Annotated in this window: 74 protein-coding genes and 1 pseudogene; 38 read left to right on the top strand and 37 right to left on the bottom strand. The window is 72.7% G+C overall.

Annotated features, from left to right (window positions below):
- Positions 1-48 precede the first annotated feature (48 nt).
- On the bottom strand, positions 49-630 hold the full coding sequence (locus IEJ02_RS26035; RefSeq protein ID WP_223864416.1) for an Rv1733c family protein: 582 nt from the start codon (positions 628-630) through the stop codon (positions 49-51).
- 147 nt (positions 631-777) lie between these two features.
- On the opposite strand from IEJ02_RS26035, the gene IEJ02_RS26030 reads away from it, so the two are divergent.
- Positions 778-1,482 (top strand): response regulator, encoded by a 705-nt coding sequence (locus IEJ02_RS26030; protein ID WP_191067084.1) that lies wholly within the window; start codon positions 778-780, stop codon positions 1,480-1,482.
- A 144-nt stretch (positions 1,483-1,626) separates the two neighbouring features.
- A complete protein-coding gene (locus IEJ02_RS26025; protein WP_191067083.1) occupies positions 1,627-2,640 on the top strand; it encodes an Acg family FMN-binding oxidoreductase in 1,014 nt (337 codons plus the stop codon).
- A 206-nt stretch (positions 2,641-2,846) separates the two neighbouring features.
- Here the strand turns inward: IEJ02_RS26025 and IEJ02_RS26020 are convergent, their stop codons facing one another.
- Entirely contained in the window at positions 2,847-4,559 is a 1,713-nt protein-coding gene (locus tag IEJ02_RS26020; RefSeq protein WP_191067096.1) for a sensor histidine kinase, read from the bottom strand.
- 190 nt (positions 4,560-4,749) lie between these two features.
- Here IEJ02_RS26020 and IEJ02_RS26015 point away from each other — a divergent pair, with 190 nt between their 5' ends.
- A complete protein-coding gene (locus IEJ02_RS26015; RefSeq protein ID WP_191067082.1) occupies positions 4,750-9,375 on the top strand; it encodes a glycoside hydrolase family 2 TIM barrel-domain containing protein in 4,626 nt (1,541 codons plus the stop codon).
- A gap of 72 nt (positions 9,376-9,447) precedes the next feature.
- Here the strand turns inward: IEJ02_RS26015 and IEJ02_RS26010 are convergent, their stop codons facing one another.
- Both IEJ02_RS26010 and IEJ02_RS26005 read right to left on the bottom strand, forming a co-directional pair.
- A complete protein-coding gene (locus IEJ02_RS26010) occupies positions 9,448-9,969 on the bottom strand; it encodes an NUDIX hydrolase (protein ID WP_191067081.1) in 522 nt (173 codons plus the stop codon).
- Between the two features lie 104 nt (positions 9,970-10,073).
- Positions 10,074-10,844 (bottom strand): class I SAM-dependent methyltransferase, encoded by a 771-nt coding sequence (locus IEJ02_RS26005; RefSeq protein ID WP_191067080.1) that lies wholly within the window; start codon positions 10,842-10,844, stop codon positions 10,074-10,076.
- Positions 10,845-10,976: 132 nt separating this feature from the next.
- On the opposite strand from IEJ02_RS26005, the gene IEJ02_RS26000 reads away from it, so the two are divergent.
- The 5 genes from IEJ02_RS26000 to IEJ02_RS25980 all read left to right on the top strand — a co-directional run bounded on the left by IEJ02_RS26000 (position 10,977) and on the right by IEJ02_RS25980 (position 15,180).
- Complete coding sequence (locus IEJ02_RS26000) at positions 10,977-11,546, top strand: winged helix-turn-helix transcriptional regulator (protein ID WP_223864415.1); 570 nt, start codon at positions 10,977-10,979, stop codon at positions 11,544-11,546.
- Positions 11,547-11,620: 74 nt separating this feature from the next.
- Positions 11,621-12,094, top strand: coding sequence for a DUF2267 domain-containing protein (locus IEJ02_RS25995; protein ID WP_191067079.1), 474 nt, complete (start codon positions 11,621-11,623; stop codon positions 12,092-12,094).
- 568 nt (positions 12,095-12,662) lie between these two features.
- Positions 12,663-13,355 carry a peptide deformylase gene (locus tag IEJ02_RS25990; RefSeq protein WP_191067078.1) on the top strand — a complete coding sequence of 231 codons (693 nt, stop codon included), beginning with the start codon at positions 12,663-12,665 and terminating at the stop codon, positions 13,353-13,355.
- 203 nt (positions 13,356-13,558) lie between these two features.
- A complete protein-coding gene (locus IEJ02_RS25985) occupies positions 13,559-14,314 on the top strand; it encodes a GNAT family N-acetyltransferase (RefSeq protein WP_191067077.1) in 756 nt (251 codons plus the stop codon).
- Between the two features lie 14 nt (positions 14,315-14,328).
- Positions 14,329-15,180 (top strand): lysophospholipid acyltransferase family protein, encoded by an 852-nt coding sequence (locus tag IEJ02_RS25980; RefSeq protein WP_191067076.1) that lies wholly within the window; start codon positions 14,329-14,331, stop codon positions 15,178-15,180.
- 222 nt (positions 15,181-15,402) lie between these two features.
- Here the strand turns inward: IEJ02_RS25980 and paaK are convergent, their stop codons facing one another.
- Positions 15,403-16,710: a phenylacetate--CoA ligase PaaK gene (gene paaK / locus IEJ02_RS25975; RefSeq protein ID WP_191067075.1), complete on the bottom strand. Its 1,308-nt coding sequence runs from the start codon at positions 16,708-16,710 to the stop codon at positions 15,403-15,405.
- A gap of 248 nt (positions 16,711-16,958) precedes the next feature.
- On the opposite strand from paaK, the gene IEJ02_RS25970 reads away from it, so the two are divergent.
- Entirely contained in the window at positions 16,959-17,495 is a 537-nt protein-coding gene (locus tag IEJ02_RS25970) for a hypothetical protein (RefSeq protein WP_191067074.1), read from the top strand.
- Positions 17,496-18,726: 1,231 nt separating this feature from the next.
- On the opposite strand, the gene IEJ02_RS25965 is transcribed toward IEJ02_RS25970, so the two are convergent.
- The 8 genes from IEJ02_RS25965 to IEJ02_RS25930 form a co-directional block, all read right to left on the bottom strand.
- Complete coding sequence (locus tag IEJ02_RS25965) at positions 18,727-19,503, bottom strand: sugar phosphate isomerase/epimerase family protein (protein WP_191067073.1); 777 nt, start codon at positions 19,501-19,503, stop codon at positions 18,727-18,729.
- Entirely contained in the window at positions 19,500-21,443 is a 1,944-nt protein-coding gene (locus IEJ02_RS25960; protein WP_191067072.1) for a DUF2264 domain-containing protein, read from the bottom strand. Before IEJ02_RS25960 ends, IEJ02_RS25965 begins: the two co-directional genes overlap by 4 nt.
- 42 nt (positions 21,444-21,485) lie before the next feature.
- Complete coding sequence (locus IEJ02_RS25955) at positions 21,486-22,466, bottom strand: hydroxyacid dehydrogenase (RefSeq protein WP_191067095.1); 981 nt, start codon at positions 22,464-22,466, stop codon at positions 21,486-21,488.
- A 47-nt stretch (positions 22,467-22,513) separates the two neighbouring features.
- Positions 22,514-23,425 (bottom strand): carbohydrate ABC transporter permease, encoded by a 912-nt coding sequence (locus tag IEJ02_RS25950; protein ID WP_162002019.1) that lies wholly within the window; start codon positions 23,423-23,425, stop codon positions 22,514-22,516.
- A complete protein-coding gene (locus IEJ02_RS25945; RefSeq protein WP_191067071.1) occupies positions 23,425-24,384 on the bottom strand; it encodes a carbohydrate ABC transporter permease in 960 nt (319 codons plus the stop codon). Before IEJ02_RS25945 ends, IEJ02_RS25950 begins: the two co-directional genes overlap by 1 nt.
- Positions 24,385-24,451: 67 nt before the next feature.
- The gene (locus tag IEJ02_RS25940; protein ID WP_223864414.1) at positions 24,452-25,771 is read right to left on the bottom strand and encodes an ABC transporter substrate-binding protein; all 1,320 of its coding nucleotides are present in this window, start codon (positions 25,769-25,771) and stop codon (positions 24,452-24,454) included.
- 131 nt (positions 25,772-25,902) lie between these two features.
- Positions 25,903-26,985, bottom strand: a complete 1,083-nt coding sequence (locus IEJ02_RS25935) for a LacI family DNA-binding transcriptional regulator (RefSeq protein WP_191067069.1) — start codon at positions 26,983-26,985, stop codon at positions 25,903-25,905.
- A gap of 101 nt (positions 26,986-27,086) precedes the next feature.
- The gene (locus tag IEJ02_RS25930; RefSeq protein ID WP_191067068.1) at positions 27,087-27,638 is read right to left on the bottom strand and encodes a sigma-70 family RNA polymerase sigma factor; all 552 of its coding nucleotides are present in this window, start codon (positions 27,636-27,638) and stop codon (positions 27,087-27,089) included.
- Positions 27,639-27,778: 140 nt separating this feature from the next.
- On the opposite strand from IEJ02_RS25930, the gene IEJ02_RS25925 reads away from it, so the two are divergent.
- From IEJ02_RS25925 to IEJ02_RS25910, 4 genes are all read left to right on the top strand, one after another.
- Positions 27,779-30,643 carry an AfsR/SARP family transcriptional regulator gene (locus IEJ02_RS25925; protein ID WP_317985925.1) on the top strand — a complete coding sequence of 955 codons (2,865 nt, stop codon included), beginning with the start codon at positions 27,779-27,781 and terminating at the stop codon, positions 30,641-30,643.
- 311 nt (positions 30,644-30,954) lie between these two features.
- The gene (locus tag IEJ02_RS25920; RefSeq protein ID WP_137981283.1) at positions 30,955-31,596 is read left to right on the top strand and encodes a DUF4142 domain-containing protein; all 642 of its coding nucleotides are present in this window, start codon (positions 30,955-30,957) and stop codon (positions 31,594-31,596) included.
- Between the two features lie 20 nt (positions 31,597-31,616).
- Positions 31,617-33,134: a DUF1996 domain-containing protein gene (locus tag IEJ02_RS25915; protein WP_191067067.1), complete on the top strand. Its 1,518-nt coding sequence runs from the start codon at positions 31,617-31,619 to the stop codon at positions 33,132-33,134.
- The gene (locus IEJ02_RS25910; protein WP_191067066.1) at positions 33,134-34,069 is read left to right on the top strand and encodes an RNA polymerase sigma factor; all 936 of its coding nucleotides are present in this window, start codon (positions 33,134-33,136) and stop codon (positions 34,067-34,069) included. The genes IEJ02_RS25915 and IEJ02_RS25910 overlap by 1 nt, the downstream gene beginning before the upstream one ends.
- Positions 34,070-34,177: 108 nt before the next feature.
- Here the strand turns inward: IEJ02_RS25910 and IEJ02_RS25905 are convergent, their stop codons facing one another.
- Complete coding sequence (locus IEJ02_RS25905) at positions 34,178-35,347, bottom strand: PucR family transcriptional regulator (protein ID WP_191067065.1); 1,170 nt, start codon at positions 35,345-35,347, stop codon at positions 34,178-34,180.
- Positions 35,348-35,864: 517 nt separating this feature from the next.
- Here IEJ02_RS25905 and IEJ02_RS25900 point away from each other — a divergent pair.
- The 4 genes from IEJ02_RS25900 (at position 35,865) to IEJ02_RS25885 (ending at position 39,914) form a co-directional block, all read left to right on the top strand.
- Positions 35,865-36,590 (top strand): ferric reductase-like transmembrane domain-containing protein, encoded by a 726-nt coding sequence (locus IEJ02_RS25900; RefSeq protein WP_275558655.1) that lies wholly within the window; start codon positions 35,865-35,867, stop codon positions 36,588-36,590.
- Positions 36,587-38,101, top strand: a complete 1,515-nt coding sequence (locus IEJ02_RS25895) for an NADH-quinone oxidoreductase subunit NuoF family protein (protein ID WP_191067063.1) — start codon at positions 36,587-36,589, stop codon at positions 38,099-38,101. Before IEJ02_RS25900 ends, IEJ02_RS25895 begins: the two co-directional genes overlap by 4 nt.
- A 200-nt stretch (positions 38,102-38,301) precedes the next feature.
- Complete coding sequence (locus IEJ02_RS25890) at positions 38,302-39,282, top strand: SCO0930 family lipoprotein (protein ID WP_191067062.1); 981 nt, start codon at positions 38,302-38,304, stop codon at positions 39,280-39,282.
- A gap of 92 nt (positions 39,283-39,374) precedes the next feature.
- A complete protein-coding gene (locus tag IEJ02_RS25885) occupies positions 39,375-39,914 on the top strand; it encodes a hypothetical protein (protein WP_191067061.1) in 540 nt (179 codons plus the stop codon).
- 70 nt (positions 39,915-39,984) lie between these two features.
- On the opposite strand, the gene IEJ02_RS25880 is transcribed toward IEJ02_RS25885, so the two are convergent.
- Positions 39,985-40,662 carry an HAD family hydrolase gene (locus IEJ02_RS25880; protein WP_191067060.1) on the bottom strand — a complete coding sequence of 226 codons (678 nt, stop codon included), beginning with the start codon at positions 40,660-40,662 and terminating at the stop codon, positions 39,985-39,987.
- Between the two features lie 258 nt (positions 40,663-40,920).
- Positions 40,921-41,856 carry a ScbA/BarX family gamma-butyrolactone biosynthesis protein gene (locus IEJ02_RS25875; protein WP_223864412.1) on the bottom strand — a complete coding sequence of 312 codons (936 nt, stop codon included), beginning with the start codon at positions 41,854-41,856 and terminating at the stop codon, positions 40,921-40,923.
- Between the two features lie 108 nt (positions 41,857-41,964).
- Here IEJ02_RS25875 and IEJ02_RS25870 point away from each other — a divergent pair, with 108 nt between their 5' ends.
- On the top strand, positions 41,965-42,606 hold the full coding sequence (locus tag IEJ02_RS25870; protein ID WP_191067059.1) for a ScbR family autoregulator-binding transcription factor: 642 nt from the start codon (positions 41,965-41,967) through the stop codon (positions 42,604-42,606).
- Here the strand turns inward: IEJ02_RS25870 and IEJ02_RS25865 are convergent.
- The 8 genes from IEJ02_RS25865 to IEJ02_RS25830 all read right to left on the bottom strand — a co-directional run bounded on the left by IEJ02_RS25865 (position 42,598) and on the right by IEJ02_RS25830 (position 50,838).
- Positions 42,598-43,281: an SDR family NAD(P)-dependent oxidoreductase gene (locus tag IEJ02_RS25865; protein WP_191067058.1), complete on the bottom strand. Its 684-nt coding sequence runs from the start codon at positions 43,279-43,281 to the stop codon at positions 42,598-42,600. The genes IEJ02_RS25870 and IEJ02_RS25865 overlap by 9 nt on opposite strands.
- On the bottom strand, positions 43,274-44,485 hold the full coding sequence (locus tag IEJ02_RS25860; RefSeq protein ID WP_191067057.1) for a sialidase family protein: 1,212 nt from the start codon (positions 44,483-44,485) through the stop codon (positions 43,274-43,276). The genes IEJ02_RS25865 and IEJ02_RS25860 overlap by 8 nt, the downstream gene beginning before the upstream one ends.
- 124 nt (positions 44,486-44,609) lie before the next feature.
- Positions 44,610-45,629: an aldo/keto reductase gene (locus tag IEJ02_RS25855; protein WP_137981277.1), complete on the bottom strand. Its 1,020-nt coding sequence runs from the start codon at positions 45,627-45,629 to the stop codon at positions 44,610-44,612.
- A complete protein-coding gene (locus IEJ02_RS25850) occupies positions 45,626-46,534 on the bottom strand; it encodes an ATP-binding cassette domain-containing protein (protein WP_317985924.1) in 909 nt (302 codons plus the stop codon). The genes IEJ02_RS25855 and IEJ02_RS25850 overlap by 4 nt, the downstream gene beginning before the upstream one ends.
- Complete coding sequence (locus IEJ02_RS25845; protein WP_223864410.1) at positions 46,531-47,403, bottom strand: ABC transporter ATP-binding protein; 873 nt, start codon at positions 47,401-47,403, stop codon at positions 46,531-46,533. Before IEJ02_RS25845 ends, IEJ02_RS25850 begins: the two co-directional genes overlap by 4 nt.
- Positions 47,400-48,329 (bottom strand): ABC transporter permease, encoded by a 930-nt coding sequence (locus tag IEJ02_RS25840; RefSeq protein WP_191067056.1) that lies wholly within the window; start codon positions 48,327-48,329, stop codon positions 47,400-47,402. The genes IEJ02_RS25845 and IEJ02_RS25840 overlap by 4 nt, the downstream gene beginning before the upstream one ends.
- A 1-nt stretch (position 48,330) precedes the next feature.
- Positions 48,331-49,260, bottom strand: coding sequence for an ABC transporter permease (locus IEJ02_RS25835; RefSeq protein ID WP_137981275.1), 930 nt, complete (start codon positions 49,258-49,260; stop codon positions 48,331-48,333).
- 3 nt (positions 49,261-49,263) lie between these two features.
- The gene (locus IEJ02_RS25830; RefSeq protein ID WP_191067055.1) at positions 49,264-50,838 is read right to left on the bottom strand and encodes an ABC transporter substrate-binding protein; all 1,575 of its coding nucleotides are present in this window, start codon (positions 50,836-50,838) and stop codon (positions 49,264-49,266) included.
- A 252-nt stretch (positions 50,839-51,090) separates the two neighbouring features.
- Here IEJ02_RS25830 and IEJ02_RS48845 point away from each other — a divergent pair, with 252 nt between their 5' ends.
- From IEJ02_RS48845 to IEJ02_RS25800, 4 genes are all read left to right on the top strand, one after another.
- Positions 51,091-53,085 (top strand): four-carbon acid sugar kinase family protein, encoded by a 1,995-nt coding sequence (locus IEJ02_RS48845; protein ID WP_223864427.1) that lies wholly within the window; start codon positions 51,091-51,093, stop codon positions 53,083-53,085.
- Positions 53,082-54,137 (top strand): 4-hydroxythreonine-4-phosphate dehydrogenase PdxA, encoded by a 1,056-nt coding sequence (gene pdxA, locus IEJ02_RS25810; protein WP_191067054.1) that lies wholly within the window; start codon positions 53,082-53,084, stop codon positions 54,135-54,137. The genes IEJ02_RS48845 and pdxA overlap by 4 nt, the downstream gene beginning before the upstream one ends.
- Before the next feature lie 58 nt (positions 54,138-54,195).
- Complete coding sequence (locus IEJ02_RS25805; protein WP_191067053.1) at positions 54,196-54,972, top strand: DeoR/GlpR family DNA-binding transcription regulator; 777 nt, start codon at positions 54,196-54,198, stop codon at positions 54,970-54,972.
- A gap of 700 nt (positions 54,973-55,672) precedes the next feature.
- Positions 55,673-56,641: an alpha/beta hydrolase gene (locus tag IEJ02_RS25800; RefSeq protein ID WP_191067052.1), complete on the top strand. Its 969-nt coding sequence runs from the start codon at positions 55,673-55,675 to the stop codon at positions 56,639-56,641.
- A gap of 140 nt (positions 56,642-56,781) precedes the next feature.
- On the opposite strand, the gene IEJ02_RS25795 is transcribed toward IEJ02_RS25800, so the two are convergent.
- Positions 56,782-57,357: an HhH-GPD-type base excision DNA repair protein gene (locus IEJ02_RS25795; RefSeq protein WP_191067051.1), complete on the bottom strand. Its 576-nt coding sequence runs from the start codon at positions 57,355-57,357 to the stop codon at positions 56,782-56,784.
- Between the two features lie 161 nt (positions 57,358-57,518).
- Here IEJ02_RS25795 and IEJ02_RS25790 point away from each other — a divergent pair, with 161 nt between their 5' ends.
- Both IEJ02_RS25790 and IEJ02_RS25785 read left to right on the top strand, forming a co-directional pair.
- Positions 57,519-58,304 (top strand): SigB/SigF/SigG family RNA polymerase sigma factor, encoded by a 786-nt coding sequence (locus IEJ02_RS25790; protein ID WP_137981269.1) that lies wholly within the window; start codon positions 57,519-57,521, stop codon positions 58,302-58,304.
- Between the two features lie 81 nt (positions 58,305-58,385).
- Complete coding sequence (locus IEJ02_RS25785) at positions 58,386-59,054, top strand: dienelactone hydrolase family protein (protein ID WP_191067050.1); 669 nt, start codon at positions 58,386-58,388, stop codon at positions 59,052-59,054.
- 164 nt (positions 59,055-59,218) lie between these two features.
- Here IEJ02_RS25785 and IEJ02_RS25780 read toward each other — a convergent pair whose 3' ends face one another.
- Positions 59,219-60,277 (bottom strand): ATP-dependent DNA ligase, encoded by a 1,059-nt coding sequence (locus IEJ02_RS25780; protein ID WP_191067049.1) that lies wholly within the window; start codon positions 60,275-60,277, stop codon positions 59,219-59,221.
- A gap of 78 nt (positions 60,278-60,355) precedes the next feature.
- Between IEJ02_RS25780 and ligD the strand changes: the two genes are divergently transcribed.
- Both ligD and IEJ02_RS25770 read left to right on the top strand, forming a co-directional pair.
- Positions 60,356-61,360, top strand: coding sequence for a non-homologous end-joining DNA ligase (gene ligD / locus IEJ02_RS25775; protein WP_191067048.1), 1,005 nt, complete (start codon positions 60,356-60,358; stop codon positions 61,358-61,360).
- Positions 61,361-61,393: 33 nt separating this feature from the next.
- The gene (locus tag IEJ02_RS25770) at positions 61,394-62,389 is read left to right on the top strand and encodes a helix-turn-helix domain-containing protein (RefSeq protein ID WP_191067047.1); all 996 of its coding nucleotides are present in this window, start codon (positions 61,394-61,396) and stop codon (positions 62,387-62,389) included.
- A 259-nt stretch (positions 62,390-62,648) separates the two neighbouring features.
- Here the strand turns inward: IEJ02_RS25770 and IEJ02_RS25765 are convergent, their stop codons facing one another.
- From IEJ02_RS25765 to IEJ02_RS25750, 4 genes are all read right to left on the bottom strand, one after another.
- Positions 62,649-63,773, bottom strand: coding sequence for an asparaginase (locus tag IEJ02_RS25765; protein ID WP_191067046.1), 1,125 nt, complete (start codon positions 63,771-63,773; stop codon positions 62,649-62,651).
- A gap of 46 nt (positions 63,774-63,819) precedes the next feature.
- Positions 63,820-65,928, bottom strand: a complete 2,109-nt coding sequence (locus tag IEJ02_RS25760; RefSeq protein WP_223864409.1) for a SpoIIE family protein phosphatase — start codon at positions 65,926-65,928, stop codon at positions 63,820-63,822.
- A 99-nt stretch (positions 65,929-66,027) separates the two neighbouring features.
- Positions 66,028-66,882: a caspase family protein gene (locus IEJ02_RS25755; RefSeq protein WP_191067045.1), complete on the bottom strand. Its 855-nt coding sequence runs from the start codon at positions 66,880-66,882 to the stop codon at positions 66,028-66,030.
- Between the two features lie 160 nt (positions 66,883-67,042).
- Positions 67,043-67,654 carry a TetR/AcrR family transcriptional regulator gene (locus IEJ02_RS25750; protein WP_137981266.1) on the bottom strand — a complete coding sequence of 204 codons (612 nt, stop codon included), beginning with the start codon at positions 67,652-67,654 and terminating at the stop codon, positions 67,043-67,045.
- Between the two features lie 101 nt (positions 67,655-67,755).
- On the opposite strand from IEJ02_RS25750, the gene IEJ02_RS25745 reads away from it, so the two are divergent.
- Both IEJ02_RS25745 and IEJ02_RS25740 read left to right on the top strand, forming a co-directional pair.
- Complete coding sequence (locus IEJ02_RS25745) at positions 67,756-68,178, top strand: nuclear transport factor 2 family protein (RefSeq protein WP_191067044.1); 423 nt, start codon at positions 67,756-67,758, stop codon at positions 68,176-68,178.
- Positions 68,171-69,043, top strand: coding sequence for an NmrA family NAD(P)-binding protein (locus IEJ02_RS25740; protein WP_191067043.1), 873 nt, complete (start codon positions 68,171-68,173; stop codon positions 69,041-69,043). Before IEJ02_RS25745 ends, IEJ02_RS25740 begins: the two co-directional genes overlap by 8 nt.
- Positions 69,044-69,101: 58 nt before the next feature.
- Here the strand turns inward: IEJ02_RS25740 and IEJ02_RS25735 are convergent, their stop codons facing one another.
- Complete coding sequence (locus tag IEJ02_RS25735) at positions 69,102-69,338, bottom strand: DUF397 domain-containing protein (protein WP_191067042.1); 237 nt, start codon at positions 69,336-69,338, stop codon at positions 69,102-69,104.
- A complete protein-coding gene (locus IEJ02_RS25730) occupies positions 69,335-70,156 on the bottom strand; it encodes a helix-turn-helix domain-containing protein (RefSeq protein WP_191067041.1) in 822 nt (273 codons plus the stop codon). Before IEJ02_RS25730 ends, IEJ02_RS25735 begins: the two co-directional genes overlap by 4 nt.
- 580 nt (positions 70,157-70,736) lie before the next feature.
- On the opposite strand from IEJ02_RS25730, the gene IEJ02_RS25725 reads away from it, so the two are divergent.
- A complete protein-coding gene (locus tag IEJ02_RS25725; RefSeq protein WP_191067040.1) occupies positions 70,737-71,219 on the top strand; it encodes an MFS transporter in 483 nt (160 codons plus the stop codon).
- Here IEJ02_RS25725 and IEJ02_RS25720 read toward each other — a convergent pair.
- Together IEJ02_RS25720 and IEJ02_RS25715 are read right to left on the bottom strand one after the other, a co-directional pair.
- Positions 71,216-71,728: a hypothetical protein gene (locus IEJ02_RS25720; protein WP_191067039.1), complete on the bottom strand. Its 513-nt coding sequence runs from the start codon at positions 71,726-71,728 to the stop codon at positions 71,216-71,218. The two genes, IEJ02_RS25725 and IEJ02_RS25720, sit on opposite strands and share 4 nt — an antisense overlap.
- Positions 71,725-72,297, bottom strand: coding sequence for an ATP-binding protein (locus tag IEJ02_RS25715; protein ID WP_191067038.1), 573 nt, complete (start codon positions 72,295-72,297; stop codon positions 71,725-71,727). Before IEJ02_RS25715 ends, IEJ02_RS25720 begins: the two co-directional genes overlap by 4 nt.
- Before the next feature lie 426 nt (positions 72,298-72,723).
- On the opposite strand from IEJ02_RS25715, the gene IEJ02_RS25710 reads away from it, so the two are divergent.
- A complete protein-coding gene (locus tag IEJ02_RS25710) occupies positions 72,724-73,539 on the top strand; it encodes an SDR family NAD(P)-dependent oxidoreductase (RefSeq protein WP_191067089.1) in 816 nt (271 codons plus the stop codon).
- Between the two features lie 115 nt (positions 73,540-73,654).
- Here IEJ02_RS25710 and IEJ02_RS25705 read toward each other — a convergent pair whose 3' ends face one another.
- Positions 73,655-75,058, bottom strand: a complete 1,404-nt coding sequence (locus IEJ02_RS25705) for an NsdA family TPR-like regulatory protein (RefSeq protein WP_191067037.1) — start codon at positions 75,056-75,058, stop codon at positions 73,655-73,657.
- A gap of 278 nt (positions 75,059-75,336) precedes the next feature.
- On the opposite strand from IEJ02_RS25705, the pseudogene IEJ02_RS25700 reads away from it, so the two are divergent.
- From IEJ02_RS25700 to uppS, 5 genes and pseudogenes are all read left to right on the top strand, one after another.
- Positions 75,337-76,194: pseudogene (locus IEJ02_RS25700) on the top strand (Sco1979 family transcriptional regulator); the annotation flags it as partial.
- An 11-nt stretch (positions 76,195-76,205) separates the two neighbouring features.
- The gene (locus IEJ02_RS25695; RefSeq protein ID WP_137981258.1) at positions 76,206-76,445 is read left to right on the top strand and encodes a DUF397 domain-containing protein; all 240 of its coding nucleotides are present in this window, start codon (positions 76,206-76,208) and stop codon (positions 76,443-76,445) included.
- A 216-nt stretch (positions 76,446-76,661) separates the two neighbouring features.
- Positions 76,662-77,264 carry a hypothetical protein gene (locus IEJ02_RS25690; RefSeq protein WP_191067036.1) on the top strand — a complete coding sequence of 201 codons (603 nt, stop codon included), beginning with the start codon at positions 76,662-76,664 and terminating at the stop codon, positions 77,262-77,264.
- Between the two features lie 66 nt (positions 77,265-77,330).
- The gene (locus tag IEJ02_RS25685; protein ID WP_191067035.1) at positions 77,331-78,143 is read left to right on the top strand and encodes an SAM-dependent methyltransferase; all 813 of its coding nucleotides are present in this window, start codon (positions 77,331-77,333) and stop codon (positions 78,141-78,143) included.
- A gap of 107 nt (positions 78,144-78,250) precedes the next feature.
- Positions 78,251-79,069, top strand: a complete 819-nt coding sequence (gene uppS / locus IEJ02_RS25680) for a polyprenyl diphosphate synthase (RefSeq protein WP_191067034.1) — start codon at positions 78,251-78,253, stop codon at positions 79,067-79,069.
- Between the two features lie 34 nt (positions 79,070-79,103).
- On the opposite strand, the gene IEJ02_RS25675 is transcribed toward uppS, so the two are convergent.
- On the bottom strand, positions 79,104-80,330 hold the full coding sequence (locus IEJ02_RS25675) for an acyl-CoA dehydrogenase family protein (protein WP_191067033.1): 1,227 nt from the start codon (positions 80,328-80,330) through the stop codon (positions 79,104-79,106).
- A 193-nt stretch (positions 80,331-80,523) separates the two neighbouring features.
- On the opposite strand from IEJ02_RS25675, the gene IEJ02_RS25670 reads away from it, so the two are divergent.
- Positions 80,524-81,180 carry a TetR/AcrR family transcriptional regulator gene (locus tag IEJ02_RS25670; RefSeq protein ID WP_191067032.1) on the top strand — a complete coding sequence of 219 codons (657 nt, stop codon included), beginning with the start codon at positions 80,524-80,526 and terminating at the stop codon, positions 81,178-81,180.
- 46 nt (positions 81,181-81,226) lie between these two features.
- Here the strand turns inward: IEJ02_RS25670 and def are convergent, their stop codons facing one another.
- The gene (gene def, locus IEJ02_RS25665; RefSeq protein ID WP_191067031.1) at positions 81,227-81,784 is read right to left on the bottom strand and encodes a peptide deformylase; all 558 of its coding nucleotides are present in this window, start codon (positions 81,782-81,784) and stop codon (positions 81,227-81,229) included.
- 190 nt (positions 81,785-81,974) lie between these two features.
- On the opposite strand from def, the gene IEJ02_RS25660 reads away from it, so the two are divergent.
- Positions 81,975-83,213, top strand: a complete 1,239-nt coding sequence (locus tag IEJ02_RS25660) for a Mur ligase family protein (RefSeq protein ID WP_191067030.1) — start codon at positions 81,975-81,977, stop codon at positions 83,211-83,213.
- Positions 83,214-83,235: 22 nt separating this feature from the next.
- Positions 83,236-83,973 carry a type 1 glutamine amidotransferase gene (locus IEJ02_RS25655; protein ID WP_137981255.1) on the top strand — a complete coding sequence of 246 codons (738 nt, stop codon included), beginning with the start codon at positions 83,236-83,238 and terminating at the stop codon, positions 83,971-83,973.
- Positions 83,974-84,127: the final 154 nt, after the last annotated feature.

The following is an 84,127-nucleotide window of genomic DNA, read 5'->3' as shown; positions in this document are numbered from 1 at the left end:
CGGCCGGCGGTGCGGCACGCGCGGAAGCCGGCCGGGCGCGGCCGTCCGTCATCGGATGTGGCGGCTCCAGCGGGGGCCGACCTCGGCCCAGGCGCGGCCCCACTCCTGGGCGCGGGCGCGGTCCAGGCGCCAGCGCGCCACGCCGCGTCCGGCCAGCGACACCGCGCCCACGCCCGCCGCGGCGGACGTCCCGGCGAGCACCGCGCGGGTGGCGATCTGCTCGGGGGTGGGCGGCCGCTGGACCAGGCGACCCCGGCCGTCGGTCCAGATCTCGGTGGCGGTGCCCGCCTTGCTCCCCTCGTGCACCCGTGCCGTACCGGTGTGGACGGCGCCGTCCGGGCCGGTCCACCGGACGATCGCGCGCACCTGGCCGGTGGTGGAGCCGTCGGCGGCGGGCTGTGCGACGGGCGCGTCCTCCTTGAGCACCGCGGGCACCCGGTGCCGGTCCGCCCGCTCCTGCCGCAGCGACGCGTCCACGGCGGTGCCCGCGGCCACCCCGGCCGCCGGGCCGCCGACCGCCATCACCAGGCCGGTCACGAGCACGACCCACGCCTCGATCACGTCCGAGCGGCGTCTGAGCGGATTGCGCCGCCACCGCCACAACCGCCGCCCCCGCACTTCCGTGCCCATGCCGCGACCGTCGCACGCGCGGGGAGGGCGGGACGAGGGCCGGGCAGCCCCCTTGGGGGCCCGTTCGGCCCTGGTACCGCGCTGACCTGCTGCGCCAGGATTCCCACCGGGGGCCGGGCGTACGGCGGACGAACGGTGCGAGAGCCCATGACCGAGACCGAGACGACACGAGCGACACCGGCGACGCCCATCAGGGTGTTCGTCCTCGACGACCATGAGGTCGTCCGGCGCGGACTGCACGACCTGCTGGACGCCGAACCGGACATCGAGGTCGTCGGCGACGCCGGGACCGTGGACCACGCGATGGCCCGGGGCCCGGCGCTGCGGCCCGACGTTGCCATCCTGGACGTCCGGCTGCCGGACGGGGACGGCATCACGGTCTGCCGTGAGCTGCGCTCCCGTATGCCGGGTCTGGCCTGTCTGATGCTGACCTCGTTCGACGACGACGATGCCCTGCTGGACGCGATCATGGCCGGGGCGGCGGGCTATGTGCTCAAGCAGATCAAGGGGTCGGACCTGGTCTCGGCGGTGCGCACCGTGGCCTCCGGCCAGTCGATGCTGGACCCGGCCACCACCGCCCGGCTGATGAGCACCCTGCGGGGCGATACCGCCCCGCAGGAGCCGAGGGACGAGGTGCTGGCCGGGCTGTCCCCGCGCGAGCGGGAGATCCTGGTGCTCATCGGGGACGGGCTCACCAACCGGCAGATCGGCAAACGGCTCTTCCTGTCCGAGAAGACGGTCAAGAACCACATCTCCCGGCTGCTGGCCAAGCTGGGCGTGGAGCGCCGCATCCAGGCGGCGGTGCTGGCGACCCACTCGGCTCCGGGCCCCGCCGACGAGCACCCGCGATGACCCGGGGCCCGCCCGGGGGCCGTAGAGGCCCGCCCGGGGGCCGTAGAGGCCCGCCCGGGGGCCGTAGGGCCCCGCCCGTACCCCTGACGAACGTACCCCTGACGAACCAGCCACCGACGGCCCACCGGCGAGGAGAGGACCCCGATGCAGCCCGCAATGCTCGACGCGGCGATCCTGGAGAAGCTCATCTCCGCGGCCGTGGCCGCTCCCTCGATCCACAACGCCCAGCCCTGGCGCTACCGCCTGAACCCCGACACCGTCTCCCTGGAGGTGCGGGCCGCCCCCGAGCGGGCGCCGCGGTACGCCGATCCGTTGGGCCGGGCGCTGAGCGTCTCCGCCGGGGCCGCCGTGTTCAACCTGCGGGTCGCCGTGGCCCACTTCGGCTGGGAGCCGGTGGTCCAGCTGCTGCCGTACCGGTCGCAGCCCGATCTGCTGGCCACGGTGCGCCTGGCCGCGTCGCCCGCCGACCGCGCCGGGCGCTACGACGACGGACACGACGACCTGTACGACGTCATCTGGCGGCGGCACAGCAGCCGCTCCCCGTACTCCGCGCGCCGGCTGCCCGCGCGGGTGCTGTGCGACCTGACGGAGGCGGCGCGCGGAGACGGGGCCACGCTGCGGCTGGCGGACCCCGAGGAGACCGCATGGCTGCTGCGGCTGACCGCCGAGGCGGAGCGGCGCGTCTCCGGGGATCCGCGCCGGCTCGCCGAGAGCCGCAGCTGGGTCCGCGACACCGGGCCGTACGGAATCCCCCCGGCCGTCCCCCCGGCCGCCCTCGGCCCACGGGACGCCACCGGGCGGCTGCCGATGCGCGGCTACCTCGGCCCGCGGCCGGACGGCAGCTGGGGCGACGACCGGCCCACCACTCCGTTCGCGACCCAGCCGGCCATCGCCGTGCTGGCCACGGACCAGGACCGGCGCACCGACTGGCTGCGGGCCGGGCAGGCGCTGGAACACGTCCTGCTGCTGGCGACCTCGCACGCGGTCCGGGCGTCCCTGCTGCACCAGGCGCTGGAGTGGTCGGACCTGCGGTGGTCGCTGAGCGGCGCCCACCCGGCGCCCGGCCATGTGCAGATGCTGATCCGGCTGGGTTACGGACCGGTGGGCCCGGCCACGCCGCGCGACGCGACGGCCGAGGCCCTGGACGGACGCCGCTGACGCGGCCCGGGCCCCGCTTGTCGCCCAGCCACGGCCACCGCCACCGCCCAGGCACGCGCCGCCACCCGCCGAGGCAGGTCACCGCCGACCGCCGCGCCACGGCTTGTCGCTGTCCGCCGCGCCACGGCCCAGCCCGCGCCGCGCCACGGGCCACCGCTCATCGCCGCGCCACTGGGCGTCGCCCCACACCCCGGCCCGGCCACCGCCTACCGCTCCGGCAGCGGTACGCCCCACACCAGGCGGGTGCCGCCGCCCGGCGGCTCGCCGAGTTCCAGCTCACCGCCGAGCTTCTCGGCGCGCTCGGCCATGTTCCGCAGGCCGCTGCGACGGCCGCCCTCGGGGATGCCCACCCCGTCGTCCGTGACCGTGAGGGTCAGCCGCCCGGACGCCACGATCAGGGAGATCTCGGCGGCGTCGGCCCGTGCGTGCCGGGCGACGTTCGACAGCGCCTCGGCCAGCACGGCGACCATGTCGTCCGCGACCGAGCGCGGCACATCGGTGTCGACCAGGCCCTCGGTGCGCAGCGAGGGGGTGAAGCCGAGCGCGGGCACGGCCTCCTCGATGGTCTTGGCGGTACGGACCCGCAGCCCCTGGACGGCGGGGCCCGCCTCGTGCGAGCGCAGCCCGAAGATCGTCGAGCGGATGATCTTGATGGTGTCGTCCAGGTCGTCCACCACCCGCAGCAGCCGTTCGGAGCCCTCCGGGTGCTGGACGAACCGCAGCGTGGACTGCAGCGTCATCCCGGCGGCGAAGAGCCGCTGGATGGCCAGGTCGTGCAGATCGCGGGCGATCCGGTCGCGGTCCTCGAGCAGGGCCAACTGCTCGGCGTCGCGCCGCCGCTCGGCAAGTTTCATCGCGATCGCCGCCTGGCCCGCGAAGCCCAGCAGGGTGTCGGTCTCGATCTGGGTGAAGGCGGGGCTGTCCACCACCCGGGCCAGCGAGAGCACCCCGCCCACCCCGTCCCTGGTCCGCATCGGCACCGCGACGGCCGGGCCGAGCCCGTCCCAGCGCTGCGGGCCGACCGTGATCCGCGGGTCGTTCTGGACATCGGTGCTGGTGACCGGCTCGGAGGCGGTGAAGGCCGCGCCCCCGAAGGTGCCCCGGCGGGGCAGCACCAGACCGCGGTGGGCCTCGGCGTCGGTCCCCGCCGCCAGCGCGACCTGCAGCTCGTCGGTGCCGGCCACCGGCAGCATCAGCACGCCGAGGTCGGCGGAGAGGATCCGGCGGGCGTGCTCGACGATCAGCTCCAGGACCCTGGTCTCGTCCACTCCGGACAGCAGGCTGTGGGTGACCTCGGCGTTCGCCTCCAGCCAGCGCTGGCGGTGCCGGGCCTCCTCGTACAGCCGGGCGTTCTCGATGGCCACCCCGGCGGCCACGGCGAGGGTGGACAGCACCGTCTCGTCCTCGCCGTCGAACTCCTTACCGCCGCGCTTCTCGGTGAGGTAGAGGTTGCCGAAGACCTCGTCGCGCACCCGGATGGGCACGCCGAGGAAGGACCGCATCGGCGGGTGGTTCGGCGGAAAGCCGTAGGAGGCCGGGTGCTCCGAGAGCTCGCCGAGCCGCAGCGGCTGGGGGTGGCGGATCAGCTCGCCGAGCAACCCGTGGCCCGCAGGCAGCCGCCCGATCGCCTCGGCCCGCTCCTTGCCGACGCCCACCGGCAGGAATTCGGCCAGCCGCTGGTCCTCGCCGATCACGCCCAGCGCCCCGTACTCGGCGTCCACCAGCACCACCGCGGCCTCGACGATCCTCCGCAGCACATGCGACAGATCCAGCTCCCGGCCGACCGAGAGGACCGCTTCCAGCAGGCTGTGCACCCGGTCCTGGGTGCCGCGCACCCCGTCGATGCGCACCTGCAGCTCTTCCAGCAGCTCGTCCAGCCGCAGCCGGGGCAGGTACTCCGTACTCCTCGCGCTCTCCATACCCACGGTGCCTCCGTCGGCCCACCGCGCTCGGCACGGCATCCCGCACCGCCCTCACTCCTTTCACGGTAGCCGCGCCGGGCCGGCAGTGAGTGCTGCGGGACATCTTGGCGCGAGGGGGTGCGTTGGCTAATGTTCGGGCCTGTTCGTTCTGGAGCGTTTCCAACCCCACAGAAGGGTGGACCACCAGATGCCCCGACGCCCCCGACGTCGCCTCCCCCTCCCCCGCTTCCCCGCGCTCCCCCGGCCCTCCCGGTTCCCCCGGCTCTCCCGGTTCCCCCGGCTCGCCGCCGTCGCCCTGGCCCTCGCGCTCGCCGTCCCCGCCTCCCCGGCGGCAGCGGCGGACGCCCCCGATCCCCCCGCGGATGCGTACGAACTGCTGGAGGACCCCGAGGTCACCGCGGTCGGACAGGAGCCCGCCCACGCCCGGCTGACCCCGTACGCCGACACCGCCGAGGCCCTCGAAGGCGGCACCAAGAGCCGCTGGACCGCCTCGCTGGACGGCACCTGGAAGCTCCACATGTCCGACCGCCCCGAGGAGGTGCCGAAGGACTTCTTCGCGGAGGGCTACGACACCTCCAAGGGCGGCTGGCGCAGTGTGAGCGTGCCGCACACCTGGCAGACCGACGGCCTGGACCATCCGGTGTTCCGGAACATCCCCACCGAGATGTATCCGGACGACCCCCCGAAGGTCCCGCACGACGTCAATCCGACCGGCGCCTACGTCAAGACCTTCGAGTTGCCCAAGAGCTGGGAGAAGCGCCGGACGTTCCTCCGCTTCGAGGGCGTCACCAGCGGCTATCTGGTGTGGGTGAACGGCTCCTACGCGGGCTACGACCAGGGCGGCTACACCCCCGCCGAGTTCGACATCAGCGACCGGCTGCACCCGGGCCGCAACACCATCGCGGTGCAGGTCCACCGCTGGGGTTCGGGGTCGCATCTGGAGGACTACGACCAGTGGCGGTTCTCCGGCATCTTCCGCTCGGTCGGGCTGTACTCCACCCCGGCCGACTATCTGCGGGACATCACCGTCAAGACCGATCTGGACAGCCAGTACCGCGACGCCCGGCTGACCGCCGAGGTCGAGGTGGCCGCCAAGGGCCCGGAGCGCTCGGGGGCCGACCGCAAGGTCCTCGGCACCCTCTACGACGCGCGCGGCCGCGAGGTGACAACGATGTCGGGAACGGTGAGCGGCAGCGGTGGCTCCACCACCCTCACCGCCGACGTGGCCAACCCGGCCAAGTGGACCGATGAGACGCCCCACCTCTACACCCTCGTCGTCCGGCTCACCGGCGCCGACGGCTCGGTCACCCACACCACCGCCCAACCCGTGGGCTTCCGCGAGATCGAGATCAAGGACAGACAGCTCCTCGTCAACGGGAAACGCATCCTCGTCAAGGGCGTCAACCGCTCCGAGACCGACCCCGACACCGGCCGCCACGCCACCCGGGAGCGCACCGCCTCGGACGTCTCGCTGATGAAGCAGCTCAACATCAACTCCGTGCGCACCTCGCACTACCCCTCGGATCCGTACCTCTACGAACTGGCCGACGCCCGCGGTCTGTGGATCGACGACGAGGTGGACATCGAGACCCATCACCACGACGCCTGTCCGGACGACTGCCTGGCCGAACGGCCCGAGTGGCAGGCGGCGTTCATGGACCGCCTCACCGCGATGTACGAACGGGACAAGAACCATCCCAGCGTGCTGATGTGGGACACCGGCAACGAGGCCGGACTGGGCAAGGCCCACTACGCGATGGCCGACTTCCTCGACCGCGAGGACCCGGCCCGGCCGGTCTACCACCAGCCCAACGTCCCGGACGGCGACGCCCCGTTCGCCGATGTCTGGGGCCCGCGCTACCCCTCCCCCTCGGGCCTGGAGGAGAAGGCGAAGGCCACCACCAAGCCGATCATCATGGGTGAGTACGCCCACGCCATGGGCAACTCGCTCGGCAACTTCCGGGAGTTCTGGGATGTGGTGCGGAAGTACCCCCAGGTCCAGGGCGGCTACATCTGGGACTGGGCGGAGCAGAACATCACCCAGCCACTGCTCACCACCCCCGACACCTCCGGCAACGACATCCTGTCGTACGTCTCCGGAAAGCCCGGTCTGGTGGCGGGCCACCGCGGCAAGGCGCTGGAGCTGTCCGGTCTTGACGACTTCGTGGAGGTCTACCGCGACGCCAAGCTGGACGCGGTGTCGGACGCGCTCACCCTGGACGCCTGGGTGAAGCCCGCCGACTGGACCGGCTCCTTCACCATGATCGCCAAGGGCGACCACAGCTATGCGCTGAAGATGCGCGACAAGGACACCCTGGAGTTCTCCGTCTACGGCGACGGGGACTGGCACACCGCCGCGGCCGATGTCCCCGCCGATTGGTACGGCTCATGGCACCGCGTCTCCGCCACCTACGACGGCCGGACGCTCCGGCTGCTCATCGACGGGAAGCAGACCGCGTCGGCCGACTGGACCGGCTCCGTCGGCTACTCCGCGCAGCCGGTGAACATCGGCCGCAACCCGGAGACCGACCAGGAGAACATCCGCACCCGGATGGCACACGGCACCGTCGACCAGGTCCGCGTCTACCACGAGGCGCTGAGCCCCGATCGGCTCGCCGCCGACCCCAGCGCGGACGCGGTGCTCGCGCTCGACTTCGACCGGCTCGACCGCGAGGGGGACTTCCTGTCCTACGGCGCCGGGACCGGCGGGGTCGACGGGGTGGTCTCGTCCGACCGCACCGTCCAGCCCGAGGCCCGCACCATGGCGGCCGTCCACGCCCCGATCCGGATCTCGGGCGACGAGGCCCGCGCGGGGCGGATCGAGGTGCGCAACGAGCGGTCCTTCACCGGCACCGGCGACCTCCGGCTGCGCTGGCGCGTCACCGAGGGCGCCCGCACCCTGGCCCAGGGCAGCCGCGGCCTCGGCCTCGCCCCCGGTGAGCGGAGCACCCTCCAACTGCCGAAGCCGCCCGCCAACCCCAGGGACGGCGACCGGCAGCTGACCGTGGAGGCGGTGCGGGCGGCGGACACGGCCTGGGCGAAGGCCGGAGACCGGGTGGCGGTCGAGCAGTTCGACATCGGCGGCCGCGGGCTCGCGGGCACGACACCGACGCGGACACCGGGGAAGGTGAAGGCCACCACCTCCGGCGACCGCCTCACGGTCACCGGCGACGGCTTCAGTTACGGCTTCGACCGGGCCGGTGGCGAGCTGGTCTCCATGAAGGCCGGTGGCCGGGAACTGCTCGGCTCCGGCCCCGAGCTGGACGCCTGGCGCGCCCCGGTCAGCAATGAGATCGGCTCCGAGGAGGGGCCCTGGCGCGAGGCGGGCCTGGACCGGCTGCGCACGAAGCCGGGCAAGGTCACGGTGGACGAGCGGAACGGCGAGGTCGTCGTCACCGTGCCCTCCTCGGCCGCCGCGCCCGGTGTGCGGGACTCCTCGTTCGCCCAGACCCTGCGGTACACCGTCAGCGGCACCGGGGAGCTGCGCCTCGACCACCGCGTGGAGGCCCGGGGCGCGGCGCGCAAGGTGCCCTATCTGCCGCGTATCGGGCTCTCGCTGCGCATACCCGACCGCTACGACCGGTTCAGCTGGTACGGGCGCGGGCCCCAGGAGAACTACAACGACCGTGAGGACGGCGCCCCCGTGGGGGTGTACTCCACGGACGTGGACGAGCAGTTCGCCGGGTACACCAAGCCGCAGGACTACGGGAACCACGAGGACGTCCGCTGGGCCTCGCTGTCCGACGGCAGCGGCGGGCTCCTGGTGTCCGGGGACTTCTCGGCCGGGGTGACCCCCTACACCGGGATCGACCGCGCCGCCTACCCGTTCGCCCTCCGCAAGGACCCTGAAGGCAACACCCTGCACCTGGACCACGCGGTGAGCGGGGTGAGCGAGACGTTCCACACCGTGCTGCCCGAGTACCAGGTGCGGCCCGCCAAGGAGTACGCCTACACCCTGCGGCTGCGCCCGCTGACCGGCGCCGAGGCCCGCACCGGCACCCCGCGCGGCCCGGTGGTCTGCGCCCCCGAGGCGAAGCTCACCGCCGCCGACACCACGGTGCCGGCGGGCGGCTCCACCTCGGCCGAGCTGACCGTCAGCAACCCCTGCGACACCCCGCTGCGCGACGTCACCGCCTCCTTCGGCCTGGCCGAAGGGTGGACCGCCGAGCCCGGCACCGTCGACCTCGGCGACCTCGCGGCGGGCCGGACCGCGACCGTACGGACCACGATCAGCCGTGGTGAGGGCAGCCCGGACGGTCCGCGGCCCGCCGTGGCCGATGTCCGCGCCACCTCGGCCGGAGGCGCGCGGGTGAGCGGCTCGGCGTCGGCCGAGATCGACGGCACACCTCCCCCGCCGCGCGGCGAGGTGGCGGTGTCCACGCTCGACTTCATCACCGCGGACAACGGCTGGGGCCCGGTCGAACGCGACCGCAGCAACGGCGAGTCCGCGCCGGGCGACGGCAAGACCCTCACCATCGACGGCACGGCCTACGAGCGCGGCCTCGGCACCCACGCCGACTCCACGGTCGAGGTCTTCCTGGGCGGCAACTGCTCGACGTTCACCGCGCGGACGGGCGTGGACGACGAGGTGGGGGCCGACGGCAGCGTCGTCTTCGAGGTCTACGCCGACGGCGAGCGGGTGTACCGGGGTGAGACGGTGCGCGGCTCGGACGCGGCCGTACCGGTGGAGGCCCGGGTCGAGGGCGCGCAGCGGCTCCGACTGCGGGTCACCGACGGCGGCGACGGCAACGCGCATGACCACGCCGACTGGGGAGCGGCCACGGTGCGCTGCGGAACGGGAGGGAAACGGTGAGATGACGGCGGGAGGGCGCGAGCCCCGNGGGAGGGAAACGGTGAGATGACGGCGGGAGGGCGCGAGCCCCGGTCATGCGCCGCCGGTGCCCGCGCCCTTCCCGCCCTCCCTGCCCTCCCTGCCCTTCCCGCCCTCGAACAGTTCCTCCAGCCGGTCCAGGAAGACCCGCTGCTTCGCCACCATCTTCCGGCGGCCCTCGTCCAGGCCGAACCAGGCGACCCGGTCGATCTCGGGGAACTCCCGCATCCGGCCGGAGCCCTTCGGCCACTCCATGGCGAAGGTGCCGGGGGTGATCCCCGCCGGGTCCAGGTCGCCCTCCAGCGCCCAGACGACGACCAGCTTGCCCCCGGTCTGGGTCACGGAGCCGAGCGGAACCGGCTCGCCGCCGGGCGGGGGCACGCCGAGCTCCTCCTGGAACTCCCGGCGCGCGGCGGCCTCCGGGGTCTCGTCCTCGTCGTACTCTCCCTTGGGCACCGTCCAGGCGCCCGCGTCCTTGGCGGCCCAGAACGGGCCGCCCATATGGGCGAGCAGAACCTCGACGGCCGGGCCCGCGCCCCGGTACAGCAGGAGTCCGGCGCTGCGCTTACGCGTCACGGTGCCCAGTGTGCGCCCACGCGGCCGGGGCGGGGCGCCGGGCTCGCCGCTCAGCCCTTACGGGCGTGGTTGAGGTTTCAGCTCTTACGGGCGTGGCCGAGTCATCAGCCCTTACGGGCGTAACCGAGGTAGGTGACCAGCGGGCGGGCGTCCGGGGCGAGGACGAAGTCGACGATCGGCGGGATCTGCTCATCGGTGATCCGCCCCCGGCGGCGCGCCATGGTGGCCTTGACCAGGCTGCGCGGATCCTTGGGCTTGAAGTCGCAGATGTCCTCGTTGCGCAGCCCCTGCCGCTCCAGGGCGGCGGTCAGCTCGGCGGGGGTGCGCAGCCGGGCCGCCGTATAGCGGCCGGCCGGCATGATCCGGGTCATCGGGACGCGCTGGAAGGCGCCGAGGTAGATCAGCCGGGAGAGCAGGGTGCGGTTGACGGTGTCGTAGATCAGCACCCCGCCGGGGCGCAGCACCCGGGCGGCCTCCGCCAGCACCCGGTCGAGATCCGGGGTGATCTCGAAGGTGTCCGCGTAGTAGGCGAGGTCGAACGCGCCGTCGGCCAGGTCGAGTCGCTCGGCGGGCGCAGTGCGGTAGTCGATCCCGGGGTGCTCGCGGGCGCCCGCCTCGCGCGCCATCGCGGTCGCGGTGGCGGAGGGGTCGACGGCGACGACGTCGAAGCCGAGACCGGCCAGCCCGCGGGCCAGCAGCCCGCGGCCGCTGCCCACGACCACGGCGCGGCTTCCGGACGCGGAGAGGTCCACGCTCTTGAGCGTGGTGCGGACGTACTCCAGACGGCTGTCCTGGAAGGTGACGGCCCTGATCTGACGGCCGTCGACGGCCTCGGGCGACCGTGAGTCCAGTTCGATGTGCGGGGCGGCGGCCATCGTCTTCTCCCTCACGGGTGCGCGGATTCACCGGAGCCTGGGCGGCCCGGGCAGCCCGGGCGGACTCGCCGGGTTCCCTGAGGAAACCTAACATCCTCAAGTTCCCTCGGGGAACTCGGATAGGGTCGTGTCATGACCCGCACTCCGCTCGCCGATGTGGCCTGTTCGATCGCCCGCGCCACCGATCTGTTCGGCGACGCCTGGACGGCGCTGATCATGCGGGATGTGCTCACCGGAGTCACCCGCTTCGACGATCTCGCCCATGACCTGGGCATATCGCGTAAGGTCCTGGCCGCCCGGCTGTCCCGGCTGGTCGAGGAGGGGGTACTGATCCGGGAGCGCTACCAGGAGCGGCCGCCGCGTGAGCACTATCGCGCCACTCCCAAGGGCGAGGAGCTCTATCCGGTGCTGCTGGCGCTGATGGAGTGGGGCGACCGCTGGTACGCGGGCCCCGCCGGGCCCCCGGCCCGGATCCGCCATCTCGGCTGCGGCCGGGACACCACGCCGGTGTCCGCGTGCGCCCACTGCGGGGAGCCCCTGACGGTCGGCAACACCACCCAGCTCCCGGGCCCCGGCGGGCACACCGGCCCTGGCACCCGGGTGCTGGGCCCGCTGCTCGCCGCGCGGGAGGACAGGCGGGAAGACACGCGGGAGGGCACGCGGGAGGACACCCCGGAGGCCGGGCGCCCGGCGGCGGTTTGAGCGAACGGGTTTGAGCGAACGGCACGGGGCACTCGGCACAGCAGCCGGGCACCCGACCACGAGGAGCGCCGACCATGCGCTACGAAGAAATGACGGGCCTGGTCCAGGCCCGGGCCCAGCTCCCCGACCGGCAGGCCGCCGAGCGGGCGGTACGGGCGACGCTCGAAACGCTCGCCGAGCGCATCCCGGACGGACTGGCGGACCATATGGCGGCCCAGCTGCCGCAGGAGGCGGCGGAGCCGCTGCGGCGCGTCGCCGCCTCCCATGAGGGCTCGCCCGAGGAGCGGGCGTACCGGCGGGACCACGGCGAGCGGTTCGACCTCACCGGTTTCGCGGGCCGGATCGCCTGGCGCACCGAGCACACCGAGGAGGAGGCACTGCGCGAGGCGGCCGCCTTCTTCGAGGTGCTGGACTCGGCCGTGGACCCGGAGCTGATGGAGAAGCTGTACGGCGTGCTGCCGAACGACATCCGGGAGCTGCTGCCGGAGTCACGGGCCGAGCAGAACGCGCGGACCGAGCGGGGCCAGGGGGAGTCCGGCGGGTCTTGACGCCTACGGCGGCTGCTCCCCTCCCCGCCCCTTCCCACTACCAGGGGCTCCGCCCCTGGACCCCGAAATCCGGGGCGGAGCCCCATACCGACGCCACGGGAAGGGGCCCCGCCCCGGCCGGGGGCTGGGGCGGGGCCCCGGCCCGAGGTCTGGAGCGGAGCCCCGGACAGGGGCCTGGAGGGGGAGCCCCGGACAGAGGCTGGAGCAGAACCCCGACCCTAGGTCTGAGACAGAGCCCCGACCCGGGGCCTGGGGCGGAGCCCCGGACGGGGGCTGGGGCGGGGAGGGGAGCAGCCCGCCGCAGGCGCCGAGCCTGTGGCCGGGAGGGCTGCCGCCCCGCGTGCACAACGGGGAGAGCACCGCGGAGCGGCAGCGGCCGAGCCGGGAGACTCGGCCGAGCCGCGGGGGCGTGGGAATGTTCCCCGGCGGCTCATCGGCGTCTACGGACCCCATCGGTGCCCCGTTCACCTTTTGTCCGATGGTGAGCACCCCTACCCGAGGGCGCCCGCCGAACCCCGCCCCCGCCCCCGAATTGCCGTGGCGTGATCGTCTTGCCAGGCTGTCCCCCATGCCGACCACCACCCTGTCCGAGCTCGTCGACGAACTGCTCTCCGGGACCCGCCCGCTGCCGATCCTCTCCGCGGGCGTCCCCGTGCTCCGGCGACCGGCCCTGCCGTACGAGGGCCAGCTGGCCGCGGACCAGCTGGCCCGGCTGCTGACGGCGATGCGGGAGGCCATGCACTCCGCGCCCGGGGTGGGGCTCGCGGCCCCGCAGATCGGTGTGCCGCTGCGGATCGCGGTGATCGAGGACCCGGCGGAGGTGACGGCCGAGGTGCGCGAGGCGCGCGGCCGGGTGCCGCAGCCGTACCGGGTACTGGTCAACCCCCGCTACGAACCGCTCGGCGACGGCCGGGCGGCGTTCTTCGAGGGGTGTCTGAGCATCCCCGGCTGGCAGGCCGTGGTCGGCCGCCCGGACCGGATCCGGCTGCGCGGACAGGACGAGACGGGGCGGGAGCTGGACGAGGAGTTCTCCGGCTGGCCCGCGCGGATCGTCCAGCACGAGACCGACCACCTCGACGGCGTCCTCTATCTGGATCTGGCCGAAACCCGCTCCCTGTCCTCGGCCGAGGCGGTAAGTGACTACTGGTCCCAGCCCACCCCCGCCACCGCGGCCCAGGCACTGGGCTTCCCGCTCCCGAGCGCCACCGGCGCCACCGGCGCCACCGATGACAGCGGCGGCACCGGCGCTACCGCTCCGTAACCAGGGGCCGACCGGCGGCATGTTCTCGTCATCGACTGGCAGTCGCCGAATCACCGCACGGACACTGTGACGTACGTCGCCACGGCAAGACTGGTGGACGCCCCGGTACGCGCCGCCTCCGCGTACCGCACGGCGAGTGAGGCGTTTCTTCCGCTCTTCCCCAGTCCCCACCGCTCCTGACTTCCCTCGAACGGAGAACAGGAATGCCCGTGCTCACGACGTCCACGACGGCGCCCACCAGCTCGTACGTCACCTCGATCGCCCATACCCAGGAGCAGATCCACGCCGCGCAGCGGCTGCGTTACCAGGTGTTCGGCGAGGAGAGGGGCGGCCGGCTGGACGCGGCGGTCGACGGCCGCGACGTGGACGAGTTCGACGAGGTCATGGACCACCTGATCGTCACGGACACGGCGACGGACACCGTGGTCGGCACCTACCGGCTGCTTCCCCCCGGGCGCAGTGAGCGGCTCTACTCGGACACCGAGTTCAATCTGCACGGGCTTCCGGCCGAGGTCCGCTCGTCCATGGTCGAGGCCGGCCGCGCCTGTGTGCACGCCGACCACCGCTCGGGCGCCGTCATCAACCTGATGTGGGCCGGTCTGGCCCGCTATGTGCTGCTGTCCGGCCACCGCTATCTCGCGGGCTGCGCCTCGGTGCCGCTGGCCGAGGGCGAGCAGGCCGCCGCCAACGCCTGGCTGCTCGGCACCTCCAAGCACGCCGCCCCGCCGGAGCTGCGGGTCCACCCGCTCGACCCCTGGATACCCTCGCGGCCGCTGGACGGCGAGCCCAGCTACGCCGATCTGCCGCCGCTGCTGCGCGGATATCTGCGGGTCGGCGCCTGGATGTGCGGATCCCCGCAGCACGACCGGGCCTTCAACGACGCCGACTTCTTCGTGCTGCTGGACACCGAGCGGATGAACGACCGCTACCGCCGCTACTTCCTGGGTGAATCCCAGTGACCGTCCCGCCCGCGATGAGTCTGCCCGCACACGCCTGGGCGGCCTGGTCGCCGTGCACCACCGGCTGTGTCGCCCACGCCGCCGACCGCGTCCCGGCCACCCGGGTCGCCCGGCGGGCCGCGGTCTTCGGCCGGGCGGTGCTGGGCGCGCTGGTGTCCGGCCGGCGGATCGCCGAGCCCGAGACGCTGCGGGCGCGGGCGGCGACGCTGCTGGACTCCCTGGGCATCCGGCTGGAGGTGACGGGCGACAGCACGCTCAGCGCCCCGGGGACCACCGGCACGCTGATCGTGGCGAACCACATCTCCTGGCTGGACATCATCGCGCTGCTGTCGATGGAGCCCGTGGTCATGCTGGCCAAGCGGGAGATCGCGGGCTGGCCGCTGATCGGCCCGATGGTCACCCGCGCGGGGACGCTGTACATCGACCGCGACTCGCTGCGCGAACTCCCCGCGACCGTAGCGGAGATGGCGGCCCGGCTGCGCGACGGCCAGTCGGTGATGGCCTTCCCGCAGGGCATCACCTGGTGCGCCGGGACCGGCGGCAGCTTCCGCCGGGCCACCTTCCAGGCCGCGCTGGACGCGGGCGCGCCGGTGCGCCCGGTGACCCTGGACTATGTCCAGCACGGCGCCCCGACCACGGTGGCCGCCTTCGTCGGCGAGGACGACTTCGGCCACTCGCTGCGCCGGGTGATCCGCGCCGACGGGCTCACGGTGCGGGTGAAGGTGCACCAGCCGCTGCGGCCGATGCGGGACGTCGACGACCGGCGCCGGGTCGCGGCGCAGGCCCAGGCGACCGTCTGCGGGGCGCGGCTGCCCCTCCACCACGAGCTCCACCACGAGGTCGCCGCCCTCGGGCTGGCACGCTGAGCGGCCCTCGGGCCGGTACGCCGAGTAGCCCTCGGGCCCGGGCCGGCCCGCCGAGCCCATCCGCCCCGGGTCCGTCCTGTGCGGGGACGGCGCCCGGGGCGACTCAGTCCTGTGTCCGCTCACCCCCGTATCCACTCAGCCCTGTATCCATTCAGGCCCGTGTCCGCTCGGCCAGCCCTGTGTCGTCAGCCAGCCCTGTGTCGTCAGCCAGCCCTGTGTCGCTCAGCCCTCCCTCCGCAGGTCCTTGACCCGGCGGATCTTGCCCACGGAGCGCTCCAGCGTCTCCGGGTCCACGACCTCCACCTCGACGGTGAGCCCCACCCCGTCCTTGACTCCCCGCGCGATCGCCGTGGCGGCGTCCGCGCGCCGCTCGGGGCCGACCCCGGGGCGCGCCTCGATCCGCACCGCCATATGGTCCATCCGGCCGCGCCGGGTCAGCTCGAGCTGGAAGTGCGGGGCCACCGACGGGACCCGCAGCACGATCTCCTCGATCTGGCTGGGGAAGACATTGACCCCGCGCACGATGAGCATGTCGTCGCAGCGGCCGGTGATCTTCTGGATGCGCCGGAAGGCGGGGCGGGCGGTGCCGGGCAGCAGCCGGGTGAGATCGCGGGTGCGGTAGCGGATGACGGGAAGCGCCTCCTTGGTGAGGGTGGTGAAGGTCAGCTCCCCCTCCTCGCCCCCGGGCAGCACCTCATCGGTGAGCGGGTCCACGATCTCGGGGTAGAAGTGGTCCTCCCAGACGTGCAGCCCGTCCTTGGTCTCCACGCACTCCTGGGCCACCCCCGGGCCTACCACCTCCGAGAGCCCGTAGATGTCCACCGCGTGGATGTCCATGCGCTCCTCTATCTCGCGGCGCATCTCCTCCGTCCAGGGCTCGGCGCCGAAGATGCCGACCTGGAGGGAGGTGGAGCGGGGATCGACGCCCTGCCGCTCGAACTCGTCCAGGAGCGTCAGCAGATAGGAGGGCGTGATCATGATGATCTCGGGCCTGAGGTCCTGGATGAGCCGTACCTGCCGGGCGGTCATCCCCCCGGAGGCGGGGATGACGGTGCAGCCGAGCCGCTCGGCGCCGTAGTGGGCGCCGAGGCCGCCGGTGAACAGGCCGTAGCCGTAGGAGATGTGCACCTTGTGGCCGGGGCGGCCGCCGGCCGCGCGGATCGAACGGGCGATCACCTCCGCCCAGACCGACAGGTCGTGCTCGGTGTAGCCGACGAGGGTGGGGCGGCCGGTGGTGCCGCTGGAGGCGTGGAGCCGCCGCACTTCGCTCTGCTCGACGGCGAACATCCCGAAGGGGTAGCTGTCGCGCAGATCGGCCTTGGTGGTGAAGGGGAACCGGGCCAGGTCCTCCAGGGTGCGGCAGTCCTCGGGGCCGACCCCGGCCTCGCGGAACTTCTTGCGGTACAGCTCGACGTGGTCGTACGCATGGCGCAAGGTGGCGCGCAGCCGGGTGAGTTGAAGCGCCCTCAGCTCCTCGGGGCTCATCCGCTCGGCGTCGTCGAGCGGAGCCGCGCTCAGCGATTCCCCCATGGGCCGTCCACCACCTCCGGATGCCGACCGAACATTCGGTTACCGTTCGGGCGCGGTCCAGTAATCCAGCATCCGACCTGGCTGTCAAGGGTCCGGGCATCCCCGTGCGCGCGTCGGCCCGGCGCGGAACGGGTGCGGAACGGCTACGGGGCGCACGAGGACGGTGAACGCTGGGCGCCGTCCATCCGTACCCGTAGGCGCGAGGGACGCAGCCGCACCCCGGATCCGACGATGCGAGAGGGCCTTTCATGTACGACGCCGCCGCCGACGCCGCCGACGCCGACGCTCCGCACCCGGTCCGGACCGCCGACCGCGCCCCGCGCCGCCACGGCCCGCGCGCGGTGGCGGTCGCGGCGGCCGTGGGCGCGCTGCTCGCCATCGCCGGATGCGGCGGCGGGGACGGTAAGGCGGACGCCAAGGCGGAGACCGGACGAAACGCCGCCCGGCCGAGCGCGAGCGCCACTCCCACGCCCAAGGCCGCGCGGGTGGAACAGCTCGCCTCGGCGGCCGGTTGCAAGCCCGAGTTCACCACCAAGGTGGACGACTACCGGCAGGCCGTCTGCAAGAACTCCAAGGGCAAGTTCCTCTTCCTCGACTTCGTCACCGCCAAGAACCAGAGCGACTGGCTGGAGACCGCGCAGATGTACGGCGGGGTCTATCTGGTCGGCAACCGGTGGGTGCTGTCGTCCTCGCCCCGGAAGAACATGGAGGAGTTCCGGGAGAAGTTCGGCGGCACCATCGAGGAGGGCACCTCCTACGGGGGCGCCTCCCGCGCCCCCCAGTGATCACCTGCCCATTCGATCGGCACCGGTAGAGCCGCATAGCGATGCTTCCCCCTCCCCGCCCCTTCCCGTTACCAGGGGCTCCGCCCCTGGACCCCGATGCCTGGGCGGACCCCCACCACGCGGCGGAGCCGCATGTCGACGCCACGGGAAGGGGCGGAGCCCCGGGCCGGGGTCCGGGGCAGAGCCCCGAGGTCTGAGGCGGACCCCCGGCGCCTGGGGCGGGCCCCGGGCCGGAGCCTGGGCGCGAGCCCCCGGGCCGGGGTCTCGGGCGGAACCCCCCGGCGTCTGGGGCAGGCCCCGGGGCAGAGCCCCCGGGGCCTGAGGCGGAGCCCCTGGGTCTGAGGCGGACCCCCGGGCTGGGGTCCGGGGCGGAGCCCCCCGCGGTCTTGAGCGGAGCCCCGGCATCTGGGGCGCGCCCCCAAGGCGGAGCCTGAGGCGGAGCCNCCAGTGATCACCTGCCCATTCGATCGGCACCGGTAGAGCCGCATAGCGATGCTTCCCCCTCCCCGCCCCTTCCCGTTACCAGGGGCTCCGCCCCTGGACCCCGATGCCTGGGCGGACCCCCACCACGCGGCGGAGCCGCATGTCGACGCCACGGGAAGGGGCGGAGCCCCGGGCCGGGGTCCGGGGCAGAGCCCCGAGGTCTGAGGCGGACCCCCGGCGCCTGGGGCGGGCCCCGGGCCGGAGCCTGGGCGCGAGCCCCCGGGCCGGGGTCTCGGGCGGAACCCCCCGGCGTCTGGGGCAGGCCCCGGGGCAGAGCCCCCGGGGCCTGAGGCGGAGCCCCTGGGTCTGAGGCGGACCCCCGGGCTGGGGTCCGGGGCGGAGCCCCCCGCGGTCTTGAGCGGAGCCCCGGCATCTGGGGCGCGCCCCCAAGGCGGAGCCTGAGGCGGAGCCCCCGAGGTCTGGGACAGAGCCTCGGGTCGGGGTCCCGGGCGGAGCCCCCCCCCGGAGTCTGGGGCGGAGCCCCGGCATCTGGGGCGCGCCCCCAAGCCGGAGCCTGGGGCAGCCCCCCGGGGCTGGGGCGAAGCGCCCCCGGCGCCTGGGGCGGGCCCCGGGCCGGAGCCTGGGCGCGAGCCCCCGGGCCGGGGTCTCGGGCGGAACCCCCCGGGCGGAGCACCCGAGGTCTGGGACAGAGCCTCGGGTCGGGGGCCGGGGCGGAGCTCCGGTTTTGGGGGGGCGGGGAGGGGACAGCGCGTCGCAGGCGGCGGGGCCCCGGCGGGCGCCCCTGTGCCTATACGTCGGCGAGCGCCCTCAGCGTGGCCGCCTCCCGAGGCAGCAGCCGCTCGTCGTCGTCCGGCACGAACTCCAGCAGGACATCCAGCGGCGGGCCGTCGGCGGACACCGCGGCGCGGTGCGTGAGCAGCCGCTCGAAGGCGCTGCGCCACAGCGGGGCGCGGGCGGTCAGCGGCAGCCGGGTGGTCCCGGGCCACCAGGAGAAGGCGTGCACCGCGGCGATCCGGTCCCCCAGCGCGTCCAGCCCCTTCAGCGCCTCGGCGTCGGGCATGTCGACGGGCGGCTGCCAGTAGGTGGCGACATCGGCACGGTCCACCTCCTCCAGCAGCCGGAGGGTGTGGTCCGCGCCGTCGGTCAGGGTGTTGCGGTGGAACTCATAGGCGAGTTCCACCCCCGCGTCCGCCGCGAGCGCGGCCGCGCGCCGGGTGTCCTCGACCACCGCGCGGCGCCCCTCCGGCGGGGTCTCCTCCGTGCCCGTGGCGCCCGCCCAGATCCGGATGCGCGGGGCGCCGAGCGCCACGGCGGAGCGGAGCACCCCGTCGAACTCCTCGGGGTCGCTGCGCCCGGCGCGGTAGTAGGAGCCGTACGAGGCGACGGCGAGCCCGGCGTCCACGGTGGCGTCGCGGACCCGCCGGGCGGTGTCCTCGTCGCCGGGCGGCACATGGACGTCGCCGCCCCATTCGACGCACTCCAGGCCCGCCCCGGCCACGGCGGCGATCACCCGGTCCGGATCGAGCCGGCGCAGGGTCACCGAGCAGATGCCGAGCCGCGTCACTCCCCCACCTCCGTGACGGTGGGCGCGTCCCCCGCGCCGAAGTCCACCACGAAGGCTCCGCCGTCCGCCGGCCGCACGGTGACCGCGAGCCCGTTCACCTCGGCGGTGGCGAGGTCGGCGAGCGGGGCCGGGTCGCGCTCCCCGGTGAGCGAGGCCAGCGCGACGAAGAGGGTGCCGGAGGGGTCCTCGCCGACGGTGCCGGTGAGTTCGGGCACCAGGGCCCACGGCCCGTACGCGGTGCCCTGCGGCGCCCGGACCGCGGTGGCGGTCTCCCAGCCGTGCAGTCCGAGGAGCTGGCCGGTCACCTCTCCCCCGTCCAGCCGTATCTCGGCGCCCTCCTCGGTCTCCGCGGGGGTGCCCGGGGGCAGGGCGACGGCCCAGCCGCTGTGGTGGACGCGGGTCCCGGCGGGGACGCCCACGGTGCGGTGGACGCGCACTTCGAGGCGGCCGCGGGCGAGGGTCAGGCTGTCGATGCGGATCGAGGGCACCTTGGGGCCGCCGTCGGGGAAGGCGGGGGTGTGGGAGGAGGCGAGCCAGTCGGGGCCCGCGGCCAGCGGGTGGATGCGCAGCCGTGCGGTGCGCACGCCGCGCTCTTCCAGGGCGATGTGGTTGTCGGGGGTGTTGTCCGCACTGGTGGGGCCGGTGCGGGTGGAGTAGGCGAGCCGGGCGTAGAGCGGGTCGGCGGGCGCGTGCTCGGCCTCCCAGGGGCGGAGCTTGTAGCTGCCGTGGTTGTGCAGCCGCACCAGCCCGTCCCGGCCCGTGGTCTGGACGAGGAACCCGGCGGCGGGCAGTGCCAGCGCCCGGTCAGGACCCTCGGCGGGCGCGGCCTCCTCGGTCGCGGTCCACACCGGGTGGTCGGGCGGGAGCAGCAGGGCGAGGAACCCCTTGGAGGCCCAGTACGGCGAGCCGGGCCCGGAGTAGCGCTGGAGCGTCGCGGCGTGCGGCCCGTACCAGCCCAGGCTCAGCACCCCGTCCTCGGTCAGCGCCCCGCGGTCCAGGAAGTGGCGCAGCGCTCCGCTGAGGACGCGGCGGGTGGCGCCGGGGGCGAGGGGGGTGTGACCGGTGAGGGCGCCGAGGGCCACCGAGGCGCCGGCGGCGAAGCGGTAGGTGAGGGAGCGGCCGTGGTGGATGGGGGCGCCGTCGGCGTCGAAGAGCAGCGAGAAGCCCTCGAGGAAGGTGTGCAGCCGGGGGCCGAGCCGGTCCAGGAGCTCCCCGTCGGCGGCGAGATGGGCGTGGAGCAGCGGGTACATGTGCAGCGCCCAGCCGTTGTAGTGGTCGAACGACCGCCCGTCGCCGTCGGAGTACCAGCCCTGGCCCTGGTACCAGCCCTCCAGCAGGCCGAGCCCCCGCTCGATGGCACGGGCCGTCTCGGCGTCGCCACGCCCGACGGACTGGAGGAAACCGGCGACGGTGAGGGGGAAGAGGTACCAGTTGTTGGGGGAGGGCTGGTGGCGCAGCGCCCCGCGCAGCCACTCCTCGGTGCGGTCCTGGGCGTCGGACGGCAGGGCCTCCCAGGTCCACGGCGCGGTGAGCCTCAGGCCCAGGGCCACGGACGCGGACTCCACCATGGGCTGGCCCTGGGCCCCGTGATGGCCGATCACCGGCCAGGACTCGGCGTCCCCGCGCCCGGGGGTGAGGGTGCCGCGGGCGATCCCGGCGGTATAGCGCTCCAGGAAGCCGTGCTGGTCCTTGCCCGAGGCCCCGGCGGCGCGGAAGGCGGCGAGGAGGAAGGTGCGGGCGAACCCTTCGAGCCCGTCGGAGCGCACCCCGGACTGGGACGGCGGGCCGGGCAGGTCGATCAGGGCCTGGCCGGGGGTGGCGTAGCGGAGGGCGGCGTGCAGCATGCCGTCCGCGGCGGCCTCCCAGTGGGCGCGGGTGTAGCCGGTGTGGGGGCTGAGGGTGCGGTCGTCGGCGGGGAGGAGGAAGGGGAGCTCGGGCATGGTGGGGTGGGCCTCCTGGGGGCGCGGGACGTGAGAGGGCTCTTACGCCGAGCGGTCGAGGATCTCCGGTCGTACGGGGTGGGCGAAGGGGCGGCCGGTGACGTAGTGCTCGATCTCGCCGATGGCGAGATCGGCCAGGCGGCGCAGCTCCCCGCTCTTGGATCCGGCGATGTGCGGGGTGATGAGCGCGTTGTCGCAGTCGTACAGCGGGGAGTCGGCGGGCAGCAGCTCGGGCACGGTGACGTCGAGGACGGCGCGGATCCGCCCGGCCACCACCTCCTCGGTCAGCGCCTCCTGGTCCACCACCGCCCCGCGCGCGGTGTTGATGAGCGTGGCGCCGTCCGGCATGGCGGCCAGCAGCTCCCGGCTGACCAGGCCCTCGGTGGCGGGCAGCAGCGGGGTGTGGACGCTGATGACATCGCTGCCGGCGAAGAGTTCCCGCAGCGGCACCTGGCGCGCCCCGAGCTCCTTCGCCTCCTGAGCGGTGACGTACGGGTCGTACAGCAGGAGGTCGAGGTCGTACGGGCGCAGCAGCTCGATCACCCGGCGGCCGATGGCGGAGGCGCTGAGGATGCCCACCGTCCGGCGGTAGTTGCCCGCGTCCGGATAGCGCTCGTTCCAGTCGATCGTGCGCCGCTCGGCGCGGTAGTCCCGGGCGATGTCCAGGACGCGCTTGTTGGACAGCAGGATCATGGCGACGGTGTACTCGGCGACGGGCAGCGCGTTGGCCGCGGCCGCCGAGGAGACCACGATGCCGCGCTCCCAGCAGGCGTCGGTGATGTGGTGGCGCACGGTGCCCGCGGTGTGCACCACGGCGCGCAGCCGGGGCGCCGCGTCGAGCGTGCGGCGGTCCAGGGGCGGGCAGCCCCAGCCGGTGACCAGGAGTTCGGTGTCGGCGAGGGCGCGGCGGGCGGCCGGGGTGGTGAAGTCGTCGAGGACGAGGCCGGGGTCGAGGTCGAGGAGGTCGGTGAGCCGGTCCAGGCTCACGGGGCCGAGCACCTGCCGGGCGGACCGCTCGGCCATGGCCAGGGCGGCACGGGGGCGGCGGCGGGCGGAGAGGTGGGTTGCGGTCACTTGACGCTCCCTGCGGTCAGTCCGGACTTCCAGTAGCGCTGCAACAGGACGAACGCCACGATCAGCGGCACGACGGCGAGCAGTGAGCCGATGACCACGAGGGGGTAGTACTCGGGCGAGACGGTGGCGGCGCTGTTCCAGGTGTAGAGGCCGAGGCTGAGCGGATACAGGTGCTGGTCGGACAGCATCACCATCGGAAGGAAGAAGTTGTTCCAGATGGCCGTGAGCTGAAAGAGGAAGACGGTCACGAACCCGGGTCCGAGCATCCGCAGGCTGACCCGCACATAGGTCTGGAGCTCTCCCGCGCCGTCGACCCGGGACGCCTCCAGCACCTCGTTGGGCACATAGCCGCTGCTGAGCAGGCGGGCGAGGTAGACGCCGAAGGGGTTGAAGAGCACCGGGATGAAGACCGCCCAGAAGGTGTTGACCATCCCGACCTCGGAGGCCACCAGGTAGAGCGGAAGGGCCAGCACGGTCGGCGGCACCATGACGCCGGTGAGGACGAGCCCGAAGAACTTCTCCTTGTGCCGGAACTCGTACTTGTCGAAGGCGTAGCCCGCGGCGACGCTGATGAGCGAGCCGACCAGGGCGCCGACGACCGCGTACAGCAGGCTGTTGACGTACCACTCGCCGTAGAGCCCGCCGTCCATGGAGAACAGGTCGGAGAGGTTGCTCGCGAAGGAGAAGTCGCCGAGGGAGAGGATGTCGCTGCCGAAGAGGGCGTTGGCGTTCTTGGTGGACGCCAGCACCAGCCACAGCGCGGGCAGCATGGTGTAGAGGGCGGCGATCAGGACCACGGCGTTGGCGATGCCGCGGCTGGTCAGCTTGGAGCCGCCGAAGGGCTTGCCGAGCGGCCTGGACGGTCCCCGGGTGGGGCTCACGGGGGTGGTGGGTGTGGTCGTGGTCATCACGCTCTCCGTTCCCGGCGGCCCGACCAGCGCGTCACGGCGTACGACAGGACGCAGGTGACGATCAGGAGGATGACGGAGGCCGCGGAGGCGAGTCCGTAGTTGTTGCGGCGGAAGGCCGCGTCGTAGATGTACATGTTGATGGTGAAGCGGGAGTTGACCATCGGGGTGGCCTGGTTCATCAGCATGGGCTCGGTGAACAGCTGGAGCGCGCCGATCAGGGAGAACATGCACACCATCACCACGGAGCCCCGGATGATGGGCACCTTGACCTGGAGTGCGGTGCGGATGCCGCCGGCGCCGTCGATGGTCGCCGCCTCGATCACCTCGCGCGGCAGCGCCTGGAGCGCGGCATAGAAGATGATCATGTTGTAGCCGAGGCCGCTCCACAGGGCGATGTTGACGATCGACGGGAGCACGGTGTGCAGGCCGAGGAAGTCGATGGTGATGTCGGCCTGCGCGAAGAGCTTGATGACCGGGCTGAGCCCCGGGGTGTAGAGGTACAGCCAGATGACGGCCGCGATGATGCCGGGGACGGCGTGCGGCAGGTAGAGCAGCATCTGCGAGGTCCGCCGCAGCCGGATCAGCCCCGAGTCGAGCAGCAGGGCGAGCGCGAGGGCGCTGACGACCACGGTGGGAACGAAGATCACGCAGTAGAGCGCTATGGTGCCGAACCCGGAGAGGAAGCTGGGGTCCTGCAGCACCGCGAGATAGCTGCGCAGTCCGGTGAAGACGGTCTCCCCGCCGCCGAAGCCGAGCCCGCTGTGGTCCTCGCCGAAGAGGCTGAGGTAGATGGCGTAGCCGACGGGGACGAGGAACACGGCGATGAGCAGTGCCGTGAAGGGGGTCAGCAGGACGGTGGCGGCGATCCGCTGCTGGCGCCGTCCGGTTCTGCGGGGTGGGTCGGCGGCGGCCGCCGATGGCGGCGCCGTCGCTCTTGAGGACGTGACTGTGCTCACGGGGTACCTCGGCTCAGGCGTGGTGAGTGCGGCTTTTGAGGGTGCGGTGTGAGGTGGCGGGGCGGGCTCAGTCGGTGGTGACCGACAGGCCGAGGCTCTTCAGGTCGGGCATGGTTCTGCTCTGGGCTTCCCGCAGGGCCTCCAGGACGGTGCCGCTGCCGGCTCCGGCCCGGGCGAGCCCGTCGTCGCCGGAGGTGGTGGTCGAGACCATCCGCGGCCCCCACTTCCAGGTGGAGGTGATCATCTCGGCCTGTTGGTGGAAGAGGCCGAAGATGTCCTGTCCGGAGTAGTAGCTGGTGTCCATCTCCTTGCGGGCGACCGGGACCAGGCCGGGCACGGACGGGAAGGCGCTGCTGACACCGCTGGCGAGCTTGGCGCGCAGGGCGTCGGGGCTGGTCACCATCCAGGAGATGAACTCCATGGCTTCCTTGGGGTGCCGGCTGTCCTTGGTGACCATGAAGGTCGAGCCGCCCTGCGTGCTCACCTTGGGCTTCGCCGGGTCCCACTGCGGCATCGGCGCGATGGCCCATTTGCCCTTGCCATCGGGGGTGGACGCCATCATGGAGCCCGCTGCCCAGGCGCCCGCCAGATAACCGGCCGTCTCACCGCTGCGCAGATGGGCCCGCCACTGCTGGCTGGAGCCGGGTTCGACGCGCACCAGGTCGTCGTCCTTCAGCCGCTGCCAGTAGCCGGCGACCTTGCGGGTGGGGGCGTCGTCCATGGAGATGCGCCAGGTGTCGTTGGAGGTCCGGTACCACTGGGCCCCGGCCTGCCAGGCGTACCCGGCCATGTAGAGGGTGCCGCCGGTGGTGAAGAGGCTGGCGATCCGGGAGCGGGGCTGGGCCTTCTTGAGCTCGCGGGCCGAACTCTCGAACTCCGCCCAGGTCTTGGGGACCGGGATGTGGTTCTTGGTGAAGATGTCCTTGCGGTACAGGAAGACCATCGGCTCGATGTCCACCGGTACGGCGTAGGTGCGCCCGTCGAAGGTGGTGAGGTCCAGCGCCTGCGGCAGGATCTTGCGGCGCACCTGGTCGGGCAGCAGCTTGGTGATGTCCCGGGGTACGCCGTCGATGGTGAAGCTGGGCAGCTGGGGGTATTCGATGGTGGCGACATCGGGGGCGTTGCCCGCGCGGGCGGCGTTGCTGAGCTTGGCCCAGCCGCCCTGTTCGCCGGAGGGGACCTGCTGGAAGTCCACCTTGATGTCGGTGTGGGTGCGGTTGAACTCGTCGACGACCTCCTGACTGCCGCGCAGCGCCGACCAGAAGGTGAGGCGCACGGGGCCGTCACCGACGGTGTCGGATCCGCGGCTTGTGGAGCAGCCCGCCAGGACGAGGACGAGCAGCGTGAGCAGTGCGGTGGTGCCGGCTGTAGCCCGGTATCCGGGCATCGGGCGTCCTGGGCTTCTATGACCAGGCATGGACCCTCCCCTGATTCAACGGTGGAGTCAGAGGGAATCCTGAGCGCTTGACTGAATTTCCGTCAATACATCGAACAGTAGAAACTAAAGCGGTCAAACGCTCACCGGAGCGGAGCGGTGGAATCCCGGACCACCAGGTCCGGCAGCAGCTCCAGATGGCGGGCGGCGCCGGCCCACCGCCCGGCCCGGGTCCGCTCCAGCTGACGGGTCAGCAGCTCGAGCGCCGCCTGCCCGACCGCTCCCTTGGGCGGGGCCACGGCCGTCAACGCGATCTGCCCCATGTCGGCGACCACATCGTTGTAGGCCACCACCGAGCAGTCCCGCGGCACCTCGATGCCCGCCTCGCGCAGCCGCTGGACCAGCACCAGCGCGTCCATGTCGCCGTGGATCAGGGCGGCGGTGGCCCCGGCGCGGCGCACCGCCGCGGCCAGGTCGGCCTCCCGCTCGTCGCGCGGACGGGGGTCGGGCCCCGCGGTGCGCGAGCTGAGCATCACCGGGCAGCCCTCGCCGATGCCGCGGGCGGCGGTCTGCGCGGCGAACTCCGACCGGATCACCCGCGCGGTGGGGCTGTCGTCGCGCGCCGCCAGCACGATCCGCCGGTGCCCCAGCGAGATCAGGTGCTCCAGCGCCAGATGCACCCCGTAGGCATGGTCGGAGCGCACACAGTCCAGCCCGTAGATGGCGCCGCCCCGGTGCGGCCGGCGCTCCACCAGCACCACCGGGACTTCCAGGGCGGCGAGCCAGGCCTGGTCCGCCCGCGCCTCCGCCTCGGTGCGCCAGCGCGGGGCGAGCAGCAGCCCCCGCGCGCCCGCGTCCAGCGCCTGGCGGACCGCGCGCTCGGTCCCGCGCTCGTCCGCGGCGATGTGCAGCGCGAGCCGCAGCCCGGCCTTCTCGGCGGCCTCGCGCGCGGCCTGGACGACCTCGGTGAGGTAGGTGTTGCGCTCCGGGACCACCATGCCGATGGTGTCCCCGGTGGCGGTGGACTCCTCAGCCATCGGCCGCAGCGAGCGCGCCACCCCGTGGCCGCGGCGCAGCTCCCCGCGCTGGGCCAGCTCCTCCACGTCCCGCCGTACGGTGACGACGGACACCCCCAGCTCATCCGCGAGATCGGTGATCCGGGCGCTGCCCCGGGCCTCCACGAGGGCCGCTATCCGTGCCTGCCGCTTCTGCGCCGGCTCCCGCATGTTCCCCACCTCCGACGCGATCGGCTTTCGTCTCCGTATCGAAACACCGCCATAGTAGCGATCATTCGATCAGAAAACAGTCGGTGGGTGGCCGGAAGCGGTCAGCAGTCGGTGATCCCCCGCGCTCGCAGGGCCGTCCGCAGCGCCCGGGTCGCGTAGTACGTCCGCGACTTGACGGTTCCGGGGGGCACCCCGAGCGCCCGCGCCGCCTGGCTCACGCTGCGGTCCAGATAGTGCAGCTGCAGCAGCACCTCCCGCTGCGGGGGCGCCAGGTCCGCCAGGGCGTCCCACACCACCCGGGCGGTGAGCGTCTGGTCGACCGCGTCCGGCGCGGCCAGCAGCGCCATGTCCGCCTCGCCGGCCGGCTCCATCCGTGGCCCCACCTGGTCGTGGTGGGCGTCGGGGACCAGATCGCCGACCAGCTCGCCGACCACCGTGAACAGCCGGTGGCGGGCGGTGGCGTCCATGGGGCCGACGTCCATCGGTCGCTGCCAGGCCCGGATCGCCACCTCCTGCACGATGTCCTGGGCCCGGTGCCAGTCCCCGCCCAGTAATCGGGCCGCCAGCCGGAGCAGCGCCGAGCCGTGGCGCCGGTACAGCGTCGATAAGAAAGTGTCGGCGTCGGTCATGACGGCCGCCGCGTTGATGTCCATCGTCTCGTTCCCCCCGAGGCGAATGTGTCGATGGCGGGAGCGTAAAGAAGGAGGACGCCGATTGAGTGACGAAAGTCTGACGTCACACCACGGCCGGAAGAGCACGGTGCCCGAAACGGGCTCGACTAAGATCCCCAGTTGTGCGATTTACGGTGTTAGGCCCGGTCAGGGCGTGGCGCGAGGGCGCCGAACTGGAGCTGGGCCCGCCCAAACAGCGAGCGCTGCTCGCGCTGTTGCTGGTGCGTGCGGGGCAGCCGGTGGCGCTCAGCGAGATCGTCGACGTCCTGTGGGCACAGGATCCGCCGAGCACCGCGGTGAATGTGGTGCACCGCCATGTGGGCTCGGTGCGCCGGCTGCTGGAACCGGGCCTGGCGGCGCGGGCGGAGGGCAGCCGGCTGGTGCGCAGCTCCGGCGGCTACCGGCTGAACGCCGACGCGGACACGCTGGACCTGCTGCGCTTCCGGCGCCTGAGCGAATCGGCCCGGCGCACCGCCGCCGAAGGGGAGCCGGAGCGGGCGGCCGAGCTCTTCGCCCAGGCGCTCGCCCTGTGGCAGGGCCCGACCGCCACCGGAGTCCCCTCCGACATCCAGGCCCATCCCGTCTTCTCCGGTGTCGACCGTGAACTTCTGGCCATCGCCAAGGAGGCCGCCACCACGGCGCTGGCCTCCGAGGTCCCGGAGCAGCTGCCCACCGTGCTCCAGCAGTTCGCCGCCCACCACGCGCTGGACGAGACCCTCCAGGCCCAGCTGATCCGGGTGCTCGCCACCACCGGACGGCGGGCCGAGGCGCTGGAGGTCTTCTCCGCCGCGCGGAACCGGCTGGCGGACGAGCTCGGCGTGGCACCCGGCCCCGAGTTACGCGCCGCCCACCGCGAGGTGGTGCCCCGATCCACCCCGGCCCCCGCCGAACCGGTTCAGCCCACTCCTCCGGCGACGCCGCCCACCCCGGCGGTCCGCCCGGCTCAACTCCCGCCCGATCTGCCCGCGTTCAGCGGACGCCACAGCGAACTCGCCGGTATCCACGCCCTGCTGCCCGAGGGTGCCAGGACCGCCGCACCGGCCCCGCTGGTGATCAGCGCGATCGACGGGATGGCCGGGGTCGGCAAGACCGCGCTGGCCGTGCACTGGGCGCACCGGATCGCCCATCGCTTCCCGGACGGACAGCTCTACGCCAATCTGCGCGGCTTCGATCCGACCGGTTCGATGATGTCGCCGAACGAGGCGCTGCGCGGATTCCTCCACGCGCTGGGGATCCCGCCGAGCCGGGTGCCCACCGGCCTGGACGCCAAGACCGCGCTGTACCGCAGTCTGCTGGCGGGGCGGCGGATGCTGGTCCTGCTGGACAATGTGGTGGACTCCCAGCACGTGCGGCCGCTGCTGCCCGGCGCCCCCGGCTGTCTGACCATCGTCACCAGCCGCAATCAGCTGCACGGTCTGATAGCGGGCGAGGGGGCCCGTCCTCTTACTCTGGGGCCGCTGTCCCCGGCCGAGTCCCATGAGGCGCTGGTGCGGCGGCTGGGCACGGACCGGGTCGCCGCGGAGCCGCAGGCGGTGGCGACCATCATCCGGCTGTGCGGGCGGCTGCCGCTCGCGCTGGCGGTGGTGGCCGCCCGCGCCGCGACCCGTCCCTCCTTTCCCCTTTCTTCTGTCGCCGCGGAGTTACGCGAGAGCCAGGGCAACCTCGACGCGTTCGCGGGCGCCGATCCGAGCACCGACGCGCGGTGCGTCTTCTCCTGGTCCTACCGGGCGCTGGAGCCGGAGGCCGCCCGGCTGTTCCGGCTGCTCGCCCTGCATCCGGGGCCCGAGGTCTCCACCGCGGCGGCCGCGAGCCTGGCCGGGCTGCCGCTCCGGGTCACCCGGGCCCTGCTGGCCGCGCTCACCCGGGCCCATCTGCTGGTGGAGCCGGCCCCGGGCCGCTACACCTTCCACGATCTGCTGCGGGCGTACGCCATGGAGCTGGTCCAGGACCATGAGGCGGAGGAGATCCGCCGGGACGCCCGGCACCGGATGTTCGACCACTATCTGCACACCGCGCGCACCGCCGCCACACGGCTCGCCCCGCACCGGACCGAACCGCTGCCCGTGTCCCCGGCCCGGCCCGACGCGGCGCCCGAGCACCTGGGCGACCAGGACCGCGCCGAGGCATGGCTCTCGGCCGAGCGCCGCGTACTGCTGTCGGTCGTCGAGCACGCACGCGACCACGGCTTCCCCACCCACGCCTGGCAGTTGGCCGTGACGCTGGAGCTCTTCCTGGACCGGCTCGGCCACTGGCAGGAGCAGACCGCCATCCAGCGCACCGCGCTGGGGGCGGCCCGGGCCCTGTCCGACCGGCTCGGCCAGGCCCACAGCCACCGCACCCTGGGCTTCGCCGAGGGGCGACTGGGCCGGTACGAGGAGGCGTACGGCCATCTGGAGCGGGCGCGGGAGCTGTTCACGGAGCTCGGCGAGCGGGGCGGGCAGGCCCGCACCCTGCGCGCCCTGGCCTTCCTGGCCAACTGCCAGGGCCGCTCCCAGGAGGCGCTGGACCACTACCGGCCCGCGCTCGGCCACTATGTCGCCCTGGACCACATCAGCGGACAGGCCAGCGTGCTCAACGAGATCGGCTGGACCCACATCCTGCTCGGTGAGTACGAACACGCCCTGGCCCGCTGCCGGGAGGCCGTCGAACTGCACCGGCGGATCGGCGACGCGTCCGGCGAGGCCGCCGCGCTGGACAGCCTGGGGTACGTGTACCACCACCTCGGACGGTATGGCCACGCCCTCACCTCCTACGGCCGGGCACTCGCCATCTACCGCGAGATCAGCGACCGGTACCTGGAGGCCGACACCCTGCACCACCGGGGGGACACCCGGTTGGCCCAGGGCGATGTGGCCACCGCCCTCGCCGACTGGCGGCGGGCCCTGGAGATTCTCCAGGAGCTGAACCACCCCGATGCGCGAGTCCTCGACGGCAAACTGGGGCAGTACCGGCAGTCGCCGCATCCGGCCTCGGCTCTGAGCAGATGACGGGGCCTGGTGGGCGTGGTCTTCCGTGCTGTCGCATCCACGGCGGGGCGCCTCCGGGTCGTCGGGACGGTGTGCGGCCGGACCGCTCGGGCGCGGCCGTGCACCGGGTTCTCCCTGCCGTACGTACGGGCCCGGCGAGTTGCTCAACGAGGCGGGAAAAAATCTTCGTGAGCGCCCTCCGGAGGGCGGCCGCGCAGGGTACCAGCAGGTAATGATCTCTGTCCCGGCTTTATTCACTAGTGATGAGGTCTCCACGACCGAGCCACACGAGGTACTAGCGTCCGGTGTCACTCCGAACCAAGGAGGGCGCTGTGCCATCAGCAAACCTCACCAGATCCATCGCCTCCAGCCGCACCATCGGCACCGGGCTCATCATTGGGGCGCTCGCCGTCACACTGGCGGCGATCCTCATTCCGGTGTCGTTGTTCGGTGAGAGCAGCGTGGCCCAGCCGCGCAATGGTGTCTCGGACGACGGCGGTGGGACGGTCAGCACCCAGTACGGGCCGCTCACGGCCACTGACCGGGACTTTGTCCGCAAAGTCAGGCTCGCCGGAACGTGGGAGCTTCCCGCCGGGCGCCTCGCCCAGGAGCGTGGCGGTCGGGACGCCGTGAAGACCGCCGGTGAGCATCTCATCGAGGGACACACCGAACTCGACCGCCGTTCCGAGGAGGTCGGCCGGGCTCTCGGCATCCAGCTGCCCAGCCAGCCCAACGCGCAGCAGCAGGGCTGGCTGAACGAGATGACCAACGCCGGAAGCAGCGCCGAGTTCGAGCGGGTGTTCGCAAACCGGTTGCGCGCCGCTCACGGCAAGGTGTTCAACCTTGTGGCGCAGGTGCGAGCCGAGAGCCGCAACTCCATGGTCAGATCTCTGGCCACCAGGGCCAATGCCATCGTTCTCGACCACATCACGGTCCTCGAGGACACCGGGCTTGTCGACTTCGACGCCCTCTAACGACTAAGTGAAGTGATCTTATGAGGCAACAGACCCACAAACGCGGGCGGTTCACGAACAAGACCGTCGCCATCGTCGCCGCGCTGGCGCTCGGCGGCGGCGGGGCCGCGATCATCGCCGCCAACGCGTCCGCCCACGGCGACAAGAGCGGCTCCGGCCAGAACAACACCGTGGCCGCGAAGGCGGGGACGATCCAGTGCCCCGATGTGGGGCAGCAGCTGAGTGACGTGCCGTCGAAGGCCAGGCCCGAGGTCGACAAGAACCTGGCCGAGCTGGACAACCAGGTGGCCAAGGCGTACCAGCAGATGAACCGGCAGGGTTCGAACGACGCCGTGCTCTCCAAGCTCAACGACGACCGCTCCCAGACGCTGAACAACATCGGCTCGGCCATGGGCGGCGACAACTCCCAGCTCCAGGGCATGGCCAACTGCAAGTGGCAGGAGGTCGCCGCCCAGGGCGGCCAGGGCCAGAACGGTCAGCAGCAAGGCGGTCAGCAGCAGGGCGGTCAGCAGCAAGGCGGCGACCAGCAGGGTGGCCAGCAGGGCGGCGACCAGCAAGGCGGTCAGCAGCAGGGCGGCGACCAGCAAGGTGGCCAGCAGGGCGGCGAGGGCGCCAACGAGGTGCCCGGCAACGCCGGCGGCCAGGCGGGCAACGGCCCGTCGCAGGACGACTTCGTCGACATCACCAAGGTGCAGCCGAACGTCCAGCAGCCGCCGGAGGCCCAGGGGAACGGCTCCACCGGCACCTTCTCCTCGGAGTGCGGCGTCGGCGACCCCCAGCTCCGCAACAGTGACAACGTCATCGTCGCGCCCGGTGTCGGCAACGGCGCCCACCACATGCACGACTACGTCGGCAGCGACAAGAACGACGCCTTCGCCAACAACCAGACCTTCGAGCAGGGCGGCACCTCCTGCGCGAACAAGGACGACAAGTCGACCTACTACTGGCCGGTCGTCCGCGCCCAGGACGGCAAGGACGAGGCGGACGCCAACCAGCTCGGCGGCGGCCAGGAGGGCAACGTCGGCACGATCCTGACCCCCAAGAGCTCCAAGATCGAGTTCAAGGGCAACCCGCAGAGCAAGGTCACGGCGATGCCGAAGTTCCTGCGCATCATCACCGGTGACGCCAAGGCGTTCACCAACGGCGACAAGAACGCCAACGCCTCCTGGAGCTGCACCGGCTTCGAGGACCGTCAGCTGACCGACAAGTACCCGCTCTGCCCCGAGGGCAGCTCGGTCACCCGGACCTTCGACTTCCAGAGCTGCTGGGACGGCCAGAACATCGACAGCGCCAACCACCGTGACCACGTGGCCTTCGCCAACGAGGACGGCTCCTGCCCCAACGGCTTCAAGGCCATCCCCCAGCTGGTGAACACCATCACCTACGACGTGCCGGCCAACACCCCGTTCGCCGTGGACGGCTTCCCCGAGCAGTTGCACAAGCCCATCACGGACCACGACGACTTCATCAACGTGATGTCGGAGGACCTGATGAACGAGGCGGTGGACTGCATCAACAGCGGCAAGCAGTGCGGCTGATGGAACACACTCACCAGGCGCGCGTCGGCCGGAAGGCCGGCGCGCGCCGCGCTGTGACCGGGCACTTACACCAGGCCGCTGACGACGACGCGGCCGCCGACCCCCCGGGAGCGGAACATCCGGACACCGAGGGGTTCCCGGGACCGGGACATACCGACCGACCGGTCCGTCCCCCCGCGGACCAGGAACTCACCCGGCAGCTGGTGGAGGGCTACCGGTCGGGCAGCAGCAGTCCGGCCGCGGCCGACCTGCTCTACCGCCGCCACCACCCGGCGACCCTTCGCTACGCCCTGACCTGCTGCCGTGACCCCCATGACGCCGAGGACCTGGCCTCCGAGGCGTTCTTCCGCACCTTCCAGGCCGTGCGCGCCGGGGGCGGTCCGCGGGGCCCCTGGCGGCCGTATCTGCTCACCGTGGTGCGGCATACGGCGATGGAGTGGAGCGCCGGGGAGCGCCGGGTGCTGCTCACCGCCGACTTCGAGTCCTGGCGGCAGCACCCGTCCACGGCCGACCCCCAGCAGCACCTGGTGGCCCGGGAGGACCGCCGGCTGCTCATCCGCAGCTTCCGGGGGCTCCCCGAGCGCTGGCAGACCGTGCTGTGGCTGACCCTCGTCGAGGAGGAGTCCCCGCACCGGGTGGCCATGGTCCTGGGCATCTCCCCCAGCGGCGTGACCTCGCTGGCCTTCCGGGCCCGGGAGGGGCTGCGGGAGTCGTATCTGCGGGCCCATCTGGAGTCGGCGCGCGACGACCGGTGCCGGCACTACAGCGGCCAGATCGGCGCCTCGGTGCGCCGCGGCGGGGTGCGCGGCCGGGCGCTCGGGCGCCATCTCGCCGAATGCGCCTTCTGCTCCCACGCCTACCGCGAACTGCTCGGCCTGAACGCCGCGATGCGCACGGCCCCGCGTACGGCGGCGCCCGCCGGGGCGAGGGGCTGAGCCACCCCGCTCCGGCGTTACGGGCGGCTTCCGGAGCCGCCGGGGGCAGCGAAAACCGCCGACCGCGTGAGCGCGGCCGGCGGTTCGCCCGCTGTCGGCGGAGCCTGGTCAGAGTCCGTTGACGCGCGCCTCTCTGGCGATGCCCAGCGGCCGGACACCGGGGGGCGCGCCGGTACGGGTCCGGCGGCTCACCCGGGACGCGTGGCGGCGTATCCGGTCCATCTGGGCCATCAGCCTGCGGCCGCGCAGCGCCATCTCCAGCTCGAAGCGTATTCGGGGGTCCCGGAGGCCGGGCCCGAAGAGCTTCTCGATCTGGCGCAGCCGGTACCGCACGGTCTGCGGATGCACCTTGAGGGCCTTGGCCGCCTCGGGCGCGCCACCGCCCTCCAGCCAGGCCAGCAGCGTCATCTGCAGGCGCTCGCTCTGCCGTGGGGTCAGCCCGACGAGCGGCTTGAGCCACCGGGCGGCCAGCGCCCGGACCAGCGACTCGTCCTGAAGGAGCAACAGCATCGACAGATGGTCGTCGACGAAGAGCACCCGGGCCTCGGGGCCGGAGCGGGCGGGCGTCAGGGTCAGCAGGCGCCGGGCCCAACGCACCGAGGAGGCCGCGTCGCCCAGCGGCACCACATGGCCCACGGCCGCGGTACGGCCGCGCAGCGCGGTCTCCAGCGCCGCCCGGGTGCCGGGCTCGGCCGGGGCGGTTTCCCGCTCCGGGTCCTTCTCGCCGTCCTGGGCGGCCGCGGTGCCGGTGTCCGCGGTGGGTCCCGGGTCCGCGTCCGGGTCGGGGATCAGCAGGCACAGCTCGTCGCCGACCGCGCCGATGAGGGTGTCTCCCAGCACGGCGGCCAGCTGCGGGGCCTCGCCCGGGGTGGGCAGGGCGATGGCCTGCACCGTCTCGGGGAGCGGCCAGCGGGCGGCCCGGGAGAGCTCCATCAGGGTGCGCTCGGAGACCGCCACCTCGCCGATGAGGGCCTCGAACAGATCGCGCCGGGCCCGCTCGGGCGGCACCTCGGCCAGCGCCTCCTCACCGGAGGCGGCCTGCTCGCCCGCGCCGTCCTCACCCGCCTTGCGGTGGCCGAGTGCGGTCAGGAGAGCCTGCTCGACTCCCCATCGGACCTTGTCTCGCTCAGAGTCCTCCAGGAGTTCGGCGAATCCCGGAATTCTGTGCCGAAGGTTCTCAACCACCTCGTCGGCCAGGGACGGGAGTTCATTGCGCAGAACGCGGGTCCACTCGCCACGGGGGCGGGACCAGATGCGGTTCACGAGTTCGCCCATCATTACCTCGTTCTTGCCGGGGGGAGACCTGGCCGTTGGGGGGTCGGTCAGGTCCGTGGAGGTTGCCTCCGTCACCGGTTCGTCCAGTACCGGTCAGGGAGTCGAGGGTCCTCCGCTACGTCATAGAGGACCCCGCCCCCTCCCGGTCCCGGCACTTTGCCGGTTCTTTGCCATCGAGACGACAGTGGATCAGCCGGGGACGGTGTGGGCACGGTGCGTCCACGAGAAGTTGTCACGTTACGACAAATCTTATGGAGATCACGTGTACTTCCGAGAAGCTGCTGCCCCCAAGACGACTTTGACGTATCTCGTCACCCGCGCGAATCCGCGCGATCGGGAGGCTCCAATGTCCATGTCCCAAACGCCGATCCCCTCCTCGCAGGGGCGTCACGGGGGACGCCGAGCTCGTGGGGGACGACGAGCCGCTCGCCGGACCCAGCAGCATGATCCATCCGGGCTGGGATGGCCACGCCACATCCGGATCTATGCCATCGCCGGCACCATCGCCCTGTCCCTGTACGTGACGTGGAGCGCCGGCGCGTTCTCGAAGATGTTCGTGTTCCTCGACTTCGGCGCGGGTGTGCTCGCGCTGGTCTGTCTCACCTCGGCGGTGCTGTGGGGGCTCGCCGCGACCGACCAGATGATCCTGCACACCAAACAGCGGCTGCTGGCCCAGGCCATCCACCGGGCGGCCGCGGTCGCCGGACTGCTCTTCCTGGCCATCCACATCTGGGTCAAGGTCGCGGAGAGCCACACCAACGCCGCGTCCATCGCGATACCGTTCGCTGACGCAAATCAGCCGGTGCTGATCGGGCTCGGCACCATCGCCGGCTATCTCTTCGTGATCGCCGCGGTGACCGGTGCGGCCCGCAGCTCGTTCGCCTCCAGGGGCAACTCCCGCTGGCGGTACCGCTGGTGGCGGGCGCTGCACGTGGGCGCCTACCCCGCGTGGTGCGCCGCGCTGATCCACGGTCTGAAGGCGGGCCGCGCCGCCAAGGTCTGGGCGACCTACGGCTACATCGCGGCGCTGGCCGGCGTGGCCATCGCGCTGTGGCTGCGGCTGGTCCAGCGGCGGCGCCAGGACATCGACCGGGCGGACGGCATCGAGGTCAGGAACCCTCCGGCCCGCAGCATGCAGGAGGGCCGGACCCGGCGGGCCGATCCCACCGTGCCGCGCCCCCGTTCGGCCGAGTCCGGACGGCGTGACAGTCAGCCGCTCGGCGCCTCTCGTGGGTGGGACCGGTGATCAAGACCAAACCCAGGCTCGCCTGTGTCGATCCGCCCCGGCTGCTGGCCGGGCTCGACGAGGTGTACCGGCTCGACCGGGTCGGCCATCTGACCGTCCATGGCACCATGCCCGCCCTCCGGGCGGACGAGCTCGTGGCGCTCGCGGAGAACATCGATCTGCGCGGGCGCGGCGGCGCCGGTTTCCCCTTCGCCAAGAAGGTCCAGGCGGTCGTGGAGTCGGCCGGCCGGCGCGAGGGCCGCTGCGCCGTGGTGGTCAACGGCAGTGAGGGCGAGCCCAGTTGCCTCAAGGACACCGCGCTGCTGCTGCACACCCCGCATCTGGTGATCGACGGCGCCGTGCTGGCCGCCGAGGCGCTCGGCGCCGAGGAGGTGGCCATCGCGGTGCACCGCCAGGACGTCCAGGAGTCCGTGGCCGCCGCGATCGCCGAGCGCGGCCCCAGTGGCGTCCCGGTCTCGGTGACCGTCACCGATGACCGGTTCGTCGCCGGTGAGGGCGGCGCGGTCATCAACGGCATCAGCGGCGCCCCGGCCATCCCCAACGGCCGGAAGATCCGGACCAGCGACAGCGGGCTCAGCGGGCTGCCCACCCTGCTGTCCAACACCGAGACCTTCGCCCAGCTCGCGGTGGCCGCCCGGATGGGCGCCCTGCCGTACCGCTCGGTGGGGCTGCCCACCGAGCCGGGCACCACGCTGCTGACGGTCGGTGGCAAGTACGTGATGGAGACGCCAACCGGCGTGCCGCTGACCTACGTCCTGGAGCTGTGCGGCCTCACCCCCGGCCAGGCGGTGCTGGTGGGCGGCTACCACGGCAAGTGGCTGGACCCCAAGAGCATCAACGCGGTCACCATCTCCCGGGAGTCCATGAAGAAGTACGGCGCCCGGCTGGGCGCCGGGGCGGTGCTGCCCATCCCCGAGAACACCTGCCCGCTCGGCGAGACCGCGCGGATCGCGCGCTGGCTGGCCGCGGAGACGGCCGGTCAGTGCGGGCCCTGCTTCATCGGGCTGCCCGCGCTCGCGGACGCCATCGGCCAGGTGGAGCGCGGTGGCGGCCAGTCCTCGATCGACAATGTGCGCGCCTACGTCAACTCGGTGAGGAGGCGCGGGGCCTGCAGCCATCCCGATGGCACCGCCGGTTTCGTGACCACCGCGCTGGACGCGTTCCCCGAGGAGTTCGAGGCGCATGCGCTCGGCGCCGGCTGCGGACGGCCCACGCTGGGGGTGCTGCCGCTGCCGGAGGACGCGCTGCCGCCGGCCCTGCCGCCCGCCCCGCTGAACCCCGCCGCGCGCGACGAGCGCCGCCAGCGGGGCCCGATGGAGAAGCTCCTGGTGGACTGGTCGCTGTGCCAGGGCCATGGGCTGTGCGCGGACATCCTGCCGCCCGAGGTGCTGACGCTCGGGATCGACGGCTATCCGGCCTCGGCCAAGATGGATGTGCCCCGGCAGCTGCGGGCGCAGGCGGTCCGCGCGGTCCGGCGCTGCCCCGCCCTGGCGCTGCGCATCGAGGAGTAGCGAGGGGACGAACCAGCCGCACCACCGACACCGCGACGGCCGTGAGAAACGGCCGTCGACTGCTGTGCGCTCAGCGATCCGGCGAATTTTGCGTCCGGTGACAAATTCGCGAGCCGCTGAACGCCGGTCCGTACGGGCTCCGTATGGACCGGCGTCGGCGCAATCACCGCCGGACCGATCGAGATTGCAGAGGAATGGTCATGGAGAAGCGGCGTCACATCGCATTCGCCGGGGTGTCGGTAGCGATGGTTCTGCTGACGGCGGCTTGCGGCAGCAGCACGGACAACAGCGCGGGCAGCGCCAATGTGCAGCCGGCGGGTGGCAGCCAGACCGTGGGTGCGGGGGCCTCCGCGTCGGCGGGCGCTGGGGCCGCGGCCGGCGCCGGCGGCGGGTACGAGGCGGGCGGTGACACCGGGGCCGGCGCGGGCGGCGAGGCCGAGCGCACCGGCCCGGCGAAGCAGCTGGCGGTCAAGGAGGACGCCAAGCTGGGCAAGTTCGTCACCGACAGCAAGGGCTGGACGCTCTACCGGTTCGACGAGGACACCCCCAAGCCGGCCAAGTCCAACTGCAACGACGACTGCGCCACCAAGTGGCCCGCGGTGCCCGCGGACGACGCCGCGGCCACCACCGGTATCGAGTCGAGCAAGCTGGGCTCGGTCACCCGCGCCGACGGCACCAAGCAGCTGACGCTGGCGGGCTGGCCGGTCTACCGCTTCGCGGGCGACAACAAGCCCGGTGACACCAAGGGCCAGGGCGTGGGCGGCACCTGGAACGCGCTGGCGCCCGACGGAAAGCCGGCCGGCAAGACCGCGGCCGCGGACGACAGCCTCCAGCTGATGGTCAACAACAACGCCGAGCTGGGCAAGATCATCGTGGACGGCAAGGGCATGACCGTCTACCGGTTCGACAAGGACAGCGCCTGGCCGATGAAGACCGGCTGCCTCGGTGCCTGCCTGGACACCTGGAAGCCCGTCAAGGCCGTGGACACCACCAAGGTCGCCGGGGTCGACGCGGCGAAGGTCACCTCCTTCAAGCGCCCCGACGGCACCAAGCAGGCGGCGTTCGACTGCTGGCTGCTGTACACCTTCACCGGGGACAAGAAGCCCGGTGACATCAACGGCCAGGGCGTGAAGGGCACCTGGTTCGCGGTCACCGACAAGGGCAAGAAGGCGGGCCAGTAAGGGAGACACCCACTACTTTTGGTCCACCGCGGCGGGTGGCCCGAGGCGTCCGAGCCCGGGCCGCCCCGCCGGATTTTCTACGGGAGGTTGTTGTGTCACTCGCTCTCCGTGCCACCGCGGTCGGCGCGGCCCTGCTGTTCCTGGCCGGCTGCGGTGGAGGCGATCGGACACATGGCGCCGGCCACGAGGAGAAGAAGGTGTCCCCCGCCACCAAGGAGTTCGCCAAGCCCGGGAAGCCCGCGCCGCTGACGGAGATCGCGGATGCCATCGGGTGCAAGGCCACGATCATCACCGAGGCGGAGGAGCTGCGCCAGGGCTCCTGCGGGTCCGGTCAGAAGCGGTTCACGATGGTCACCTTCGCCACCGACAAGGGCCAGCACGACTGGCTGACCACGTCGAAGGACTACGGGGGCATGTACCTGGTCGGCAAGCGCTGGTCGGTCACCGGCCTGTCCATGGGCTCGCTGGAGCCCCTGCGCGAGAAGATCGGCGGATCCCTCGAGAAGGGGATGTCCATGTCCCACGGCAGGTCCCCTGGCGGGACGAAGTCGGGGGGCGGCATGGACGGGATGGACGGTATGGAGGGCATGGACGGCTCGGCGAGCCATGCGGGCCACGACGGGAAGAAGTGACCCGCGGCGCGACGGGAAGAAGTGACCCGCGGCGCCCGCCGACCAGGCGGTGAGCGTGGCTCACGCGCCCTCAGGCCGCCCGGGAGTCCGCCCACTTGACCAGGTCCGGGTCGGCGAGGGTGGAGACCCACACATCGACCGGCGGGGGCTCGTCCACCGGCTTCCGCGGGCCCACGCCGAGCACCCTCAGCCCGGCGCGCGAGGCGGACAGAAACCCGCAGTGGGAGTCCTCCACCGCCAGGGCGTCCCCGGGGGCCGCCCCGCACAGCCGGGCGGCCTCCAGATAGACGTCGGGATGGGGTTTGGGCCGCACGTCCCCCTCGGGGACCAGCACATGGCCGAAGTACCGCAGCAGCCCGGCCTTGGCGAGCCCGTCCTCTACGACGTCCCGCGGGCAGTTGCTGGCCACGGCCAGCGGTGCGAAGGCAGCCGCCTTCGCGACCAGTTGGGACGCCCCCGGCATGGTGACCGGGTCGTCGGCCACCAGCCGGCGGAAGGCGTCCAGGAGTTGTCCGGTCATTTCGTCGGCGAGTTCGGGGCGGCCGGCGAATTCGGCCAGCATCCGGCCGCATTCGGTGTAGTGGAGCCCCTTCGTGCGCCGTGCGAACTCCTCGTCGGGGGCGGTTCCGTGGCTTCTGAGGACCACTTCGCGCGCCTCCTCCCAGTGTCGTTCGGAATCCATCAGGGTGCCGTCACAGTCGAAGACGATGGCGGCTGGGGTCCATCCGAGAAACTTTTCGGCTGTCATCTGTCTGCCGTTCCATGGGAGGTGGAGGAATCGGCGCAGGGGATGCCTGTACCTGCGGGGGCCGCGCGGTGGAAAGCGTCCTGGCGGCTCATGAGGGCGCTGTGCGCCGACCGCTGTTGTCGTACAGGCCGTGGGGTTCGCCTGCCCGAAACATAACGATCACTACGTTAGTTTGATGACCCGCAGTAAGCAAGAGGCTACTGAGCGTCGGCGTTTTGTTCGTCGCACGGCGTGTTCGCCACACGGAGTGTTCGTCGCTCAGAGGTACTGGAGCACGCCCACCGCCGTGCAGATACCGGCCTGGCGCAGCCGGAAGACACACGTCCTGCCGTGGGCGGTGCACTCGACCACGGCCGGCGGATACGACTCGGTGAAGCGGATCGCCTTCATCCGGCAGGCGACCGGCCGGGTCAGCGCCCCACCGGTGGCCAGTGCCGCCGCCTGCCGGGCGCCCTCCAGCAGCACCAGGCCCGGCACATGGTCGCTCCAGTGGTCGAAGAAGAACGGATGACGGGGATCGGCGGGGTCGAGGTAGACCACTCCCCCGTCCCGCACCACCAGCACGTCCCGGGCCGCCGGAACGGCCAGTTGCGCAGGTGAGGGCCGTACCGCGGCACGCAGTCTGCGGCGCGCGGTGTGCCCGTGGGCGGCGGCCCGGGTCTCCGCGTAGGTCGTGCCGTCGAGGAAGCGCGCGGTGCCCCCCGCCCACGCGAAGAGCTTGCCGCCCGCCGACAGCACGACATCCAGCCGCATCCCGGTGACGAAGCGCCCGCAGGGGCTGGTACGGATGTCGGTGACGGCGGCCCGGCAGGTGATGTCGGAGGCCCCGTACGGCGCCCGGGGCTCGGTCTCCGGGTCCAGCCGGTAGGAGATGTCCCGGATCAGGAAGTGCGCCCCCGCGGGCACCGCGTAGTACCGGGTGGGGATGTAGATCCCCAGCTCGCGCAGGGTCTCCGCGATCATCAGCGGATGGTGACGGCCGTCCCCGCCGTGCGGGAAGGTGGGATGGGACCTCGGCCACTGGGCCGCGGCCTCGAACCGGTTGTCACCGTGGTTGCGCACATCGGTGAGCAGCACCTCGGCCACCGAGACCCGGTGCACCGCCTCCCGCGCCACCGTGCGGGACCAGCTGAGCGGCCGCCCGGCGGGACCGGACGGCTCCGAAAGGCCATGAGCCTCACGAACGATCACCATAAAATACTAATAATGTTTGACCTGTCTCGCCTCATCACCATCTCGGGCCGAAAGTCCGCTAAGTTCTCCCCGTCACATCCGACGGGCTGGTGTAAGGACGGCGAACACGTGCAAGAACGGGCCGAGCAAACACGCCGATCCCTTCTGGAGGCCGCAGCGTTCCTTTTCGACGAACGGGGATACGCGGGAACGAGCATCAGCGACATCACCTCCCGGTCCGGCCACACCAGCGGCGCGATCTATTTCCATTACACGAGCAAGGAAAGGCTCGCCCTGGCCGTGGTGGAGGAACACTTCGCCACCTGGCCCCCGCTGATCGAGCGCTTCGCCGCCCTCGACGCGCCGCCCCTGGAGCAACTGGTCCGGCTCAGCTTCGCGGTGGCCCGCGCCTTCCGCGACGACATCGTGGTACGGGCCGGAGCCCGGCTGTGGACCGAGCGCACCCTGATCGCGGCGCCCATGCCACCGCCCTTCGTGGGGTGGATCGACGCGGTGGGGCAGATGATGGAGAAGGCGCGCGCCGAGGGCGATCTGGCCCCGCATGTCGATCCGCTGCCCGCCGCCCGGACGGTCGTGTGCGCCTTCTTCGGGCTGCATACCGTCTCCGAGGCGCTCGACGGGCGGCGGCTGGTCGAGGACCGGCTGGCCGATCTGTGGACCCTGCTGCTGCCCTCGCTCCGGGCCCGGCCCGGGGACACCGCGGGCCTGCTGGCGCTCGCCCGCGGTGACGCCGCGCCGCCGTCAGAGTGAGGCGCCCGCGCACATCACCAGCGTCTGGCCGGTGACCGCGCCGCCCTCCGGGCCCAGCAGGAACGACGTCAGCCCCGCCACCTCCTCGGCGCGGACCAGCCGCCCCAGCGGTGGCATCACGGGTGGTGTGCCGCTACGGCCGGGGTCCCGCAGCATGGGGGTGTCCGTCGGGCCCGGCGCCACCACGTTCACCGTGACCGCCCTTGGCGCCAGCTCGGCCGCCCAGGACCGGGCCAGCGCGGGCAGCGCCGCCTTGGTGGCGGCGTACTGGCTCTTGCCGGGGACGCCCGTCATCGTCCGGCTGCCCACCAGCACCACCCGGCCACCGTCCGCGACCCGGTCCACCAGCGTGTCCACCAGGACGCCCGCCGCCTGCACATGGATCCGCCACATGAGGGACCCGTCCTCGGGGTCCAGCTCCCCCAGCCGCGCCGAGCGCTGAACGCCCGCCGCGTGCACGATCGCGTCCACCCCGGAGACCGGGGCGAGCAGTTCGGGGAGGGTTTCCGGCCGGGACAGATCGGCCGGGATCCAGTGCGGCCGCGCACCCGTGTGCGCGGGGGCCGTACGGCTGATCCCGGTGACCCGCCACCCCTCGTCCAGCAGCCGGGCGGCGATCGCGGCGCCGATACCGGAGCTGACACCGGTGACCACGGCGTGGCGAGGCTCAGCCATCGGCCGCCCAATCCGGTGCGACGCGGACGTACTTGATGGCCTGCCGGTGGTAGGTGTACGCGATGTGCAGCGTGCCGTCGGAGCCCTGCCGGATGGTGGGGTAGGACAGCTCGCGGTTGAGCCGGTCGCGTGAGTTGTTGGTCAGGCAGTGGCCGTCGCCGGTGTCCAGATCGCGCCGTACGGGCCAGGTCAGGCCGTTGTCGTAGGACAGCGCGAGGGTCATCGGAGCGCGGGGCGCGCCCCAGAAGGCGCCGGGTGCGGAGTCGTCCGGCGTGGCGGCCGGGGCAGGGGCGGGGGTCTGACTGGTCCCGCCCTCGTCGTCGATCTCGTCGTAGAGGGACACGCGGCGGGCCGTGGCGTCCGCGCGGCTGCTGTGGTTGTAGACCAGCGCGAGCCGTCCGTCGGCGAGCGGGACGTACTGCACGGAGGAGTTGTTGTTGGGCAGTTCGGTGCGGACCGGCTCGCTCCAGGTCTCCCCGCCGTCGGTGCTGTGCGAGCGGTACACCGCGTCCGCCCAGCGGCTGCGGAAGAGGGCGAGCAGGGTGGTGTCCGGCAGTTGGTGGACGTTCATGTGCACACAGCCGGTCGAGCCCGGCACCGGCCGCTCGCGCCAGGTCCGCCCCTGGTCGTCGCTGATCATCACCGCGCTGGTGTCGCGGTCGCCGACCCATTTGACACCGGGGGTGGCCACGCAGTGGAACACCGGAAGCAGCCACCGCCCGGAGTCCAGGACGGCCACCGGCTGACGGATGAACACCCCGCCCGCCTCGGTGGCCGGGAAGAGCGTACGCGGCGCGCCCCAGGTGGCGCCCGCGTCGGCGGACACCCGCAGCCGGACCTCGGCGGTGTCCTGGTCGCCCGCCCGCTGGGCGGTGTACAGCAGCCACAGCTCCCCGGCCGGGGTGGGGAACAGCAGCGGGTTCTGCTCCGAGCGGGTGGCGTCGTCGGAGAGCCGGACCGGCTCGGTCCAGGTGCCGGCCCCCGGGGCGAGCCGCGAGAACCACACCGAGATGTCCGGCACGCCCTCCTGCGTACCCCCGAACCACACACACCCGAGGTCCCCTCCGGGCAACACGGTGAGGTTGGCGGCGTGGTTCTGCACGGCAGGCGCGGGCAGAAACGCCTCCTGGCGCCCCGGATCCCCCGGGCGTGGCCGAAGCCGCCCGTCCGTCAGCGGTATCGCGGTGTCATCGTCGGCGGTCATGTCGCCGGGCTCCTCAAGGTCGCGGTGATACGGGGATGTCTACGCGCCGCCCGACGGATGTCCGGGGTCCAGGGGCGGAGCCATTGGTTCGGGAAGGGGCGGGGCGGGGAAAGACCCATGCCGGCTACCGGTTGTACGCGGGCATCGGCCCCCGCAGCCGCGCCCCCACCTCGTCGCACGCCGCCGCCACATCCGCCGGAAGCGGCCCCGCCGCCGCGGCGGCCAGGTTGGCGCGGAGGTGTTCCACCCGGGAGCCGCCGAGCAGCAGCGCGTCCACGCCGTCCCGCCCGAGCAGCCAGCGCAGCGAGAGGTCGACGAGCGGGATGCCCGCCTCCTCGGCGATCCGGGACAGGCTCCGTACGGCCTCGAAGAGCCCGGCGTCCCAGTAGCGCCGCCGGTACATCTCGGCCACCCGCGAGTCGCCGAAGCGCCCCGACTCCGGCTGCCGCTCGAAGGAATGACGGCCCGTCAGCAGGCCACCGCCCAGCGGGTTGTAGACCATGGTGCGCAGCCCGCTGGTGGCCGCGTACTCCTGGTACTCCTCCTCGATCCGCCGCGCCAGCAGGTTGTACAGCTGCTGGGCCACCACCGGGCGCGGCGCGCCGACCCGCTCGGCGGTGTGGGTGATCTCGGCGATCTGCCAGGCGGCGTAGTTGGAGACGCCGAGCGCGAGGATCTTGCCCTCGGTGGCGAACTCGGCGACCGTGCCCAGGGTCTCCTCCAGCGGCGTGGAGCGGTCGGGCTGGTGCAGATAGAACAGGTCGACATGGTCGGTGCCCAGACGGCGCAGGCTGCCCTCGAGGGCCGCGCGCATCCCGCGCGCGGACAGCGGTGAGTGGCCGCCGGCGTCGGGGTGCGGCATACCGGCCTTGGTGGCGAGCACGATCCGGTCGCGGCGGCCGGGCAACAGCTCGGCCAGGATCGTCTCGGTGGTGCCGCCCGCGTAGGCGTTCGCGGTGTCCACCCCCGTCACCCCGGCGTCCAGCGCGGTGTCCAGCATCGCGGCGGCGCCCGCGCGGTCCACCGTGTCACCGAAGGTCATGGTGCCCAGCACCAGCCGCGAGAGCCGCACCGGGATCCCCGGCAGGGCGACCCCGCCGGGGGACGCCTGGCTGGTGGTATGGGTGTGCGGATGCGCGTTCACTGCGTCGCTCCTGGTTCCTGGTCGGCCGCGACGGAATCCCGGTCGGCCGCGACGGGACCCCGGTCGGCCGCGACGGGTTCCTGGTCGGCCGCGATCGCGGACACCAGGGCGCGCGGTTTGCGTCCCCGCATGGTCGTCGGGTCGAGCGCCGCCCGTCGCAGCGCCCGGGTGTAGGGGTCGGCGGGCGCGGAGAGCACCGTGCCGGTGGGCCCGGATTCGATGATCCTCCCGGCGCGCATCACCACCACCTCGGAGCTGATCTCGCGGACCACGCCGAGGTTGTGGGAGATGACGATGTAGGCGAGCCCCCGTTCGGCCTGGAGCTCCCGCAGCAGCTGGAGCACCTGGGCCTGTACGGAGACGTCCAGCGCGGAGGTGGCCTCGTCGCACACCAGCAGCTCGGGGCCGCTGGCCAGGGCGCGGGCGATGCCGATCCGCTGCCGCTGGCCGCCGGAGAACTCGGCCGGGCGGCGCTGGAGCGCACCGGCGGGCAGCCCGACCTGGTCGATGAGGGCGGCGGCGCGGCGGGCGCGTTCGGCCCCGGAGCGCATGCCGTTCAGCCGCAGCGGTTCGGCCACGATCTCCTCGGCCGTCAGATGCGGGTCCAGGGAGCCGTACGGATCCTGGAAGACCATCTGCACCCGCTTGCGCAGCGGGCGCAGCCGCCGCTCGGGCAGGCCCGCGATATCGGTTCCGTCGAGCAGGATCCGGCCCCGGGTGGGGCGCAGCAGCCGGACGATGGAGCGGGCGATGGTGGACTTGCCGCAGCCGGACTCGCCGACGACGCCGAGCGCCCCGCCGGGGGGTACGGCGAAGCTGACGCCGTCCACCGCGCGGAAGACACCGCCGGCGACCGGGTATTCGACCACCAGGTCCTCGACGGCCAGCAGGGGTGTGGGGGTCACTGCGCCTCCTCGGTGACGGCGGCCGCGGGGGTCTCGTCCCAGGGGCCCAGGGTGGGCACGGCGGCGAGCAGATCGCGGGTATACCGCTCGCGGGGGTGGTCCACGATCTGTTCCACCGGTCCCGACTCCACGAACCGGCCGCCGCGCATGACGTGGATCCGGTCGGAGACCAGCCGGGCCACCCCCAGGTCGTGGGTGATCATCAGGATGCCGATGCCGGTGCGCTCCTGGAGCTCCATCAGCAGGTCGAGGACGCCCGCCTGGACGGTGACGTCGAGCGCCGAGGTCGGCTCGTCGGCCACCAGCAGCCGGGGCTCGGCGGCCAGGGCGATGGCGATGAGGACGCGCTGGAGCATGCCGCCGGAGAACTGGTGGGGGTAGGCGCCCCAGCGGGTCTCGGGGCGGGGGATGCGCACTTGGCCGAGCAGTTCGACGCCCTTGGCGCGGGCGTCGGCGCGGGACATCCCCGGGTGGCGCAGCCGGATCGCCTCGCCCAGCTGCCGGCCAATGGTGTGCACCGGGCTGAGCGCGGTCATCGGGTCCTGGGGGATCAGGGAGACGCCGCGGCCGCGGATCCGCCCGGCGGCGGTGGCGTCGGCGATGACGTCGGAGCCGAAGATCCGGGCCGTCCCGGAGAGGACGGCGAGCCCTTCGGGCAGCAGCCGCAGCAGCCCCATCGCTGTGGTGGACTTGCCGGAGCCGGACTCGCCGATGATGGTCACGGTCTCGCCGGGGCCGATGGTGAAGCCGACCCCGTCGACAGCGCGCACCACACCGCCGTCGGTGATCAGCTCGATCTGCAGGTCCTCGACCTCCAGCAGCGGGGTGTTGGCCGGGTCGCTGGTCGGGGCGCTCATCGTGTCGCTCATCGGGAGCCCTCCGTCGTACGCCGTCGAGTGCGGTCGCGCAGCCCGTCGCCCAGCAGGTTGACCCCGACCACCAGCAGCACGATGACGAGGCCGGGCAGGGTCACCAGCCACCAGGAGGTGGTGATGTAGTCCTGGCCGTCGGAGATGATCCGGCCCCAGGTGGCGAACGGCCGCTGGGGGCCCGCGCCGAGGTAGCTGAGGGCGCTCTCCAGCAGCACCGCCTGGGCGAGCAGCAGCAGGACCACGAGCGACGCCTGGCGGACGATGTTGGGGATGACATGGCGGGCCAGGATGGCGATCCGGGGTAGCCCCAGCACCCGGGCGGCGGCCACGTACGGCTTCTCCCGCTCGACCAGCACCAGCGACCGGGTCAGCCGGGCCACCTCGGGCCACTGGGCGATGGCGATGACGCAGGTGATGACGGTGACGGAGGGGCCGAAGAGGGCCACCACGAGCAGCAGCATCATCAGCAGCGGCAGCGACATCTGGGCCTCCAGCAGCCGGGAGACGACGGCGTCCACCCAGCGGCCGTAGTACCCGGCGGCGGCGCCCGCCACGATGCCGATGAGGCCGGAGACGACGACGGCGAGCACCCCGACCGTCAGGGACACCTGGCCGCCGTGCAGCACCCGGGAGAGCAGATCGCGGCCGAGCTGGTCGGTGCCGAAGAGGTGGCCGTCGGTCAGCGGGGCGAGCCGGCGCCGGGAGAGGTCCTGCTCGCCCGCGCCGGGCAGGGGCAGCACCTGGGCGAGGGCCACGGGCACCACGACCAGCAGGGTGCACACCGCGCCCGCCCAGAGCTTGAGGCTCGCGCTGCGGCGGCGCCGGGTGGCGGTGGCACGGGCCAGATCCTTGGCGGTGACCGCGCTGGGGCGGGTCCCGGGTCCCGTCCGCACGGGGGCCGGGGGTTCGAGGGCGCCTTGCATCTCAGGCCGCCTTTCCCAGGCGTACCCGCGGGTCGAGCAGCGGGTAGGCCAGGTCGATGAGGAGTTGGACGAGGACCGCCAGCGCGGCGGTGACCAGCACGGTCGCCTGGATCAGCGGATAGTCGCGGGTCTCCAGGGCGCGGACGACCAGCGAGCCGACCCCGGGCCAGCCGAAGACCACCTCGACCACCACGACGCCGTTGAGCATCGCGGCGAAGCGGGTGCCGAGCGCGGTGAGCACCGGGATGGCCGAGTTGCCCATGGCGTAGCGCCAGGTCAGTACGCGGGTCGAGACCCCGCGCGAGCGGGCGACGGTGACGTACGGCGAGGCGAGGGCCGCCACCATCTCCCGGCGGACCAGCCGGGAGATCAGCGCCATCTGGAGGATCGCCACGGTCACGGTGGGCAGCACCAGTCCGCCCCAGGTGGTGAAGCCGGATGCGGGCAGCACCGGGACGGCCACGGCGAAGAGGGTCAGCAGCATCACGCCGATCCAGAAGTCCGGCATGGACTGCCCGGCGATGGTGAGCACATTGGCGCCCAGCTCCCGCTTGGTGTCCGCGCGGCGGGCCATCCACACGCCGAGTGGCACGGCCACCACGGTGGTGAGGGCGATCGCGGAGAGGGAGAGGGTGATGGTGTACGGCACCCGGTCCAGCACCACGTCCAGGGCGGGCGCGTGGAAGGAGTAGCTGGTGCCGAGGTCGCCGGTGAACAGATCGCGCAGGAAGAGCCCGTACTGGGTGAGCAGTCCGCGGTCGAGGCCGAACTGCTCCCGGATCCGGGCGAGGTCCGCGGTGGACGGGTTGGGCCCGGCCAGGGCCGATGCGGGGTCGCCGGGGGCCATGCGGACCAGGACGAAGACGGTGGAGAGGGTCAGGAAGACGGTCAGGACGCTCTGGCCCAGGCGGCGTATCAGATAGCGCGTCACGGCTCAGCCCTCCAGGCGCACGGCGGCGAGGTCGTAGGAGTTGAGCTGGAGCAGGCCCACATCGCGCACCCGGGTGCGGCGGGCCAGCACCACATCGGGGACGAAGGCCCACAGGCAGGGGCGGGTGTCCCAGATCTCCTTCTGGACGGCGGCGAGCCTTTCGTCGCGCGTCTTCTCGTCGGTTTCGGCGGAGGCGTCGGCCAGCCGGGTGGCGATCCGGGGGAAGACATAGCCCTGGTAGGTGTCCCGGGTCTTCTCCTTCTCCGGAGTGCCGCCGTACATGCCCTGGAGGCTGGTGGAGGCGTGGCCGGTGGGGACGGAGAAGCCGTTGCCGAGGACGTCCCAGTCGCCCCGGCGGCCCTGCCGCCACTGCTGGATGTCGCCGCCCGGTTCGAACTGCTGGAGGCTGGCGCGGACGCCGACCCCGCGCAGCATCTCCAGCACGGCCTCCATCACCGAGGTGTCCGCGGGGAACTCGCCCGACTCCCAGATGATCTTCACCTTGAGATCGCTCGCGCCCAGGGCGGCGAGGCGCTTGCGGGCCTCGCCGGGGTCGTGGACGTAACGCCCGGTGCGTACGGCCCCCTTGAGGGCGAGCGGGACGACGCCCTCGGCCTGCTGGGCCGAATCGGTGAGCACATCGCGCACCAGGGCCTCGCCGTCGATGGCGTAGCTGAGCGCCTCGCGCACCCGGGGGTCGGCCAGCGGATGTCCGCGCGGCTTGCGGAAGTTGAAGAACAGCTGGTTGACGCGGGTGCCCGAGGTGCGGTCCAGGCGCACCCCCGGCAGGCCCTTGAGCTGCTCGGCGGAGTCGGGGGTGATGGTGTCGATGACGTCCAGCTCACCGCTGCGCACGGCGACGACACGGCTGGACTCCTCGGGCACGAAGCGCACCCGGACCCGTTCCACGGTGGGGCGGCGGCCCCAGTACCGGGGGTTGACGGCGAGGGTGTACTCGCCGGTGCCGGAGTTGGCCGAGGTGACCACGTACGGGCCGGAGCCCGCCCCGCCGGACAGCTCCTCGGGCCGGTTGCCGGCGGCCGGGGTGATCAGGATGTTGGCCATCAGCTGGTCGAGGATGGGGACCGGGCGCTTGGTGTGCAGCCGGAAGGTGCGCTCGTCGACCGGCTCGACGGTGGGCATCTCGGGGAAGAGGCCCACGATGAACGAGCCGTTGACGCCCGCGTACATCTTGAGCGCGGTCGAGACGTCCTTGACGGTGACCGGAGTTCCGTCGGAGTAGCGGACCCCCTCGCGCAGCCGCACCGTCCAGGCGGTGGGCTCGGTCATCTCGAAGCGGTCGGCGAGCACGAGTTCGGGGCGGAGCCCCTTGCCGATCCGGGTCAGCGCCTGGCGCACCGCGCGCTGCACCGTGACCGCCGCGTCGAACTGGTTGAGCTTGTTGTCCAGGCTGACCAGCGAGCGGTTCAGCCCGAGGCTGATGGCGCCGGGCCCGGGGGCTCCGGTGGGGCCCGCGCACCCGGCGAGCGGGGCGAGGGCGATACCTGCTGAGGCGCCTGCTCCGAGGCGCAGCACGGACCGGCGGCTGAGGGCCGGAGCGTAGGGGATACGGGTCATCGTTGACCTCTCGGCGTTCCTGAGGCGAGCGACGTGTCGGGCGAGCAACCGGCTCGCTCGACCCGTGCGGCGCCCGGATGAGGGCCGTACGGGTCAAAGTGTCGCGGCGGTCACCGTGACATGGCTGCGCGCTTTACGCAATACTTCTCGCGCACTTCGCGCAACGTATGTCATCATCGGGGCCACGGAGACGATACCCACGGTGTTGGGCCGCTCCGCCTGTCATGGTCATTCGAGGAGGTACCGGTGGACATGACGCCCAGCCGGAGACTGCTGGCCATCGCGGATGACCTGTCGGGCGCCGCGGAGGTGGCGGCCGCGGTGTGCTCGCGCACAACACGCAGTCGGGTGCTGCTCCTCGGGGGGCCGGGTGCCGCTGGTGGCATGGCATCGGCCCTTCGCCCCCGCCATGTCGGCGAGGCGACCGTCCTGGACCTCGACTCCCGGTACCGCCCGGCGGCGGAGGCGGCGGAGGCGGTCCGCGGGGCGCTCCGCGAGGCGCTGCGGATGTCCTCGCCGGACGGGGGGATGTCCTCGCCGGACGGTGCGGTGTCCTCGCCGGACGGTGCGATATCCGCACCGGACGGGGACAGCCCGGACACCGTGGAGGCGCTGGACACCGTCGTCCTGAAGAAGATCGACTCGCTGCTGCGGGGCAATGTCGCCGCCGAGATCGCCGCCCTCGCGGAGGGCGGCGCGGGGGTGGTGCTCACCCCCGCGCTGCCGATCGCCGGGCGCGTGGTGCGCTCGGGGGTCGTCCACATCGGCGGCGTGCCGCTCCACGAGGGCGACGCATGGCGCGCCGAGACCGTCCCCCCGCCCGCCTCGGTGGCCCAGGCCCTCGGCGGCCTGCCCACCGCCCTGATCCCGCTCACGACCGTACGGTCCTCCCGCCCCACCCTGCGCACCGCCCTGCGCACGGCCGCGACGGCGGGACGGGTGGCCATCTGCGACGCGGAGACGGACGCCGATCTCGACGCGATCGTCGAGGCATCGCTGGCCGACGGCCCCGGGATGCGACTGGTCGGCTCGGGCGGCCTGGCCCTGGCCGTGGGCCGCCACCTGGCGAGGTCCTTCCCGGCTGCGGGCGCACCGGCCGCTCCGTCCCCGGACGCCCCCGCCACCACGGGCCCGGCTGCGCCGGGTGTTACGGATCCGGCTGCGCCGGGTGTTACGGGTCCGGCTGCGGAGGACGCTGGGAGCCCGGCCACCACGGACCCGGCCGCACCGGATGCTACGAGCCCGGCCACCACCACAGACCCGGCTACGCCGAGCGCCACGGACCCGGCCCCACCCGGCGCCACGGACCCGGCCGCACCCCGCGCCACGGGCCCGGCCGCGCCGGATGCTACGAGCCCGGCCGCCGCCACGGCCCTGGCTACGCCGAGCGCCACGGACCCGGCCCCACCCGGCGCTACGGGCCCGGCCGCCGAAAACGCTGGGAGCCCGGCCGTGAAGGACGCTGGGAGCCAGGGCCTGGCTGGCCCTGGCGCCACGGGCCCGGCCACCACCGCCGTCCGGGGTCCGGCTGTTTCGGGCACCTTGGGCTGGGGTGCCGCCGGCATCACCCGGGGTCCCGCACCGGCGGCAGCCGCGTCGACCGCCGGGACAGCCGCGCCCTCGGCGAACACCGCGGCCGACCCCGACGCGGGCGCGCCCTCGGCGCACACCGGGCGGCCCGTGCTGGTCGTCGTCGGTACGGCCGAGCCGGGCGCCGTTGAGCAGGTCCGGCGGCTGGTCGAGGACGGGGCCGGCCACCAGCGGCTTCCGCTCACGGGACTGTTGGCGGACGGGCCCCCGGTGCGGCTGCCCGCGCTGACCGCCGCCGTCACCGTCGTCTCCCTCGGCGCCTCGCCCCAGCCTCCCGGCCCGGCATCCGCGTACGAGGCGGCGTCCCAGGCCGTCGCGCCCGCCTCGGCGCCACCCTCCGGCGGCGCAGCCGAGCCCGTGTCCGGGCGGCGGCTGGTGCTCGGGCTCGCCCGGGCCGTCGAGGCGGCCGTCGCCGCGCATCGCGGGGCCGTCGACCTCGTGCTGACCGGTGGCGAGACGGCGCGCCGGGTGCTGGACGCCCTGGCGGTGACCGAGCTCGACCCGGTCGGCCAGGTGCACCACGGCGCGGTCCACCTCCGCACCCCCGACGGGCGATCCGTCGTGACCCGACCGGGCAGCTTCGGCGATCCCGACTCCCTGCGCCACATCGTCCAGGCGCTGCGCCCCCACTCGACCGAACGGAAGGTCACCTCATGAACTCCTCCCCCCACCTCGCCCCCACCGGGGCCGCTGGTGCGGACACCGACCCCGCCCCGCTTCCGCTGATCGCGGTCACCATGGGCGACGGCGCCGGCATCGGGCCCGAGGTGGTCGTCCCCGCGCTGCTGGACCCGGACACCCTGCGGCGCTGCCGTCCGGTGGTCATCGGGGACGCGGAGCGGCTGCGGCAGGCCGCCCGGCTGCGCGACCTCGCGTGCGAGGTCGTCACCGTGGCCGCGCCCGGCGAGGCGGTGTTCACCCCGGGCCGGATCAACGTCATCGACCTCGGGCTGCTCCCCGCCGGTCTGCCGTGGGGCGAGCTCTCCCCGGTGGCCGGGGACGCGGCGTACCAGTACATACGGACCGCCGCCGAACTCGCCATGAACGGTGAGGTGCAGGGCATCTGCACCGCCCCGCTCAACAAGAAGGCGCTGCACGCGGGCGGCCATGTCTTCCCCGGCCACACCGAGCTGCTGGCCCATCTCACCGGGGTCGAGGAGGTGTCGATGATGCTGGCCACCCCCACGGTGAAGGTCATCCACGTCACCACCCACATCGGGCTCATCGACGCCGTGCGGAAGATCGAACCCGGCCTGGTCGAGCGCACCGTGCGCCGCGGCCATGAGGCGATGGTCCGCGCCGGCACCCCCGAACCGGTGATCGGGGTGTGCGGGATCAATCCGCACGCCGGTGAGAACGGGCTGTTCGGCTACGGCGAGGAGGAGGAGAAGATCGTGCCCGCGCTGGAGGTGCTGCGCGCCGACGGCATCGACGCCCGCGGCCCGCTCCCCGCCGACACCGCCTTCTTCCTGGCCGGGCGCGGGGACTACGACCTGATCGTGGCGATGTACCACGACCAGGGGCACGGCCCGGTCAAGGTGCTGGGCCTGGAGGCCGGGGTCAATCTGACCGTCGGACTGCCCGTCATCCGTACCTCCGTCGACCACGGCACCGCCTTCGACATCGCCGGTACGGGCACGGCCGACGCCGGTAGCATGATCGAGGCGCTGCGGCAGGCCGCCGAGATGTCGCCGTCCCCCGCCCGCTGACGCGGAGAGCCACGTCGAGGAACGCGAGGCCGAGCCCACGGTGAAGAACGCGAAAGACATGCCGGTGAACGGAGCCCGAGCCCGGCGCGACCAGATCGTCCACCTGGCCACGACCACGGGTCTGACCAGCGTGGAGGAGCTGTCCCGCACCTTCGGGGTCACCGCCTCCACCATCCGCCGCGACCTCGCCCAGCTCACCGCGGACGGTCGGCTGGCGCGGACGTACGGCGGGGCGATGGCCCTGGTGGCCCACCCGGAGGCGTCGCTGCGTCAGCGTACGGGCGAGGCGTTCGAGGCGAAACGGGCCATCGCGCGCTGGGCGGCGTCGACGGTGCGCGCCGGGGAGACGGTGCTGCTCGACGCCGGGTCGACCGTCGGCGCCCTCGCGCATGAGCTGCGCACCGCCGAGGGACTCACGGTCGCCACGACCGGGCTCACCGCGCTGCAGGAGCTCGCCGACGTCGAGACCGTGCAGGTGGAATGCCTCGGCGGTACGCTCCGCCCGCTGAGCCAGAGCTTCCTCGGCCCGCTCGCCGAGGCCGCCCTGGAGCGCATGACCTTCGACCGCGTCTTCCTGGGCGCCGACGGGGTGACGGCCGAACACGGCATCTGCGAGGCGGACCTGCGCCAGACCCGGCTGAAGGAGCTGATGGCCCGCCGGGCGGAGGCGGTGTACGTCCTGGCCCACTCGGCGAAGATCGGCCGCCGCCCCTTCCACACCTGGGTACGGCTGCCGCCCGGCTGGACCCTGGTGACCGACGGCGACGCGGACCCGGAAGAGATCCGGGCACTACGCGCCCAGGGGGTCGAGGTCACGGTCGTCGAGGGCGAGTGATCCCCACCGTCGACGCCATGCGCGATCCGCGCACCCGTCGTACGTAGGATATGGGTGAGCGATGATCTGGATTTCCGGGATCCGGATCTGGAAAACGCCGCATGGCGACGGCGATGCCGGCGACGCCGCTCCCGCCGGGCGGAGGAACGATCGCCCGCCCTCCCCGCTTCCCGCCCGCGTTCGGCGCCGAGACCATGCGTATACCCCAGGGGACCGGGGCACCCGCCCCGGAAGTGACGTGGCCACCAGCCAAGAGCTTTGGAGGACACCGTGGCACGGCAGACCGACCCGACCCCCATCCACCCGACGCTGCGAGAACCCGGGCCGCCGTCTCCGACCCCGTCGCCCGGTCCGGGCGGACCCGAACCGGGTCCCGCGCCGGGCCCCGTGCCCGGACCGCCCCCGGGTCCGCCGCCCGACCCGATTCCCACCCCTCCGCCCGAGCCGCCGCCGAACCCCACGCCCGGCCCCCCACCGGACCCGTCCCCCGATCCGGTGCCCAAGCCGCCGGGCCCGGACCCGGTCCCGGACCCCTCACCAGCGCCTGGCCCCTTGACCCGGTGAGCCCCTTGGCCCGGTGAGGTCACCGTCACCGGGTCGGTGAGCGCCCGGGTGGCGTAACAGCGGTGGGTACCGCGGCGGCCGGGGTGAGATCGTCGGACGGAACCGGAACGGAACCGGACCGGCAAAGGAGAAGCAGATGGCCACCACCGCTCCGGCCCGTCCCGTCCTCGAACCCGCCGCCGCGGCGTTCGCCGAGGCCACCGCCAAACCGCCGTATCCGTACCAGGTGACCCCGGCCGAGGGCCGTCGCACGCTCGACGAGGTGCAGTCGGGCGAGGTGCCCAAACCCGAGGTGGACGAGGAGTGGATCAGCGTCGGGGGCATCCCGGCGGGCGGCGTCAGGGCGCGGATCGTGCGCCCTCCGAAGGCCGTCGGCACCCTTCCGGCGATTCTCTACATCCACGGCGCGGGCTGGGTGTTCGGCAACGCCCACACCCATGACCGGCTGGTCCGGGAGCTGGCGGTCCGGGTGGGCGCCGCGGTCGTCTTCCCCGAGTACGACCTCTCCCCCGAGGCCCACTACCCGGTGGCGCTGGAGCAGAGCTACGCGGTGGGCCAGTGGATCGTGGCGCACGGCGAGGGCGCGGGGCTCGACGCCTCCCGGATCGCGGTGGCCGGGGACTCGGTGGGCGGCAACATGGCCATCGCCCTCACCCTGCTCGCCAAGGAGCGCGGCGATCTGCCGCTGGTGCGGCAGGTGCTCTTCTACCCGGTGACCGACGCCGCCTTCGACACCGGCTCCTACGAGCAGTTCGCCGAGGGCTACTTCCTCACCCGTGAGGCGATGAAGTGGTTCTGGGACCAGTACACCGCCGACCCGGCGCAGCGCTCCGAGATCACCGCCTCCCCGCTGCGCGCCACCCCCGACCAGCTCGCGGGGCTGCCGCCGGCCCTCGTCATCACCGGCGAGGCGGATGTGCTGCGCGACGAGGGCGAGGCGTACGCGGCCAAGCTGCGGGAGGCCGGGGTGCCGGTCACCGCCCTGCGGATGCAGGGGATCATCCATGACTTCCTGATGCTGGACGCGCTGCGCGACACCCGGGCCGCGCGGGCGGCGCTCACCCTGGCCGTGGACACCCTGCGGGACTCACTGGGCACCGCCTAGGCGCTCCGCTGGAAGTGCGGAAGTATGGAAGTGGAAGTACCCTGAGCTGCCGTCGATCATCTGCCGCACCGTCGTGGCTGGTCGCGCCCGCGCGGCGGAGCCGCATATCGACACAGCCCCGCGCCCCTTCGGGGCACCCCTCACCGCTTCGCCTGCCGCTTGAGCTCCTGCTTGTGGGCGCGGACCTTGTCCAGCGACTCGGGCCCGGTGATGTCGGCCACCGAGCGATACGCGCCCTCCTCGCCGTACGCCCCGGCGGCCTCGCGCCAGCCCTCCGGCCGCACCCCCATCCGCTTGCCCAGCAGCGCGAGGAAGATCTGCGCCTTCTGCTTGCCGAAGCCGGGCAGCTCGTTGAGCCGCCGGAGCAGCTCCTGTCCGGAGGAGACATCCCGCCACAGGGCGGTCGGGTCGCCCCCGTAAGTCTCGGCCAGATACCGGCACAGCTGCTGGACGCGCCCCGCCATCGAGCCCGGGTAGCGATGCACGGCGGGCTTCTCCGAGAGCAGCGCGGCGAACCCCTCGGGGTCGTGGGCGGCGATCTCCTGGGCGTCCAGCTCGTCCCTGCCCAGGCGCCGCGCGATGGTGTACGGACCGGAGAACGCCCACTCCATGGGCACCTGCTGATCGAGCAGCATCCCGATCATCAGGGCCAGGGGGTCGCGCTGGAGCAGGGCGTCCGCCTCGGGCTGCTGGGCGAGACGAAGGCGTGCGTTCATCCCGTGTCGATACCCCGCCACGACCGTAACCAAGCACCTGTAACCCGCATACCACCCAAAGGTGTCCACACCATCACCAATTCGGTCGAATTGCGAGGTGTTAGGGCCCATGCGAATCTGGTGGCGACCGCCGTGACATCGGACCACGGAGGCGAGTGACCATGTCAGCAACCGCGACTCGCCAACGACGCCATGACGACACTCCCGACACCGGCGGTGCCTTCCTGCGTCTGTCCCGGCTCCCGTCCGGGCCCGAACGCGACGCGCTGCGCGAGGCGATCATCTGCGCCTGGCTGCCCGTCGCCAAACGCCTGGCGCTGCGCTTCCGCAACAAGGGCGAGAACATGGAGGACCTCACCCAGGTCGCCTCGCTGGCCCTGGTGAAGGCCGTCGACCGCTACGACCCCGACCTCGGCCACGCCTTCCCCTCCTATGCGATCCCCGTCATCACGGGTGAGCTCAAGCGCCACTTCCGCGACTATCTGTGGACGCTGCACATCCCCCGCAACATCCAGGAGGTCCGCTCCCGCACCCGCTCCGCGCGCGACGCGCTGGAGCAGGAGCTCGGCGGGCGCACCCCCACCGTCCACGAGATCTGCCTGCGCACCGGTATGCCGCAGGAGGACGTGAGGGCCGGTCTAGAGGCCAGCGCCTCCTGCACCCCGCTCTCCCTCAACGCCGCCGTCCAGGGCGCCGAGGAGCGGCTGCTCGCCGAGACGGTGGGCGCGGACGACGCCGCGATCGAACGCGTCGTCAACCGCGAGGCGCTGCGGGTGCTGATCGCCGAGCTGTCGGAGCAGGACCGCTACGTGCTCTATCTGAGGTTCTTCGCGGGGCTTTCGCAGAGCCAGATCGGTGAGATCCTGGGCTTCTCCCAAATGCACATATCCCGCAGGCTCTCCCGGCTCTACAGCGAGCTGCGGCAAGGGCTCATGGCCTACGCCTAGCGACGCGACAGCAACGGCGACAGCCCGTCCCGTCGCCCGGCGGCAGCACCAGCCCGCGCAACCCCCGGCAGGAGGTGGCCGATGCGCTCCGAGACCGCCCGTATCGCCGCGGACGACGCCATGCTCGTGGGCGATCTGGCCCTTCCCGAGCAGCCCATCGGCGTCGTCGCGTTCGCCCACGGCAGCGGCAGCTCCCGGCACAGCCCGCGCAACCGCGCGGTGGCCCGGGTGCTGCAGGACGCGGATCTGGCCACCCTGCTGTTCGATCTGCTCACCGAGGCCGAGGAGCGGGTGGACGCGATCACCGCCGAACTGCGCTTCGACATCCCGCTGCTGGGCCGGCGGCTGGTGGCCGCGGTGAACTGGCTCGACGGGCACCCGGCCACCTCCGGGCTGCCGGTGGGGCTGTTCGGCGCCAGTACGGGCGCGGCGGCGGCGCTGACGGCCGCCGCGGAGCGGCCGGAGCGGGTGGCGGCCGTGGTCTCCCGGGGCGGGCGGCCCGATCTGGCGGGCGGCGCGCTGAACCGGGTGCGGGCGCCGGTGCTGCTGATCGTGGGCGGCGACGACCACGAAGTGCTGCGGCTCAACCAGCAGGCGGCCGCCATGCTCGCCGCCCCGCAGGAGATCCATGTGGTGCCCGGCGCGAGCCACCTCTTCGAGGAGCCCGGCACCCTGGAGCAGGCCGCCGAGGCGGCGCGCGACTGGTTCGTACGGATGGCCAAGCGCCCGGCCCGGGGCGGCAACCGCTGACGCACAGCGGCTGAGCGGCTGGGGGGACGCCTGCGGCGCGCTGTTCTGAAATCAGCCCCTCCGGCGATTGAGGAGCGGGGTCTGGGGCGGAGCCCCAGTTGAGGGAAGGGGCGGGGAGGGGAGCAGCCCGCCGCAGGCGTCACGCGTGGCTACGGCCCCGGGGCCTACCCCAGCACCTGCCGCAGATCGTAGGAGACCGGCTCCTCCAGCTGGGCGTAGGTGCACTGCGGGGGCTCCCGGTCCGGCCGCCAGCGCCGGAAGCGCGCGGTGTGCCGGAAGCGGCGGCTCTGCATGTGGTCGTAGGCCACCTCGCACACCCGCTCCGGGCGCAGCGGCACCCACGACAGGTCCTTGACCCCGGTCCAGCGGCTGGGCGCGCCCGGCATCCGGCCCTGGGCGTGGGCCTCCTCGCGCGCCCAGTCGGCCCACGGGTGGCCCTCGACGGTCTCCATGCGCAGCGGCTCCAGCTCGGCCAGCAGCTCCTGGCGGCGGCGCGCGGAGAAGGCGGCGCTGACGCCCACGTGCTGGAGGCGGCCGGTGTCGTCGTACAGGCCGAGCAGCAGGGAGCCGATGCCCTGGCCGGACTTGTGGACGCGGTAGCCGGCCACCACACAGTCGGCGGTGCGCTCGTGCTTGACCTTGACCATCACCCGCTCGCCGGGGCGGTAGCGCAGGTCGGGGCTCTTGGCCACCACGCCGTCGAGCCCCGCCCCCTCGTAACTCTCGAACCACTGCCGGGCCACCTCGAGATCGTCGGTGCAGGGGGCCAGGTGCACCGGGTCCTCGGCGTGGCGCAGCGCCTCGGTGAGCGCCGCGCGGCGCTCGCTCTGCGGGGTCTCCAGCAGCGAGGCGTCGCCGAGGGCGAGGAGGTCGAAGGCGACGAAGCTGGCCGGGGTGTGCTCCGCCAGCATCCGCACCCGGGAGTCGGCGGGGTGGATCCGCTCCAGGAGGGCGTCGAAGTCCAGCCGCCCCTCCCGCACGATGACGATCTCGCCGTCCAGGACGCAGCGCGGCGGGAGGTTGGCGCGCAGCGCCTCGGCCAGTTCGGGGAAGTAGCGGGTGAGCGGCTTGGTGGTGCGGCTGCCGAGCTCGATCTCGTCCCCGTCGCGGAAGACGATGGCCCGGAAGCCGTCCCATTTGCCCTCGTAGACCATCCCGGGCGGGATGGTGGCCACGGCCTTGGCCAGCATCGGCTCGACGGGAGGCATCACCGGAAGGTCCATGATGTCCGATTGTGCCCCTGTGGCGGGCCTGGCGCCCGCCGGGAGGCGGCCCCGGGCGGGCGGGCCTAGCGTGTCCGTATGGGAGAGTCGGTGGAGCTCACGGTCGGCGGTCGCACGGTGCGGGTGACCAACCCCGGGAAGGTGTACTTCCCGGAGCGCGGGTTCACCAAGCTGGACCTCGCCCGCTACTACCTCGCGGTCGGCGAGGGCGCGCTGCGGGCGCTGCGGGACCGGCCGACGACGCTGGAGCGCTATCCGGACGGGGTGGACGGGGAGTCGTTCTTCCAGAAACGGGCCCCGAAGAACCTCCCGGAGTGGATTCCGACCGGCCGGATCTCCTTCCCCAGCGGGCGGCACGCGGACGAGATCTGCCCCACCGAGACGGCCGCCGTGGTGTGGGCGGCCAATCTGGGCAGCCTGACCTTCCATCCGTGGCCGGTGCGGCGCGGGGACACCGAACACCCCGACGAGCTGCGGATCGACCTCGACCCTCAGCCGGGCACCGACTATCAGGACGCGGTGCGGGCCGCGGGAGAGCTGCGCCAGGTGCTGGACGAGCTGGGGTTGCGCGGATGGCCCAAGACCTCGGGCGGCCGGGGGCTGCACGTCTTCGTCCCGATCGCGCCGGAGTGGACCTTCACCCAGGTGCGGCGGTCCGCGATCGCGATCGCCCGGGAGCTGGAGCGGCGGGCTCCGGAGCGGGTGACCACCAAGTGGTGGAAGGAGGAGCGCGGCGAGAAGATCTTCGTGGACTACAACCAGACCGCCCGCGACCGCACCATCGCCAGCGCCTATTCGGTGCGCCCCCGCCCCCAGGCCCCGGTCTCCGCGCCGCTGCGCTGGGAGGAGGTCCCCGACGCCCGGCCGCGCGACTTCGACCTGGTCACCATGCCGGTGCGCTACCGCGAGCTGGGCGATGTGCACGCGGACATGGACGAGCACGCCTTCCGCCTGGAGGCCGCGCTGGAGCTGGCCGCGCGGGACGAGCGGGAGCACGGTCTGGGCGACCTCCCGTATCCGCCGGAGCATCCGAAGATGAAGGGCGAGCCGAAGCGGGTCCAGCCCAGCCGCGCCAAGAAGTGATGGCCGGATCGGCGCGTCTGCGAGAATCGCGCCATGTCCGTCTTCACCCACCCCGGCCGCCATCGGGTGGCGGTGCTGGTCCGCCACGGGCTGCTGCCGTTCGAGCTGGGCATCGCGCACCGGCTGTTCGGCCGGGCCGTATCGGCCGACGGCGAGCCGCTGTACGAGGTGGTGACCTGCGCACTGGTCCCCGGTGAGATGCGTACGGACTCCGACGTCACGATGAACGTCGCGCACGGCCCGGAGGCGCTGGCCGAGGCCGACACCGTGCTCGTCCCGGCCGCCAACGAACCGGACGCGCCACAGACCGAGGGCCGGCTGGGTGCCGAGCTCACCGGCGCCTTCGCCCGGATCCGCCCCGGCGCCCGGATCGCCTCGATCTGCACGGGGGCGTTCGTGCTGGCGGCCGCGGGGCTGCTGGACGGGCGCCGGGCGACCACCCACTGGCAGGAGGCCGACCGGTTCCGGGAGCTGTTCCCGGCCGTCGCGCTCGACCCGGACGTCCTCTACGCGGACGAGGGCGAGGTGCTGACCTCGGCCGGGGACGCCGCCGGTATCGATCTGATCCTCCACATCATCCGCCGCGACCACGGCGCGGCGGTGGCGGGCGAGGTGGCCCGCGCCTCGGTGGTGGCCCCGCATCGCGACGGCGGCCAGGCGCAGTTCATCCGGCGGCCGGTGCCGGAGCGGCGCGGCGGCTCCACGGGCGCGGCCCGCGCCTGGGCGCTGACCCGGCTCGACCGTCCGCTGACCCTGCGGGAGCTGGCCGAGCGGGAGTCGATGAGCGTACGGACCTTCTCCCGGAGGTTCCGGGACGAGGTGGGGATGACCCCGGTGCAGTGGCTGACCCAGCGGCGCCTGGAGCGCGCCCGGCAGCTGCTGGAGGAGAGCGATCTGCCGGTGGACCGGATCGCGGCGGACGCGGGCTTCGGCACCGCCGCCTCGCTGCGGCAGCATCTGCACACCGCCCTCGGGGTGTCACCGAGCGCCTACCGCGCCACGTTCCGGGGCAGCGCGTCTCGCCACTAGGCGGCGTCCGGCGGATCAGTCCCCTCCCCGCCCCTTCCCGACACTGGGGCTCCGCCCCAGACCCCGCTCCTCAAACGCCGGAGGGGCTGATTTCAGCCCGTCAGGGGGTACCTCCCAGCGGTAGCTGGGGGAGATTGAGGACACGCCCGAAGGGCGCGGGGTCCAGGGGCGGAAGCCCCTGGTAGCGGGGAGGGGGAAGCATCGATATGCGGCTCCGCCGCGTGGCCCGCCGCAGGCGTCAGAACCCGTCGGAGACCCCCTAGCGGCGAGCCGTGAACTGGCCGGTGCCCAAGGTGTGGAACCAACTCTGGATCCGGTGTTCGTTGTGGGTGGTGGCGAGCGAGAGGAGCAGCAGTAGCCGGGCCTTCTGCGGGGTCAGGTCCTGGGCGCCGATGACGCCGCGCACATCGGGGTCGTAGACCGCGCCGGAGCCGGTGCGGGAGGCCGAGACCATGACCACCCCGTTCTTGACGGCGTCGTCCCGGGCCTCGGTCATGGCCGGGGAGAGACCGCCCGCCCCGGTGCCCGCCGTGACGATCCCGGCGGCCCCGGCGTCGGCGAACGCCTTGATGGCCTGGGGTCCGGCGCCCTGGTAGCTGTAGGCGATGTCGACCTTCGGCAGCGGCCGCCGGGCGATCCGGTCGAGGTCGAACGGGGTCTTCCAGCCGGGCTTGCCGCACTGCTCGACCCGGGCGGGCGCGCGGTCGATGCGGATGTGGTTCTGGTCGATGACGCCGAGCTCTCCGCTGCTGCCACTGCTGAAGGCGTTCAGCCGCAGGGTGTCGGACTTGCGCACCTCGCGGGCGGCGTGGATCTGGTCGTTGAGCATCACCACGGTGCCGAAGCAGGTGGTCCGGCCGCTGGCGGCGAGGTGGATGGCGTTGTAGAGGTTGGCCGGGGCGTCGGAGCCGATCACTGTCCAGGGCCGCATGGCGCCGGTGAGCACCACGGGCTTGTCGCTGCGGACGGTCAGGTCCAGCCAGTACGCGAACTCCTCCATGGTGTCGGTGCCGGTGGTGACCACCACCCCGTCGTTGAACCTCAGGGCGTGGTCCACGGCGGCGGTGAGCCGGCGGTACTCGGGGATCGTGTAGTCGTTGGAGTCCTTGTTGCCGAACTGCTGGGTGGTCACGTCGGCGATCCGGTTCACCTCGGGTCTGAGGTCGTTCACCAGCCGGGACACCGGGAGCTTGCCCGCCTGGTAGTCGTCGAAGGACACCTTCGTCCTGCTGACGCCCGCGATGGTGCCCCCGGTGCCGATGACGGCGACCTTGGGGGTGGGCCTGGGGATCGGCTCCGCTCCACCGGCGAGGGAGGCCGTGGGCCCCAGGGCGAGGGCCACCAGAGTGATCAATACGCCGGAGCGGCGGGCGAGCTGAGCCATGGGGACGTCATCTCATCGACGGAGTGCGTGACGGATCGGCCCTTCTTCAGCCACTCTCCACGGTAACCACGGACTTCTCCGGCAGGCCAGGGCGGCGCAGCCGGGCCAGCAACAGGGCCACGTCGTCGTCCGGCGCACCGTGCAGCGCGGCCAGCACCTGGTCGCAGATCCGCTCCAGCGGGCCCTGGTGGCGGCGCAGCAACTGGACCAGGGTGTGCAGCCCCACGTCGAGGGACTGGTGGCGCTTCTCCACCAGGCCGTCGGTGAACAGGGCCAGCAGCGCGCCCTCGGCCAGCTCCCGCTCCACCGAGGCGAAGGGCACGCCGCCGACGCCGAGCGGGGCGCCGGTGGGGAGGTCGATGAGCTCGGCGTCGCCGCCGGGGTGCACCAGCACCGGCGGCAGATGCCCGGCGGTGGACATCTCGCACCGCCCGGTGCGCGGATCGCAGACCGCGTAGAGGCAGGTGGCGATGGACTCCCCCAGGCTGGGCGTGATCTCGTCGAGGTGGCACAGCACCTGGGCCGGGGGCAGTCCGAGCCGGGAGAAGGCCCGGGTGGCGGTGCGCAGCTGGCCCATGATCGCCGCGGCGTGGATGCCCTTGCCCATGACATCGCCGACCACCAGCCCGACGTTCCCGTCCGGGAGGGGCAGCACATCGAACCAGTCGCCGCCCGCGGCGCTGACCGCGGGCAGATACCGGGAGGCGATCTCCAGGCCGTCCAGATCGCGCGGCTGCTGGGAGAGCAGGCTGCGCTGGAGGGTGAGCGCGGCGTCGCGTTCGCGGGCGTAGAGCCGGGCGTTGTCGATGCACAGGGCGGCGCGGATGGCCAGTTCGCAGGCGAGGGTGAGGTCCTCCTCGTCGAACGGCTTGGGGTTGATGGTGCGGTGCAGGCTGAGGGTGCCGAGCACACTGCCGCGGGCGATCAGCGGGGCGGCGATGTAGGAGTGCACGCCCTCGCGCAGCAGCACCATGGCGGCGTCGTCGTCCCGGGCGATCCGCCGTACGTCCTTCTCGGTCACGTGCGGCACCAGCAGCGGGCGGGCCTCGCGGACGCACCGGGTGATCAGCCGGGTGGGGTCGTAGCGGGCGATCTCCCCGACCGGGTCCGCCGCGTGGACGGCGTCGGTGGGGTATCCGGCGGCGACGGCGAGCGCCCGGAAGCGGGCGGAGCCGTCGGTCCACACCCGGGGCGTGGCCTCGCGGTGCACCACGGAGTCCAGGACGTCGACGGCCGCGAGGTCGGCGAGCCGGGGCACGGTCACATCGGCGAGTTCCTGGGCGGTCTGGCGCAGGTCCAGCGTGGTGCCGATGCGGACGCTCGCGTCGGCGATCATGGTCAGCCGCTCGCGCGCCTCGGCGATCTCGCTGGTCTCCCGGTGGCGCCGGGAGATGTCCATGATGGAGACGGCGATGCCCAGGATCCGGCCGCTGGGGTCCTCGAGCCGGTAGTACGACTCCGACCAGGCGTGGTCGTGGTCGGGGTCGGCGGGGGTCCGGCCGACGCTCTGCTGGTCCAGCAGCGGCTCACCGGACTCCAGCACATGCCGCATCGCGCCCTCTATGGCCGCGACGTCGAGCCCCGGCAGCACCTCCCCGAGGCGGCGGCCGCGCACCTGGGGTTCGGTGATCGAGTTCATCTGCTGCAGGGCCGGGTTGGCGCGCAGCCAGCGCAGCTCGGTGTCGAACACCGCGAGCCCCACGGGCGACTGTTTGATCAGGAAGCCGGAGACGGCCAGATCGGTCTCCAGCCGCCGTACGGTCCCCTCGTCGGCGGCCAGCCCGAGGGCGTAGCCCTCGCCGTGGGCGTCGCGCAGGCCCATGGTGCGGAACTCCACCTTGAGGGTGGAGCCGTCCGGGCGGCGGACCGGGAAGACACCGGCCCAGGTGTCGCCCGCCCTCACCCGTGCGAAGAGCTCCACGGCCGCCCGGCGGTCCCGCGGGTGGACCAGCAGCTTGTCCGCGCGCCGCCCCAGCGCCTCGGCCGCCCGGTAACCGAACAGTTGTTCAGCCTCGGGGCTCCAGAGGGCGATCCGCCCCTCGACGTCCAGGGCCACGGCGGCGACCCGCAGCAGGTCGAGCACCCCTCCCGGGCCGGTCGCCATGCTGCTGATTGCCGCCTGCCCCTCCTGGTCCACACGGTCATGCGTCGTCATACCGGCACCTCACCGGCTCGCCGTGCCCTCCTACTGTCATACCTCGCCCGGCGGGCGACCGCACACGGATATGACATGGGCACGGTCCCAGATCCCGGTTCAGATGGTGAAGGGCCGCTGCCGGACGAAGGCGGAGTTCGGCGCGCCCGCCTGGAAGAGGTTGGGCGTCTGGTCGGGCGGCATCCGCTTGACGATCTCCCGGTGCAGCCCGCGGTAGCTGCCCGCGAAGGCACCGCCCCGCCAGACCTCCAGCAGGGTACCGGTGAACAGCCCGTTGACGATCCCGTCGGCCGAGGTCTGGTTGTCCTGGCAGCCGGAGATCTGCAGCACACTGGCGTCGATCTTGGCGAGGTCCTTGGCGGTACGGGTGTTCTGGATCCGGTCGTAGGCTTCGCGGTCGCGCCGGTAGACGGCGGCCTGCACCGACTGGGGCATGGCCCGGATCCTGCGGCCGACCTCCTGGGGGTCGGCGGTGCTGAAGCGCCGGTCGAGCTCCTGGGGGCTGAGCATCTCGGGCAGCCGCCGGGCCACGGTGCCGCTGTGGCAGCTGTCGGAGAGCAGCCAGATCCGCACCCCCCTGGCGAACTTCCCGAACAGCTCGAAGAGTTCGTCGTCGACCAGCTGCCGGTCGTACAGCACCCATGTCTCGTCGAGACGGTCGCCGGTCTCGTCGTGGTTCAGGTCAGGCACCTGACCGCCATGGCCGGAGTAGGTGAGGAAGAGGATGTCCCCCTCGGCCAGCCGCCCGGCCGCGGCCTCCAGGGTGGCGGTGACCGTCTCCGCGGTGGCGGCCGGGCTCAGCAGCGGGCCGGTCACATCGAAGCCCGCGGCGTCGGCGAGCCCGGCCATGTCCACGGCGTCCTGCTCGCAGGCGCCCAGCTCACCGCTCCAGCCGTCGTACGCGGCGGGGTCGACCTGATTGAGTCCGATATGAACGGAGAGGCCGATGGACATGGGGGCTCCTTGGGTCGAGGACGTGCGGCGGCTCACCTTCGCTCGTCGCCTGGAGGGCCCGGCCCTCTAAGCGATGATGGGGGGCCGCGCCCCGCCATGCCCTGTTCTCCGGCCCCATCCGGAGGAGGCGCCCGCACCCGCCCGGCGGGCGCCGCGGCCGTCAGGCCCCGCGCGGCCGGGCGTCCAGGGCCCGCAGCGCCATATCCGCGGCGCGCTCGAAGTAGCCCGGCTCCAGGGGCGCCCCACGGGCCGAGACCCGCCAGTAGACCAGCCCGCCGAGCAGATCGAGCGCCAGCTCGCGGTCGAGGTCCGGCGGCAGCTCACCGCGCTCGACCGCCCGGTCCAGCGCACCGGCCATCCGGGCGCGCCGCGGCTCGCCGATGCAGCGGGCGAGGGCCTGGCTCAGCTCCTCGTCGCGCTGCGCCTCGGCGATCAGGTCCGGCATGATCCGGGAGAACCGCGGATGGGTCAGCCAGTCGGCCACCGCGCGCAGCCCGGCCAGCACATCGCCGCGCAGGGACCCGGTGTCGGGCGGCTCGACCAGGGCGACGCTCAGCTCGGACACGACCGCGATGACCATCCGCTGCTTGGAGGGCCACCGCCGGTACAGGGCGCTCTTGCCCACCCCGGCCCGTTTGGCCACCGCCTCCATCGACAACCGGCCGTAGCCCTGCTCGGCGAGCTCGTCGAGGACGGCTTCGGAGATGGCCGCGGTCTTGTCCGCGCGCAGGGTGGCGGCGCCGCTCGGAGGGCGCCGGGTGGGCTCCGACATGGCTCCGAGGTTAACAGATGGACGGGACGGTACCGTCTCGTCCTATGCTGTACGGACGGGACGGCACCGTCCCGTCCTATCGATTGAGGAGAGGTACGGTCATGGACGACCGCGTCAAGGTGTTCGAGCGGGCGAAGGAACTGCTGCTCGACCACGACATGATGGGATTCGCGGATCTGTGGGCCGTGGACGGCACCATGGAGTTCCCCTTCGCCCCGCCCGGCCGGCCGCGCCTGCTGGAGGGGCGTGAGGCCGTGCGTGAGTACGTGCGGGACTACCCCGACCACATCGACCTGCGCGCCGTCGCGCACGAGGTCGTCCATCTCACCGAGGATCCCGACGTGCTGATCGTGGAGTTCTCGATGGACGCCGTGGCCGTCGGCACCGGCCGCCCGATCCGCCCCGGTTACGTGGCCGTCATCACCGTCCGCGACGGCGAGATCGCCTCGTACCGTGACTACTGGAATCCGCTGATGCTCGACGGGATCAGCTTCGGCGTCGAGGAGGGCCGGACCCATGGCTGAACCCACCGTTCTGGTCCTCGGCGCCACCGGGAACACCGGCTCCGAGGTGCTGCGGATGGTGCGCGCGGAGGGCGCGCGGGCGCTGGCCGCCACCCGGCGGCCCGAGGCCGCGGCCGCGGCGGGCGTGACCGACGCCGTCCGGTTCGACTGGCACGACCCGGACGGCCACGCGGCGGCGCTGCGCGGCGTGGACCGGCTCTATCTCGTCGCGCCCCTGGGGGTGGCCGAGCCGCTGCCCGTGGTCGAGCCGTTCCTTAAGGCCGCGGTCGCCCAGGGCGTACGGCGGGCGGTGCTGCTGAGCTCGTCCGCGGTGGACGAGGCGGACACCGGCCTCGGCGCGCTACACGCGCTGGTGCGGCGGACCGTGCCCGAGTGGGCGGTGCTGCGGCCCTCGTGGTTCATGCAGAACTTCACCGGTGACCATCCGGTGGCCCAGGCCATCCGCGGCGACGGCGAGATCGTCACCGCCACCGGCGACGGCAGGGTGGCCTTCGTCGACGCGGCGGACATCGCCGCCGTCGCCACCCGGGCCCTGCTGGACGACCGTCCGCACAACACGGACCACGTCATCACCGGCCCGGAGGCGCTCGGTTACCGGGAGGCGGCGCGCATCGTGGCGGAGGTCTCCGGGCGGCCGGTCCGCCATGTCGCGGTGGAGACCGGGGAGTTGGTCGAGAGGCTGAGGGCGACAGGGCTGCCGCCGGAGTTCGCCGCGTTCCTCGCCGGGCTCGACGAGGACATCCGGCACGGCGCGGAGGACCGTACGACGGACACCGTCGAGCGGGTCACCGGGCGCCCTCCCCGCTCCTTCCGCGCCTTCGCCGAGGCGCACCGCGCGGCGTTCGCCCCGCCGTCGGCGGCCTAGACCCCGGTCCGGGGGCAGGGAGGGGAAAGACCCGCCGGACGCCCCGGAGCGGCCGGGCTCAGCGGGCGGCGAAGGCCAGGAAGTCCGCCCAGGCGGTGGCGGCTATGTGGAGGCGGGGACCGTCGGGGTTCTTGGAGTCCCGTATGTGGACGGTGGTGGGGGTGGTGGCGACCTCGACGCAGTCGCCGCCGCCCGCGTCGCTGTAGCTGGACTTGTGCCAGTCGTAGGCGACCTCTATGCACTGGCCGCCGCCGGAATCGCTGTAGCTGCTTTTGAACCACATCAAGTCGCTCATAGATCACCCATCAACTGCTCGATGAAGCTCACGGATTCCTTCGGCCCGAGAGCCTGCGTCCTGATCATGGCATAGCGGCGCGACAGCTCCCCCACTTCCTCTGGCTTGGCAGTGAGGGTGCTTTTGCCGTTGCTCTCCATGTAGACGAGGGCAGTCTGGTCGGCAGTCTCGAGTACTGTAAACGGCCCGCGAAGGCCAGCGTGTTCGGCGTGAGTCAACGACATAACCTGGATCGTCACGTTCGGTAGCTGGGCGCACTCGATGAGGTGCCTGAGCTGGGCCCGCATTACCTCCGCGCCACCGATCCTTCGCCGCAGTGCGGCCTCTTCGAGAATCGTGTGGATCAGCGCCATGGGCTTGCGGGTGAGCAGCGCCTTGCGGTCCATGCGGGCCTCGACCAGCTGCTCCAGCTCCTCCGGCTCGAATGGTGGGTAGTTGCTCTTGAGCAACGCGCGGGCGTAGTCCTTCGTTTGCAGCAGACCGTCGATGACCTGTGTGCAGTACGACGAGACAGCCACCGCCTCCTGCTCCAGCTGAACGAAGCCCTGGAAGTACACCGGGTAGCGCTCAAGCCGCAGATACTTGATCGCAGAACGAAGCAACCCGCCCGCGTCCAGTGCCTTCTCGGCCGCGTCGATGAACTCGTCGGTCGGCGGCTTGGCGCACGTCTCCACGGCGCTCACCGCCGACCCGGTGTAATTCATCAGCGCACCCAACTCGTCCTGGGTGAAACCCGCCCGCTCGCGCAGAAGCCGCAGGACAGCGGCGAAGTACTGCACGGTCGGCGGAGCGGAGTCCTTCTTCTTCGACTGGGCCACGCGGGCCACCCCCTCAACAACTCTCAACGCCAATCAGCCCGCGTTCGACCAGAGTTGCCGGTCGCCGCAGTTGACGCTCTGTTACTGGTGAAGGTAGCGGCCTGCACTGACAGCGGGAGGATGAACGCGGAAAGTTACGACGTGCGGCCCTGGTCGGGCGTCCGGGAGCGCATCGTCGGCAAAACGGGCTGGGCCCGAATCCGCCTGTAGCGGTCGTCGGTTGGGCGCGGCGCCGTCTCGCGCCTTCGGCGCAATTGAGCATGGGTCGGGGGTGCCGGGGCGGGGGCGGCGTCGCCGGCCGCCGGGCCGGTGGGGGCGGGGCGAGTGGCGGCATCCGGGCTCTCGGGTCGGGGTCGATCCGGACTGCGGGCCTGGCCCCTCCGGGTACCCCTCTCAAAAACACTTGATCTGGCGCAACTAATAAGTCAAGCAATCTCAAGGGGGGTACCCCACCCCCGGCGGAGTTGTCCGGCGTCGGCCCAAGCTCCCGACTACGGAAGCCGCCACCGGGCCCGACCTCCCACCGGCCCGGCGGCCGGCGACGCGGCCCGCGCCCCCCACCAGCCGCCCCCATGCTCAAATGCGCCGAAGGCGCGAAACGGCGCCGCAGACGGCCAACGACGTCTTCCCCCTGGCCACCGTCCTGCTCGGGCACGGCTCGTCGGGCTCGTTCCTGGACGCGGGGGTCGTGGCCGGGGCCTGGAGCGTGGGAGGCACGGTGACGGCACCGTTCCGGGGCAGGCTGGTGGACCGTCATGGGCAACGGTGGCCGATGGGGGCCATGGTCGTGCTCACCGCGTTCGCCGTGGCCGGTCTGGTGACGGCCACGGCGACCACACAGCTGGTGCTCTCCGGCACGCTCGCCGGGGCGGCGTTCGCCCCCATGACCGTCTGCCTCGACGACAGACCCTGGGCGGATCGGCGGAAGTCGGCTGCGGTTCGGTGCGCCCCGAAGGGGCGCGGGGCTGTGTCGACGTGCGGCTCCGCCGCGCGGGCGCCACCAGCCACGACGCGGCCACGGAGGAACGACCGCACCTCGCGGCACTTCCAGCGGAGCGCTTAGCGGAACAGCACGCCCGGGAGGCCGGGGCGGTCGGTGGCCTCCTGGAGGGCGGCGCGCAGGGTGTGGCTGTCGGTGAGGGGGCCGCCGGGTCGGATCAGCCAGACATGGCCCTGCCGTACGCAGCCGGGCCTGGGGCAGCGCAGCACCCGGCCCGGCCCCGCCGCGGCCACCGTGCGGCGGCGGGCGTACGCCGTCCCGGCCAGCCAGACCTTCCACTCGGCCGCGGATCCGGGCGGCACGAGGAAGGAGAGCACATGGCTGGCGGTGGCCAGCATCACCGGCCCCGCCGCATCGCGCCGCCGCAGCGCCTGGATCACCGCGTTGCCGATGTCGTCGCACATCCGCACCAGGTCGAAGACCGGGCCCACCGGCAGATCGGCGAGGCCGGTGCCGCTGGCCCACTGGAGCCGCACCCGCCCGGGGTCGTCGCTCGCGGCCAGCAGCCATTCGGCCGCGTCGGTCTCCACCGTGACCCGCATCCGGCGCTCCCCCCGCGCTCCCGTGTTCATGAGGTGGCCACCAGCGGCAGGGTGAACCACACCTTCTTCCCCCGGACTCCGGGATCGGGCGGTTCGGTGCCCCAGTCGGCCGCCAGGTCCTCGACGATGGCCAGCCCCCGTCCGGACTCCTCGGTGGGCTCCGGGTTGCGGGCGACCGGGACCACGGGCGAGCCGTCGGCCACCTCCACCCGCAGCTCACGGCCGAAGCGTTCCAGCGAGACGGTGATGGTGACGGTGTCGGCGGGGCCGGAGCTGCCGTGCTCCACGGCGTTGGCGAACAGTTCGTTGGTGGCGAGGACGACATGGTCCACGACCGCGCCGAGCCGCCAGTCGCGCAGATGTCCGGCGACCATCCGGCGCACCGCGGCGGCGCGGTCGGGGAGGGCGGGGAACTCCGCCCGGAAGAGCCGGCGGGTGTCCAGCGGGATCACCGTCCTCTCCCCTCCGGAGCGGGGGACGGGACTCGCCGCGGCGGCCGGGCCGTCGCCCGGCGCGGTTCTCGGCGCGGCGGCCCGCCCGGTAACCGGATCGGTTCGCGGGCGGTCCGCGGAGACCGCGACGCCTCGGCTCGCGCCCATGGTCTCGCCCTCCTCATCGGCCGACGCCGGCCGGTGCGACAGTCCTGGACAGGGTCGGCTCACGGTCTCGGTCCTCACGGTCCTCATCGGTCTGTGGGCTCTGGTGGCATACGGGCACATGGGGTGATTGATGTTCCGGTGAGCGGGTAAGCGCATTCTGGCGACCGACGGCGTGGCATCTGGGCTGGTGACAGGTGGTGCGCACGCCCCACCCGACCCGCCTGGACCAGCTGCCACGGACGGAGAGGGCCCGGTCGCGGTGAGTGCCGGTTACCGGCATGGTTCCTCCTTCGAAGGCAGCGCAAAGCGCCATCGGTCGCCGTTCAGTAGACAAACGGTTGGACCGGCCGGTGGGCGAGAGGGCATGGGGGTTGTCCGGTTGTACGGGCGTAGTGGTTCGGGCTGTACGGTCCGGACGTGGCAAGCGTGAGCGAGGGCCGCGAGGGGCGGCCCGGCTCGGGGGAACGGTCCGGTGTGGACGGCAAGCGGGTCCTGGTGACCGGGGGCTCCCGGGGGCTGGGGGAACAGATCGTACGGCTCCTGGCCGCCGGCGGGGCCCGGTTGGCCACGTGTGCGCGCACCCCGGAGCACCTGCGGTCCCTCACGGCGTCCCTGAGCGCCGAGGGGCACGGGGAGCCGTTCACCCGTGCGCTGGACGTCACCGAGCCGGAGCTGCTGGAGCGGTTCGTGGATGCGGCGGCGGAACGTTTCAGCGGCCTTGACGGCGTGGTGGCCTGCGCCGGTGGCGCCCGCGGCCGCGGCATCGAGGACGCCGGTCCCCAGGACTGGTCGCTGACCTGGGAGATGAATGTCGGTCATACGGCCCGGCTGGTGAAGGCCGCGGTGCCGCATCTGCGCCGGGCGGGCGGCGGCTCCGTGGTGGTGATCGCCTCCATCTCCGGCTGGAAGCCGGGGCCGCAGGCGCAGTACGGGGCCGCCAAGGCCGCCCAGATCCATCTGGCGGCCTCACTCGCCCGTGAGCTGGGCCCGGACGGGATCCGGGTGAACGCCGTCTCCCCGGGGTCCATGCTGATCCCCGGGAAGCGGTGGGACCGGATGCGCACCGAAGAGCCCGAGGCGTACGCCCGGTTCACGGCCGAGCTGCCGCGCGGTGAACTGGTCACCCCGCGGGAGGTCGCCCAAGTCGTGGCGTTCCTGCTCTCGGACGCCTCGAGCGGGGTCTCCGGTGCGCATCTGCCCGTGGACCGAGCCCAGAACGCCCCCACGCCGGGAGGCTATTGACCCCCCGGCGCTCCCCCGAGCGGAGGCGCTCCGGACACGCCACCGGCCGCCCACGTGGAGCGGCCGGAGACTTCACTCCAGGCACCGGCGGGGCGAGGCCCCGAGGCCGGATGCCTCAGGCGGCCATGCCGAGCACGGTCCGGGAGCGCTGCTCGAACTCCCTGACCATGGGCTCTCCGCGGTGCGGCCGCAGCCGGGTGCGGAAGTCGCGCAGCGCCTGGATCGAGCGCTCGCTGTGCACCCCGCTGAGCGTGTCGAGTGCCTCGCCCGCGGTGCCCACGGCCTCGTCCAGCCGGTTCTGCTGGAGGTAGGCCGTGGCCAGCACGGATCTGCTGATGGCCTGGCGCCGACGCCGGTCGGCGTTGGCACGCACGGATTCGGTGGCGGCGTGCTCGGCGTCCGTGGCGTTCCCCAGGTCGCGGAAGCACAGCGCCGCCTCGGCGGCCAGATAGTGGTGGTCGAGGAAGCGCACCCAGGGCGACTCCTGCTCGGGGCCCTGGCTGGCCTCCAGCTGGGCGTCGGCCGCGCGCAGCGACTTGGACGCCTCCCGGGGCTGGTCCAGTGCGGCGTAGCCACGGGCGGCCATGGCGTGCAGCCGCATCAGCCCGAGCGGGCTTCCGGCGTGCTTGGCGGTGGCGACACCGACCCGGGCCAACTCGACCCCCGCCTCGGGCTGGCCCAGGTTGGTCGCCAGATGGGACAGGCCGGCCAGGATCTGACCGCCCAGGACCCGGTCGCCGCCCTCGGCGCACAGCCGCAGCGCCTGGGTCATATAGCGCTGGGCCAAGCCGTATTCGGCGTTGTCGTAGCTGCTCCAGCCGGCCATCGCGGCCAGCTTGGCGGCGGCGGTGAACAGCTGGCGCCGCTCCTGCGGAGGCGCGCCGCGCTGCTGGAGCATGGGGACGACCTCGGTCGACAGATAGAGCACGATGCTGGCGCGGACCTGGCCGCCGCCGAAGCGATTGTCCATCTCGTCGAACATGTTGATCGCCGCGTGGACCTGTTCGACGCGGCCGCCTTCGGCCGCGGGTGCGAGCCGGGCGGTGTCCTGGTTCTCGACCAGCCACAGCAGCCATTCGCGCTGTGGGGTCACCAGCGCGCCGGCGACGAAGGGCACCGCACCCAGCAGGCTGCGGCGGGATATGTCGGTGGAGCCGAGTTCGGCGAGCGTGTGCAAGGTTTCTGCTACGTCCTCCCGGTAGGCCAGCGCCCGGGCCACGACCGGGCGCTGTCGGTCGGAGATGAACCCCAGCTCGGCGGGGCCCACGGGCCTGCCGAGCCGGTGGGAGAGCACGGCGGCGATCAGCTCCGGCGTGGTGCCGCGCGGCTGTCCGCCTTGCAGCCAGCGGGTGACGGACGCCTTGTCGTAGTTCGACTCGCGCCCCTGCCTACGGCCCAGTTCATTGACCCGCAGGGCCAATGAGGCGTAGGAGCACCCGGATTCCTTCAGAGCGGCGGCCAACGCGCTGTTGGCCACGGCGCCTTGGCGCCCGCTCACCGGCTGTGTCTGATGCGTCACCGTGACCGTCCCCGTTTCGAGCCACGGCGGTCTGCGGGATCCCCGTCGCTCGCCGCCCACCGGTCCGCCGGGGGCCTCAACGACGTTGTGGACATGGGTAGTTGGGAGCCCTCGCCATAGAGGGTGAGATGGGTCACGTGCTCACTATGCGTGGCGAGGCCGTCACCTCGCAACCTTCGTTCTGATAATTTCAGAGAGCTTCGCTCGCTCTGTCTGTGTCATTCGTCGCGTGGCACACTGTGCAGGCATATGACAGCCATTCCTACGGGAGGCGGGACGTGAGCGAGGCACGGCCGGCCGGCGCCGCCCCCACTGTCTTACGGAGAGTCCTGGGCAAGCGTCTGCGGCATCTGCGCGAGCGGGCGCGGGTGTCGTTCGAGGAAGCCGCGAAAGCCATCGAGGTCACCCCGTTGACCGTGCGCAGGATGGAAAAGGCGGAAGTCGGCCTCAAGATTCCGTATCTGAAGGAGCTGCTGCGGAACTACGGCGTCCGCGGCCCGGAGATGGAGAATTTCCTCGCTCTGGCGCGCGAGGCCAACCAGCCCGGCTGGTGGCATCAGTTCCGCGATGTGCTTCCGGACTGGTTCAGTGTTTACGTCAGCCTCGAAAGTGAGGCCACCGTCATTCGCGCGTACGAGCCCCACTACGTCCCCGGGCTGCTCCAGACGGAGGACTACGCACGAGCGGTACTACGCATGGGCTTCCCTCGGGACACCGAGGAGGAGCTGGAGCGCCGGATCGCCCTGCGGGTCAAGCGCCAGGGCCTGCTCACCAAGCCGGACGCGCCGACCATCTGGGCCATCCTCGACGAGACGGTGCTGCACCGTCCGGTCGGCGGCTCACGGGTGATGCGCGACCAGATCGACCACCTCATCGACACCTTGGACGTCCCCAAGGTCAGGCTGCAGATCATGCGGTTCGCGGCGGGGCCGCACCCCGGGGCCTTCGGCCCCTTCCACTACTTCCGCTTCGGATTCTCCGAACTGCCGGACGTCGTCTACACCGAGAGCCTCACCGGGGCGGTCTATGTGGACAAGCCGGCCGAAGTCGTCGCCTATCTCGAGGTCCTGGACCGGATGGCGGTCCAGGCCGAGCCGATCGGCGACTCCAGCACCATCCTGGCCGAACTGCGTAAAGGAGCACTGAGATGCATGACCCCGTCTACAGCGGAATGCCGGCCACGGACCTGGGCACGGAGGGCTGGGAGAAGCCCTGGAGCGGGTCCAACGGCGGCACCTGCATCGAGGCCAAGCGACTGCCGGACGGGCGGATCGCGCTGCGCCAGTCCACCGACCCGGCCGGGCCCGCGCTGATCTACACCCGCTCGGAGGTGGCGTCCTTCCTGGAGGCGGCGAAGGCCGGCAAAGCGGACTTCCTCATCTCCTAGGGCCTGTCGTCATCTCCTAGGGCCTGTCGCCAAAGGGGGCGCCCACGGCCGGTTCCCCGAAACTCCCCGAAAACCACTACGCCCACACAACCGCACAACCCCGCAGCGCACTCCCGTCCCCGCCGTCCCGCCACGCACACTGAAGACGCCGTGGCGGGCGGCGGTGTCGTCCCCCTTGCAGATGCGCAGAGCCCATGGGACCGACAGGATGCCGTCATGAACCTCGACCACGCGGTGACTCAGCACCGCACCCTGATCGTCGAGGGCTGCGACGGAGTCGGCAGGGACGCGCTGCTGGCCGGCCTCGCCCGCCGGCACGGCTACACCGTCACCCGCGCCTCCCGCGACCTCCCCCATGTCGACCCGGTCCGGCCGTACCGCGAACTCCTCCAGCAGGACGGCGCCCTCGCGGTCGACGCCGGGCTGGTCGGCGAGCTCGTCTACGGGCCACTGCGCCGCGGCCACTCCCGGGTGACGTGGATTCAGGCGTTCGACTTCGCCGAGGCGGTGGCCGAGCGCCACGGCGCCTTCGTCCATGTGACGGCCCCGGTGCACGTACTGGAGGACCGGCTGGCCGCGCGCGGCGCCTCGGCGGCGGCCCTCGCGGAGATCGACGCCGCGGTCACCGGCTATGACCACGCCTTTTCCACCCTCGCCGAGCACGCTCCGGTCCTCACCGTCGAGGAGCGGCCGGTCTCCGGCGGCGGTCCGGACCCGGATCCGGACCACGGCGAGGCGGCTGCGGAGCCCCCGGTGGCCTCGTTCGCCCGGCCCTTCCCGCGCATCCGCTCCCCCGTGCCGTTCGCCGAGCAGAGCTGAACTCGTCGGCACCGGCCCTAAGTTGGTGCCCCACGCATCGCATCCGCACGGCAGGAGACTGGCGCTATGACAGACGGCTCGTCCACCCCCCACCGGCAGGCCCCGACCAAGATCGACACCACGGTGCCGCATTCGGCGCGGATCTGGAACTACTGGATGGGAGGCAAGGACAACTACGAGGTCGACCGGATCGCCGGTGACGAGTACCGGGAGGTCGCCCCGAACATCGAGACCATGGCCCGCGCCTCGCGCGCGTACCTCATCCGCACCGTCACCCATGTGGCGGGCGAGTGCGGGATCCGGCAGTTCCTGGACATCGGCACCGGGCTGCCCACCTACGACAACACCCACCAGGTGGCCCAGCGGGTGGCGCCCGAGGCCCGCATCGTCTACGTGGACAACGACCCCCTGGTGCTCCGGCACGCCCAGGCGCTGCTCACCAGCACCCGCGAGGGGGTGACCGACTACATCGACGCCGATCTGCACGAGCCCGAGCGGATCCTGGAGGCCGCGTCGAAGACGCTCGACTTCGACCGGCCCATCGCCCTGATGCTGATGGGCATCCTCGGCCACATCCAGGACTACGACGAGGCGGTGTCGATCGCGCGGCGGCTCCAGGCCGCGTTACCGTCCGGCAGCTACTTCGTGCACTACGACAGCACCGACACCGACCAGGCGCTCAAGCAGGCCCAGCAGGGCTACGACGACACCGGCGCCGTGCCGTACGTGCTGCGCAGCGTCGAGCAGATCAGCCGCTTCTACGAGGGCCTGGAGCTGATCGAGCCCGGTATCGTGTCGTGTCCACTGTGGCGCCCGGCCCCCTCCGAGACGGACATCGAGACCACCGATGTCCACGGGGGGGTCGCGCGCAAGCCGTGACGGCGGTGGTGACGACCAAACGAATGGTTCGGCCACCGGGGAGGTAACCCCCGCCCCCGTCGCGTCGTCAGACACGGCGCCGGGAAGCGAGGCGGAGGGACGCGCGGGTGTTCGAGGTCGGGGCCTGGAGAGTGCCCTCCGTCAAGCGGCTGCTGCGGGCGTCGGTCGCCGGTGCCCCCGCCGTCGTACGGCAGCGCCGCGGCCCCCAGGACGAGGCGCCGGGGCGGCCGCGGCACCTGGCCATCATCATGGACGGCAACGGCCGCTGGGCCGCTCTGCGCGGCCTCTCCCGCACCCGCGGCCATCAGGCGGGGGTCCTCGCGCTGCCGCGGGTGGTGGACACGGCCCTGGAGGAGGGCATCGAACACCTGTCGCTGTTCTTCTTCTCCACCGAGAACTGGAACCGGCCGCGCGGCGAGGTGGCCGCCCTGATGCGGCTCACCGCCCAGCTGGCGGACGTCTTCCGGGGCTACGGCGAGCGGGGGGTGCGGCTGCGCTGGCTGGGCTCGGAGGCCCGGCTCCCCCGGGCCACGCTTGCCGCGCTGCGCCGCGCGGAGGACGACACCCGCGACAACCGCGCCATGACGCTGGCCTTCTGCTTCAACCACGGCGGTCGGGAGGAGATCGCCCGCGCCGCCACCTCCCTGGCCCGCGCCTCGGCGGACGGCGCGCTGGACCCCGGGGCCATCGACGAGGCGCTGTTCACCCGCCATCTGCCGCACGCCGATCTGCCGGACATCGACATGCTGGTGCGCACCTCCGGGGAGCAGCGCATCTCCAACTTCATGCTCTGGCGTGCGGCCTACGCGGAGCTCTTCTTCGTGGACACCCTGTGGCCCGACTTCACCGGTGAAGAGCTCCGCGCGCTGCTGGTTGCGTTTGCCGCTCGAAAGCGGCGTTTTGGCGCGGGCGTCGGCCCCGCCTGACACGTCCGCCGTCCCTGGCGACAGCGGATCCGGCCTAGCGAATCTGGACGCCGGAGAGGGTGCGGGCGATGACCAGGCGCTGGATCTCGCTGGTGCCCTCAAAAATCGTGTAGATGGCGGCGTCGCGGTGCATCCGCTCGACCGGGTACTCGCGGGTGAAGCCGTTGCCGCCGAGGATCTGCACCGCCTGGGCGGTGACCTGCTTGGCGGTCTCACTGGCGAACAGCTTGGACATGGAGCCCTCGGCCGACTCGAAGGGCCGGCCGCTCACGGCCATCCACGACGCGCGCCACACCATCAGCCGCGCGGCGTCGATCCGCGTGCGCATGTCGGCGAGCTGGAAGGCGACGCCCTGGTTGTCGATGATGGGGCGGCCGAACTGCTGCCGGGTCTTGGCGTAGTCGAGCGCGACCTCGTACGCGGCGCGGGCGGTGCCGACCGCCATGGCGCCGACGGCCGGGCGGGACGCCTCGAAGGTGGCCATGGCGGCGTTCTTCAGCCGCTCCCCGCCCGACTTGGCCCGCTCCCGGGCGCGCGCGAGGCGTTCGTCCAGCTTCTCCTTGCCCCCGAGCAGGCAGCTGCCGGGCACCCGCACCTGGTCGAGGACGACTTCGGCGGTGTGCGAGGCGCGGATGCCGTGCTTCTTGAACTTCTGGCCCTGGGAAAGACCGGGGGTGCCGGGCGGGATGATGAACGAGGCGTGGCCCTTGGAGCCGAGGTCGGGGTCGACGACCGCGACCACCACGTGGACATTGGCGATACCGCCGTTGGTGGCCCAGGTCTTGGTGCCGTTCAGCACCCATTCGTCCGTGGCCTCGTCGTAGACGGCGCGGGTGCGCATCGAGCCGACGTCGGAGCCCGCGTCGGGCTCGGAGGAGCAGAAGGCGGCGACCTTCACATCGTCGGCGTCGCCGTACATCTGCGGGATCCAGGTGCCGATCTGCTCCTCGGTGCCGTTGGCCAGGACGCCGACGGCGGCGAGGCCGGTGCCGACGATGGACAGGGCGATCCCCGCGTCGCCCCAGAACAGCTCCTCCATGGTCATGGGGATGCCGAGGCCGGTGGGGTCGAAGTACTGCTGGGCGTAGAAGTCCAGGGAGTACAGGCCGATCTTGGCGGCCTCCTGGATAATCGGCCAGGGGGTTTCCTCGCGCTCGTCCCATTCGGCGGCGGCCGGGCGCATGACGTCCGCGGCGAAGCCGTGGATCCAGTCGCGCACCGCCTTCTGATCGTCGTCGAGCTCGAACGAGAACTCCGCCATGACCCCTCCACGTGCTTGTTACCTGCGGTAACAGCAGTCTGTTACCGCCCAGTAGGCGATGTCAACTCCCCCGGGCACGCGGGCCCCGCGACCCCCTCGGGTGTTACGTTGCGCTTCAGCGCGCAGCGCGATCGCGCCGGGAAGCGCGAGGTGCGACGGCGCGAGTACCACATCGGGGGCGGGGAGGCAACGCATGCGGACCGGGACCAGCCAGCGGGACGACCAGCGGCAGACGGCCCAGCAGAGGCGCAAGGAGCTGCTGGAGGCCGCGGACCGGGTGGTGCTGCGCGACGGCCCAGAGGCCTCCATGAACGCCATCGCCGCCGAAGCGGGCATCACCAAGCCCATTCTGTACCGCCACTTCGGTGACAAGGGCGGACTGTACCGCGCGCTCGCCAAGCGCCACACCGACGCCCTGCTCGCCTCGCTGCGCGCCGCCCTGGACGCACCCGCCGACGACCGCAGGCAGCGCGTGGAGGCCACGCTGGACACCTACCTGGCCGCGATCGAGGCGCGGCCCCAGGTGTACCGCTTCCTGATGCACCCGGCCGACCACGGCCAGCCGGAGCCGGAGCAGGGCTTCGACGTGGGCCACCACTCCGCCCCGCTGCTGCGCCGGCTCGGCGAGGAGCTGGCCACGGTGATCGCCGAGCGGCTGGAGCTGGGTCCCGGCGGCGACGAGGTGGCCCGGGTCTGGGGCCATGGGATCGTCGGCATGATGCACGCGGCCGGTGACTGGTGGCTGCGCGACCGCCCGTGCGCACGCGGCCAGTTGGTGCACCATCTCACCGATCTGCTGTGGGGGCGGCTGTCGCTGGCGGACGACCGGGTCGGCGCACCGGGCTTCTGAGGCCCCGGCAGTCCCTCAACTGGGGCTCCGCCCCAGACCCCGCTCCTCAATCGCCGGAGGGGCTGGAATGGGTCCAGGGGGCGCGGCGGATCGCGCGCAGCGCCCTGCGTCGCCGCAGCCCGGTGAGCCGGTCGATGAACAGCCCGCCGTCCAGATGGTCGCACTCGTGCTGGAGGCAGCGCGCGAAGAAGCCCGTGCCCTCGATCCGCACCGGCTCCCCGGTCATGGTCACGCCCTCGATCACGGCGTGGTCGTGGCGCGGGGTGCCCGCCTCGACGCCCGGCAGCGACAGACAGCCCTCCGGCCCGCGCACCGTCACCCCGTCGGCCGCCACCGGCCGGGGGTTGACGACATGCCCCAGATGGCGGTGGTCCTCGTCGTCCGGGCAGTCGAAGACGAAGACCCGCAGCCCCACGCCGATCTGATTGGCCGCCAGGCCCACCCCCTGGGCCGCGTACATCGTGGCGTACATGTCCTCGATCAGCAGCGCCAGCTCGGCGTCGAACGCGGTGACCTCCTCGCACGGCGCGCGCAGCGCCGGATCGCCGAGGAGCCGCAGGGGACGCACCGCTCCGCGGCTGCCCGGGATCACGCCATGTCGCATGGCAGCCAAGCCTACGGCGCCGGTGAGATGGGCCCCGCGCGGGCGGTCGGAATTCGGGACAGCCGCCGGATCTCGATAGGCTGCTCTCCGACCGTGGCCTCCCGGCTGGCGATGCGGCGCGGAGGGGGCATACCACCGGCGCCTCGGGGGGCAGGAGCGGCGCCGGTATGCGAGGAGGATCGAGAAGACGATGGCAGGCAACTCGGAGCCGCTGTCACCGCGGGCCAAGCTGGCCGTGACGGCGGGCAAGGCCGCGGCCGCGGTGTCGCGGGCCGCGGGCCGCGGCAGTGGATCGGTGATCGGCGGCAAGGTGGCCCTGCGGCTCGACCCCGATCTGCTGGGCAGGCTGGCGCAGCACCTGGACGTCATCCTGGTGTCGGCGACCAATGGCAAGACCACGACCACCCGGCTCATCGCCGAGGCGCTGCGGGCGGCCGGCCCGGTCGTCTCCAACGCGCTGGGCGCCAATATGCCGGCCGGTATCACCTCGGCCCTGGCGGGCGGCTCCGATGCCCGCTACGGCGTCATCGAGGTCGACGAGAAGTACCTCGCCGGTGTGGCGCGCGACACCGAGCCCAAGGCCATCGCGCTCCTCAACCTCTCCCGTGACCAGCTCGACCGCGCCGCCGAGACCCGGATGCTCGCCGAGAAGTGGCGCGAGGGCCTGACCGGCAGCAAGGCGGTCGTGATCGCCAACGCCGACGACCCGCTGATCGTCTGGGCCGCCTCCTCCAGCCCCAATGTGGTGTGGGTCGCGGCCGGGCAGGAGTGGAAGGACGACGCCTGGTCCTGCCCGTCCTGCGGCGGTGTGCTCCAGCGCCCGGGCGACGACTGGGTCTGCGGGGAGTGCGGCTTCCGCCGCCCGGTCCCCAGCTGGGCGCTGAACGGCGACTACGTCCTCGACCCGCACGGCGCCGCCTGGCCCATCCAGCTCCAGCTCCCCGGCCGTGCCAACAAGGCCAACGCGGCCACCTCGGCCGCCGTCGCCGCCACCTTCGGGGTGCCCCCGCAGGTCGCACTGGAGCGGATGTACCAGGTCCAGGCCGTGGCCGGCCGGTATGACGTGGTCACCTTCCAGGAGCGCCAGCTGCGGCTGCTGCTGGCGAAGAACCCGGCCGGCTGGCTGGAGACCTTCTCGCTGATCGACCCGCCGCCCACCCCGGTGATCCTCTCGGTGAACGCGCGCGGCGCCGACGGCACCGACACCTCCTGGCTGTGGGACGTGGACTACACCCGGCTCGCCGGGCACCCGATCTGCGTGATCGGCGACCGCAAGCTGGACCTCGCGGTGCGCCTGGAGGTCGCCGGGCTGGACTTCCGGGTCTGCGCGGACGTGGACGAGGCGGTGCGGATCTCCCCACCCGGCCGCATCGAGGTGATCGCCAACTACACCGCGTTCCAGGACCTGCGCCGCCGGGTCGGCAACTGACCCCCGTACGAGAGGCACGAAGATGCGTAGCACGAGCCAGAACGGCCTGCGTCTGGTGTGGGTCTACCCCGACCTGCTGAGCACGTACGGCGACCAGGGCAACGTCCTGGTGGTGGAGCGCCGGGCGCGGCAGCGCGGGCTGGAGGTCTCCCGCCTGGACGTCCGCTCCGACCAGCAGATCCCTACCTCCGGGGACATCTATCTGATCGGCGGCGGCGAGGACCGGCCGCAGCGGCTGGCCGCCGAGCGGCTGATGCGGGACGGCGGGCTGAGCCGGGCGGTCGCCAACGGGGCGATCGTCTTCTCGGTGTGCGCCGGGTACCAGATCCTCGGCCATGAGTTCATCAACGACCTCGGGCAGCGGCAGCAGGGCCTGGGCCTGCTGGACGTGGTCAGCACCCGCGGCGAGGGCGCCCGCTGCGTCGGGGACGTGCTGGCCGACATCGACGAGCGGCTGGCACTGCCCCCGCTGACCGGCTTCGAGAACCATCAGGGCGTCACCCACCTGGGCCCGACCGCCCGCCCCTTCGCCCGGGTCCGGTTCGGCAACGGCAACGGCACCGGGGACGGCTTCGAGGGCGCGTACAGCGACACCGTCTTCGGGACGTACATGCACGGCCCGGTGATGGCCCGCAACCCGCACATCGCGGACCACCTGCTGAAGCTGGCCCTCGATGTGAACGCGCTGCCGCCGGTCAACGACCAGTGGTACGAGGCGCTGCGCAACGAGCGGATCGCCGCGGCGACCCAGCCCGCCTGAGCCGCGCCCCGCTCGCTCGAGCGCAGCTCAGACGCCGTTCGAGCGCGGAGTGACCGCATGGCGGACATCGGGCCGCAGGCCGCGCCCCCGCCGCCCGCCCGCTTGTAGGGTGGCGGGGTCCCGCCGGACGACGCGGTCCGGCCGTTGGCTCCCA

Source organism: Streptomyces sp. 5-10, assembly GCF_014712245.1.
GTDB lineage: Bacteria > Actinomycetota > Actinomycetes > Streptomycetales > Streptomycetaceae > Streptomyces > Streptomyces violaceusniger.
This window is presented reverse-complemented; position numbering and strand designations above follow the sequence as displayed.

Excerpts from the sequence above, each read along its gene's own strand:
- IEJ02_RS26035 (WP_223864416.1), bottom strand. The coding sequence starts at position 630 with ATGGGCACGGAAGTGCGGGGGCGGCGGTTGTGGCGGTGGCGGCGCAAT.
- IEJ02_RS26030 (WP_191067084.1), top strand. The coding sequence starts at position 778 with ATGACCGAGACCGAGACGACACGAGCGACACCGGCGACGCCCATCAGG.
- IEJ02_RS26025 (WP_191067083.1), top strand. The coding sequence starts at position 1,627 with ATGCAGCCCGCAATGCTCGACGCGGCGATCCTGGAGAAGCTCATCTCC.
- IEJ02_RS26020 (WP_191067096.1), bottom strand. The coding sequence starts at position 4,559 with ATGGAGAGCGCGAGGAGTACGGAGTACCTGCCCCGGCTGCGGCTGGAC.
- IEJ02_RS26015 (WP_191067082.1), top strand. The coding sequence starts at position 4,750 with ATGCCCCGACGCCCCCGACGTCGCCTCCCCCTCCCCCGCTTCCCCGCG.
- IEJ02_RS26005 (WP_191067080.1), bottom strand. The coding sequence starts at position 10,844 with ATGGCCGCCGCCCCGCACATCGAACTGGACTCACGGTCGCCCGAGGCC.
- IEJ02_RS26000 (WP_223864415.1), top strand. The coding sequence starts at position 10,977 with ATGACCCGCACTCCGCTCGCCGATGTGGCCTGTTCGATCGCCCGCGCC.
- IEJ02_RS25995 (WP_191067079.1), top strand. The coding sequence starts at position 11,621 with ATGCGCTACGAAGAAATGACGGGCCTGGTCCAGGCCCGGGCCCAGCTC.
- IEJ02_RS25990 (WP_191067078.1), top strand. The coding sequence starts at position 12,663 with ATGCCGACCACCACCCTGTCCGAGCTCGTCGACGAACTGCTCTCCGGG.
- IEJ02_RS25985 (WP_191067077.1), top strand. The coding sequence starts at position 13,559 with ATGCCCGTGCTCACGACGTCCACGACGGCGCCCACCAGCTCGTACGTC.
- IEJ02_RS25980 (WP_191067076.1), top strand. The coding sequence starts at position 14,329 with ATGAGTCTGCCCGCACACGCCTGGGCGGCCTGGTCGCCGTGCACCACC.
- paaK (WP_191067075.1), bottom strand. The coding sequence starts at position 16,710 with ATGGGGGAATCGCTGAGCGCGGCTCCGCTCGACGACGCCGAGCGGATG.
- IEJ02_RS25970 (WP_191067074.1), top strand. The coding sequence starts at position 16,959 with ATGTACGACGCCGCCGCCGACGCCGCCGACGCCGACGCTCCGCACCCG.
- IEJ02_RS25960 (WP_191067072.1), bottom strand. The coding sequence starts at position 21,443 with ATGCCCGAGCTCCCCTTCCTCCTCCCCGCCGACGACCGCACCCTCAGC.
- IEJ02_RS25955 (WP_191067095.1), bottom strand. The coding sequence starts at position 22,466 with ATGGCCGAGCGGTCCGCCCGGCAGGTGCTCGGCCCCGTGAGCCTGGAC.
- IEJ02_RS25950 (WP_162002019.1), bottom strand. The coding sequence starts at position 23,425 with ATGACCACGACCACACCCACCACCCCCGTGAGCCCCACCCGGGGACCG.
- IEJ02_RS25940 (WP_223864414.1), bottom strand. The coding sequence starts at position 25,771 with ATGCCCGGATACCGGGCTACAGCCGGCACCACCGCACTGCTCACGCTG.
- IEJ02_RS25935 (WP_191067069.1), bottom strand. The coding sequence starts at position 26,985 with ATGCGGGAGCCGGCGCAGAAGCGGCAGGCACGGATAGCGGCCCTCGTG.
- IEJ02_RS25930 (WP_191067068.1), bottom strand. The coding sequence starts at position 27,638 with ATGGACATCAACGCGGCGGCCGTCATGACCGACGCCGACACTTTCTTA.
- IEJ02_RS25915 (WP_191067067.1), top strand. The coding sequence starts at position 31,617 with ATGAGGCAACAGACCCACAAACGCGGGCGGTTCACGAACAAGACCGTC.
- IEJ02_RS25910 (WP_191067066.1), top strand. The coding sequence starts at position 33,134 with ATGGAACACACTCACCAGGCGCGCGTCGGCCGGAAGGCCGGCGCGCGC.
- IEJ02_RS25905 (WP_191067065.1), bottom strand. The coding sequence starts at position 35,347 with ATGATGGGCGAACTCGTGAACCGCATCTGGTCCCGCCCCCGTGGCGAG.
- IEJ02_RS25890 (WP_191067062.1), top strand. The coding sequence starts at position 38,302 with ATGGAGAAGCGGCGTCACATCGCATTCGCCGGGGTGTCGGTAGCGATG.
- IEJ02_RS25880 (WP_191067060.1), bottom strand. The coding sequence starts at position 40,662 with ATGACAGCCGAAAAGTTTCTCGGATGGACCCCAGCCGCCATCGTCTTC.
- IEJ02_RS25875 (WP_223864412.1), bottom strand. The coding sequence starts at position 41,856 with ATGGTGATCGTTCGTGAGGCTCATGGCCTTTCGGAGCCGTCCGGTCCC.
- IEJ02_RS25865 (WP_191067058.1), bottom strand. The coding sequence starts at position 43,281 with ATGGCTGAGCCTCGCCACGCCGTGGTCACCGGTGTCAGCTCCGGTATC.
- IEJ02_RS25860 (WP_191067057.1), bottom strand. The coding sequence starts at position 44,485 with ATGACCGCCGACGATGACACCGCGATACCGCTGACGGACGGGCGGCTT.
- IEJ02_RS25845 (WP_223864410.1), bottom strand. The coding sequence starts at position 47,403 with ATGAGCGACACGATGAGCGCCCCGACCAGCGACCCGGCCAACACCCCG.
- IEJ02_RS25840 (WP_191067056.1), bottom strand. The coding sequence starts at position 48,329 with ATGCAAGGCGCCCTCGAACCCCCGGCCCCCGTGCGGACGGGACCCGGG.
- IEJ02_RS25830 (WP_191067055.1), bottom strand. The coding sequence starts at position 50,838 with ATGACCCGTATCCCCTACGCTCCGGCCCTCAGCCGCCGGTCCGTGCTG.
- IEJ02_RS48845 (WP_223864427.1), top strand. The coding sequence starts at position 51,091 with ATGACGCCCAGCCGGAGACTGCTGGCCATCGCGGATGACCTGTCGGGC.
- pdxA (WP_191067054.1), top strand. The coding sequence starts at position 53,082 with ATGAACTCCTCCCCCCACCTCGCCCCCACCGGGGCCGCTGGTGCGGAC.
- IEJ02_RS25805 (WP_191067053.1), top strand. The coding sequence starts at position 54,196 with ATGCCGGTGAACGGAGCCCGAGCCCGGCGCGACCAGATCGTCCACCTG.
- IEJ02_RS25800 (WP_191067052.1), top strand. The coding sequence starts at position 55,673 with ATGGCCACCACCGCTCCGGCCCGTCCCGTCCTCGAACCCGCCGCCGCG.
- IEJ02_RS25795 (WP_191067051.1), bottom strand. The coding sequence starts at position 57,357 with ATGAACGCACGCCTTCGTCTCGCCCAGCAGCCCGAGGCGGACGCCCTG.
- IEJ02_RS25790 (WP_137981269.1), top strand. The coding sequence starts at position 57,519 with ATGTCAGCAACCGCGACTCGCCAACGACGCCATGACGACACTCCCGAC.
- IEJ02_RS25785 (WP_191067050.1), top strand. The coding sequence starts at position 58,386 with ATGCGCTCCGAGACCGCCCGTATCGCCGCGGACGACGCCATGCTCGTG.
- IEJ02_RS25780 (WP_191067049.1), bottom strand. The coding sequence starts at position 60,277 with ATGGACCTTCCGGTGATGCCTCCCGTCGAGCCGATGCTGGCCAAGGCC.
- ligD (WP_191067048.1), top strand. The coding sequence starts at position 60,356 with ATGGGAGAGTCGGTGGAGCTCACGGTCGGCGGTCGCACGGTGCGGGTG.
- IEJ02_RS25770 (WP_191067047.1), top strand. The coding sequence starts at position 61,394 with ATGTCCGTCTTCACCCACCCCGGCCGCCATCGGGTGGCGGTGCTGGTC.
- IEJ02_RS25765 (WP_191067046.1), bottom strand. The coding sequence starts at position 63,773 with ATGGCTCAGCTCGCCCGCCGCTCCGGCGTATTGATCACTCTGGTGGCC.
- IEJ02_RS25760 (WP_223864409.1), bottom strand. The coding sequence starts at position 65,928 with ATGACGACGCATGACCGTGTGGACCAGGAGGGGCAGGCGGCAATCAGC.
- IEJ02_RS25755 (WP_191067045.1), bottom strand. The coding sequence starts at position 66,882 with ATGTCCATCGGCCTCTCCGTTCATATCGGACTCAATCAGGTCGACCCC.
- IEJ02_RS25750 (WP_137981266.1), bottom strand. The coding sequence starts at position 67,654 with ATGTCGGAGCCCACCCGGCGCCCTCCGAGCGGCGCCGCCACCCTGCGC.
- IEJ02_RS25745 (WP_191067044.1), top strand. The coding sequence starts at position 67,756 with ATGGACGACCGCGTCAAGGTGTTCGAGCGGGCGAAGGAACTGCTGCTC.
- IEJ02_RS25740 (WP_191067043.1), top strand. The coding sequence starts at position 68,171 with ATGGCTGAACCCACCGTTCTGGTCCTCGGCGCCACCGGGAACACCGGC.
- IEJ02_RS25735 (WP_191067042.1), bottom strand. The coding sequence starts at position 69,338 with ATGAGCGACTTGATGTGGTTCAAAAGCAGCTACAGCGATTCCGGCGGC.
- IEJ02_RS25725 (WP_191067040.1), top strand. The coding sequence starts at position 70,737 with ATGCGCCGAAGGCGCGAAACGGCGCCGCAGACGGCCAACGACGTCTTC.
- IEJ02_RS25720 (WP_191067039.1), bottom strand. The coding sequence starts at position 71,728 with ATGAACACGGGAGCGCGGGGGGAGCGCCGGATGCGGGTCACGGTGGAG.
- IEJ02_RS25715 (WP_191067038.1), bottom strand. The coding sequence starts at position 72,297 with ATGGGCGCGAGCCGAGGCGTCGCGGTCTCCGCGGACCGCCCGCGAACC.
- IEJ02_RS25695 (WP_137981258.1), top strand. The coding sequence starts at position 76,206 with ATGCATGACCCCGTCTACAGCGGAATGCCGGCCACGGACCTGGGCACG.
- IEJ02_RS25690 (WP_191067036.1), top strand. The coding sequence starts at position 76,662 with ATGAACCTCGACCACGCGGTGACTCAGCACCGCACCCTGATCGTCGAG.
- IEJ02_RS25685 (WP_191067035.1), top strand. The coding sequence starts at position 77,331 with ATGACAGACGGCTCGTCCACCCCCCACCGGCAGGCCCCGACCAAGATC.
- IEJ02_RS25675 (WP_191067033.1), bottom strand. The coding sequence starts at position 80,330 with ATGGCGGAGTTCTCGTTCGAGCTCGACGACGATCAGAAGGCGGTGCGC.
- IEJ02_RS25670 (WP_191067032.1), top strand. The coding sequence starts at position 80,524 with ATGCGGACCGGGACCAGCCAGCGGGACGACCAGCGGCAGACGGCCCAG.
- def (WP_191067031.1), bottom strand. The coding sequence starts at position 81,784 with ATGCGACATGGCGTGATCCCGGGCAGCCGCGGAGCGGTGCGTCCCCTG.
- IEJ02_RS25660 (WP_191067030.1), top strand. The coding sequence starts at position 81,975 with ATGGCAGGCAACTCGGAGCCGCTGTCACCGCGGGCCAAGCTGGCCGTG.
- IEJ02_RS25655 (WP_137981255.1), top strand. The coding sequence starts at position 83,236 with ATGCGTAGCACGAGCCAGAACGGCCTGCGTCTGGTGTGGGTCTACCCC.